This is a genomic window from Marinobacter pelagius (assembly GCF_900114925.1).
In the GTDB taxonomy this organism is placed as follows: domain Bacteria; phylum Pseudomonadota; class Gammaproteobacteria; order Pseudomonadales; family Oleiphilaceae; genus Marinobacter; species Marinobacter pelagius.
The window spans coordinates 115,343-230,685 of sequence record NZ_FOUR01000006.1 but is presented as its reverse complement, the minus strand read 5'-3'; the positions used below and the strand labels follow the sequence as shown (position 1 = coordinate 230,685).

Annotated in this window: 97 protein-coding genes and 3 tRNA genes (2 of these 100 running past the window's edge); 73 read left to right on the top strand and 27 right to left on the bottom strand. The window is 58.7% G+C overall.

The window, feature by feature from the left end; translation table 11 throughout:
- The 4 genes from BM254_RS13320 to BM254_RS13305 form a co-directional block, all read left to right on the top strand.
- Positions 1-251, top strand: partial view of a metal-dependent hydrolase gene (locus tag BM254_RS13320; RefSeq protein WP_092004526.1) — the 3' portion only. Its footprint begins 583 nt before the window's first position; only the last 251 of its 834 coding nucleotides appear in the window; the start codon falls outside the window, past its left edge; it ends in the stop codon at positions 249-251.
- 108 nt (positions 252-359) lie between these two features.
- Positions 360-1,310, top strand: a complete 951-nt coding sequence (locus BM254_RS13315) for a DegV family protein (RefSeq protein ID WP_092004523.1) — start codon at positions 360-362, stop codon at positions 1,308-1,310.
- Positions 1,311-1,455: 145 nt separating this feature from the next.
- Positions 1,456-2,490, top strand: a complete 1,035-nt coding sequence (locus tag BM254_RS13310; RefSeq protein WP_092004520.1) for a hypothetical protein — start codon at positions 1,456-1,458, stop codon at positions 2,488-2,490.
- Positions 2,491-2,518: 28 nt separating this feature from the next.
- A complete protein-coding gene (locus BM254_RS13305) occupies positions 2,519-3,148 on the top strand; it encodes a LysE family translocator (protein ID WP_092004517.1) in 630 nt (209 codons plus the stop codon).
- Between the two features lie 69 nt (positions 3,149-3,217).
- On the opposite strand, the gene fdxA is transcribed toward BM254_RS13305, so the two are convergent.
- On the bottom strand, positions 3,218-3,541 hold the full coding sequence (fdxA, locus tag BM254_RS13300) for a ferredoxin FdxA (protein ID WP_092004514.1): 324 nt from the start codon (positions 3,539-3,541) through the stop codon (positions 3,218-3,220).
- Between the two features lie 164 nt (positions 3,542-3,705).
- Positions 3,706-6,348 carry a DNA mismatch repair protein MutS gene (gene mutS / locus BM254_RS13295; protein ID WP_092004511.1) on the bottom strand — a complete coding sequence of 881 codons (2,643 nt, stop codon included), beginning with the start codon at positions 6,346-6,348 and terminating at the stop codon, positions 3,706-3,708.
- Between the two features lie 106 nt (positions 6,349-6,454).
- Here mutS and pncC point away from each other — a divergent pair, with 106 nt between their 5' ends.
- The 3 genes from pncC (at position 6,455) to BM254_RS13280 (ending at position 8,666) form a co-directional block, all read left to right on the top strand.
- Positions 6,455-6,955, top strand: a complete 501-nt coding sequence (gene pncC, locus BM254_RS13290) for a nicotinamide-nucleotide amidase (protein ID WP_092004507.1) — start codon at positions 6,455-6,457, stop codon at positions 6,953-6,955.
- Positions 6,956-7,131: 176 nt separating this feature from the next.
- Positions 7,132-8,178, top strand: a complete 1,047-nt coding sequence (gene recA / locus BM254_RS13285) for a recombinase RecA (RefSeq protein ID WP_092004504.1) — start codon at positions 7,132-7,134, stop codon at positions 8,176-8,178.
- 26 nt (positions 8,179-8,204) lie between these two features.
- Positions 8,205-8,666, top strand: coding sequence for a flavodoxin family protein (locus BM254_RS13280; RefSeq protein ID WP_092004702.1), 462 nt, complete (start codon positions 8,205-8,207; stop codon positions 8,664-8,666).
- Between the two features lie 13 nt (positions 8,667-8,679).
- On the opposite strand, the gene BM254_RS13275 is transcribed toward BM254_RS13280, so the two are convergent.
- A complete protein-coding gene (locus tag BM254_RS13275; protein WP_092004501.1) occupies positions 8,680-9,057 on the bottom strand; it encodes a PilZ domain-containing protein in 378 nt (125 codons plus the stop codon).
- Between the two features lie 251 nt (positions 9,058-9,308).
- Between BM254_RS13275 and BM254_RS13270 the strand changes: the two genes are divergently transcribed.
- From BM254_RS13270 to BM254_RS13260, 3 genes are read left to right on the top strand one after another with little or no spacing between them, the layout of a single operon-like run.
- Positions 9,309-11,717: a Lon protease family protein gene (locus BM254_RS13270; RefSeq protein ID WP_092004498.1), complete on the top strand. Its 2,409-nt coding sequence runs from the start codon at positions 9,309-9,311 to the stop codon at positions 11,715-11,717.
- A gap of 39 nt (positions 11,718-11,756) precedes the next feature.
- Positions 11,757-12,377, top strand: coding sequence for a response regulator FixJ (gene fixJ, locus BM254_RS13265; RefSeq protein WP_092004494.1), 621 nt, complete (start codon positions 11,757-11,759; stop codon positions 12,375-12,377).
- Positions 12,378-12,428: 51 nt separating this feature from the next.
- On the top strand, positions 12,429-14,024 hold the full coding sequence (locus tag BM254_RS13260; protein ID WP_092004492.1) for an ATP-binding response regulator: 1,596 nt from the start codon (positions 12,429-12,431) through the stop codon (positions 14,022-14,024).
- On the opposite strand, the gene BM254_RS13255 is transcribed toward BM254_RS13260, so the two are convergent.
- Positions 14,021-14,896, bottom strand: a complete 876-nt coding sequence (locus BM254_RS13255; RefSeq protein WP_092004489.1) for a MaoC/PaaZ C-terminal domain-containing protein — start codon at positions 14,894-14,896, stop codon at positions 14,021-14,023. The genes BM254_RS13260 and BM254_RS13255 overlap by 4 nt on opposite strands.
- 152 nt (positions 14,897-15,048) lie before the next feature.
- On the opposite strand from BM254_RS13255, the gene BM254_RS13250 reads away from it, so the two are divergent.
- Together BM254_RS13250 and BM254_RS13245 are read left to right on the top strand one after the other, a co-directional pair.
- Positions 15,049-16,080 carry an AraC family transcriptional regulator gene (locus tag BM254_RS13250; protein ID WP_092004486.1) on the top strand — a complete coding sequence of 344 codons (1,032 nt, stop codon included), beginning with the start codon at positions 15,049-15,051 and terminating at the stop codon, positions 16,078-16,080.
- A 133-nt stretch (positions 16,081-16,213) separates the two neighbouring features.
- Positions 16,214-16,290, top strand: a tRNA-Asp gene (locus BM254_RS13245).
- Positions 16,291-16,495: 205 nt separating this feature from the next.
- Here BM254_RS13245 and BM254_RS13240 read toward each other — a convergent pair.
- Positions 16,496-17,554 (bottom strand): AraC family transcriptional regulator, encoded by a 1,059-nt coding sequence (locus BM254_RS13240; protein WP_092004483.1) that lies wholly within the window; start codon positions 17,552-17,554, stop codon positions 16,496-16,498.
- Positions 17,555-17,692: 138 nt separating this feature from the next.
- On the opposite strand from BM254_RS13240, the gene BM254_RS13235 reads away from it, so the two are divergent.
- The 21 genes from BM254_RS13235 (at position 17,693) to BM254_RS13135 (ending at position 44,766) form a co-directional block, all read left to right on the top strand.
- The gene (locus BM254_RS13235; protein WP_092004480.1) at positions 17,693-19,756 is read left to right on the top strand and encodes an NADPH-dependent 2,4-dienoyl-CoA reductase; all 2,064 of its coding nucleotides are present in this window, start codon (positions 17,693-17,695) and stop codon (positions 19,754-19,756) included.
- A gap of 181 nt (positions 19,757-19,937) precedes the next feature.
- Positions 19,938-21,191 carry a DNA repair protein gene (locus BM254_RS13230; RefSeq protein ID WP_092004699.1) on the top strand — a complete coding sequence of 418 codons (1,254 nt, stop codon included), beginning with the start codon at positions 19,938-19,940 and terminating at the stop codon, positions 21,189-21,191.
- Positions 21,192-21,301: 110 nt separating this feature from the next.
- Positions 21,302-22,186, top strand: coding sequence for an NAD(+) kinase (locus BM254_RS13225; RefSeq protein WP_092004477.1), 885 nt, complete (start codon positions 21,302-21,304; stop codon positions 22,184-22,186).
- Between the two features lie 2 nt (positions 22,187-22,188).
- Positions 22,189-23,202, top strand: a complete 1,014-nt coding sequence (locus BM254_RS13220) for a metallophosphoesterase (RefSeq protein ID WP_092004474.1) — start codon at positions 22,189-22,191, stop codon at positions 23,200-23,202.
- A 46-nt stretch (positions 23,203-23,248) separates the two neighbouring features.
- Positions 23,249-24,103 (top strand): rhomboid family intramembrane serine protease, encoded by an 855-nt coding sequence (locus BM254_RS13215; protein ID WP_092004472.1) that lies wholly within the window; start codon positions 23,249-23,251, stop codon positions 24,101-24,103.
- Positions 24,104-24,278: 175 nt separating this feature from the next.
- Positions 24,279-24,572: a YeaC family protein gene (locus BM254_RS13210; RefSeq protein ID WP_092004467.1), complete on the top strand. Its 294-nt coding sequence runs from the start codon at positions 24,279-24,281 to the stop codon at positions 24,570-24,572.
- A complete protein-coding gene (locus BM254_RS13205) occupies positions 24,569-25,408 on the top strand; it encodes a DUF2797 domain-containing protein (RefSeq protein ID WP_092004464.1) in 840 nt (279 codons plus the stop codon). Before BM254_RS13210 ends, BM254_RS13205 begins: the two co-directional genes overlap by 4 nt.
- A 22-nt stretch (positions 25,409-25,430) precedes the next feature.
- Positions 25,431-28,073: an aminopeptidase N gene (gene pepN / locus BM254_RS13200; RefSeq protein WP_092004461.1), complete on the top strand. Its 2,643-nt coding sequence runs from the start codon at positions 25,431-25,433 to the stop codon at positions 28,071-28,073.
- 178 nt (positions 28,074-28,251) lie between these two features.
- Positions 28,252-29,637 carry a DUF1329 domain-containing protein gene (locus BM254_RS13195; protein ID WP_425434496.1) on the top strand — a complete coding sequence of 462 codons (1,386 nt, stop codon included), beginning with the start codon at positions 28,252-28,254 and terminating at the stop codon, positions 29,635-29,637.
- A 137-nt stretch (positions 29,638-29,774) separates the two neighbouring features.
- Positions 29,775-30,920, top strand: a complete 1,146-nt coding sequence (locus BM254_RS13190; RefSeq protein WP_245777442.1) for a WD40/YVTN/BNR-like repeat-containing protein — start codon at positions 29,775-29,777, stop codon at positions 30,918-30,920.
- A gap of 46 nt (positions 30,921-30,966) precedes the next feature.
- Complete coding sequence (locus BM254_RS13185) at positions 30,967-33,351, top strand: efflux RND transporter permease subunit (protein WP_092004452.1); 2,385 nt, start codon at positions 30,967-30,969, stop codon at positions 33,349-33,351.
- A 186-nt stretch (positions 33,352-33,537) separates the two neighbouring features.
- Complete coding sequence (locus tag BM254_RS13180) at positions 33,538-34,521, top strand: TAXI family TRAP transporter solute-binding subunit (protein WP_092004449.1); 984 nt, start codon at positions 33,538-33,540, stop codon at positions 34,519-34,521.
- Positions 34,522-34,607: 86 nt separating this feature from the next.
- Positions 34,608-37,208 (top strand): TRAP transporter permease, encoded by a 2,601-nt coding sequence (locus tag BM254_RS13175; RefSeq protein ID WP_092004447.1) that lies wholly within the window; start codon positions 34,608-34,610, stop codon positions 37,206-37,208.
- Between the two features lie 165 nt (positions 37,209-37,373).
- Complete coding sequence (gene thrS / locus BM254_RS13170) at positions 37,374-39,299, top strand: threonine--tRNA ligase (RefSeq protein ID WP_092004444.1); 1,926 nt, start codon at positions 37,374-37,376, stop codon at positions 39,297-39,299.
- On the top strand, positions 39,296-39,841 hold the full coding sequence (infC, locus tag BM254_RS13165; RefSeq protein WP_092004441.1) for a translation initiation factor IF-3: 546 nt from the start codon (positions 39,296-39,298) through the stop codon (positions 39,839-39,841). Before thrS ends, infC begins: the two co-directional genes overlap by 4 nt.
- A gap of 93 nt (positions 39,842-39,934) precedes the next feature.
- Positions 39,935-40,126, top strand: coding sequence for a 50S ribosomal protein L35 (gene rpmI / locus BM254_RS13160; RefSeq protein ID WP_092004438.1), 192 nt, complete (start codon positions 39,935-39,937; stop codon positions 40,124-40,126).
- 50 nt (positions 40,127-40,176) lie between these two features.
- Positions 40,177-40,530 carry a 50S ribosomal protein L20 gene (gene rplT, locus BM254_RS13155; RefSeq protein WP_092004435.1) on the top strand — a complete coding sequence of 118 codons (354 nt, stop codon included), beginning with the start codon at positions 40,177-40,179 and terminating at the stop codon, positions 40,528-40,530.
- A gap of 138 nt (positions 40,531-40,668) precedes the next feature.
- A complete protein-coding gene (pheS, locus tag BM254_RS13150) occupies positions 40,669-41,667 on the top strand; it encodes a phenylalanine--tRNA ligase subunit alpha (protein ID WP_092004433.1) in 999 nt (332 codons plus the stop codon).
- A 74-nt stretch (positions 41,668-41,741) separates the two neighbouring features.
- Positions 41,742-44,114, top strand: a complete 2,373-nt coding sequence (gene pheT / locus BM254_RS13145; RefSeq protein ID WP_092004431.1) for a phenylalanine--tRNA ligase subunit beta — start codon at positions 41,742-41,744, stop codon at positions 44,112-44,114.
- Between the two features lie 3 nt (positions 44,115-44,117).
- The gene (gene ihfA, locus BM254_RS13140; RefSeq protein WP_007151838.1) at positions 44,118-44,420 is read left to right on the top strand and encodes an integration host factor subunit alpha; all 303 of its coding nucleotides are present in this window, start codon (positions 44,118-44,120) and stop codon (positions 44,418-44,420) included.
- Positions 44,401-44,766, top strand: a complete 366-nt coding sequence (locus BM254_RS13135; RefSeq protein ID WP_092004428.1) for a MerR family transcriptional regulator — start codon at positions 44,401-44,403, stop codon at positions 44,764-44,766. The genes ihfA and BM254_RS13135 overlap by 20 nt, the downstream gene beginning before the upstream one ends.
- 62 nt (positions 44,767-44,828) lie before the next feature.
- On the opposite strand, the gene BM254_RS13130 is transcribed toward BM254_RS13135, so the two are convergent.
- The gene (locus BM254_RS13130; RefSeq protein ID WP_092004696.1) at positions 44,829-45,017 is read right to left on the bottom strand and encodes a YgaP family membrane protein; all 189 of its coding nucleotides are present in this window, start codon (positions 45,015-45,017) and stop codon (positions 44,829-44,831) included.
- A gap of 116 nt (positions 45,018-45,133) precedes the next feature.
- Here BM254_RS13130 and BM254_RS13125 point away from each other — a divergent pair, with 116 nt between their 5' ends.
- Entirely contained in the window at positions 45,134-45,775 is a 642-nt protein-coding gene (locus BM254_RS13125; protein WP_092004425.1) for a Crp/Fnr family transcriptional regulator, read from the top strand.
- Positions 45,776-45,827: 52 nt separating this feature from the next.
- Here the strand turns inward: BM254_RS13125 and BM254_RS13120 are convergent.
- Both BM254_RS13120 and BM254_RS13115 read right to left on the bottom strand, forming a co-directional pair.
- A tRNA-Pro gene (locus BM254_RS13120) sits at positions 45,828-45,904 on the bottom strand.
- A 111-nt stretch (positions 45,905-46,015) separates the two neighbouring features.
- Complete coding sequence (locus BM254_RS13115; protein WP_092004422.1) at positions 46,016-47,662, bottom strand: FMN-binding glutamate synthase family protein; 1,647 nt, start codon at positions 47,660-47,662, stop codon at positions 46,016-46,018.
- 248 nt (positions 47,663-47,910) lie between these two features.
- Between BM254_RS13115 and BM254_RS13110 the strand changes: the two genes are divergently transcribed.
- The gene (locus tag BM254_RS13110; RefSeq protein ID WP_092004419.1) at positions 47,911-49,500 is read left to right on the top strand and encodes a BCCT family transporter; all 1,590 of its coding nucleotides are present in this window, start codon (positions 47,911-47,913) and stop codon (positions 49,498-49,500) included.
- Between the two features lie 62 nt (positions 49,501-49,562).
- Here BM254_RS13110 and BM254_RS13105 read toward each other — a convergent pair whose 3' ends face one another.
- The 4 genes from BM254_RS13105 to BM254_RS13090 all read right to left on the bottom strand — a co-directional run bounded on the left by BM254_RS13105 (position 49,563) and on the right by BM254_RS13090 (position 53,356).
- Positions 49,563-50,510, bottom strand: a complete 948-nt coding sequence (locus tag BM254_RS13105; RefSeq protein WP_092004417.1) for an alpha-L-glutamate ligase-like protein — start codon at positions 50,508-50,510, stop codon at positions 49,563-49,565.
- Position 50,511: 1 nt separating this feature from the next.
- A complete protein-coding gene (locus BM254_RS13100) occupies positions 50,512-52,029 on the bottom strand; it encodes an inactive transglutaminase family protein (RefSeq protein ID WP_092004414.1) in 1,518 nt (505 codons plus the stop codon).
- Entirely contained in the window at positions 52,026-52,820 is a 795-nt protein-coding gene (locus BM254_RS13095) for an ATP-dependent zinc protease family protein (RefSeq protein ID WP_092004412.1), read from the bottom strand. The genes BM254_RS13100 and BM254_RS13095 overlap by 4 nt, the downstream gene beginning before the upstream one ends.
- Before the next feature lie 146 nt (positions 52,821-52,966).
- Entirely contained in the window at positions 52,967-53,356 is a 390-nt protein-coding gene (locus tag BM254_RS13090; RefSeq protein ID WP_092004410.1) for a hypothetical protein, read from the bottom strand.
- A 271-nt stretch (positions 53,357-53,627) separates the two neighbouring features.
- On the opposite strand from BM254_RS13090, the gene BM254_RS13085 reads away from it, so the two are divergent.
- Together BM254_RS13085 and BM254_RS13080 are read left to right on the top strand one after the other, a co-directional pair.
- Positions 53,628-55,061, top strand: coding sequence for a DNA recombination protein RmuC (locus BM254_RS13085; RefSeq protein WP_175497270.1), 1,434 nt, complete (start codon positions 53,628-53,630; stop codon positions 55,059-55,061).
- Between the two features lie 5 nt (positions 55,062-55,066).
- Positions 55,067-55,924, top strand: coding sequence for a hypothetical protein (locus tag BM254_RS13080; RefSeq protein ID WP_092004408.1), 858 nt, complete (start codon positions 55,067-55,069; stop codon positions 55,922-55,924).
- 5 nt (positions 55,925-55,929) lie between these two features.
- Here BM254_RS13080 and BM254_RS13075 read toward each other — a convergent pair whose 3' ends face one another.
- Positions 55,930-56,949: an AraC family transcriptional regulator gene (locus BM254_RS13075; protein WP_092004401.1), complete on the bottom strand. Its 1,020-nt coding sequence runs from the start codon at positions 56,947-56,949 to the stop codon at positions 55,930-55,932.
- Between the two features lie 179 nt (positions 56,950-57,128).
- Between BM254_RS13075 and BM254_RS13070 the strand changes: the two genes are divergently transcribed.
- Complete coding sequence (locus tag BM254_RS13070; RefSeq protein WP_092004690.1) at positions 57,129-58,187, top strand: CaiB/BaiF CoA transferase family protein; 1,059 nt, start codon at positions 57,129-57,131, stop codon at positions 58,185-58,187.
- 163 nt (positions 58,188-58,350) lie between these two features.
- Complete coding sequence (locus BM254_RS13065) at positions 58,351-60,966, top strand: penicillin acylase family protein (protein ID WP_092004398.1); 2,616 nt, start codon at positions 58,351-58,353, stop codon at positions 60,964-60,966.
- A gap of 160 nt (positions 60,967-61,126) precedes the next feature.
- Here the strand turns inward: BM254_RS13065 and BM254_RS13060 are convergent, their stop codons facing one another.
- Both BM254_RS13060 and BM254_RS13055 read right to left on the bottom strand, forming a co-directional pair.
- Positions 61,127-64,096 (bottom strand): hypothetical protein, encoded by a 2,970-nt coding sequence (locus tag BM254_RS13060; RefSeq protein WP_092004395.1) that lies wholly within the window; start codon positions 64,094-64,096, stop codon positions 61,127-61,129.
- Positions 64,097-64,322: 226 nt separating this feature from the next.
- A complete protein-coding gene (locus tag BM254_RS13055) occupies positions 64,323-65,096 on the bottom strand; it encodes an enoyl-CoA hydratase (protein ID WP_092004392.1) in 774 nt (257 codons plus the stop codon).
- A 181-nt stretch (positions 65,097-65,277) separates the two neighbouring features.
- Between BM254_RS13055 and BM254_RS13050 the strand changes: the two genes are divergently transcribed.
- Entirely contained in the window at positions 65,278-66,792 is a 1,515-nt protein-coding gene (locus tag BM254_RS13050; RefSeq protein WP_092004389.1) for a fumarate hydratase, read from the top strand.
- 223 nt (positions 66,793-67,015) lie between these two features.
- On the opposite strand, the gene BM254_RS13045 is transcribed toward BM254_RS13050, so the two are convergent.
- The gene (locus tag BM254_RS13045; protein ID WP_092004385.1) at positions 67,016-68,470 is read right to left on the bottom strand and encodes a protein adenylyltransferase SelO; all 1,455 of its coding nucleotides are present in this window, start codon (positions 68,468-68,470) and stop codon (positions 67,016-67,018) included.
- 68 nt (positions 68,471-68,538) lie between these two features.
- Between BM254_RS13045 and BM254_RS13040 the strand changes: the two genes are divergently transcribed.
- From BM254_RS13040 to BM254_RS13025, 4 genes are read left to right on the top strand one after another with little or no spacing between them, the layout of a single operon-like run.
- Positions 68,539-69,489 (top strand): hypothetical protein, encoded by a 951-nt coding sequence (locus BM254_RS13040; protein WP_092004382.1) that lies wholly within the window; start codon positions 68,539-68,541, stop codon positions 69,487-69,489.
- 22 nt (positions 69,490-69,511) lie between these two features.
- Positions 69,512-70,315, top strand: a complete 804-nt coding sequence (locus BM254_RS13035) for an HAD-IIB family hydrolase (RefSeq protein ID WP_092004379.1) — start codon at positions 69,512-69,514, stop codon at positions 70,313-70,315.
- A 14-nt stretch (positions 70,316-70,329) separates the two neighbouring features.
- On the top strand, positions 70,330-71,553 hold the full coding sequence (locus BM254_RS13030; protein ID WP_092004376.1) for a glycosyltransferase family protein: 1,224 nt from the start codon (positions 70,330-70,332) through the stop codon (positions 71,551-71,553).
- Complete coding sequence (locus BM254_RS13025) at positions 71,550-73,301, top strand: sugar phosphorylase (RefSeq protein WP_092004372.1); 1,752 nt, start codon at positions 71,550-71,552, stop codon at positions 73,299-73,301. Before BM254_RS13030 ends, BM254_RS13025 begins: the two co-directional genes overlap by 4 nt.
- 310 nt (positions 73,302-73,611) lie before the next feature.
- On the opposite strand, the gene BM254_RS13020 is transcribed toward BM254_RS13025, so the two are convergent.
- Positions 73,612-74,637 (bottom strand): NADP-dependent oxidoreductase, encoded by a 1,026-nt coding sequence (locus BM254_RS13020; protein WP_092004370.1) that lies wholly within the window; start codon positions 74,635-74,637, stop codon positions 73,612-73,614.
- 417 nt (positions 74,638-75,054) lie between these two features.
- Here BM254_RS13020 and BM254_RS13015 point away from each other — a divergent pair, with 417 nt between their 5' ends.
- The 5 genes from BM254_RS13015 to BM254_RS12995 all read left to right on the top strand — a co-directional run bounded on the left by BM254_RS13015 (position 75,055) and on the right by BM254_RS12995 (position 82,810).
- Positions 75,055-77,175, top strand: coding sequence for a type VI secretion system Vgr family protein (locus tag BM254_RS13015; protein ID WP_092004367.1), 2,121 nt, complete (start codon positions 75,055-75,057; stop codon positions 77,173-77,175).
- Positions 77,172-80,531 (top strand): toxin VasX, encoded by a 3,360-nt coding sequence (locus tag BM254_RS13010; protein ID WP_092004364.1) that lies wholly within the window; start codon positions 77,172-77,174, stop codon positions 80,529-80,531. The genes BM254_RS13015 and BM254_RS13010 overlap by 4 nt, the downstream gene beginning before the upstream one ends.
- Entirely contained in the window at positions 80,528-81,598 is a 1,071-nt protein-coding gene (locus BM254_RS13005) for a hypothetical protein (protein ID WP_092004361.1), read from the top strand. The genes BM254_RS13010 and BM254_RS13005 overlap by 4 nt, the downstream gene beginning before the upstream one ends.
- Positions 81,599-81,834: 236 nt before the next feature.
- Positions 81,835-82,248 carry a TA system antitoxin ParD family protein gene (locus BM254_RS13000; protein ID WP_092004358.1) on the top strand — a complete coding sequence of 138 codons (414 nt, stop codon included), beginning with the start codon at positions 81,835-81,837 and terminating at the stop codon, positions 82,246-82,248.
- Entirely contained in the window at positions 82,232-82,810 is a 579-nt protein-coding gene (locus BM254_RS12995; protein WP_092004687.1) for an ATPase, read from the top strand. Before BM254_RS13000 ends, BM254_RS12995 begins: the two co-directional genes overlap by 17 nt.
- 9 nt (positions 82,811-82,819) lie before the next feature.
- On the opposite strand, the gene BM254_RS12990 is transcribed toward BM254_RS12995, so the two are convergent.
- Positions 82,820-83,716 (bottom strand): DUF1853 family protein, encoded by an 897-nt coding sequence (locus BM254_RS12990; protein ID WP_092004355.1) that lies wholly within the window; start codon positions 83,714-83,716, stop codon positions 82,820-82,822.
- Between the two features lie 64 nt (positions 83,717-83,780).
- On the opposite strand from BM254_RS12990, the gene BM254_RS12985 reads away from it, so the two are divergent.
- The 3 genes from BM254_RS12985 (at position 83,781) to BM254_RS12975 (ending at position 86,056) form a co-directional block, all read left to right on the top strand.
- Positions 83,781-84,221 (top strand): VOC family protein, encoded by a 441-nt coding sequence (locus tag BM254_RS12985; RefSeq protein WP_092004352.1) that lies wholly within the window; start codon positions 83,781-83,783, stop codon positions 84,219-84,221.
- Between the two features lie 64 nt (positions 84,222-84,285).
- Entirely contained in the window at positions 84,286-85,710 is a 1,425-nt protein-coding gene (locus BM254_RS12980) for a Clp protease N-terminal domain-containing protein (protein WP_092004349.1), read from the top strand.
- The gene (locus BM254_RS12975; RefSeq protein ID WP_092004345.1) at positions 85,682-86,056 is read left to right on the top strand and encodes a hypothetical protein; all 375 of its coding nucleotides are present in this window, start codon (positions 85,682-85,684) and stop codon (positions 86,054-86,056) included. Before BM254_RS12980 ends, BM254_RS12975 begins: the two co-directional genes overlap by 29 nt.
- A 47-nt stretch (positions 86,057-86,103) precedes the next feature.
- On the opposite strand, the gene BM254_RS17965 is transcribed toward BM254_RS12975, so the two are convergent.
- The gene (locus BM254_RS17965) at positions 86,104-86,631 is read right to left on the bottom strand and encodes a cold-shock protein (protein WP_092004340.1); all 528 of its coding nucleotides are present in this window, start codon (positions 86,629-86,631) and stop codon (positions 86,104-86,106) included.
- Between the two features lie 161 nt (positions 86,632-86,792).
- Between BM254_RS17965 and BM254_RS12965 the strand changes: the two genes are divergently transcribed.
- Entirely contained in the window at positions 86,793-87,011 is a 219-nt protein-coding gene (locus tag BM254_RS12965; RefSeq protein WP_092004337.1) for a SlyX family protein, read from the top strand.
- A 196-nt stretch (positions 87,012-87,207) separates the two neighbouring features.
- Here BM254_RS12965 and dapE read toward each other — a convergent pair whose 3' ends face one another.
- The 6 genes from dapE to map all read right to left on the bottom strand — a co-directional run bounded on the left by dapE (position 87,208) and on the right by map (position 95,187).
- The gene (gene dapE / locus BM254_RS12960; RefSeq protein WP_092004334.1) at positions 87,208-88,338 is read right to left on the bottom strand and encodes a succinyl-diaminopimelate desuccinylase; all 1,131 of its coding nucleotides are present in this window, start codon (positions 88,336-88,338) and stop codon (positions 87,208-87,210) included.
- Between the two features lie 405 nt (positions 88,339-88,743).
- On the bottom strand, positions 88,744-89,772 hold the full coding sequence (gene dapD, locus BM254_RS12955; RefSeq protein ID WP_092004331.1) for a 2,3,4,5-tetrahydropyridine-2,6-dicarboxylate N-succinyltransferase: 1,029 nt from the start codon (positions 89,770-89,772) through the stop codon (positions 88,744-88,746).
- Between the two features lie 222 nt (positions 89,773-89,994).
- On the bottom strand, positions 89,995-90,339 hold the full coding sequence (locus BM254_RS12950; protein WP_092004328.1) for an ArsC family reductase: 345 nt from the start codon (positions 90,337-90,339) through the stop codon (positions 89,995-89,997).
- A 235-nt stretch (positions 90,340-90,574) separates the two neighbouring features.
- Positions 90,575-91,774, bottom strand: a complete 1,200-nt coding sequence (gene dapC / locus BM254_RS12945) for a succinyldiaminopimelate transaminase (protein WP_092004323.1) — start codon at positions 91,772-91,774, stop codon at positions 90,575-90,577.
- Positions 91,771-94,416 carry a [protein-PII] uridylyltransferase gene (locus tag BM254_RS12940; protein ID WP_092004319.1) on the bottom strand — a complete coding sequence of 882 codons (2,646 nt, stop codon included), beginning with the start codon at positions 94,414-94,416 and terminating at the stop codon, positions 91,771-91,773. Before BM254_RS12940 ends, dapC begins: the two co-directional genes overlap by 4 nt.
- The gene (gene map / locus BM254_RS12935) at positions 94,417-95,187 is read right to left on the bottom strand and encodes a type I methionyl aminopeptidase (protein ID WP_092004316.1); all 771 of its coding nucleotides are present in this window, start codon (positions 95,185-95,187) and stop codon (positions 94,417-94,419) included.
- A gap of 251 nt (positions 95,188-95,438) precedes the next feature.
- Between map and rpsB the strand changes: the two genes are divergently transcribed.
- From rpsB to BM254_RS12855, 16 genes are all read left to right on the top strand, one after another.
- Entirely contained in the window at positions 95,439-96,191 is a 753-nt protein-coding gene (rpsB, locus tag BM254_RS12930) for a 30S ribosomal protein S2 (protein ID WP_092004312.1), read from the top strand.
- A 93-nt stretch (positions 96,192-96,284) separates the two neighbouring features.
- Positions 96,285-97,154, top strand: coding sequence for a translation elongation factor Ts (gene tsf, locus BM254_RS12925; protein WP_092004309.1), 870 nt, complete (start codon positions 96,285-96,287; stop codon positions 97,152-97,154).
- Between the two features lie 180 nt (positions 97,155-97,334).
- Positions 97,335-98,063, top strand: coding sequence for a UMP kinase (gene pyrH, locus BM254_RS12920; protein WP_092004306.1), 729 nt, complete (start codon positions 97,335-97,337; stop codon positions 98,061-98,063).
- Positions 98,064-98,129: 66 nt separating this feature from the next.
- Entirely contained in the window at positions 98,130-98,687 is a 558-nt protein-coding gene (gene frr, locus BM254_RS12915; protein WP_092004303.1) for a ribosome recycling factor, read from the top strand.
- A 67-nt stretch (positions 98,688-98,754) separates the two neighbouring features.
- A complete protein-coding gene (gene uppS, locus BM254_RS12910; RefSeq protein ID WP_092004298.1) occupies positions 98,755-99,525 on the top strand; it encodes a polyprenyl diphosphate synthase in 771 nt (256 codons plus the stop codon).
- Positions 99,526-99,547: 22 nt separating this feature from the next.
- Positions 99,548-100,387: a phosphatidate cytidylyltransferase gene (locus BM254_RS12905; protein WP_092004295.1), complete on the top strand. Its 840-nt coding sequence runs from the start codon at positions 99,548-99,550 to the stop codon at positions 100,385-100,387.
- Between the two features lie 2 nt (positions 100,388-100,389).
- A complete protein-coding gene (gene ispC, locus BM254_RS12900) occupies positions 100,390-101,574 on the top strand; it encodes a 1-deoxy-D-xylulose-5-phosphate reductoisomerase (protein ID WP_092004291.1) in 1,185 nt (394 codons plus the stop codon).
- Between the two features lie 49 nt (positions 101,575-101,623).
- Positions 101,624-102,973 (top strand): RIP metalloprotease RseP, encoded by a 1,350-nt coding sequence (gene rseP, locus BM254_RS12895; RefSeq protein ID WP_092004288.1) that lies wholly within the window; start codon positions 101,624-101,626, stop codon positions 102,971-102,973.
- A 44-nt stretch (positions 102,974-103,017) separates the two neighbouring features.
- A complete protein-coding gene (gene bamA / locus BM254_RS12890; RefSeq protein ID WP_092004286.1) occupies positions 103,018-105,336 on the top strand; it encodes an outer membrane protein assembly factor BamA in 2,319 nt (772 codons plus the stop codon).
- 46 nt (positions 105,337-105,382) lie between these two features.
- The gene (locus BM254_RS12885; RefSeq protein WP_092004284.1) at positions 105,383-105,880 is read left to right on the top strand and encodes an OmpH/Skp family outer membrane protein; all 498 of its coding nucleotides are present in this window, start codon (positions 105,383-105,385) and stop codon (positions 105,878-105,880) included.
- A 44-nt stretch (positions 105,881-105,924) separates the two neighbouring features.
- Positions 105,925-106,950: a UDP-3-O-(3-hydroxymyristoyl)glucosamine N-acyltransferase gene (lpxD, locus tag BM254_RS12880; RefSeq protein ID WP_092004280.1), complete on the top strand. Its 1,026-nt coding sequence runs from the start codon at positions 105,925-105,927 to the stop codon at positions 106,948-106,950.
- Positions 106,951-106,961: 11 nt separating this feature from the next.
- Positions 106,962-107,399, top strand: coding sequence for a 3-hydroxyacyl-ACP dehydratase FabZ (gene fabZ / locus BM254_RS12875; RefSeq protein WP_092004277.1), 438 nt, complete (start codon positions 106,962-106,964; stop codon positions 107,397-107,399).
- On the top strand, positions 107,399-108,190 hold the full coding sequence (gene lpxA / locus BM254_RS12870) for an acyl-ACP--UDP-N-acetylglucosamine O-acyltransferase (RefSeq protein ID WP_092004274.1): 792 nt from the start codon (positions 107,399-107,401) through the stop codon (positions 108,188-108,190). The genes fabZ and lpxA overlap by 1 nt, the downstream gene beginning before the upstream one ends.
- A gap of 17 nt (positions 108,191-108,207) precedes the next feature.
- Positions 108,208-109,389 carry a lipid-A-disaccharide synthase gene (lpxB, locus tag BM254_RS12865; protein ID WP_092004270.1) on the top strand — a complete coding sequence of 394 codons (1,182 nt, stop codon included), beginning with the start codon at positions 108,208-108,210 and terminating at the stop codon, positions 109,387-109,389.
- Positions 109,389-110,069, top strand: a complete 681-nt coding sequence (rnhB, locus tag BM254_RS12860; protein ID WP_092004267.1) for a ribonuclease HII — start codon at positions 109,389-109,391, stop codon at positions 110,067-110,069. Before lpxB ends, rnhB begins: the two co-directional genes overlap by 1 nt.
- Positions 110,070-110,148: 79 nt before the next feature.
- A tRNA-Met gene (locus BM254_RS12855) sits at positions 110,149-110,225 on the top strand.
- 302 nt (positions 110,226-110,527) lie between these two features.
- On the opposite strand, the gene BM254_RS12850 is transcribed toward BM254_RS12855, so the two are convergent.
- A complete protein-coding gene (locus BM254_RS12850) occupies positions 110,528-111,526 on the bottom strand; it encodes a virulence RhuM family protein/type II toxin-antitoxin system death-on-curing family toxin (RefSeq protein WP_092004264.1) in 999 nt (332 codons plus the stop codon).
- 436 nt (positions 111,527-111,962) lie between these two features.
- On the opposite strand from BM254_RS12850, the gene BM254_RS12845 reads away from it, so the two are divergent.
- Entirely contained in the window at positions 111,963-112,970 is a 1,008-nt protein-coding gene (locus BM254_RS12845; RefSeq protein ID WP_092004262.1) for a helix-turn-helix transcriptional regulator, read from the top strand.
- 86 nt (positions 112,971-113,056) lie between these two features.
- Here BM254_RS12845 and BM254_RS12840 read toward each other — a convergent pair whose 3' ends face one another.
- Positions 113,057-113,419 (bottom strand): hypothetical protein, encoded by a 363-nt coding sequence (locus tag BM254_RS12840; protein WP_092004259.1) that lies wholly within the window; start codon positions 113,417-113,419, stop codon positions 113,057-113,059.
- Positions 113,420-113,527: 108 nt separating this feature from the next.
- On the opposite strand from BM254_RS12840, the gene BM254_RS12835 reads away from it, so the two are divergent.
- The 3 genes from BM254_RS12835 to BM254_RS12825 all read left to right on the top strand — a co-directional run.
- Positions 113,528-114,175 (top strand): hypothetical protein, encoded by a 648-nt coding sequence (locus BM254_RS12835; RefSeq protein WP_092004256.1) that lies wholly within the window; start codon positions 113,528-113,530, stop codon positions 114,173-114,175.
- Positions 114,176-114,194: 19 nt separating this feature from the next.
- The gene (locus tag BM254_RS12830) at positions 114,195-115,130 is read left to right on the top strand and encodes a metallophosphoesterase (protein ID WP_092004253.1); all 936 of its coding nucleotides are present in this window, start codon (positions 114,195-114,197) and stop codon (positions 115,128-115,130) included.
- 209 nt (positions 115,131-115,339) lie between these two features.
- On the top strand, positions 115,340-115,343 hold the beginning of the coding sequence (locus tag BM254_RS12825; protein WP_092004250.1) for an STY4851/ECs_5259 family protein. Its footprint extends 3,314 nt past the window's final position; 4 of the gene's 3,318 nt are visible here — the first part of the coding sequence; its start codon is at positions 115,340-115,342; the stop codon falls past the right edge of the window.

Sequence of the window (115,343 nt, the reverse complement as noted above, 5' to 3'; positions counted from 1 at the left end):
TGACATGGAATTTCTGCAAGTACACTTTCCTGAATACCTGCAGCCTGCTGCGCACCGATGGCAAGCTCTGGAATGTCCGGACCTGGCTGGGCGGGCTCAACTTCCTGTGGGGTAAGCCCGGGGTCATCCGCCAGTGCCTGCCTGAGTTCCTGGCCTACCTGCGCAAGGACTTTCACCCCTGGCAACAGGACAACCGGCGGCTGCTGGCCGAAAACCTGCGGGAGCTGGAAGGCGTGGGTGCAGCGAACTGAGCGGGTGCTGAAATTCCGCCCCGCTTATGTAAAACTTGGCGACTCAAAATAACGATAAAATAAAGGGCGTCCCCGTCGAGGAATCGTCCGCAGCTGGAGAGTCTCACCATGCGAGTAGGTTTGATCGTCGATTCCGCGTGTGATCTGCCCTATGAGTTCAGTCGCAAGCACGACCTCTTTATCCTCCCCGTGACCGCTGTCATCGACGGCCAGACCTACATCGACGAACACGACCCGGTACGCACCCAGGAGTTCTACCAGAGCGGGCTGCTGCAGAAAGGCCATCATGCCGAGACCCAGGCCTTTACCGAAGAACAGATCCATGACCTGTTCATGGAGAAAATCGTCACCCAATTCGACGTCGCCGTCTGTGAAACGGTCACCCGCAGCCGCAGCCTGATTTTCGAGAACGCCACCAAGGCGATGAACAGTGTGCTGGCCAGCTACGAGAAGGCCCGGGCAGCCGCCGGCCGGGAGGGCAAGTTCTCCATGCGGGTGATCGACAGCAAGCAGATTTTTGCCGGCCAGGGGCTTCTTGCGGCCCATACCCTGAGATTGATCGGCCAGAAACTCTCCAAGAACGCCCTGCGCCATGAGGTGGAGTCTTTCACCGACAAGATCTACACCTGCGTCATCCCCAGGGATCTGCACTACATCCGCGAGCGTGCCCGTCGCCGCGGCGACAAGAGCATCTCGGCCCTGGTTGCTTTCCTGGGCAAGGCTCTCAACATCACGCCAGTGATTTTCGGGCAGGGCGCCGAGGGCCAACCGGTGGCGAAAACCCGGAACTTTGACGTGGCCGTGGAGAAGGTCATGAACTACGCGGCGGCGCGGGTCGATGCCGGCCTGCTGACGCCCTACGTCAGCCTCTCCTGCGGGCTGACCTGGACCGAAATCGAAGACCTGCCCGGCCTGAACCGGTTGCGGGATGCCTGTGAACGCAATGGCGTCGAGCTGCTGCTGTCCCAGATGGGGATTACCAGCAGCATCTATGTCGGTCCGGGCAGCCTGTGTCTCGCCCTGGCGGCAGATCCTCATACCTTCAACGATTTCCAGTGACTGCGGGCGCCGACCCGGTCGGCGCTCCCTGATCCGCTTGGCCTGTCTGCATCCGTGATTCCGTAGTTTGGGCAAACCCACGGAGGCTGGCTTCGTGTTAGCCTCGGGGTTGCTGTTTCCATCGCCCACAAGGATTGACCCTACCATGACCAAGTCCGCTGGCAGTCTGGCCGAAAGGCTGTTCGAAGAGCATGTCCGCCATGAGATGGCCGCCCTGAAGGGGGCGAAGCTGAAGAAATTCCTGGAACGGGAGCTGGACGAGCTGCTCGACCATGCCGGACGGATCACCCTGAACCGGGTAGCCGGTATCGATCAGGTAATGGGCGTGATCGAGCGTGTCGTCGTCGACATGGAACTGGATGCCGGCATCCCCGAGTTGGCGGCCGAGATGGCGACGGAGGTCATGAACTCGCCGGTCCAGGCCGAAACCACGCTGGGGGAAATCATCTCCCGGGAGCAGGCCACCGGATTCCTGGAGGAGGCTCTTGAGCTGCGCCAGCAGCGGGAACGGGTCATCAGTGAGATCATGGCCCATCCGGTCTACCAGGAGCTGGTGTCCAATGTGGTCTACCACGGGCTGGTCAACTATCTATACGAAGACAACCTGATTGCCCGCTCCGTGCCCGGGGTGGGCTCCATGATGAAGTTTGGCAAGAAGGTCGCCAACCGGGCGGTGCCGGGCCTGGACGAGACCTTTGAACGGCGCATCAAGGCCTGGCTCGCGGATAGCCTGCCCGGCCTGATCGCCCGCAGCGAGGCGTTCCTGCATCGGGCGCTCAGCGATGACGAACTGCGGGATAGCGTGATGGCCGCCTGGGTGGCGGTGGAAGACAAGACCATTGCCGAGCTCCGAGAAGGGCTGGGGGATGTCGAGTTGCAGGAGTTTGTGGTCCTTGGCTATGAATTCTGGTTACAGTTCCGCAAGACTGGGTACTTCGAGGGCTGTGCCCGGGCCGTGGTGGAGCATCTGTTCGCCAAGTACGGCGACCGGCCGGTGACGGACCTGCTGAATGATGTGGGAGTGACCCGCGAGGTGATTCGCACCGAAATCGAGGCCTACGGGATTCCGGTTATGGACGTCCTGCGGGAAGAGGGCTATCTTGAGGCCCTTGTACGGCGCAGGCTTTCCTCGTTCTATCGTTCTGCGGCGGCGAAGAAACTGCTGGCCGGGGAGGAGTAGCGACAAGCCCCGGTAAATTGGGGGTAGCGTGTTTCCTGACCTTATCTGGACCTATCTGATTGCCATAACCTTGCTGACCATCACGCCGGGCGTGGACACCTTGCTGGTGCTGCGCAATACCGGTCGGGGTGGTCTGAAAGACGGTTGTGTTACCAGCGTGGGTATTTGTAGCGGGCTGTTCATCCACGCCACACTCTCCGCGCTGGGTATCTCCATACTGTTGGTGGAGACGGCGTGGGCCTTCAACGCCCTGAAGTGGCTGGGCGCCCTGTACCTGGTGTGGCTTGGCATCGGTTCGCTACGCCAGGCCTTCCGGGGCAGGGTGGAAACCGCTCCGGTCCAGGTCCGGGAAGCGCGAAGTGCCAGTATGGCCGTCTCGTTGCGGGAAGGGTTGCTGTCGAACGTCCTGAATCCCAAGACCGCGCTGTTCTATATGGCGTTGCTTCCCCAGTTCGTGGATCCGGCGGGTAACGCCTTCCAGCAATCGCTGGTCTCGGCTGCCCTGCATTTCGTCCTGGCCATGGTGTGGCAATGCGGGCTGGCCTGGATTGTGGCCACCTTTCGCCATCTGCGTGCCAGTGCGCGGCTGAGCCGGGCACTCAATACTCTCACCGGCGGGTTCTTCGTGGCCATGGGCGCAAAGCTCGCAACCACCTGAACAGAGCGATAGCGACCGACCAATAAAAAAGGGAAGCCTCGGCTTCCCTTTTCGATCCGTAACCGGAACTCAGCGCTCCAGATACTGCAGTTTGTCGGGCTTGCCGTCCCATTCCTCGGCGTCCGGCAGAGGATCTTTCTTCTCGGTGATGTTCGGCCACTTGGCGGCCAGATCGGCGTTGATTTCCACGAACTGGACCTGATCCGCCGGCAGCTCGTCCTCGGAGAAGATCGCTTCGGCCGGGCACTCGGGCTCACACAGCGCGCAGTCGATGCACTCGTCCGGGTCGATTACCAGAAAGTTCGGGCCTTCATAGAAGCAGTCCACGGGGCAGACTTCCACGCAGTCCGTGTATTTGCACTTGATGCAGTTATCAGTAACGATAAAAGCCATAGTCAGATCCCTGGTCGTAGAGTGTTCAGTCTCATCAGGAGCCGGATAGTGCGAGCCCCTACCTTATAATTTAGTGCGCGATATTGTAGGGAGCGGTCCCTGAAGGGGCAAGCCTTCGCCTGCTATATCCTTATTACATAGGTCATTTCCGCGCAATTTTCCTGTTATTTATTCATTAAATCCCGCAGCTCGTAAAGTCGGTTCAGTGCCTCTCGCGGCGTCAGGTCATCGAGGTCCAGTTTCTTGAGCGCTTCTTCCACGGCGCTGGGCTCGAGGCTGGCAAACATATCCCCTTGGAGAACCGGTTCGCTCACCGTCTGCCTGGCGCCGGCCTGGCTCCCGGAATGGCCGGGCTCGGGCTGCTCCGGTACCCGGTCAGTCACCGGGGCACTGGGTGTGGCACTGCCCTCGAGATGGGTCAGCTGCGCCTTGGCATTGCGGATGACATCCTGGGGCACACCCGCCAGTTGGGCGACCTGCAGGCCGTAGCTCTGGCTGGCGGGGCCATCATGAACATTGTGAAGGAACACGATGCTGTCGTCGTGTTCGGTCGCGGTCAGGTGCACGTTGACAGCATGCTCCAGATCATCAGCCAGCTGGGTCAGTTCGAAGTAGTGGGTTGCGAACAGGGTATAGCAGCGGATGTTCTTGGCCAGGTGTTCGGCAGTGGCCCAGGCCAGGGACAGGCCGTCAAAGGTGCTGGTGCCCCGGCCCACTTCGTCCATCAGCACCAGGCTGTGCTCGGTGGCGTTGTGCAGGATGTTGGCGGTTTCGGTCATTTCCACCATGAAGGTGGAGCGGCCGCCGGCGATGTCATCGGAGGAGCCCATGCGTGTGAAGATGCGATCCACCGGTCCGAGCACCGCTCTGTTGGCGGGCACAAAGCTGCCGGTGTAGGCCAGCAGGGCAATCAGGGCCGCCTGGCGCATGTAGGTGGACTTACCGCCCATGTTCGGACCGGTAATGACCAGCATGCGGCGCCTGGTGTCCATCAGCAGGTCGTTGGGCACAAACGGCTCGTCCAGCAGTTGTTCGACCACCGGGTGCCGGCCTTCCTCGATGTCGAAGCCCGGCTGGTCGGTGAATTCCGGCGCGGCAAAACGCAGGGAGGTGGCCCGTTCGGCGAAGTTGCTCAGCACATCCAGCTCAGAAAGGGCCTGGGCGGCATCCTGCAGCGGCGCCAGCTGCTCGGCGACGCTTTCGAGCACCTCGTCGTACAGGGCCTTTTCCCGCGCCAGTGCCCGGCTCTTGGCACTCAGGGCCTTGTCCTCGAATTCCTTCAGTTCCGGGGTGATGAAACGCTCGGCATTTTTCAGGGTCTGCCGGCGGATGTAGTCTGCCGGGGCCTGGTCCGATTGCGCCCGACTGATTTCGATGTAGTAACCATGCACCCGGTTGTAACCCACCTTCAGGGTGCTGATACCGGTGCGTTCCTTCTCCCGGGTCTCCACATCCAGCAGGTACTGGCCGGCGTTCTCGCTGATGTTGCGCAGCTCATCCAGCTCCTCGTCGAAGCCCTCCCGGATGACGCCGCCGTCGCGGATCACCACCGGTGGGTTGTCGATGACGGCCCGCTCCAGCAGGTCGGCCAGCTCCGGGTACTCGCCGATGGTGGTGGCGAGCCTGACCACGTGATGGGAATTCACCGGTTTCAGGGCTTCCTGGAGGTCCGGCAGGGTCTGGAAAGCATCCCGGAGCCGGGACAGGTCCCTGGGGCGTGCCGATCGCAGGGCCACCCGGGCCAGAACCCGTTCAATGTCGCCCACCTGTTTGAGCAGGTCGTGCACCGGTTCGTAATGGAAGCCGTCGAGCAGTGCGGAAACCGCCTGTTGGCGCTGGCGGACCACGTACACGTCCCGGAGCGGGCGGTTCAGCCAGCGGCGCAGCTCGCGGCCGCCCATGGCGGTGGCGGTTCGGTCCATCACCCAGGCCAGGGTATGCTGGTGGCCGCCCATGAGGTTGGTGTCGATTTCCAGGTTGCGGCGGCTGGTGGCATCGAGGATCACCGCCTCTTCCCGGCGTTCCCGGGTCAGTTTGCGGATATGGGGCAGGGCGGTGCGCTGGGTTTCCTTCGCGTACTGCAACAGGCAGCCGGCGGCGCAGATGGCCAGGTGCAGGTCTTCGCAGCCGAAACCGGTGAGGTCACGTACCTGCAGCTGCTGGGTAATCACCCGGTGAGCCGTGTCGCCTTCGAACAGCCAGGGGCCCTGGCGACGGATGCCGGTGAAGCCTTCGAGGATCTCGCCGTAGGGAAAGTCCTCGCTGATCAGGATTTCCGCCGGGCGAAGGCGTTGCAGTTCGCCCTGGAGTGCCTCCAGCCCGTCCAGTTCCGAGACCGCAAAACGCCCGCTGGAAATGTCCAGGGAAGCAAACCCGAACTGTTCCCGGTGGCTGTAGATGGCCGCCAACAGGTTGTCGCGCCGGTCCTCGAGAAAGGCATCGTCACTCAGGGTGCCGGGCGTGACGATCCGGACCACCTGCCGCTCCACCGGCCCCTTGCTGGTCGCCGGATCCCCAATCTGTTCGCAGATGGCAATGGATTGACCCGCCCGGACCAGACGGGCAATGTAACTCTCGGCAGAATGATACGGCACACCGGCCATGGGAATCGGGTTGCCACCGGATTGGCCGCGGGCGGTCAGGGTGATGTCCAGGAATTCTGCGGCCTTTCGGGCGTCTTCGTAGAACAGCTCGTAGAAATCCCCCATGCGGTAGAACACCAGCTCATTGGGATGCTCGCCCTTGATTTTCAGGTACTGCTGCATCATCGGGGTGTGCTTGGAGAGATCGGTCTGGGCTACTGACATGGATGGGTCCGGTTGCCTTGCTTTTGGATGAAGCCGTGAATTGTAAGAAAATAACGGCGGCGATGAAATGAAGGGTTTGTATCCCCATTACAGGAAGGAGCGGATCATGGCGACGACTGATCAGGAGCTGGAGCAGGCCGGGGTTCGCCTGGGTAAACTGCTGCAGGAGCAGGGGCGTACCATTGCCACGGCAGAGAGCTGTACCGGCGGCTGGGTGGCCAAGGTGCTCACCGATCGCGCAGGTTCCTCCGCCTATGTGATGGCCGGCCTGGTGACCTACAGCAACAGTGCCAAACAGGCCCTGCTCGGAGTGTCGGCGGATTCCCTGGAGCAGCATGGCGCCGTCAGTGAGCCGGTTGTCCGCCAGATGGTGGCCGGCGCGGTTCAGGCTGCCGGGGTGGATGTGGCCGTGGCGATCAGCGGCGTGGCAGGCCCCGGTGGCGGCAGTCCCGACAAGCCGGTGGGAACGGTCTGGTTTGCCTGGGGCAGCGGTCTGGACCAGACCGAGGCCGTGGTCAAACACTTCGACGGTGACCGGGATGAGGTGCGCCGACAGTCGGTTTTGTTTGCATTGCAGGTAGTTACCGGCTTCCTTGAGGGCGCGTGACAATTTTCTTGATCAGGTTCACGGGATGAGGGGTTGGTCTCCCCGTTCGCTTGTGTTTTAATACTGTTCAAATATACAGGGAATCTGCTGGATGAGCACAGTGGTTTCCCTTCCGGATTCCGCTGCCAATACCTTGGAAAGACCTGGCAGCCCAGTCGACAAGGGGTTTTGTACCGATGGAAGACAACCGCAAGAAAGCACTTAGCGCAGCACTGAGCCAGATTGAACGCCAGTTCGGCAAGGGCGCCGTCATGAAGATGGGGGATCAGCCCCGCGAAGCCATTCCTGCGGTGTCCACCGGCTCCCTGGGGCTGGACGTGGCTCTGGGTATTGGTGGTCTTCCTTATGGTCGAATCTGCGAGATCTACGGCCCGGAGAGTTCCGGTAAAACCACGCTCACCCTGCAGGTGATTGCTGAAGCCCAGAAGGCCGGCAAAACCTGTGCGTTTGTGGATGCCGAGCATGCCCTGGACCCGGTCTATGCCGAAAAGCTGGGTGTCAACGTCGACGACCTGCTGGTGTCCCAGCCGGACACCGGGGAACAGGCCCTGGAAATCGCGGACATGCTGGTTCGCTCCAACGCCGTTGACGTCATCATTGTTGACTCCGTAGCCGCCCTGACGCCGAAAGCGGAAATCGAAGGTGAGATGGGTGACAGTCATGTTGGCCTGCAGGCGCGACTGATGTCCCAGGCACTGCGCAAGCTGACCGGTAACGTCAAGCACGCCAACTGCCTGATGATCTTCATCAACCAGATCCGTATGAAGATCGGCGTCATGTTCGGTTCCCCGGAAACCACCACCGGTGGTAACGCCCTGAAATTCTATTCCTCGGTGCGTCTGGACATCCGCCGCATCGGTTCCGTGAAAGAGGGCGACGAGGTGGTCGGTAACGAGACCCGCGTCAAGGTCGTGAAGAACAAGGTATCGCCGCCGTTCAAGCAGGCGGAGTTCCAGATCATGTACGGCAAGGGTATCTACCACATGGCCGAAGTGCTGGATATGGGCGTCAAGGAAGGCTTCGTGGACAAGTCCGGTGCCTGGTACTCCTACAACGGCGACAAGATTGGCCAGGGCAAGGCGAATGCCTGCAAGTTCCTGGAAGAGAACATGGATATCGCCAACGAGATCGAGGCCAAGGTCCGGGACAAGCTGATGCCCAAGCCGGAAAAGAAAGAAGCGGCCGCTGAAGCGCCGGCGGAAGCCAACGGAGAATTGCTCTAAGGTTCCGTTTGTCGGGGGAGGATGCCATGAAGCGACTGCTCATTGTTGCCCACGCGCCTTCCCCGAATACCCTCCGTCTGCGGGACGCTGTCGAGAACGGCGCCCGCCACGAAGACATCGAGGCCGTCGAGGTGGTGGTCAAACCACCGCTGGAGGCCGGTCCCGATGACATCCTTGCCTGTGACGCCATCATCCTGGGTACCACCGAAAACCTGGGCTACATGAGTGGTGCGCTGAAAGACTTTTTTGACCGCAGTTACTATCCCTGTCTCGAGAAAACCCAGGGCTTGCCTTTTGCCTATTACATCCGCGCCGGTCACGATGGTACCGGTACCAATCGCGCCATCGAGAGCATCACTACCGGCCTTCGCTGGAAACTGGTGCAGGATCCGCTGATCTGTCGCGGGGAATACCGGGATGAATTCGAGGAGCAGTGCCGGGAGCTGGGCATGTATGTGGCTGCCAGTCTGGATGCGGGGCTGATCTAGGGCGCTTGTCTGGCTAGCCGGCGAGACTGTTGTAGAAGCCCTCGATGCGGGACAGGGCGTTGTCCATGGCCCGGGAGTAGCCTTTCTTGTTGAGGCAATAACTGAACTGCACGCTGACCCGGTAACCGGTCTGGAACGGCTGGCAATCCACCACCCGCGCGCCGACCCGTGACTCGCTGATGTATTTGCCCTGCAGGTCGAGAAACAGTCGGGCCCCGGGAGCCATCGGGCGAGGGCAAAGCACCGCCATGCCGTAGCGGTTGAGATCAAGACAGCTGACGGTGATGACATTCCTGCTTCGGCCAAAGAAGCCCCGCTCCTGCATACGCACCTTCAGGCACGAAGCCGGATAGCGGTCCTTGATTCTGCGATCGGCGGAATCATTCGTCATAACTGGGCATCCATTGCGATTCTTGTCCTGTGTCGGCCTGAACCATGGCCGGGTGAAGAAGTTTAGTGCCGGGATCGGCGGCTGAAAAATGACCAGATGTGGTTTTGTGCGCTGGTTAACAAAAGCCGTCGGAGCCGTGGCCGCTAAAACTTTGGCCGAAACGCGACATGGCGGCCTGCAGAATCTACAATGGGCGGCCAAAGACCAGATGATAAATCATCAACGCATTCTGACTGTTACAGGAACACACATTGAAGTCATTGCCTCTGCATCAGCTGTACAAGTCCTGCGTACTGAAAGACCTGCCATTCAAAACCACCCGGCAGCTGGAGCCCCTGGCGGAGATTGTCGGCCAGAACCGGGCCCAGGAAGCCGTCCGGTTCGCGCTGGCAATGCCCCATGGCGGCTACAACGTCTATGCGGTCGGGCGTAATGGTCTGGGTAAGCGCACCATGATGCTCCGCTACTTGGAGCATCATGTGGATACCGAGCAGCAGAGCCATGACTGGTGCTATGTCGCCAATTTCGAAGAGCCGCGGGTGCCAAAACTGTTGCAGTTGCCAGGTGGCAAGGGTACCCAGCTCAAGCAGGACATGGAAAAACTGATGTCCCGTCTGGTCAAGGTCATTCCCCAGACCTTTGACAGTGACAGCTTCCTGGAACGCTCCGAACAGCTCAAGAATGAGTACGCGCAAAAGCAGGAAGAAGAACTCGAGAAAGTGGCCACCCAGGCCAAGCGCAAGAAGGTACGCCTGACGGTCTCGACACCCGGGGGCTATCGTCTGGTGGCGATGAACGGTGAGGAGCCCCACACCGCCGAGACCTTCCAGGCGCTGACCCAGGAGCAACGGGACAAGTTCGAGGATTCGATCAACAAGCTCGAGAAGAGACTGCGCCAGGCCCTGCGCAAGATTGCCGACTGGGAGCAGGAGTACGCCGAGAAGCAGCAGGCGCTGAACCAGGAGACCCTGGAGGGTATTTCCGGCCACCAGATTGATGAGCTGATCGAGAAGTACAAGGATCTGTCCGATGTGGTCGGGTACCTGGAAGCGGTGCGTGCCGATCTGGTGGAAAATCTGGACATCTTCCTTGAGGACAACGACGAGCAGGCGGCCATTGCCTATGCCTCCCTGGACAAGAAGATGCCCCGCCGTTACCTGGTCAACCTGCTGGTGCACCAGAAAACCAACGAGGTACCGGTGGTGGTCGAGGACAACCCGACCTATCACAACCTGTTCGGCTACGTGGAGAATGTCACCTACAAGGGCACCGTGTTTACCGACTTCTCCCTGATCCGGCCGGGTAGCCTGCACCGGGCCAACGGGGGCTACCTGCTGATGGACGCCATCAAGGTCCTCGAGCAGCCCTTTGTCTGGGACGGTCTGAAGCGGGCACTGCGTTCACGTTCCCTGCAGATCAACTCCCTCGAGCGCGAAATGACACTGTCCGGGACCATTTCCATCGAGCCCGAGGCCGTGCCGCTGGACGTGAAGATTGTGCTGTTCGGCGATCGGGAAACCTGGTTGCTGTTGCAGGAATACGATTCCGAGTTCGCCGAACTGTTCCGGGTGACGGCGGACTTCGAGAACGAGATGTACCGCACCGACGACAGCCAGTTGCTATACGCCAAGTTCATTGCCAGCCTGGTGGTGGAGAAAAAGCTGCTGCACTGCTCCAACAAGGCGGTGGCCCGGATCATCGAGCACAGCGCCCGTATGGCAGAGCACCAGAACCGCCTGTCCCTGCACGCAGCCGACATCGCCAACCTCCTGCGCGAGTCGGATTTCTGGGCGCGCCAGGCCAAGGCACGGCTGATCACCGAGGTTCACGTGGAGCGGGCCCTGGAAAGTGCCCGGTACCGCAGCAGCCGTATCCGGGACCAGTTCTACGATTCGATCCGCGATGGCTCCACCCTGGTCACCACCACGGGCACCTGCGTGGGCCAGGTCAACGCGTTGTCCGTACTGTCTACCGGTGGCTTCGAGTTTGGCCTTTCCAACAGGGTGACAGCGACCTGCTACTATGGAGATGGCGGGGTCATGGATATCGAGCGTGACGTAAAGCTCGGTGGCAACCTCCATTCCAAGGGTGTGATGATTCTCACCTCCTGGCTGTCCTCCCTGTTTGCCGTGGAGGATCCGATGCACCTTTCGGCCAGTCTCACCTTTGAACAGAACTATGGTGAGGTGGAGGGTGACAGCGCGTCCCTGGCGGAACTGTGCGCGCTGGTATCATCGCTTTCCGGAGTGCCCGTGCGCCAGGACCTGGCTATTACCGGCTCGGTCAACCAGTTCGGTGAGGTGCAGCCTATCGGTGGCGTGAACGAGAAGGTCGAAGGTTTCTTTGCCACCTGCCAGCTCAAAGGCGGGCTCACGGGGACCCAGGGCGTGGTCGTGCCTACCACCAACGTCCAGAACCTGATGCTCGACAGCGAAGTGGTCCAGGCCGTCCGGGAAGACAAATTTGCGGTCTACGCCGTATCCCACGTGGAGGAGGCCATCGCGTTGCTGCTGGGCCGCCCGGCGGGCAAGGCCGACAAGAAGGGCCGGTACCCGAAGCAGAGTGTTTTTGGCATTATCCAGCAACGGCTTGAGAAAATGCGTGAACACGAGCGCCAGGAACACGCCAAAGAAGAACATAAGGATCCGTCAATTCACTGACCGGAAACGACAAGAAAACGGACAGGAGAGAATACACCCATGACTGATATCCAGCAGACGGTATACGTAGTAGAGGATGACGAGGCGGTGCGGGATTCGCTCGAGCTACTGTTGAAATCCGACGGCAAGCCGGTGAAAACCTATGAAAGCGCCAATGCCTTTCTCAAGGATTATTCCGACAAGATGGCAGGCTGTATTGTGCTGGATATCCGGATGCCCGGAATGGATGGCATGGAGCTGCAGAAGAAGCTCAACGAGAAACACTCGATCCTGCCGATCATTTTTGTCACCGGTCACGGGGATGTTCCCATGGCGGTGGACGCCATGAAAGAGGGGGCTGTGGACTTCATCCAGAAGCCCTACCGCGAGGAAGCCCTGCTGGAGAAGATCGAGGCCGCCCTGGAGCAGGATCTCGAGCAGCGCAAGACCCTGGACGAAAAGCAGGAGATCATCCGCCGTATCAAGAGCCTGACGCCCCGGGAGCACGAGATCATGGACCGGATGATTGCCGGTCAGGCGAACAAGGTGATCGCCATCGAGCTGGAGATCAGTCAGCGCACTGTGGAGATTCACCGTTCCCGGGTCATGCACAAAATGGGCACCCACTCCCTGGCCCATCTGGTTCGTATGGTCTTGTCCGTAAAGGACCTTATCGACTAACCAGGGTGGCACCGGCATCATAGCCGGACGTTTCTAACCGGCCACGTTTGTATGACTGAAGCTGTCTGCGAGAACTCCGAGGTGACGGTTCTGCTGGTTGATGACAACCCGCAGAACCTGAAAGTCCTCTACGAAACCCTGAAAGACAAAGGCTACCGGCTGCTCATTGCCAACGAAGGCGAAAAAGCGCTGGACCTTGCCCACCGGCATCAGCCGGAAGTGATTCTGCTGGACATCATGATGCCCGAAATGGACGGTTACGAGGTGTGCCAGCGCCTCAAGGCCGATCCCCAGACGGCTGATTGTGCCGTGGTTTTCCTGTCCGCACTCGATGACTTGCAGGCCAAGGTCAAGGGTTTCAATCTCGGCGGGGCCGATTACATCTCCAAACCTTTCCAGTCCCAGGAAGTCATTGCCCGGGTCAAGACCCATGCCCGCGTCATCCGGCTCGAGCGGGAATTGCAGGCCCGAAACCGGGAGCTGCAGGGTGACCAGGCCCGCATCCTCAATTCCATCAGCGAGGGTATCTACGGGCTCGACGAGAACGGCATCATCGAGTTCGCGAACCCTGCTGCGGGCGAGATCGCCGGCGTTCCGGTTGACGAGCTGATCGGCCGCAACTTTTTTGACACCCATTTTGCCACTGCTTCGGACAACCCGGACGGGCTGCCGGTTCAGATGACCTGCCGCCAGGGCCAGGCCGAGGGCCAGCGGGATATTCGCATGTTGCGCATGGACGGTTCCGGCTTTCCGGCCGAGTACCGCGCCACGCCCAAGCTGGATAACGACGAGCTTCACGGGGCTGTGGTGGTTTTCCGGGATATCACTGCGGAACTGGAGAGCGAGCGGGAGCTGCAGGAGGCCCGGGAACTGGTCCAGGAACAGCGTGATCAGCTGGCCCATACCTCGCGCCTGACCACCATGGGTGAGATGGCCGCCGGTTTTGCCCACGAGGTGAATCAGCCGCTGACCGCGATCACCAATTATGCCCGGGTCGCCAAACGCATGATGGGCAAGGAATCCCCGGATCTGTCCCTGCTGCAGGAGACCCTCGACAAGATCGAGGCCCAGTCCCACCGGGCCAGCGAGATCATTCGCCGGATCCGTCGTTTCATGAAGAAGCCGGCGACCGGCAAGGAAGTGCTTTCGGTGCCTGCCTTGCTGGAAGATACTCGTCAGTTTGCGGAAGTGGACATGCGCAACAATGAAGGCGGTATCGAAGTCACCTTTGATGAGGACCTGCCTGAGGTTGTGGCTGACCCGATCCAGGTTCAGCAGGTAGCTCTCAACCTGATCCGCAACGCCCTTGAAGCGACGCGATCGGCTGATTCATCGGTACCGGTGGAAGTCAGTGCGCGCCTGGCCGGAAACAGTTGCGTGCGGGTCGAGGTTCGGGACCATGGTGTCGGCCTGCCGGAAGAGGCCGAAGAGAAGCTGTTCCATCCGTTCTACACCACCAAGGATGAGGGTATGGGAATCGGGCTGGCGACCTGTCGCTCGCTGATCCAGGCCCAGGGTGGCGAAATCGGCTTCGAGCGCCCCGAGGACGGCGGCGCCCGGTTCTTCTTCACTTTGCCGGTTGCCGGTGCCGAGGGCGAGCCCTGCAAGGCGTCCGATAGCGCCGCCGAAAGCAAAAGCGAAAGCTAGAGCCAGTCAATGCGCCCGCTCAGGTGGGGCGCATCGCCCTTGCTGTTCAGTAGCTGGTAATCCCAGCCCTTGTCTCCCGTTTGCCAGTTCAGTTGCGCCGTCCCCGGCAGGAACAGGGGCTTCTTGAACTGGCAGCTGATCCTCAGTGCGCCGCTCTTCCAACCTTCCTGCTGCTCCAGCAATGCCAATGCCCGGGCTTTGCTCCACATGCCATGGGCGATGGCCCTGGGAAAGCCGAATGCCTTTGCGCTCAGGGCGTGCATGTGGATCGGGTTACGGTCCCCGGAAACCGAGCCATATTGCCGGCCAATGGACTCCGGCGCCTGGATGCTCAGGGTGTTCGGATAGCGCTCCAGTTCCGGGCGCTCGGTTTTGCCCGCCGGCTTGTCGTTCGACCGGGCCTGACGGAACAGGTTGGTGCTGGTCTCTTCCCAGGCCAGGGCGCCGGCAGAGCGGGCCTCGGTGATCAGGTCGAATTCGATGCCGCGATCCGTGCGTTGCTGGTTTCCCAGGCGTACGGTGAGGTCCAGTGATTCCCCCTCGCCAATGGGGCGGTGTTGTGTAATGGTATTGCGCAGATGCACCAGGCCGAGCAGGGGCAGGGGAAAGTCCGGCTCGGTGAGCAGCTTGAGGTGCAGCGGAAATGCCAGGATGTGCGGCCAGGTGATCGGGGCGTGGGTGTGCTGACCAAACCCGCAGATTTTCTTGTAGTCCCGCAGTTGGCGAGTCACTGTGGAGGCACCCAGAAGATGTGCCTCAAGTGCCGGAATTTCAGGAGCATCCCCGGCGCCGGTCTTTTTCGGAAGCAGCGCTTTTGCAAACATTGGCACCAGTGGTGGCGGTGTGTGGTGGTAAATCAATGGGTTTGGCATGGTGCAGGTCTCCTTGCGGCCTGATATGCTCTAATATAAGACGATGGTCTTAGAGTCTGGCAAACCCGGCCAGAACAGGCATTGACTTGGCGAGCCCGGCCGGTTGTCCAGCCGGTCAAGGTAGTACCCATAAAGAATAAAAGCGGGATCATATGCAGGAACTTCGTGACGCGGGAGTGATGTTACGCCTGATTTACGAGGCAATGAAGAAAAAGGGTATCGATACCGATGCCATCTTCAGTCGCCTGGGCGTGGATGAAAGTTACGTTTACACAGACCAGTTGCGCACGCCCCACAGTGCCCAGCTGTACTTCTGGCAGGCCGTGGAAGACGTGTCCGGTGACCCGGATATCGGGTTGCATCTCGGGCCGCTGCTGCCAGCCTACAAGGGCCAGGTGCTCGAGTACCTGTTCCTCAGCAGTCCGACCTTCGGTGAGGGCCTGCGCCGGGCCCAGAACTACCAGCGCCTGCTGAGCGATGCGGCCAATACCGATTTCTTTATCGAGGGCGATGACGCCTGCATGGTGCTCGACGCCGCATCCGACGCCGTTCGCCGTCTGAAGCACTTCAACGAGTGCTTTGTTCAGGGTCTGATTACTTTCTTCCGTTCTGTCACCGATGACAATTTCTACCCCTCGCGCATCGAGTTCGAGCATGAGCGGGAAGAAGGCCAGGAGCACGCCGGGGAAGTTCTGGGCTGTGATGTGGTCTTCGGGGCCTCAGAGAACCGGCTGTACTTTCCGGCCAAGCTGCTGGCCCACGCCTCCCCCCATGCCGAGCCGGAATTGCTGGACCTCCATGAGCGGTTCGCCAGCGAGCAGGTTGCACGTCTGGAGAAGAAGGACATCGTGGGGCAGGTTGAACGGATCATTGCCGAGCTGCTGGACAGTGGCGAGGTGACCCTCGATGCGGTCGCCGAGCGCCTCGGTATCAAACCCCGGACCCTTCGGACCCGGCTGACCGAAGCCGAAACCAGTTTCAACCAGGTGTTGGCGGATTTCCGTTATCGACTTGCCCGGCAGTTGCTGGCCACCACGGACGAATCCATCGACGAGATCGTGTACCTGACCGGCTTCTCCGAACCCAGTACTTTCTATCGGGCGTTCAAACGCTGGTCCGGCATGACCCCGATCGAATACCGGAAGACCTCCCAGGGTAAGGATGCCCTGGTGGATGCCATGTAAGAAAACTTTTTCGGACTTTTTTCAGGAAAAACGTTGACATGGTCGGGGGCGTCTTTATAATGCGCCCTCGTTGTCACCGAGCAGTCACAGACAAGGCTGCACACCTTACGAGGTATCTGGTGATAGCCCACGCGGAGCGGTAGTTCAGTTGGTTAGAATACCGGCCTGTCACGCCGGGGGTCGCGGGTTCGAGTCCCGTCCGCTCCGCCATTTTTCCTCCCCCTGTTTTTTCTTGATCCATTCCGGATTTTGAAACATTCCCGTCACACGAAGCGTTTACCTTGGCGATTAAAGTTCGCACGAGGGTAAAGTCATGTCTGACTACGAAGAAGAATTGCTGGAAACCCGGCTGGATGAATTCGAGGACGATGGCGAGTTCATCGACGACGCCACGGAACTCTGATCCCGTTTCCGGTTAATCCGCGTTATTTGTGTTTATCCGCATTTGCCGGCGATGCTCGCCGGGGCTCATCCCGAACCAGCGTTGGTAGGCTTTGTGAAAGGCCGGCGGGTTGGCAAACCCCAGCAACCAGGCAATTTCCGACAGGGAGCTGTTGGTTTCCTTCAGATAATCCAGTGCCAGCTGTTGTCGGGTCTCATCCAGTAACAGCCGGAAGTTGGTACCCTCGGCCGCCAGTTGCCGCTGCAATGTCCAGGGCGAGGTGCCGAGTCGCGCCGCAACCGTTTCCAGCCCCGGCGTCTCTCCGCGGAACAGGGGCGTCATCAAGTGCCGCACCCGGTCCGAGGTGCTCCAGCCCCGTTTGATCCTTTCCAGTTCGCGCTCACACATCATGCAGAGCTGCTCGTGCATGGCCGGGTGCGCCTGGTTGCTCGGTTGGTGCCAGGCACTTTTCTTGAGAATCAGGCTGTTCTCTGTGGCGCTGAATTCCACCGGGCAACGGAACCAGCTTTCAAACAGGTCGTCCAGGCCGATCGACGGGTATTCGATGCGGACCTTCTCAAGCACGTCGTAACGGCCGGTGAGGGTGCGTGCCAGCTGAGTCCAGGCTGCCAGCACCGAGTCCACGACGAAGTAATTGAACCGGTTGTAGGGACGGATCGAGTAGAAGCTGACTAGCCGCTTGTCGGGATCGGTTCCGGGATGACCGCGACTGTTCTGGCTGGTGAGCCTCGAATAACGTACCAGCTTCATCAGGGCCTGCCCGATGGTCGGCGCGGTCTCCGCCGCCAGTCCGGCCAGGCCTGCGTCGATCGGCCGGGATAGAGCCCCCATCCGCAGTCCCAGTGCGGGGTTGCCGGTCAGCCTGATGGCGGCCTCTCCCATCCGCATGAAACGGGGGATGCTGATCCGCGCTTCCGGGGAGGTCAGGGCGGTTTCGTCCAGATTGAATTGCCTGGCCAGCACCTCGTGGTCTGCTCCTTCCTCCCCGGCAGCACGCAGCAGTACCGAAACATACAGGAGGCTGATGTCGCCGAGCGCGTTGCGGTTTCCGGGCTTTGAGGGTGTTCTCACGGGGTATTCCTGATCGGGTGTGGTTTGAGGATAACATAAAGTTGTTTGGGGATATTGAGAGCGGTCAGCCGGACCGCTACTTTGTGGCGTATAACGAAAGACGGCCGCAACGCCGGCTGCCAATACGAGGAGATCAATATGACCGCAACACCGGGCACGCAGAAATACCCGAACCTTCTGGAACCGCTGGATCTGGGCTTTACCCGTCTCCGGAACCGTACCCTGATGGGCTCCATGCACACTGGTCTGGAGGAAGCCAGGAACGGTTTTGATCGTCTGGCAGCATTCTATGCCGATCGCGCCCGGGGCGGTGTTGGTCTAATTGTCACCGGTGGTATCGGTCCCAACGAAGAGGGCGCGGTGTTCCAGCACGCGGCCAAGATGAGTACCGAGGAAGAGTCCGATCGCCACAAGGTGATTACCGAGGCGGTGCACGAGGCCGATGGCAAGATCTGCATGCAGATTCTCCATGCGGGCCGCTATGCCTATTCGCCGGCACTGGTGGCGCCGTCGCCGATCCAGGCACCGATCAACCCGTTCAAGCCCAAGGAGTTGGACGAAGACGGCATCGAGAAGCAGATCAATGACTATGTAAACTGCGCGGCACTGGCCCAGCGGGCCGGGTACGACGGCGTCGAGATCATGGGCTCCGAGGGCTACTTCATCAACCAGTTCATCGTTACCCACACCAACCAGCGCACGGATCGCTGGGGTGGCAGCTACGAGAACCGGATTCGCCTGCCCGTCGAGATCGTGCGCCGGGTCCGGGAGCGGGTCGGCGAGAACTTCATCATCATCTACCGCCTGTCCATGCTGGATCTGATCGAGGATGGCAGCACCTGGGAAGAGGTGGTCCACCTGGCCAAAGAGATCGAGAAGGCGGGTGCCACCATCATCAACACCGGCATCGGCTGGCACGAGGCACGGGTGCCCACGATTGCCACCTCGGTTCCCCGTGGCGCCTTCACCAAGGTGACGGCCCGTCTGAAGGGTGAAGTGAGCATTCCGCTGGTGACCACTAACCGGATCAACATGCCGGATGTGGCCGAGAAGGTCCTGGCCGAAGGGGATGCCGATATGGTCTCCATGGCCCGGCCGTTCCTGGCGGACGCGGACCTGGTGCTGAAGGCGGCGGAAGACCGTGCCGACGAGATCAACACCTGTATCGGCTGCAACCAGGCGTGCCTGGACCATACCTTCAGCGGCAAACTGACCTCCTGCCTGGTCAACCCCCGCGCCTGCCACGAAACCGAGCTGACCTGGGTGAAGACGGCCAATCCGAAGTCCATCGCCGTGGTTGGCGCCGGCCCTGCCGGTCTGGCCTTTGCGACCGTGGCCGCCGAGCGTGGTCACAAGGTCACGCTGTTTGACGCCGGCAGCGAAGTCGGTGGCCAGTTCAATGTTGCCAAGAAAATCCCGGGCAAGGAGGAGTTCCACGAGACTCTCCGTTACTTCCGGGTGATGCTGGACAAACACGGGGTGGATGTCCGTCTGAACACTCGTGTCAGCGCCGATGAACTGAAAGCCGGAGGCTTCGATGAGGTGGTCCTGGCTACCGGTGTCGAGCCGCGGACTCCGGATATCGAGGGTATCGACCATCCGAAGGTGATCGGTTACCTGGATGCCCTGCTGGAACGCAAGCCGGTTGGCCGGAAGGTGGCGGTCATCGGTGCCGGCGGCATCGGTTTCGACGTCTCCGAGTTCATCGTGCACCAGGGGGCTTCTGCGTCCCTGGACACCGGCGAGTTCATGAAGGAATGGGGCGTTGATCTGAGTGTCGAGCACCGTGGCGGTATCCAGGGTGTGACGCCGGAAGTACCGGAGCCTGCCCGCGAGGTTTACCTGCTTCAGCGCAAGGCGTCCAAGGTCGGCAAGAACCTGGGCAAGACCACGGGCTGGATTCACCGGACGTCCCTGAAGAACCGCCATGTGCAGATGGTTCCGGGGGTTTCCTACCGCAAGATTGATGACGAGGGTCTGCACATCACCGTGACACCGAAAGGTGCCGAGAAAGGTGAGGACAAGGTGCTGCCGGTGGATACGATCATCATCTGTGCCGGGCAGGAGCCGCTGCGGGAACTTCAGGCTGGTGTCGAAGCCGCCGGGCTCCCGGTTCATCTGATTGGCGGCGCCGATGTGGCGGCCGAGCTTGATGCCAAGCGGGCCATCGATCAGGGCAGCCGGCTGGCCGCGGAAATCTGATCACAAAACGTTGCAGTTTTTATCTGTCCATCGACATTTGTCTGGCTAGACTATTGGAAAGCCTACGGTTATCCGTAGGCTTTCTGGTATTGGTGCATGCCGCTGGACGAATTTTCCGATGGAACGCTCCGGGGAAGCGAAGCGTGTAAGTGTCCAATTTCTGAATCCTGGAGATGGAATGATGGTTTCTGCCGATCAGGCAACCGATGGCTACTCAGCCGTATTTTTTATGGAGGAGGGGCGTATTGCCCGTCAGATGCGCGCTTCCGAGTTCGGCGCTTTCCTCGACGGTTATGTCGGTTTATCTGACCTGGCGGAAACGGACGTCAAGGCCGTCCTGATCGAGCTGGGGGGCGACCTTCTGGTGCGCTCGCTGGTGTTCTTCCGGATCTGGTTTGATGACGAGGGTCGCGCCGACACCAGCTGGAACGTGCCCATCGAGGCGTTGGCCAGAGACGGCGCCAAGGGGCCGGATATGGGGGCGGGTCCGATCCGTCTGGTGTGTCGCAGCCAATGTCCGGATCCGAAGTTTGCCAAGGAACTCTGGGACCCGGATATGACGCCGGGCAACAACCACTTCCAGGCTATCCGCAAGGCGGTGGAAAGCAATACCCTGAGATTCCAGAAGATCGAGCCCGTCGAGGAGGATATTCCCGTCCTCAACGCCAAGGAGGAGCCGGCGAAGGCAAAGGAGCCGGAGGATGATGGCGCGGGGGCAGCAGACCGTGCCCGCCTGGCGCAGCTGATCCGTGAACAGCGTTTACGCATCAAGACCCTGCAGAGTGTGCATCGGGATTCTCTGGCGGACCTCCAGCGGGAGCACCGCAACGAAATGCAGTCCCTGCGCAGCGAAATGGCCGATCTGGAGCAGAAATACGAGCGCCAGCGGCTGACCAGCGAGCAGCTCAAGCAGCGCCTGTCCGAGCGTAACGAACAATACCTCTCCATGCAGGAGCAGATCGGGAGCGCCGACGAGGATAAAAAGCGGGACGACGCCAACGTCGGTGCCGAACTGGTTCTGCTCCGGGAGCAGCTTGAGCGCAAGCAGCGCGAGCTGGAAATGCGTGACGAGAAAATAGTCTCCCTGGAAGAAGAGAACCACGAGTTGCGGCACCGGGAGCCGCCAGAGAACTCCATTCTTGACCATCTGCGCAAGCAGTCGGTCTTTCTCGTGGCCTACCATGCCGGCGTGGGCCACGTGACCCTGCCGTTCGAAGACATCGAGACCTACTTCACCAACCCCGTGGCCTATGCCGCTGAACGTTGTGGCATGAACGAGCCGGCTTACCGGGAGTGGCTGGAGCACTACGAGAACCCGGTGTGCTGCCACCAGGACGGGGATGGTAACGAGTGTGCCGAACCCATCATGCGGGTCAGCCAGCCGGCGGACTTCCGTCCGGGTGTGGATGACCGCTGCGAGCAGCACCAGGCCTGATCCACGCATCTTTTTTCAGAATCCAGCCGACTTTCGTTACACTGTACGCCATCGTTGCAGGGTAGCGGAGGTGCTGTTCCCTGCTGCATCCCGGGATCACAGGAATTTTCATGGATCAGTTCAGGAATATCGGCGTAATCGGACGGATGGGCAGCGTCAAGGTGGTGGAGACGCTGAGGCAGCTCAAGCAGTACCTGCTTGCCCAGAACTACCAGGTCATTCTGGAAGAAGACACCGCGGGAATGATTCCCGGCCATGGCCTGCAGGTGGCCAGCAAGAAACTGCTGGGCGAAATCTGCGACCTGGTAATCGTCGTCGGCGGTGACGGCAGTCTGCTGGGCGCCGCCCGGGAGCTGGCGAAGTCGAAGATTCCTTTGCTCGGTGTGAACCGGGGGCGCCTCGGCTTCCTCACCGACATTTCTCCTTCGGATCTTGAAGAGCGCCTGGGCAAGGTGCTGGAAGGGGAGTACATCGAGGAAACCCGCTTCCTGCTCGATGGCAATGTCGAGCGTAACGGCCAGCCGCTCGGTTTCGGCAGTGCCCTGAACGACGTGGTGCTGCATCCGGGCAAATCCACCCGGATGATCGGCTTTGACCTGTTTATCGACGGTCACTTCGTCTACAGCCAGCGCTCTGACGGCCTGATTGTCTCCACCCCCACCGGCTCCACCGCTTACTCCCTGTCTGCCGGCGGCCCGATCATGCACCCCAAGCTTGACGCCATCGTGCTGGTGCCGATGTTCCCCCACACCCTGAGCAGCCGCCCGATCGTGGTGGACGGCAAGAGCGAGATCAAACTGGTGATCGGGGATACCAACGAGACCTACCCGCAGGTGAGCTTTGATGGCCAGATGAACATCTCCTGTGCGCCCGGGGACATCATCCGTATCACCAAGAAGCCGTTCAAGATCCGTCTGATCCATCCGACGGACCATAACTTCTATGCCACCTGCCGTGACAAGCTTGGCTGGGCAAGTGAAATCGCAGCGAGTTGATCATGGCTGGTAAGAATCCCTCCGCAAATCGCGGTTTCGATATCATCGGCGACATCCACGGTTGCGCCCACACCCTGGAAAAGCTCCTGGACCGGATGGGGTACCGCAAGGTCAACGGTGTTTACGAGCATCCCCGGCGCCAGGCCGTTTTCATAGGTGATATCATCGACCGGGGCCCACGTATCCGGGAAGCACTGCACCTGGTGCGGGACATGGTGGAGCATGGCTCGGCGCGGATTGTCATGGGCAACCACGAGTACAATGCACTGGGTTACTGCACCCGTGCCCGCCCGGGCAGCGGCAAGACCTGGTTGCGGGAGCACAATCCGCGCCACGATCGGCTGATCAAGGAAACCCTTGAGCAGTTCGATGCCCATCCCCACGAATGGAACGAGTTTCTGGAATGGTTCTACACCATCCCCCTGTTCATCGAGGAAGAGGACTTCCGGGTGGTGCACGCGTGCTGGGATGGTGACCTGATCAAGAAGTTCAAACGGGTGCAGGGTGGCGCCTGCATTGACGAGGATTTCCTCCACGCCTCGGCGGCCATCGAGTCCTTCGCGGGACAGGTCATGGATACGCTCCTGCGGGGTACGGACCTGCGCCTGCCGGAGGGTATGTCCATAACCGGCAAGGACGGCTATGTCCGCGAATTTTTCCGGACCAAGTTCTGGGCCGACCAGCCCCATACCTATGCCGATGTGGTGTTCCAGCCCGATCCCTTGCCGCCGGAAGTGGCGAAGCACGTGCTGACCGAAGACGAGCGCAAGCAGCTCATCAGTTACCCCCTGGATGCGCCGCCGGTCTTTGTCGGCCATTACTGGATGGAGGGCCGGCCTGCGCCGCTGAAGCCCAATGTGGCCTGCATCGATTTCAGTGCGGTGAAGTACGGCAAGCTGGTGGCCTACCGGTTTGACGGCGAGCGGGCACTTTCCCGGGACAAGTTTGTCTGGGTAGATGTGGAGCGGCCAGAGGCTCCGGAGTACCCCACCAGCGAAGACAGCGTTGCGCGCTAGCGGTTTGTCTTGTGGTGAGCCCATACCCCTGATCATGAGGTGAGAATTGTATCGGGTAAAGCAGTTGGATTCCTCGGTGAACCTTGCCGACTTCAGCCAGTGGCTGAGGGATCAGGGCGTGGGGCATCGTATAACGGAAGAAGGCGGTCAGCAGGTGCTCTGGCTGGAACATGAAGAGCACGCGGAACCTGTGCTGGCGGCCCTTGAGCGCTTCCTGGCCGAGCCCGATCTGAGGGAGGCAGTGGCCAGCCAGAACCGCTCGCCGGCCTTTGTCGGCGGGCGCTGGCAACCGGCGCCTCGCCACGCCCCCATGGTTCTGGGGCTGATCGTGTTTGCCGTGGTGATGGTCTGGCTCACGGGGATGGGCTCCAATGAGCTCTCCGCCGCCCTGATGGTGGTGGACCCGCGGAATTTTGACTGGACCACTTTCAGTGGTCGCATCGATGCGCTGTCGGCCACCCTGGCCAGTGGCCAGGTCTGGCGTCTGATCACGCCGGATTTCCTGCATTTCAGCTGGACCCACATCATTTTCAACTCAGTGATGCTCTGGTTCCTTGGCAGCCAGGTCGAGTGGTTTGACGGCAAGGGCCGGCTGATCACCCTGTTCCTGGTGACCAGCTTGCTATCCAATGGCTTGCAGTACCTGGTTTCCGGGCCTCTGTTTGGTGGCCTGTCCGGCGTGGTGTACGGGATTCTCGGTTATTGCTGGCTGAGCCAGCAGCGGGCACCCAGGTTCCAGTTCCCGCCGGCGCTGGTGACCTTTGCGGTGATCTGGATGGTTCTCGGTTTTACCCCATTGCCGGAAATGCTGGGTCTGGGCAGGATGGCCAATGGAGCACACCTGGGTGGTTTTGTCGCCGGGTTGCTCTGTGCGCTGGTTTTGCCCGTAAGGAAAGGGTGAGCGGATAAAAAAAGCCCCGCCGAAGGGCGGGGCGTAAAGAGAGCTTTTAGCTCCTGATGAGAGAGACCAAATGATACGACCGTCGTCATTTGGTGAGGTAATGATAATTATTATCGTTTGCATCTGTCAAACGATTGCGCCGATTTTTTTGTGAAGGTTTTTTCAGGAGAGCGGAATGACATACGAAGAGCTGATCGAACGTCTGGATCCGGCGGTATACCGGAACCTTCGCCAGTCCATTGAACTGGGCAAGTGGCCGGATGGTCGCAAGATGACAGCCGAACAGCGCGCTATCAGCCTGGAAGCGGTGATTTACTACGAGAACAAGCACAACGTGCCTGAAGACGAGCGGGTGGGTTACCTGGACCGTGGCAGCAAGGCGGGAACGGCCTGTGATCCTTCCGTCCAGCACACCAACAGCCAGAACCGGGATGTCGATCCGGACCAGTTCGTAGAGGTCAAGTCTTGAGCGAAGCCATCGATGTAACCGGCCGGTTGCGCAAGATGCCGGTGGAGGCCGGGCAGCCGGTTTCCTACATCATTGCCGTGGGTGACGCCCGGGTGCCGTTGAACCACCTGATTGGTCACTCCATCCGCATCGATTTTGACGGGGTTATTCGCTGCATCCATTGCGACCGTAAGACCAAGAAGAGTTTCAACCAGGGCTACTGCTATCCGTGTTTCCGCAAGCTGGCGGCCTGCGACAGTTGCATCATGAGCCCGGAAAAGTGCCACTACCACCTCGGTACCTGCCGCGAGCCGGAGTGGGGGGAGACCCACTGCATGGTCGAGCACGTGGTGTACCTGGCCAATTCTTCCGGACTCAAGGTCGGCATCACCCGCGCTTCCCAGGTACCGACCCGATGGATTGACCAGGGGGCAGTCGAGGCCATTCCCATGGTCCGGGTCAGAACCCGTTATATTGCCGGTCTGGTGGAAGTGGCGTGCAAGAGCCATGTCACCGACCGCACCAACTGGCGTGCCATGCTCAAGGGCGATGTGCCGGAGCTGGATCTGGTGGCGGAACGCCAGAAAATGCTGGCGGCCATCGCCACCGATATCGCGGAACTGCGAGAGGTGCATGGCGACGACGCCATCCGGGAGGTGGATGAGTCCGGGCTTGGCCTCAGCTATCCGGTCGAAGTCTGGCCGTCAAAGATCAAAACCCATAATCTGGACAAAACGCCGGAAGTGGAAGGAGTACTGGAAGGCATCAAGGGCCAGTATCTTATTCTCGACACCGGTGTGATCAATATCCGCAAGTTTACCGGGTATGAGGTCCGCTTCCGGGCGGACGCCAGCTGAATAGAACTCCGTGGAGAATGTAATGCGTAGCAACCAGCCACAAACCATTTACCTGAGCGAATACCAAGTACCGGCGTATCTGGTTGACCATGTGGATCTGAGGTTTGAGCTTTTCGAGGAAGGCGCCCGTGTCCACAGCACGCTGTCGGTGCGCCGGAATCCCGATTCCAGGGCAGCCAGCGCACCGCTGGAGCTGGATGGTGACAGCCTCAGGCTGGAATCCGTCGCCCTCGATGGCGCCGAGTTGTCGGCGGCTGATTACGAGGACCGGGGTGATCAGCTGGTCATTGCCTCGGTGCCCGAGCAGTTCGAGCTCTCGGTGGTAACCTGGATCGAGCCCCAGAACAACACCCGCCTCGAAGGTCTGTACAAATCCTCCGGTATGTTCTGTACCCAGTGTGAGGCTGAGGGCTTCCGCTGCATTACCTTCTTCCCGGACCGCCCGGATGTCATGGCCCGTTTCCGCACCCGTATCGAGGCGGACAAAGCTTCCTATCCGGTGCTGCTGTCCAACGGCAACGACGTTGACCGGGGCGAGCTCGAGGGCGGCCGTCATTTTGTCACCTGGGAAGACCCGTTCCCGAAACCCTGTTACCTGTTTGCCCTGGTGGCCGGCGATCTGGTGGAAAAACGGGACACCTTCCGGACCTGTTCCGGTCGCGACATCGACCTGCGCATGTACGTGGAGCCGCGGAATGCGGAGAAATGCGACCACGCCATGGACTCCCTGAAACGGTCCATGAGCTGGGATGAGGAAGTCTATGGTCGGGAATACGACCTGGATATCTTCATGATCGTGGCCGTCGACGATTTCAACATGGGGGCCATGGAGAACAAGGGCCTGAATATCTTCAACTCGTCCTGTGTCCTGGCCAGTCAGGATACCGCCACGGACGCCGCGTTCCAGCGTATCGAGGCGATCGTCGCCCACGAGTACTTCCACAACTGGTCCGGCAACCGGGTCACCTGTCGTGACTGGTTCCAGCTGAGCCTGAAGGAAGGCTTCACCGTGTTCCGGGATTCCCAGTTCTCCGCCGACATGGGATCGCCAACGGTCAAGCGCATCGAGGACGTGACCCTGCTGCGCACGGCGCAGTTTGCCGAAGATGCCGGCCCCATGGCCCACCCGGTGCGGCCGGCTTCGTACATGGAAATCTCCAACTTCTACACCCTGACCATCTACGAAAAGGGTGCCGAAGTGGTGCGCATGATTCATAACCTGCTGGGGCCGGAGATGTTCCGTAAGGGCTCCGACCTTTACTTCGAGCGTCACGACGGTCAGGCGGTGACCACCGATGATTTTGTCCGTGCCATGGAAGATGCCTCAGGGCGTGACCTGACCCAGTTCCGTCTCTGGTATGAGCAGGCGGGCACGCCGGTGCTCAATGTCTCCGATGAGTTTGATGCAGAGCAGGGCGTATATCGCCTGAACATTGCGCAGCACATCCCGGATACCCCGGGCCAGAGCAACAAGAAACCGCAACACATTCCGTTTGCCCTGGGTCTGCTGGGCAGTCGGGGTGAGCCCCTGCCGCTCAAGCTAGAGGCGGGCGAGGAAAACGCACCGGCTGAACGGGTTCTGGAGCTGACTGAAGCGAGTCATACCTTTGAGTTTCACGGCATCGGTGAGCGCCCTGTGCCCTCACTCCTGCGTCATTTCTCCGCGCCGGTGCGGGTGAATTACCCGTGGTCCCGTGAGCAGTTGCTGTTTTTGATGAGCCACGACCCGGACGGTTTCAACCGTTGGGATGCCGGCCAGAGACTGGCGGTGGATGTGATCCAGTCCCTGGTGGGTGCGCCCAAAGATGCTGCCGTCGAGCCGCGACTGGTCACTTCCTATCGCCACCTGATCTGCGACTCCTCCCTGGACCAGGCGCTGGTGGCCAAGATGCTGCAGCTGCCCTCCGAGGCCTACCTGATCGAGCTGGCGGACAATGCCGATGCTCCTGCCATCCACCGTGCCCGGGAACGGGTGCTCAAGCACCTGGCCATCTCCCTGCGGGATGAGCTGGTTGCCTGTTACCGGCGCAACCTCGAGTCCGGTGACTACGAGATTACCCCCGAGGCGATTGCCCGTCGCAGCCTGCGCAATACCGCCCTGGCATGGCTCCTGGTGATCAATGACGAGGAAGGGCGTGAGCTGGCCGTTCGCCAGTTCCGTTCTGCCGATAACATGACGGACCGGATGGGCGCACTTCGGGCCCTGGTGAACTCCGACTACGAGGAAGACCGCAACCTGGCGCTGGAAGAGTTCTACCAGCAATTCCGGGAGGACCCGCAGGTAATAGAACAGTGGTTCTCGGTCCAGGCTGCCAGCGATCGTGCCGGCCAGTTGCCCCAGATTCATGCCCTGCTGGAGCACCCGGCGTTCGATTGGAAGAACCCCAACAAGGTGCGTTCCGTGGTGGGTGCCTTTGCCGGGCAGAACCTGTCGGCCTTCCACAACCCGGATGGCTCGGGCTATGACTTCCTGGCCGAGCAGGTGTGCCGCCTGGATGACAGCAACCCGCAGATTGCCGCCCGTCTGGTCACGCCCCTGACCCGTTGGCGGAAGTTTGCCCCGGAGTACAGTGAGCAGATGAAGGCAGCGCTGGAGCGGATCCGTGACAAGGACGGTTTGTCCCGGGATGTCTACGAGGTGGTTCACAAGAGCCTGGCTGGCTGAGCCGCCGGTGTCCGGCTGTGGCAACAGAGCCGCTGCCACAGCCGGATACAAAATCGCACTTTCGGTCGATAGACAATGTTGCCCGATCCGTTAGTCTAATTGAAAGTCTCAAGCTCCATGGGACCACAACAAAAAAGCCCCTCAAGAGGCTTCCAGACGGATTTAAGGTTAGACCATGATGTATAACAAAAACACGCTGTTGAGCGGCCTGTTGGCCCTGTCTGTCTCGGCTGTACCTGCCTACGCTGCTGTCTCCCAGAGTGAGGCCGCCCGTCTTGGCACCGAACTGACTCCATTTGGCTCTCCGAAAGCCGGCAACGCTGCCGGAACCATCCCCGCGTGGGACGGTGGGCTGACCGAACCCCCGGCCGGTTACCGGGAGAGTGGTCAGCACCATATCAACCCGTTCCCGGATGACGAGGTGCTGTTTACGATCACGGCCCAGAACATGGATCAGTACAACGAATACCTGACCGACGGCGTCAGGGCCATGTTCGATACCTATCCCACGACCTTCCAGATTCCCGTGTACCAGAGCCGACGCACCCATGCCGTGCCGGACTGGGTTGCCGAGAACACCCGGGATAACGCCACAAGTGCCGACATCGTGGGCGAGGGCGCCGGTATCGAGGGTGCCTACGGTGGTTACCCCTTCCCGATTCTGCACGGCAATGATGAAGAGAAGGCCTGGCAGGTCATCTGGAACCATCTGACCCGCTGGCGTGGCATTTATGTAACCCGCCGCTCCAGTGAGGTGGCAGTCCAGCAGGATGGCGACTACTCGCTGGTGACATCCCAGCAGGAAGCCTTTTTCAACTATTACAACCCGGAAGGTGACGAGAGTACCCTCGACAACGTCATCTTCTACTATCTGTCATTTACCCAGTCTCCGCCCCGTCTGGCCGGTGGTGCGATCCTGATTCATGAAACCATGAACCAGATCATCAACCCCCGTAATGGTTGGGGTTATAACGCGGGCCAGCGCCGGGTCCGTCGTGCTCCGAACCTGGGTTACGATTCCCCGATCGCGGCTTCCGATAACCTCCGTACCGCGGACGACACCGACATCTTCAACGGTGCCCTGGACCGCTATAACTGGACTTACCTGGGCAAGCGGGAGATCTACATTCCCTACAACAACTACCTTATCGGGGAGAAAGGCCTGTCCTATGACGACATCCTCGGTATCTCCCACATCAATCCCGATCTGACCCGCTGGGAGCTGCATCGGGTGCACGTGGTCGAGGCGACCCTGAAGCAGGGTGAGCGCCATATCTATGGCAAGCGCCGTTTCTATGTCGATGAGGACAGCTGGAACACTGTGCTGCTTGACCAGTACGACGGTCGCGGCGAGTTGTGGCGCGTCACCATGGGCCTGCCGAAGAATTATTATGAATTACCCGGTGTGTGGACGGTGCTGGACGTCTATCATGATCTTCAGGCCCGCCGTTATCACGTTCTCGGACTCGATACCGAAGAGCCCAATACCCGGGTGTTCACTGACAAGATTCCCAACAGGCGCTACTTCTCACCGGCCTCGCTGCGCCGCAGGAGTGTTCGCTGAGGCGCGAGGATCGCAACCCCGCCCAAAGGGATTGGCATTCAACATACCGGCAGTCGAGAGGCTGCCGGTATGTTTACAGTTAGAACCGGCTTTACCGGACAGAGACACACAGTAAAAACAACCGATAGGCAAACCGAATGGCTACAAGCTTGATGCGTAAAACCCTGGGTGCAACCTGCCTTGGGCTTTCCATGGCCTGTGCATCTCCGGCTGTATTGGCAGTGGGGGATTTGCTTGAAACACCGGCCCGTCCCACGGAACTCGCTCCACAAAGCCTGCTGAACGACGTTGCCGTTGCCGGCGACCGAATTGTCACGGCGGGCGAGCGCGGGCACATCATCTACTCCGATGACGAAGGGCAAAGCTGGACCCAGGCCGAGGTGCCGGTGTCCGTAACCCTCACTGGCGTGGATTTTGGTACTGAAAGCCACGGCTGGGCCGTGGGCCACAGTGGCGCGGTGTTGCATTCGAGTGATTCCGGCGCGAACTGGGAGCTCCAGTTGGACGGCATCCGGGCAGCAGAGCTGGCTATCGCCAGCCAGGAAGATGCCATCGCCAAAATGGAAGAGCGCGTCGAGCAGGCACCTGAAGAAGAGAAAGAAGACCTCGAGTGGGCGCTGGATGATCTGTTCTTCCGCCTGGAAAACATGCAGGCGGACCTGGATATCGGTCCGGTAAACCCGTTCCTGGATGTCTGGTTCGAGAATGACAGTCACGGCTTTGTAGTCGGTGCCTACGGTATGATCTACCGCACCACTGACGGTGGGGAAAGCTGGCAGGACTGGTCACCGAAGCTGGACAACCCCCAGGGTTTTCACCTGAATGCCATCTCCAGCATCGCCGGCGGAGCCCTGTTTATTGTCGGTGAAGCGGGCCAGATCCACGTTTCCATCGATGGCGGCGAAACCTGGGAGCGCCGAGAGAGCCCTTACCCGGGCTCATTGTTCGGCGTGATCGGCACGGGCCGCGTCAACGAAGCCCTGGCTTTCGGCCTTCGTGGCACCCTGATGTATTCCGCGGATCTCGGCAAGTCCTGGTCAGTGGTCAATACCGGTTCCACGGCAACCCTCAATGACGGCGCCGCCGAGGGTGACCGGATCATCCTGGTTGGTAATGGTGGGGCTGTGCTCACCAGTGGTAACGGAGGGGATACCTTCCGCGAATACCTGCGTGATGACCGTCAAGGGGTAATGGGTGTGGTGCCGGTTTCGGACACCAATCTGCTCCTGGTAGGCGAGGGTGGCGTCAAGCACGCCGATCCCCAAGGCAAGAACCTTCAATAACGCCCTGATGTGGCAACAACAGAACCGATAATAGAGGGGCTTTTGAATGTCCAACCCGAAGCATGACAAGGGCGAACATTACCTGACCACGCCAAAGGCGGAACCGTTCCTGGAGCGTCTGATTTTCAACAATCGGGCGATCATCCTGGTTCTGCTGACCATCCTGACCCTGTTCCTCGGCTACAACGCGGCCAAGATCCAGCCGGATGCCAGTTTCGAGCGGATGATTCCGCTGGAGCATCCGTACATCGTCAACATGCTCGAGCACAGGGACGACCTGGAAAACCTGGGTAACTTTGTGCGGATCGCCGTGGAATCCAAGGACGGCGATATCTTCTCTCCAGAGTACATGGAGACTCTGAAGCAGATTACCGATGAGGTGTTCTATCTCAACGGTGTTGACCGCTCAGGCCTGAAGTCCCTGTGGACCTCCAACGTGCGCTGGGTGGAAGTAACCGAGCAGGGCTTCCAGGGCGGTACGGTTATTCCGGATGACTATGATGGTTCCCGGGAAAGTCTGGAACAGTTGCGTCAGAACGTGCTTCGTTCCAACGAAGTCGGCCGGCTGATCTCCGATAACTTCAAATCGACCATTGTCTACGCACCGCTGTACGAGACCGATCCGGAGACCGGTGAGCCGCTGGATTACGGCACCTTTTCCCGTCAGTTGGAAGAAAAGATCCGGGAGAAATACGAAGCCCAGAACCCCAATATCGACATTCACATTGTCGGCTTTGCCAAGAAGGTGGGGGACCTGATCGAGGGTATCGGCTCCATCGCCTGGTTTGCGGGTATCACCATTGTCCTGACCACGCTGCTGCTGTTCTGGTATTCCCGCAGTGTTTCCGGAACCCTGGTACCGGTGTTCACCTCTATTATCGCCGTGTTCTGGCAGCTGGGTACCCTGCGTCTGCTGGGCTATGGCCTGGACCCGTACTCGGTTCTGGTGCCTTTCCTGGTGTTTGCCATCGGTATCAGTCATGGCGTGCAGATCGTCAACGCCATGGCGGTGGAAGCGGCCAAGGGCTTCGATGCCATCACCGCCGCCCGTCTTGCATTCCGGGCCCTCTATATTCCGGGCATGCTGGCGTTGATCTCCGATGCCTTCGGCTTCCTGACCCTGTTCTTCATCGAGATCGATGTCATCCGTGATCTGGCGGTTGCCGCCGGTATCGGTGTCGCTTTCGTGATCATCACCAACCTGGTGCTGCATGTACTGATCATGTCCTACATCGGCATCTCCAAGGGTGGTGTGCGTCATGTGCAGAACCACGGTGAGAAGCAGGATCGCAAATGGCGACTCCTGTCCAACTTCTCCCATCCGAGTGTCGCGCCCATCTCCTTGCTGATTGCGGTGATCGGCCTCGGTCTTGGCCTCTACTACAAGCAGGACCTGAAGGTAGGTGACCTGGATCAGGGTGCACCGGAGCTGCGCAAGGACTCCCGCTACAACCAGGATAACGCCTACATTATCGACAACTACTCCACCAGTGCCGATGTCATGGTGGTGATGGTGAAGACGCCGGTGGAGCAGTGCACCCAGTACAGCGTACTGCGGGCCATGGACTCGCTGCAGTGGGAATTGGCGAACACGCCGGGCGTGCAGTCCACGGCATCGCTGGCGGATGTCTCCAAAATCGTCACCAAGGCGCTGAACGAAGGTAACTGGAACTGGTATGCCATTTCCCGCAACCAGACGATCATAAATGCCTCTATCCGCAATGCGCCTTCCGGGCTGATCAACACCGATTGCAGCCTGACACCGCTGCTGGTGTTCCTGGAAGATCACAAGGCTGAAACCCTGCAAACTGCAGTCGAGGTAGTTGAAGAGTTCGCCCGGGAAAACAGCAACGAGGAGCATACGTTCCTGCTGGCTGCTGGTAACGCTGGTGTTGAAGCGGCCACCAACGAGGTTATTTCCAAAGCCAAGGACATGATGCTGATCTTCGTCTACGGCGTGGTGAGTCTGCTGTGCTTCCTCACATTCCGCTCCATCCGCGCGGTACTGTGTATCGTGATTCCGCTGGGCCTGACCTCGATTCTGTGTGAGGCGATCATGGCGGTCTCGGGTATCGGTATCAAGGTGGCGACCCTGCCGGTCATCGCGCTTGGTGTGGGTATCGGTGTGGACTATGGCATCTACATCTACAGCAAGCTTGAAAAGTACCTGCTTGAAGGTAAGACCCTGCAGGACGCGTATTTCGAAACCCTGCGCTCCACCGGCAAGGCTGTTGTCTTTACCGGCGTGACCCTGGGTATCGGCGTGGTGACCTGGATCTTCTCGCCTATCAAGTTCCAGGCCGATATGGGCTTCCTGCTGTTCTTCATGTTCCTCTGGAACATGATCGGCGCCATCTGGCTGCTGCCGGCACTGGCCCGCTTCCTGCTTCGCCCGGAGCGCATGCTTGAAAAGGCGAGGACAGCGAAATAAGCTTGCCACCCACGATCAAAAAAGCCCGCACTGCGGGCTTTTTTGTTGTTGGGTCAACTGTTTAGAGAGCTAACTCTGACTTTATTTATGCCATAAAGTGGTCTATGTTCTAAGGCGGACGCGAAATATGTCCGTATGAGAGACGGGCATTCTTTAATTACAACGAGCAGAAAAGGAACGATTCACATGACACTGAAACTCAAAGCTTCCGCTCTTGCTGTAGCCGCTGCGGTCAGCCTTGGTGCTGCATCCACTTCGGTATCTGCGCAGGAGCAGCGTTTCGTGACCATCGGTACCGGCGGTGTGACTGGTGTTTATTATCCCGCCGGTGGCGCAATCTGCCGTCTGGTCAACATGGACCGGAAAGAGCACGGTATTCGTTGCTCCGTTGAGAGTACCGGCGGTTCTGTCTACAACCTGAACGCCATCCGTCAGGGTGAGCTGGATCTTGCTGTGGCCCAGTCCGACTGGCAGTACCATGCCTACAATGGCACCAGCCAGTTTGAAGACGATGGTGCCAACGAGAAGCTGCGCGCGGTTTTCTCCCTGCACCCTGAGCCGTTCACTGTAGTTGCCAGCAAGGCCTCCGGCATCAAGAACTTCGAAGATCTCGAAGGCAAGCGGGTTTCCGTGGGTAACCCGGGTTCCGGTCAGCGTGCCACCGCTGAAGTGCTGATGGAAGAAATGGGTTGGACCATGGACAAGTTCTCCCTGGCCGCCGAGCTGAAGGCTGCCGAGCAGTCCCAGGCCCTGTGTGACGGCAACATTGATGCCTTCTTCTACACCGTTGGTCACCCGTCCGGTTCCATCAAGGAAGCGACCACTTCCTGCGACAGCGTACTGGTCAACGTCGACAATGCCTCAACCGAGAAGCTGATTGCCGATCATCCGTACTATCGTAAGGCGACCATTCCGGGTGGCATGTATCGGGGTAGCGACGAGGATGTGACCACCTTCGGTGTTGCGGCGACCTTCGTTTCCTCCACCGATGTACCCGAGGACGTGGTGTACGAAGTTGTGAAGGCTGTGTTCGAGAACTTCGACAGCTTCAAGCGTCTGCACCCGGCCTTCGCCAACCTGCAGAAGGAAGAAATGGTACAAGATGCCCTGAGTGCGCCGCTGCACCCGGGTGCTGCCAAGTACTACAAGGAAGCCGGCCTGATCGACTGATCCGGCGTTTCCTGAAAACCGGCCGCGGGCAGCCCCGCCCGCGGCCTTTACTGATCTTCCCGATTTCCCTCTGACAGGATCCGGCTATGACAAATAGCGACCCGAGAGCCGGGGATGCCATCGATAAGCAGAAAGTTGAGGAATTCCTCCAGACCGAATCGGGCGGAAGGGCTGCGACCGGTCCTGCCGCTGTCATTCTCTTTATCGTTCCTCTGCTCTGGTCTCTTTTCCAGCTTTGGATAGCGTCACCGCTTCCCTATATTTTCGAGATCGGCGTGTTCAATTCCACGGAAGCACGCTCGATTCATCTGGCGTTTGCCTCGTTCCTGGCATTTGCTGCTTTCCCGATGATGCGGGGCAAGCACCAGAACCATGTGCCGGTTTATGACTGGATACTGGCGCTGGCGGCGGCATTTGCGGCCTCGTACCTTTACGTTTTCTATGACCAGCTGGCCACCCGGCCGGGCGCCCCCAATACCCAGGACATGATTGTCGCCCTTGGCGGCCTTGTGCTGCTGCTGGAAGCCACCCGCCGCGCACTGGGTCTTCCGCTGACCATTGTGGCTGGCGTGTTCATCATCTACTCCCTGGCCGGCCCGTACATGCCGGATGTGATCTCCCACAAGGGCGCCAGCCTGAGCAAGCTGGCTTCGCACCAGTGGCTTGGTACCGAGGGTGTGTTCGGTGTGGCCCTCGGGGTTTCAACCAGCTTCGTGTTCCTGTTTGTCCTGTTCGGAGCCTTGCTTGAGCGGGCCGGTGCCGGTAACTACTTCATCAAGGTCGCCTATGCGCTGCTGGGTCATATGCGTGGAGGTCCGGCGAAGGCAGCCGTGGTCTCCAGTGGCCTGAGCGGTGTGATTTCCGGCTCCTCCATTGCCAACGTGGTAACCACCGGTACTTTCACCATTCCGCTGATGAAGCGGGTGGGCTTTCCTGCCACCAAGGCGGGTGCGGTTGAGGTGGCAGCCTCCACCAACGGCCAGCTGACGCCTCCGATCATGGGTGCCGCAGCCTTCCTGATGGTGGAGTATGTGGGCATTTCCTACCTGGAAGTCATCAAGCACGCGATCCTGCCGGCGATGATTTCCTATGTGGCACTGATCTACATCGTGCACCTCGAGGCCTGCAAGCTGAACATGAAAGGCATTGAGCGGCTGGACCGTCCGACCCTGGCCCAGCGCATGCTGAACTGGGTTGTGATTCTGCTGGGCCTCTGCGTGCTGACCCTGGTGGTCTATTACGGCATCGGCTGGATGAAGACCGTCCTGGGCGAAGCCGCCATGTGGGTGCTGACACCTCTGCTGTTGCTTGCCTACATAGGGCTGGTCGGCTATGCGAGCAAGTTTCCGGATCTTGAGGAAGACGACCCGGAGAAATCCCTGGACGAACTGCCTCCGGTCGGCCCGACGGTCAAGACCGGTCTGTACTTCCTGCTGCCCGTGGTAGTGCTGGTCTGGTGCCTGACGGTAGAACGCTTTTCTCCGCAGCTGTCCGCTTTCTGGGCGACCGTGTTCATGATCTTCATCGTGATCACCCAGCGGCCGCTGAAAGCCTTCTTCCACAAGCGTGGAGACTACATTGCGGGATTGAAGCAGGGCAGTGTTGATCTGGCCCATTCGCTCGTCACGGGTGCCCGGAACATGGTGGGCATCGGTGTGGCAACGGCGACCGCCGGCATTGTGGTCGGGACCGTAACGCTGACCGGCATCGGGCTGGTAATGACCGAGTTCGTGGAGTTCATCTCGGGCGGCAACCTGTTGTTGATGCTGATCTTTACGGCCATCATCAGCCTCATTCTCGGTATGGGCCTGCCGACCACCGCCAACTACATCGTGGTCTCAACCCTGATGGCGCCGGTTATCGTGACCCTTGGCGCCGAGAATGGCCTGCTGGTACCGCTGATTGCGGTGCACCTGTTCGTGTTCTACTTTGGCATCCTGGCGGATGATACGCCGCCGGTAGGCCTCGCCGCCTACGCGGCCGCAGCCATCTCCGGTGCCGATCCGATACGAACCGGTGTTCAGGGCTTCACCTATGACATCCGCACCGCGATCCTGCCGTTCATGTTCATTTTCAACACGCAGCTGTTGTTGATCGGACTGACCGGCTGGGTGGATCTGCTCATCACCATCTTCAGTGCGGTGACCGCCATGCTGGTGTTCTCCGCGGCGACCCAGGGTTACTGGTTCACCAAAACACGGTGGTGGGAGACGGTCTGCCTGCTGTTGATCACCTTCACGCTGTTCCGGCCGGGATTCTGGTGGGATATGGTCTATCCGCCCACGGAAGACCGGCCCGGATCGGAGATCTTCCAATATGTTGAGGATGTTCCGGCTGACAAGCCCATTGTGATTCAGGCTACCGGTATGTCCATTGATGGCGACGAGGTGTCGAAATACCTGCGGCTGCCGCTGCCCGAGGCAGAGACGCCACAGCAGAGACTGGCCCAGGCCGGGCTCGAGGTCTCTCCTCAGGGCGAGCAGATGGTCGTGGACTTCGTGAACTTCGGCAGTATCGCGGAGCAGGCAGGGATCAGTTTCGGCTGGACCATCGACAAGGTTCAGGTCGAGAAGGAGCGGCCTCCCAAGGAGCTGATGTTTATTCCGGCACTGCTTCTTCTGGCTGTTCTGGCCTTTGGCCAGCTCCGAAGAAAAGCCAGGGAGGAGGCGGCAGGCCAGCCGGCCTGACAGTTCGACCGGAATTTTATTAGGTCCGTAGAAACCCGGCGTTAACCCGCCGGGTTTTTTTCTGGTAGACTCGCCTCAGATCCGGGCCGCGGTTTGTGTCGCGGTGTCCCGGCACCATGTGATCTTTGGTATAGATCACCGCTGAGTAAACAACAGGAGTATTCCATGCCCGTCATTACCCTGCCGGATGGCAGCCATCGTAGTTTTGCTGAACCCGTAACCGTACACGACGTCGCCGCCGACATTGGCGCCGGCCTGGCCAAGGCCGCCCTGGCCGGAAAAGTCGATGGCAAGCTGGTGGATACCAGCCACGTGATTGACCGTGATGCCGAACTGGCCATCGTCACCGATCGTGACGAGGACGGTGTCGATGTCATTCGTCATTCCACAGCCCACCTCATGGCGATGGCTGTCCAGGAGCTGTTCCCCGGCGCCCAGGTAACCATTGGCCCGGTGATCGACAACGGCTTTTATTACGACTTCAAATACGACCGCCCGTTCACCAACGAGGACCTGGCGCGGATCGAGAAGCGGATGGAAGAGCTGGCCAAGCAGGATATCCCTGTTTCCCGGTCTGTTATGTCCCGGGAAGACGCCATCAAGCTGTTCGAGGACATGGGCGAGGAATACAAGGTTCGTATCATCCAGGACATTCCTGGCGATGAGGATCTGTCGTTCTATCGTCAGGGCGATTTTATCGACCTGTGCCGTGGTCCCCACGTACCCAGCACCGGCAAGCTCAAGGCCTTCAAGCTTACCAAGGTGGCCGGCGCCTACTGGCGTGGCGACACCAGCAACGAGCAGCTGCAGCGGGTCTACGGTACTGCCTGGGGCAACAAGAAAGACCTCAAGGCCTACCTGAACCGCCTGGAGGAGGCCGAGAAGCGGGATCACCGCAAGATTGGCAAGAAGCTGAACCTGTTCCACATGCAGGAAGAAGCTCCGGGCATGGTGTTCTGGCACCCGGATGGCTGGTCCCTGTACCAGGAAATCGAGCAGTACATGCGGGCCAAGCTGCACAGGCATGGCTACCAGGAGATCAAGACACCCCAGGTGGTGTCCCGTACCCTGTGGGAGAAATCCGGGCACTGGGACAAATTCAAGGACGACATGTTTACCACCGAGTCCGAGAAGCATGACTACGCCATCAAGCCCATGAACTGTCCCTGCCACGTGCAGGTATTCAACCAGGGCCTGAAGAGCTACAAGGACCTGCCGCTGCGCCTGGCGGAGTTCGGCTCCTGCCACCGCAACGAAGCCTCTGGCGCGCTGCACGGCCTGATGCGGGTGCGTGGCTTTACCCAGGATGACGCTCACATCTTCTGCGAAGAGGACGCGATCCAGGAAGAAGTGTCGGCATTTATCAAGTTGCTGCACGAAGTCTACGAGGACTTCGGGTTCACCGAGATCCTGTACAAGCTCTCAACCCGTCCGGAAAAACGGGTTGGTTCCGACGAAGTCTGGGACAAGTCCGAAGCGGCACTGGAAGAAGCCCTGAACCGCGAGGGCGTGGATTGGGAATTGCTGCCGGGTGAGGGCGCCTTCTACGGACCGAAGATCGAATTCTCCCTGAAGGACTGTATCGGCCGGGTCTGGCAGTGCGGTACCATCCAGGTGGATTTCTCCATGCCGGGTCGTCTTGGTGCCCAATATGTGGCCGACAACTCCGAGCGCCGGACTCCGGTCATGCTGCACCGTGCGGTGCTCGGTTCCTTCGAGCGCTTCATCGGTATCCTGATCGAGGAATACGAAGGTGCGTTCCCGGTCTGGCTGGCACCGACCCAGGTGGCGGTGCTGAATATTACCGATAATCAGCGTGATTATTGTCAGAATCTGGCCAAAAAGTGGGATTCTTTGGGCTTTAGGGTTAATGCTGACTTGAGAAACGAGAAGATCGGCTTTAAAATCCGCGAGCATACTCTTAACAAGGTTCCCTATCTCGTTGTTGTCGGCGATAAAGAAATCGAGAACAACGCGGTTGCGGTGAGAACCCGCAAGGGCGAAGATCTGGGGACCATGTCGGTCGACGAATTCGAAGCGCTACTGGCCAAAGACGTCGAACGCAAAGGTAGAACCAAAACGGAGATCTGATTATTAAACAGCGAGCGAATCGGGGTGGGCGTACTCCAAAAGCGCCTATCAATGAAAATATTGACGCAACTGAAGTCCGCCTGATTGATGCCGAAGGCAATCAGGTTGGTATTGTTCCCATTGAGGATGCACTCAAGCAGGCAGAAGAAGCGTCTCTTGACCTGGTTCAGGTTACGGATTCCGATCCGATCGTCTGTAAGATAATGGACTACGGCAAGAAGATCTTCGAAGAGAAGAAGGCCAAGGCGGCTGCCAAGAAAAAGCAGAAGCAGACGCAGGTCAAGGAAGTCAAGTTCCGTCCAGGAACTGAAGAAGGGGATTATCAGGTCAAACTACGCAACCTGGTACGTTTCCTTGAAAACGGGGACCGCGGCAAAATCACTATCCGCTTCCGTGGCCGTGAGATGGCACACCAGGAAATTGGTATGAAGCTCATGAACCGCATCGAAGCAGATATTGAGGAGCTGGCCCAGGTAGAACAGCGGCCGAAAATGGAAGGCCGCCAGATGACCATGGTCGTGGCACCCCGCAAGAAGAAGTGAACCTGATCCAATGACGGGTCCCCCGCATCGGCGGGGGATTTGTCGTTCAGGGACACATTTGTTTATCCAAAATAGAATGCGGAGTTTTAAAAAATGCCTAAGATGAAAACCAAAAGCGGAGCTACCAAGCGGTTCAAGAAAACCGCGACCGGCTTCAAGCACAAGCAGTCCTTCACCAGCCACATCCTGACCAAGAAGAGCCCGAAGCGTAAGCGTCAGCTGCGCGGTACCAAGCTCATCGCCAAGTCAGATGTTGCAGCTATCAAGCGCATGACCGCGTGCTGATCCAGCCGCGCGCATCATTCCTGAGAAAGTAAAGGTAGAAGGATTAAAGTATGGCTCGTGTAAAGCGTGGCGTGGTAGCACGTCGTCGTCACAAGAAGATCATGAAGCAGGCCAAGGGTTACTACGGTGCCCGTAGCCGTGTTTTCCGGGTTGCCAAGCAGGCGGTTATCAAGGCCCAGCAGTATGCCTACCGTGACCGTCGCAACCGCAAGCGTGCATTCCGCGCTCTGTGGATCTCCCGTATCAACGCCGGTGCCCGCGCAAACGGTCTGTCCTACAGCCGTCTGATCGCTGGCCTGAAAAAGGCGAATGTTGAAATCGATCGTAAGGTTCTGGCCGACCTGGCCATGAACGAGCAGCAGGCGTTTGCCGCTGTTGTTGAGAAAGCCAAAGCGTCCCTGTGATCGCTTAAGATCTCTCATCGATTGCTGATCGATCCGGCGTCTCATGGCATCATGAAGGCGCCTTCTGAATAGGGGAAGGGCACGCTCTTCCCCTATTTTTGTTTTAACCTACCCCATTTCTGGTTTGGAGCAGGGTCAATGGAAAACCTGGAGCAACTGGTTCAGGACGGGCTGAGCGCCGTTGAGAGTGCGGACAGCCTGCAGGCACTTGATCAAATTCGTGTGGAATACCTCGGCAAGAAGGGTGTGATTACCCAGCAAGCCAAGACGCTGGGCAAGCTGTCTCCCGAGGAGCGCCCTGCCGCCGGCCAGAAGATCAACGAAGCCAAGGGGCAGGTAGAGCAGGCGATCAATGCCCGCCGCACCGATCTCGAGAAGGCCGCCATTGAAGCGAAGCTCGCCAGTGAATCCATTGACGTTACCCTGCCGGGCCGCGGCCAGGATCTCGGTGGCCTGCATCCGGTGACCCGCACCCTGCAGCGTATCGAAGAGATTTTCTCCCGCGCCGGCTACAGCGTGGAGCAGGGCCCGGAAATCGAAGACGACTATCACAACTTCGAAGCCCTCAACATTCCCGGCCACCACCCGGCCCGTGCCATGCACGACACTTTCTATTTCAATCCCGGCACGCTGCTGCGCACTCACACCTCTCCGGTCCAGATCCGCACCATGGAAGCCGGCAAGCCGCCGTTCCGCATGATCTGCCCGGGCCGTGTATACCGCTGCGATTCCGACATGACCCATACCCCGATGTTCCATCAGGTGGAAGGTCTGCTGGTCGAGAAGAATGTCAGCTTTGCCGACCTCAAGAGCACCGTCGAGGAGTTCCTGCGAGTGTTCTTCGAGCGCGATCTGGAAGTTCGCTTCCGGCCATCCTACTTCCCGTTCACCGAACCCTCCGCGGAAGTGGACATCGAGTGGGGCCGCGAGGCCGATGGCAGCATCAAGTGGCTGGAAGTAATGGGCTGCGGCATGGTGCATCCGAAAGTATTCGAATATTGCGGTATTGATGCCGAAGAGTACCGTGGCTTTGCCTTTGGCCTGGGCGTTGAACGCCTGGCCATGCTGCGCTACGGCGTGAATGACCTGCGCATGTTCTTCGAGAACGATCTGCGCTTCCTGCGCCAGTTCCGGTAATCCTCGGGCTGGTCTGCAGGCATTAACGGCAATCAAACCAACAGGCAAAACCGCATCAGGACAAGGCAAGAACCATGAAATTCAGTGAACAGTGGCTGCGCGAGTGGGTTAATCCAAACATTGGCTCCCAGGAATTGATGGACCAGATCACCATGGCCGGGCTGGAAGTGGACGGCTTTGAGCCGGTCGCCGGTGAATTCAGCGGTGTGGTGGTTGGCGAAGTCCAATCCGTCGAACCGCACCCGGACGCGGACAAGCTCCGGGTCTGCCAGGTGAGCGATGGTGAGCAGACCGTCCAGGTGGTCTGTGGTGCGCCCAATGTACGCCCCGGCCTGAAGGTGCCCTTTGCCGTGGTTGGCGCGGTGCTGCCCGGCAACTTCAAGATCAAGAAGGCCAAGCTGCGTGGCCAGCCCTCCGAGGGGATGCTGTGTTCCGAGTCCGAGCTGGCCCTGTCTGAAAATCACGACGGCCTGATGGAATTGCCGGAGGATGCGCCGGTTGGTCAGGAGATGGCCGATTACCTCAAGCTCAATGACATCACCATCGACGTGGACCTGACGCCAAACCGCAGCGATTGCCTCTCCATCAAGGGCATCGCCCGGGAAGTGGGTGTGCTCAACAGCCTGGTGGTCACCGAGCCTGTCATCGAGCCGGTGGAGGCAGTGCACTCTGAGGTGCCTGATATCCGTGTCGAGGCACCGGCAGGTTGTCCCCGTTACCTCGGTCGTGTTCTGCGCAACGTCAATCTTAAAGCGGAAACGCCGCTGTGGATGCAGGAAAAGCTGCGTCGCTCCGGTATCCGTTCCATCGATGCGGCGGTGGATGTCACCAATTACGTGATGCTGGAACTTGGCCAGCCCATGCACGCATTCGACCGTGACGAGATCAGCGGTGGCATTATCGTGCGTATGGCCAAACCGGCCGAGAAACTGGTTCTGCTCGACGGCCAGGAAGTGGAGCTCACCGAAGACACCCTGGTAATTGCCGACCACGAAAAGCCCATCGCCATCGCGGGTGTGATGGGTGGTGAGCATTCCGGTGTCAGCGAAAAGACCCGGGATCTGGTGCTGGAGTCCGCCTATTTTGAGCCCATCACCCTGGCAGGCAAGGCTCGCCATTACGGCCTGCATACCGATGCCTCCCACCGTTTCGAGCGCGGAGTCGACTACAAGCTGGCCCGTGATGCCATGGAACGTGCCACCGAGCTGCTTATGAATATCGTTGGCGGCGAGCCCGGTGAAATCGTGGAAGTAGCCAGCGACGAGCATCTGCCGGCTGACCGCACCATTGACCTTCGGGAGCAACGGCTGGCCGATGTTCTCGGCATGGCGATCGACCGCACCACCGTCGAGGAGATCCTCACCCGGCTCGGGCTCCATATCGACAAGCTGCTCAAGGATGGCTGGCGCGTCAGTGTGCCCAGCTTCCGTCCGGACATCACCATCGAGGAAGACCTGATCGAGGAAGTCGGCAGGATCTTTGGCTATAACAACCTGCCGGTGACTGAACCCACCGGCTCCCTCGGCCTGGTTGCCCGGGAAGAGGCAAAGCGCCCGGTGTCCGCCATCCGCAATTATTTCGTTGCCGAGGGCTACCAGGAAGCCGTGACCTACAGCTTCGTGGATCCCAAGGTTCAGAAGCTGGTTGATCCGGAGCGCGACGGTATTGCCCTGGCGAACCCGATCTCGGCCGACCTGTCGGTCATGCGTACAACGCTCTGGAGTGGTCTGCTCAAGACCGTTGCCTATAACCAGAACCGTCAGCAGCCGCGTATCCGGCTGTTCGAGACCGGCCTGCGCTTCGAGCAGGACGGCGAGCGCATCGATCAGCAGCCCATGCTGGCCGGTGTGGTTGTCGGTGGTCAGTATCCGGAAAACTGGGCAAACGGTCGCAGAACCGCCGATTTCTTTGATGTAAAAGGGGAATTGGAAGGTCTGTTCCGGCTGCTGGGGATCGAGGTCCAGTTCGTGGCCAGCCAGCACCCGGCGCTGCATCCGGGCCAGACTGCCGAATTGATGCGCGATGGTGAACATGTAGGCTGGTTGGGCACGTTGCATCCACAAGTTCAGAAAAATCTGGAACTTAATGGCACGATCCTGATGTTTGAGCTATTCTTGAATTCGATCGTCACCGGATATGTGCCTAATTTCAAAGAAATTTCAAAATTCCCGGAAGTTCGCAGGGATTTGGCTATCATTATCGGGAGCGATGTAGCGTTCGCCGATGTGGAGCGTGTAGCCAGGAAGCATGCCGGTGAGCGTCTGACAGCGCTGCGTGCGTTCGATGTCTATGAAGGCGAGAGCCTGGGTGAGGGGAACCGGAGCCTGGCACTGAGTCTGTTCTGGCAGCATCCCGAACGCACCTTGAATGAGGACGAAGTGCATTCGCTCTTCAATGGTGTCATTGATGCCTTGAAAGAAGAGTTGGGGGCAACACTGAGGAGTTAAGAGATGGCGGCTTTGACGAAAGCGGAAATGGCGGAACGCTTGTACGAGGAATTGGGCCTGAACAAGCGGGAAGCCAAGGAAATGGTGGAAGCTTTCTTCGATGAAATCAGAGGCGCACTCAGCCATAACGAACAGGTGAAGTTGTCCGGTTTCGGCAACTTCGACCTTCGGGACAAAAAACAGCGGCCGGGACGGAATCCGAAAACTGGTGAAGAGATCCCGATCAGTGCACGGCGTGTTGTTACGTTTCGACCCGGACAAAAACTAAAACAGAAAGTGGAAGCGTATGCTGGAACCCAGTCATAACAACGAACTCCCGGCAATCCCCGGGAAGCGTTACTTCACCATTGGTGAGGTAGCCGATCTTTGTGACGTCAAAGCCCATGTGTTGCGGTACTGGGAACAGGAGTTTCCACAGCTGTCGCCGGTCAAGCGCAGGGGCAATCGTCGTTACTACCAGCGGGCGGATGTCATTACCATCCGCCAGATTCGCAGCCTGCTCTATGATCAGGGCTACACCATCGGTGGCGCCAAGCAGAAGCTGAGCAGTCACGAGATAAAAGAAGACACCTCCCAGTACAAGCAACTCATCCGTCAGATGATTGTTGAGCTCGAAGAAGTTCTTGAGGTGCTCAACACGCCGGTCAAATAAACCGGGTGTAAAAACAGAAAGCCGGGGCGGCCCTGAGGACCGCCCCGGCTTTTTTGTGGCTGTTATTTCTTCTTGCAGGTCTTGATGCCCAGGATGCTGTAGGCGGGGCAATTACCCATCAGCGCAGTCGCCAGCGGAATAATGCCAATCCATCCCCACGCGGTCTGGGGGCCAACAAACACCAGGGCAAGCAAAACTACGCCAACGATGGCGCGGATGATGCGGTCAGCAGAACCCATGTTTACAGTCATCATTCAGTCTCCTTTGCTGATATGAGCTTATGGCTTAACTTTAGGTCATACTTCCCGATAGTTCAGTGATAAAGTCACACACGATCAGCCAACGTAACGGATAAGGACGTTATTCCATGCCCCACCACAGCATCCTCGACATTCTGCCGGAGCAGCTTCGCAAAGAGGCGATGGAGAAGATCCAGGTCATGCGTTTTCCGTCGGGCCAGGTACTGTTCAGTGCCGGGGAGCACTGCCAGGGCCTGCCGCTGGTGCTTAAGGGCAGCGTAAAGGTGCAGATGACCGGTGTTTCCGGCCACAGCATCGTGCTGTACCGCATGGGTAAGGACGACGTCTGCACGCTCTCTATTGGCTGCCTGATGACCGGGCGCGGTTACCGTGCGGAGGCCGTCGTCGAGGAAGAAGGGGAGGCGGCCATGATTCCGCGGGGCGTCTTTGACCGGCTGATGGACCAGTCACCGGAGTTCCGTCTCGGGATCATGGAATCCTACGGGCGTCGTCTGGATGATCTCATGCTGCTGGTCGAGGAGGTTGCCTTCCATCGCATGGATGAACGTCTCGAAGAGTGGCTCCAGGCCCGGGCCAGTCGCGGCGTGATTACCATCACCCACCAGGAACTGGCGGTTGAACTTGGAACTGCGCGGGAAGTAGTGAGCCGACTGCTCAAGGAATTGGAGCGACAGAAGATGGTCAGGCTGTCACGCGGGAAGATCGAGCTGACTGGATTGCTGGACTCTTCGGTACTGGTCGGGGCCTGATCCAAAAAGCACAAAGCCCGGACCTTTCGGCCCAGGCTTTGTCAGGGAATTCTGGTCGGGACGGCAGGATTTGAACCTGCGACCCTCTGCACCCCATGCAGATGCGCTACCAAGCTGCGCTACGCCCCGTTAACTGCCAGCCATGAGAAAAGAGGTTTATCTCAGTGGCTTAGCGGGAGCGAAGTCTACACCAGCCCATCAGAAAAATAAACAGGCTTTCGGCAAATTGCCCCCGAAAATTTACCTCAGCTTGGTCTCCCGCAGTTTCATGATGAAGTGGGGCGGCTCAAAGCTGTCTGCCCGGGCCTCCGGCCAGTATTTGTCGAAGACCGTCAGGCCGGTTTTCTCGCCGGTCAGCAGGGCGCCAGGTTCCAGGAAACGGTAGAGGTCCAGGTAGGAGTGCACTTCGGTTCTGGAGGTCCGGCGAATTACATGCTCAGGACCCAGCTCGGACGGATGACGCAGGCCGGCGGCTTCCAGCAGGTTCTGGAGGGCGTCCAGGGTGTTCTTGTGGAAGTTGTACACCCGCTGGCTCTTGTGACGAACGTCCAGCTTGTTGCTCCTTCGTGGGTCCTGGGTGGCGATGCCGCTTGGGCAGCGGCCGGTGTGGCAATTGAGCGCCTGAATACAGCCGAGGGCAAACATATAGCCCCGGGCGGCATTGCACCAGTCCGCCCCCAGGGCGAGCGTGCGGGCAATGTTGAAGGCGGAGGTGATCTTGCCGGCGGCGCCGATGGCGATGTCTTCCCGGAGATTGGTGGCCACCAGGGTGTTATGGACGATCAGCAGGGCTTCGGTCATAGGCATGCCGAGCCGATTGATGAATTCCAGTGGTGCCGCCCCGGTGCCGCCTTCGCCGCCATCAACGACGATAAAATCCGGTTTGATCCCGGTTTCCAGGATGGCCTTGACGATGCCGAACCACTCCCAGGGATGGCCGATGGCCAGCTTGAAGCCCACCGGCTTACCCCCCGAGAGCTCACGCAGGCGGTCAATGAAATGAAGCATTTCGATGGGGTTGGAGAACTCCGAATGGCTGGCAGGGGAGACGCAGTCTTCACCCAGGGACACACCCCTGGCTTCGGCAATTTCCGGTGTGACCTTGGCGCCGGGCAGAATGCCGCCGTGGCCGGGTTTTGCGCCCTGAGATAGTTTGAGCTCTATCATTTTTACCTGATCGAGGGCGGCATTCTGCTTGAACATGTCGGCGTTGAAGCTGCCGTCCTTGTTACGGCAGCCGAAATAGCCTGATCCGATCTCCCAGACCAGGTCACCGCCGGGTTGGAGATGGTATCTGGAAATCGACCCTTCGCCGGTGTCGTGATAAAAGCTGCCCATTTTCGCGCCGGTGTTCAGGCTCAGGATCGCGTTCGCTGAAAGTGAGCCGAAACTCATGGCCGAAATGTTGAAAACACTGGCGCTGTAGGGCTTGGAGCGATTCTTTCCGATCACGATGCGGAAGTCGGAATCGGCGATGCGCGTCGGGGTCAGCGAGTGGTTCATCCATTCGAACCCTTCCTCGTACATGCGCAGCTGGGAGCCGAAGGGGCGCTTGTCGAGCACATTTTTGGCTCGCTGGTAGACGATCGTGCGCTGCTCCCGGGAAAACGGGCGCTCTTCCGTGTCCGACTGGATGAAGTATTGCCGGATCTCCGGGCCTATGGATTCAAAGAGATATCTGAAGTTGGCCATGATCGGATAGTTCCGGCTGACCGTATGCCTGGTCTGGATCAGGTCGTAGGTTCCCACCCCGGTCAGCACGGCAAAGATGGCGGGGACAATGTAGCCGTACCCCAGCCACAGTGTCACCGGCAGTGAGATAACAAATCCTGCAATGCTCAGGGCATAGGCACTGTAGCGCAGTGGAAAGGTCGTGGTTTTCTCCATGAATACCTCGGATCGGTTCTCGGGAAGTGCCTGATGCACTGATTATATAGATACCCGGGGTCCGAGACAGTGGATTGCCTCTTCAGACACTTGAAAATTCGGGAAATGAACTATTCTGATAAGGGTAAGTACGAAAAAACCACAATAAGCGGGCTTTGATGTTTTGACCTCAAAACATTAGACTTGCGCGCTTGTAATAATTGAACTCCGATTCTGACATTGAATTTCTGACCCAGGAGGCGCCAAACGTGGGCGAGGTAGTGAAAGACGAATATCAGACGGATTACGTCGCGGGCCAGGACAATATTAACGTCCTTGGTCTCGATCTCCATAACTGGGTGTTCCCGGTTTCCGCTCTTATCGTTGTGGCTTTCGTCATCGGAACCTTGATGTTTCCGACGCCGGCGAAAGAGCTGCTCGATGGAGCAAAGTGGGACATCATTGCCAGTTTTGACTGGTTTTTCCTGATCAGTGCCAACATCTTTGTGGTGGTTTGTATTGCACTGATCTTCATGCCGGTGGGTAAAATCCGGATCGGTGGCCAGGACGCCAAGCCCGAGTTTTCCAGGCCGTCATGGTTTGCCATGCTGTTCGCTGCCGGTATGGGTATCGGCCTGATGTTCTGGGCTGTTGCGGAACCGACCGCTTATTACACCGGCTGGTACGAGACGCCATTCAATGTAGAAGCGAACTCGCCGGAGGCCGCGAACCTTGCCATGGGTGCGACCATGTACCACTGGGGTCTGCATCCCTGGGCGATCTATGCCGTGGTGGCGCTGTCACTGGCGTTCTTCGCATTCAACAAGAACATGCCGCTGACCATTCGTTCTGCGTTCTTCCCGCTGCTCAAGGACAAGGTCTGGGGCTGGCCTGGCCACATCATTGACGTACTGGCCGTGGTTGCGACCATCTTTGGCCTCGCAACATCTCTTGGTTTTGGCGCGCAGCAGGCAGCGTCGGGTCTCGATTACCTGTTTGATACTGGCAATGGAATCAACGTTCAGATGGCCATTATCGTGGGGGTCACCGCCGTTGCGCTGATTTCCGTTGTCCGCGGCCTGGAAGGTGGTGTGAAGGTTCTCAGTAACATCAACATGAGCCTGGCGGCACTCCTGCTGTTCTTTGTCATTTTCGCTGGCCCGACCATGACCATCCTGGAGACCATGTGGGTCACATCCTCCAGCTATGTTGTCAACATGGTGCCGCTCAGTAACCCGTTCGGGCGTGAAGATGAGGCCTGGTTCCAGGGCTGGACTGTCTTCTATTGGGCCTGGTGGATTTCCTGGTCACCGTTCGTAGGCATGTTTATCGCCCGGGTGTCCAAGGGCCGCACGGTTCGTGAATTTATCACTGCGGTTCTCCTGATTCCGACTGTCATCACCGTTGTGTGGATGAGCAGTTTCGGTGGCGCCGCACTCGAGCAGATCCAGAATGGTGTTGGTACCCTCGCCGAGGAAGGTCTGACCGACGTCTCCCTGGCTCTGTTCCAGATGTTTGCCAACCTGCCGCTGACCGGAATCATTTCCTTCGTGGCAATCATCCTCGTGCTGGTCTTCTTCGTGACTTCCTCGGACTCCGGCTCGCTGGTGATTGACAGCATTACCGCCGGTGGCAAGACCGACGCTCCTACTGCTCAGCGTGTATTCTGGGCCGTTATGGAGGGGGCAATTGCAGCAGCGCTGATTTTCGGCGGCGGTGCCGATGCCCTGGGCGCGATCCAGGCAACAGCCATCAGTGCCGGCCTGCCGTTCACGGCCATTCTGTTGGTCATGACCTGGGGGCTGCTCAAGGGCCTCAGTCATGAGCGCAAACTGCTGATAGCAAGGGGCGAACTCTGATCATCAGCGGATAGTAAAAACCGGGGTCGAGGCCCCGGTTTTTTTGTGTCTGTTTTTTGAGTTCAGCGACTGGCGAAGGTTTCCATGGCGAACTGTGCCCGTTCGCCAGGCGAGAAATGAGGGCGCTTGAGGTTCTCGATAGCGCGGAGTCTTGGCAGGAGGCCACAACCGTTGGCCATCTGAATCGCCAGGCCCGGTCGTGCGTTGAGTTCAAGCAGCAGGGGGCCTTCGTTGGCATCGACCACCAGATCCACCCCCATGTAGCCCAGCCCTGTGGCTTCATAACAGCGGGATGCCATCTCCAGCATCTCATCCCAGGCAGCGATCTCGATGTTCTCCAGAGCCAGTCCCGTATCCGGGTGCAGGGTGATCGGTCGGTTGAACTGAACCGCATTGAGGCTGCGCCCGGTTCCGATATCAAGACCCACACCTACGGCACCCTGATGCAGGTTCGCCTTGCCGTCCGAGGCGGTTGTGGCGAGCCGTAACATTGCCATGACCGGATAGCCCTGGAACACAACGATTCGGATATCGGGGACGCCCTGGTGGGAGTAACGGGCCAGGTCCGGGTCGGACTGGACCAGGTTCTCCACAATGGCGACGTCTGGCGTGCCTGCCAATGAGTACAGGCCCGCCAGGATGTTGGTCAGATGGCGCTCCAGGTAGGGGGCATCCACCCGCGCTCCGGAGGCCTTGATGTACTCATCGCCGTCCCGGCCGGTTATCACGGTAATACCCTTGCCGCCCGAGCCCTTCGCCGGCTTGATCGCGAAACCTTTCAGGTCCTCGGCCATTTCCCGGAAGTGGGAGATCTCATGCTGCTCACGGACGATCTGCAACAGCCGGGGCGTCTTTACGCCGTATTCGGCGACCACCAGCTTGGTCTTCAGCTTGTTGTCCACCAGCGGATAGGACGAGCGCTCGTTGTACCGGGCAATGTAATCCACATTGCGCCGGTTCATGTTGAGCATGCCCAGCCGTTTCAGTCTCCGGGGAGAAATCCACTCCATGTCAGTCGTACACCTTCATGGGTGAAAATCGACGAAGTTCGCTGAGCTTGTAGCCGGTGTACTGACCCATCAGCAGGATGAACCCGAGAATCACCAGGTGAAGTTCCGGGAAGTTGAAGGTCAGATGGCCGGCGAGCGGGGCGCTCATGACCAGGTAGGCGCAGATGGCCACGAACAGGCTGCCTGAGCCCTGGATCATGACCTCGCGGACGCCTTCTTCCTCCCAGAGGATGGACATCCGCTCGATGGTCCAGGCGATGATAACCATGGGGAAGAAGGTCACCGTCATGCCGGTGTTGAAGCCCATCTGGTAACCAATAATGGACAGCCCCGCAGTGATGAAGATGACCAGGATGATCAGGGCGGAGATCCGGGATACCAGCAACAGGTTGAGGCTGGAGAGATAGCCCCGCATCAGAAGACCGATGGCGACCACGGACAGGAAGGCTATGAGCCCGGGAAGCAGGGTGGTCTGCACGAAGGCTACGGCGATCAGCACGGGCATGAAGGTGCCCGAAGTCCGAATGCCGATCACCATCCGCATGAAAGCCACGATCAACGCGCCCAGAGGCAGGAGCAACAGCATCCGGAACATACTCTGTTCCTCGATGGGCAGCTCATAGAAGCTCAGGAAACCCAGCCCGTTGGATTCGGCCTGCATCGTGGCCAGCTGCAGGGCAGGGACTGTCTGCCGGAGCATCGAAAAGCTCACTTCGGAATTGTCACCGCCGACCACATCCAGCAGGGATTCGGAGCCCTGGCGCCATAGCAGCAGGTTCTCGGGGACTCCCTGTTCCGCTGTCTGGGGATCGAAGGTCAGCCAGTCCTCACCGTTGTATATTTGCAGGAAGGGCATCAACTGCTGGCGGCGGCGGGCATCCTCGAGCCGCAGGCCGTCGGCGGTGCGGGCGGGTATGCCGGCGTGATTGAGCATATCCACCACCAGCTGGAGGTAATTCTCCTCGGCCACCAGCAGTGTGGTGTTCTGGGTCCGGGTGTCCGGCTGCATCAGCCGGATCAGCTCACGGGTCATGCTTTCGGGGGTGCTGGAACGCTCGCGGGCCTGGGTCAGCACTTCCCGTACGGCGGTCGCCTGGGGTTCTTCCCAGAACATTTCACGGGGCTGCGGCTCCCGTGCCAGCCGCCTGGGCCGGGAATCATCCGTGGGAATGAACTGGGCCTTGAAATACAGGGTTTGCGGCCCGGAGACGTCCCGCTTGCTCCATTCCGCCCTGCGGCCACCGGAGTTTTCCACGATGGAGAACCCATAACCCGGAGAGGCGGCCTGTTCGGAAATGATACTGAAGCCCGGCGGTTGTTCCGGGATGTTGAGGCTGGCCAGCACTGGCTCCTCGGTTCCCTCAAAATCCACCCGGGCCTCGACCATCCAGACCGGGCGTTGTTCGCCGGTTAACCAGGGAATGCCCAGCTCGACATGGCGCCAGATGGCCAAGGCGATGCCAGCCCCGATCAGCAGCAGGACGGCGACGTAAAACGGTATGCGTGAACGGGTGGTCAAGCGTCGTCTCCGTTCCGTTTCAGGCTCTTGGGCAGTTCCGTGGCAAACTCCTTGCCGACATCAATCAGCATGACATCCCGGAGCACGTTGCGGCCGATAAGTACTTCGTAGGTGAGATTGCTGCGATCGGCAAGGGTGAACTCGGCAACCTGCTTGTGGTCACCGATGGCAAACTGGAGTTCCACCACCACACGGCGTTCCGAATCCTCGGCACTGGCCTGGATGATGCGAACGCGGCGGGAAATCTCCTTCTCCATAGTCACCAGCTCGTCCGTGCCCGGGACCGGGACATCAAATCGCACCCAGTTGCTGCCATCCCGTTCGAAACGGGTGATATTGCGGGCATCCAGGGAAGAGGTTTCGGCGCCGCTGTCGATTCGCGCGGTATAAACCAGACCGGGTCCGGCCAGGTAGAATTTCTCCACCTCACCCACGATAACCTTGCCTTTCAGGCGGTCGGCACGGCCGGTGTCCTCGAGTGTCGGGCAGACTGGCTGCGCTGGGGTCGGAGGACAGACCGGTTTTTCGACCCTGGTTTCAATAGCTTCCAGAATGGTCTGGGTAGACAGCTTTTCCCGTTGCAGAAGCTGCTCGTGACGAACCGAAGCATTGCCTTCCATGGTGACAAGCGTTGCCCGCTGGGACTGTACCGAAGAGTTCAGCTCTGTCAGGTCCTCTTTCGGGACCATGAAATAGCGATCCGACGAGCACCCGGCCAATACCACGCTCAGCCCTGCGGCTGCGATGACAGAAAGGAACGGAAAACCAGCCCGCGAACGTTTGTAACCCATGAAGTACCCCTGAGCCGGCAGACAAGAACGCCCGGACAATAGGGCGTGCTGATGGTCTGTGCCTTGAATGTGTTCAATTAAGGCCGGGGAGTATACCGCAACCAACGTGTGTAGTGACTTTACAGTTGGTTAACGGGCAGTACGGATTATCCGGACAGGAAGGGGCCTTCGCCAAGATCGGTCTGGGAACGCAGATACTCCTGAATCACCGGGGAGCAATTCAGGTAAAACAGCAACAACTCGCGCTGGATATCCTGATCCTGGATACGGGAAGCAAAGCTGATCATTTCCCTGATGGCGCCGTCATTCTCGCTTCGGCTATCCGGGATCGAGAAACTCTGGCCATAGCGTTCTTTCAGGATTTTCGTCAGGCGCTCGAGATGGAATTCACCCGTGTGGGTAATGTGGGGCAGGATCCGGAAACCTTTCGGATAGGTTTTCTTTCTTCCTGCCAGAACACACGACTGCATGTCATCCCCGGCCCGGTTTTCCTGCCAGAGTTCTGATCCCAGTTTTCGCCACAGTTCTTTCAGCATAACTTGCCTGTCCATCCTCTGACTGCGGATTCGTCCCGGCCGTGAAAAAAATGTAATCAAAATAAACAGGACGAACACTTTATTCTTTTAGTGGATATTACGGGGCACGTCCAGAGCCAGATGCACGCCGGTAATAAATTTGCCAATCAGTCGAGGTGCCGGCCCCCCATTAATGCCTATGAACGGGAGGCAACGCAAAAGGTTCCATTGTTACGTTAAACTGTTCGTCATGATGTGATCATCCGGGCAAACCAACCAGGAGCGTCTTGCAGTGCCGGAAGCGATAACCCGATGGATAGTGGCCTCGCCGGAATTGATGGCTGGATTAATGGGAGTGCTGGCACTTTTGATAGTGCTTCTTGCCGCTTTCCTGATGCGCTCCGCCCGCAAGGCCGATGCCTGGCAGAACCGGGCCTTTGACGCCGAGACCAGGGTCGCCGGGCTGGAGTCGGACGTTGGCGGCAAGCGGCAGTGGATCGAGCAGCTCGAAGGCGAACGCAAAAGCCTCCAGACCCGGATCGAGGATCTTTCCGGCGAGTTGCACCGTGTGAGGGTGAGGCTCCGGGAACAGGAGGTGGCCCTGGACCGGGAGCGCCGCTCGGCTGCGGAGAAGCTGGAACTGCTGGAACGTAACCGGGACGCGCTGAAGCAGGAGTTCGAGAATCTCGCCAACCGGATTTTCGATCAGAAGAACGAACGCTTCACCCAGCAGACCCGAACCAGTTTGGACAGCCTGCTCAATCCCTTCCGGGACCAGTTGCAGGATTTCCGCAAGCGGGTGGAAGACGTGTACACCACCGAGACCCGGGACCGCCAGGCACTACGCAGCGAGATCAAATCACTGCAAGAGCTGAACCGGCAGATTACCGAGGAAGCGGCCAACCTGACCAAGGCCCTGAAGGGTGACAAAAAGATCCAGGGTAACTGGGGCGAGCTGATCCTGGAGCGGGTGCTGGAGAAGTCCGGGCTGCGCAAGGGCGTGGAGTATGAAACCCAGGGTAGTTACCGGGATGGTGACCACCAGCTGTTGCGCCCGGATGTGGTGGTGCACCTGCCGGATAACCGGAACCTGATCGTGGATTCCAAGGTATCCCTGCTGGCCTACCAGCAGTGGGTCAACGAGGAAGACGAGAATGCGCGGGCGGATGCCCTGAAACAGCACGTGGAGGCGGTGCGGAACCATATTCGCACCCTGAGCGAGAAAGACTATAGTCAGCTCCATGGCCTGCATTCGCCGGATTTCGTGTTGTTGTTCATGCCCATCGAGCCGGCGTTCGTGGCAGCTTTTCAGCAGGACGAGAACCTCTTCGCAGAAGCCTTCGAGCGAAAGATTATTGTGGTGACTCCGACCACGCTCCTGGCCACACTGCGGACCATCGAGAACATCTGGCGCTATGAACGCCAGAGCCAGAATGCCCGGCGGATTGCAGACCGGGCCAGTGCGGTCTACGACAAGCTGAGGGTCTTTGTCGAAGCCATGGAGCGTCTGGGCAGCCAGTTGCAAACAGCCCAGGGCAGCTATGATTCGGCCATGAGCACCCTGACCCGGGGCCGTGGTAACCTGATTTCACAGGCGAACCGGTTCGTGGAGTTGGGCGTGAGGGTCAAGAAAGAACTTCCCCGGGGCATCCTGGAGCAGGCCGAGGTGGATGCCGAAGATACCGAGATGGAAGCGGCAATGAACGCCGATAACCAGCAGGAGTAAGAGCGATGGCAGTAGCATCAGGAACGTTTCAACGACTGGCCCGGTCCGTGGCACTGGTCGCCGCCCTTTCTGCCGCCGGGCAGGTGCAGGCACTGGCTCCGGAGCACGAGATGCGCCGCTTGATGCTGGCCACCGAGGAGGCTGTCAACGCCGGTAGCTGGGGCGAAGCCGGGGAGTACCTGAATCGCCTCCAGCAGCTGGAAGCGGAGAAGCCGGCCGAATACTTCTATTACCGCGGCCGGGTGATGCTGCAGGCCGGCCATCTGAATGAGGCCCAGGCGGCCCTGGAAGCCTATGTCACCCAGGCCGGAACCGAGGGCAGCCAGTATCAGCAGGCCCTGAAACTGATTACTGATGTGGAACGCACCCGCAAGTCCGGCTCGGCCGATCAGGCCAACGGCAAGCAGGCGCCCAAAGTGGCTGTGATTGAACCTGCGGGTGACCAGCGCATATCGTCACTCAAGAAGCTCTACCTCACTAACAATGACCGTGACGCCCTGCTGATGCACCTCAACAGCCTGCTGGATATGGCTGGCTGGCGCGAGGATCAGACGGTCGTGAGGCTGGACAAGCCTGCGGATGTTGCCTACGAGTTGAGTGCCACTGAAAGCGTTATCAGCTTCCAGGAGATTCGCCGCGAAGAGGGTAGCCGACTTGTGCGCAAAACCCAGACCATGGAAGTCTATGGCGTGAACCCCATGATCGAGTGGGGCTGCGAGGCGGCGGTAGCCAGCTGCTGGATCTACGATCCCCGCGACGGCTCACGCTTGATGCAGCTTGCCTACAATCGGGAGCGAGCTGGTGAAATCGCCCAGACACTGGGGCAGCTGGTCCGTCATCTGCAGGCGCCTGCAGGCTCCTGACCGCTTCAGGACTCGAGGTTGCCCCGTTCACCCTCGCGATAGGCGCCGGGGGTGACGCCCGTCCATTTCTTGAAGGCGCGGTGGAACGTGGAGGGTTCGGTAAAGCCCACCTTCTCCGCGATGTCATTGATTGGCAATTCCTGCCGGCCCAGGTAGTAAATGGCCATGTCCCGCCGCAGCAGATCCTTGATCTCCTGAAAAGACGTGTTTTCCTGTTTCAGCCGGCGCCGCAGGGTTTGCGGGCTGGTATGCAGCTCCGAAGCAATCCACTCGAAATCCGGCAGGGGTTTGGAGAAATCCCTGCCAATCAGCGCCCGGATCCTGCCTGTCCAGGTATTGCTCTCATCGGGCCGTGAAAGCAGATCCGCCGGCGAGGTCTTGAGGAACTGGCGCATTTCCGGCTTGTCCCGGATAACCGGCGCCGAGAGAAAGCGCTTGTCGAAGGTGAGGGCTGTCTGACCCGACTCGAATTCCAGCGGGCAGTGGAAGATATGCCGGTACTCATCACCGTGGGACGGGCGAGGGTAGTCGAACTCGGCCTTGTCCAGCTCCACCGGCTGGCCGATCAGCCAGCTTCCCAGGCGATGCCAGATCACCAGAATGCTCTCGCGCAGGAAGTAACTGGGGTCGTAGATTTCGCCCTCGATCCGCAAGACCAGCCGGGCCTGTTCTTCGCCGACTTCGAGCTCCATGGCTACCATGGGCTCGAACAGGCGTGAGAACTGGAATGCCTGGCGGTAAACGGCCTCAAGATTGGGGCAGTCGATCACCAGCGCGCACATGGTCGCAAAGGTGCCGGTGCGGGCCCGTCGTGGCCCCAACCCCATGAACTCATCCCCGGTGCGGTTCCAGAGCACCTGCATCAGCCGGCTGAACTGGTCACTGCTGACCCGTGCCATCTCTATGCGTAGCAGATCCGGAGAAATCCCGGCTTCCTTCAGCATCTCCCGGGTGTCCAGCCCCTGCGCCTCGGCACCGACCAAAGCTGCCTGTACAAAATGTCTTGAAACCGTGAGGTTGGGCATCGCGTTCGCCATTCCATGAAAACGAAACCCATCATAAAACCCCGGGGGAACATTGCAACCGGCCTAACTGCCTGACGTGTGGAAGAATTGGTCAACGGGAATGGGGGAACCGGCAGTTGGCCCCGGGAGCAAAACACGGCAGCATGGGAAAAAACAAACGTCACAACAAGGAGAAAACCATGGCAGGTCCTTTGAAGTCACTGAAGGTTCTGGATTTCAGCACCTTGCTGCCCGGTCCCTACGCCACCATGCTACTGGCTGATATGGGGGCAGAAGTACTACGAATCGAGGCACCGGACCGGGTGGACCTCACCAAGGTGATGCCCCCCTTCGACGGCAAATTCAGTACCGCGTTTTCCTATCTCACGCGAGGCAAGGATACCCTCCAGCTCAACCTGAAGAAGGAGGGGGCTGCCGACAAGGTCAAGGAGCTGGTCAAGGACTACGACATCGTGGTCGAGCAGTTCCGCCCCGGTGTGATGGGCCGCCTGGGCATCGGTTACGAGACCCTGCGTGAAATCAACCCCGGGCTGATCTACTGCGCCATCACCGGCTACGGCCAGACCGGCCCCTACAAAGACCGCGCCGGCCACGACATCAACTACCTCTCCATCGCCGGCGTCTCCAGCCACTGTGGCCGCGCAGACAGCGGCCCGCCCCCCATGGGCATCCAGATCGCCGACGTGGCCGGTGGCTCCCACCACGCCGTCATGGGCATCCTCGCGGCCGTCATCGAACGCCAGCAAACCGGCAAAGGCCAGTTCGTGGACATCAGCATGACCGACGCTGCCTTCGCCCTGAACGCCATGTCCGGTGCTGCCTGTCTGGCCGGTGGCGTGGAGCAGAAGCCCGAGGGCGGCATGCTCAACGGTGGGTCTTTCTATGATTATTACCAGACCAGTGATGGCCGCTGGCTCTCTGTGGGCAGCCTGGAGCCGCAGTTCTCGGCCCGGCTGTGTGACGCGCTGGGGCTACCCGAGATGAAAAGCCAGGCCTTGAGTCAGAAGCCGGATGATCAGAAGCAGCTCAAGACAGCCATCCAGGAGAGGGTGAGAGAGAAAACGCTGGTGGAGTGGCAGGAAATCTTTGCCGGGCAGGATGCCTGTGTGGAGCCGGTGCTGACGATTTCAGAGGCGGCGGAGCATCCGCAGTTGAAGGCGAGGGGGATGGTGATCGAGGTTGATCGTGGGGATGGGGAGATGCAGAGGCAATCAGGCAACCCCATCAAGTTCGTCTGATGTAACCCGGTTTATTAAAACAGTACTAAGGAGTCGCTCACTTAGAAGAATTTATTCCTGAACAGGGCTTCAGGCTTTCCGATGGAAAACCTGACACTCTGCTAGGTTTTATAGTGTCGCCTTTGGCGATAACACCGTAGTGAACAACTATAAGGACGACACTATGAAAATCAGGAAATTCCAGACAACCGGGCGAAGGCTTGGGTTGGGTTTGGTTATAGTTAGCAGTGCTTTTCTGGGGGGCTGTTTTGACGGAGACAGTTCTTCCAGCTCCTCTGGGGTGAACGAGCAGCTGTTTCCGGCAGATGGCACGTTTGAAGCAACGATCAAGCGAACAACCGACGGCGTTCCTCACATTACGGCTGATAATTTGGCATCGGCCGCTTTCGGTCATGGCTATGCCCAAGCCCAGGATAATGTTTGCTTGCTAGCAGAGGCGATTGTCAAGGCGAGAAGTGAAAGGGCTAAATATTTTGGTCCCGGTGACGGCGATATCAATATCATTAATGACTTTAGTTTCAAAGCACAGGGTATTCTTAGCGGAGCAGAAGAGGAATATTCAAACCTGAGTGATGAGACACGTGCCCTTATTGAAGGGTTTACAGCTGGGTATAACAAGTTTGTAAGCGAGACTCCCAGCTCTGATTTTCCCCCGGAGTGCAGAGATCAACCTTGGGTTAAAGAAATCCGGCCAGTTGATCTGTTTGCCCATTATCGAATCGTTGGCCAATACGCAAGCGGTGCATTGTTCGCCACTGGTGCAGTGTTTGTTGCGGTTCCCGAGGGCGAATCACCACTACCAACTCCGGTTCTGGAGATGTCATCCAAACTTGATGTTCATAACCTGGTCGCGGCAAATGCAAGAACTAACGCAGCCAAGCAAGTGGACTTCCAGGACTTCGGGCTTGGTAGTAATGCATGGGGTATCGGCAAGGAGTTGACTGAACACGGTAAGGGTGCACTGTTGGCCAATCCGCACTTCCCCTACACCGGCCACCGCAGGCTTTATCAGGTTCACTTGACCGTGCCTGGTTACATGAATGTGAACGGTGCAGGACTTCTGGGAACGGCCATTCCGTTGATTAATTTCAACGAGAACCTGGCCTGGTCACATACAGTCACAACCAGTCGGCGATTTACCCTGTATGAGCTGACACTCAAAGATGGTGACAACTTCACCTACCTCAAAGATGGTGTTGAGAAGCCTATCACCGAAAAAACGTTTCGTATTGAAGTGAATAATGGATCCCCAACACCAACCATACTCGAAAAAACCTTCTACTTTTCTGAGTATGGGCCAATGCTGGCTGCAGATGCTGTCACAGGCGGAGGACTTCCCGCTTGGGGGGCTTCGGGAACTGCATACACATATCGCGATGCCAATGCCTCCACCGAAAGGCTGTTGGATACATGGTTGCAGATGAGCCGTGCATCCAACCTTGAGGAGTTTCAGGCTGTTTTCCAGAATTGCGGAACGACCTTCTGGACAAACTCAACCTATGCCGATGCGGAAGGAAATGCCTACTACATTGACAGCAGCTCCGTGCCCCATCTGTCTGATGCTTCTCTCGCCGTTATTGATTTCAAAAGGAGTGTCAGTCCTGAATACAATCAATTGTTTGAAGCAGGCTTGACGTTGCTCGATGGCAGCAAGTCTCGCGATGACTGGATTGAGGGCGATTGTAACGGACTGGTGCCATTCGAGAAGAAACCGCAGCTACTGAGGCAGGATTGGGTTCAAAACTCCAACGACAGTTACTGGTCAACAAACCCCGACGCCTTCCTTACAGGCTATTCTCCGCTGTTTGGACCTGAGCAAACTCAATTGAACCCGCGTACCCGGATAGGGATTACTATGCTCCAGAACCCATTGGATCCTGGATATGCGGCTAATCCTCCAGCTGGACAGGATGGAAAATTTGGGGCTCAGGATCTTATTAATGTCATCTACAACAACCGGACCTGGTATTCCGAACAGTTCCTTACTGAGCTCCGAGAGCGTTGTGATCTTATTGGCGCAGGTGCAGTTAATCTGAGTGCCGGAGGAAGTCGCGCGGTTGACGAGGCTTGCGGTGTATTGCAGAACTGGGATGGCGTGTACGACGTGGATAGTGTGGGCGCACACGTATTTCGCGTTTTCATCGCCAATTACCGCAACAAGTTTTCAGCCGATTTGACGGTACCCTTTGATCCCAACGATCCAGTTAGCACCCCTTCTACGCCGTCTGACACCAATCGGGGCTCACCCGATGACGTGATGCTGGTGGCATTGGCCGATGGCCTCGAATCACTCGATGCTGCCTCAATTGCCTATGATGCTCGTCTTGGCGATGTTCAATATCACCAACCTACCGGTGGTGTCCCGCCAGGTGGTACCCCCGTTGAGTTGCTGCAGTCGTTCCCTTGGCATGGCGGTGATGGTTCAGTGGATGGAGCATTTAATGCTATTGGCGTAGTCACAAGCGCTACGGCAGAAGACACGGTCTTTCCCAGGATTGCACCTACCGTGATTCCGAATACCGCTGGATTGTCTCAAGCGCCTGGGGAGGGCTGGCATATGGCCCGTGGTACAAGCTGGCACTTTGGTCTTGAGTTCACTGAATCGGGGCCTGAGGCTTATGGGCTTGTAAGCTACTCCCAATCTACCGATCCTGATTCGCCTTATTTCAATGATCAGAGTTTGCGGTATTCAGAGAAGGATTATCGGAAGTTGTTGTTCACTGAGGAGGAGGTTGAAGCGAACCTGTTGGCGAATGGAGTAACGACGCTTTCCCAGTAGTTGTCTTGAGGCATTAAGCCCGACAGATCATGAACATTTGTCGGGCTTAATTGATTAGGAATAGTAGAAGCCCGAAACAGAAAACCCCGCCGAAGTGGCGGGGTTTTCTGTTCATCTATAGATGGTTCTTCAACCATCCAACGGCTTTTGAGCTTTTAATTCACTCTTGCTGGACAATTTCCGTGATGTCCGGATCCTGGTCCTCGGCATTGAGGATTACAGCCCCGCCTGCTGTAGCCACCACAGAGGCTGTCTGGCGGACCATCTCTGCAAATACGCGCTCATCCAGCGGACCATCCTGAGGCAATACGGGAGTGCCATGTGTGCCTTCAGTATAACGCGTGATTGCCGCGTTAAGCAGAGGAACGCCCAGTGTCCCGTCCCCAAGGCCCAGGTCTACCTCATTTGCGTTCGTCACAGCGGTGGCGTTCAGGAGATTTGCAAAGGGCTCAGTTCCGGATAGGTACGCATCAAATGCTGCACCCAGCGGGTTTGCCAGCGGATCGTTAGGAATAACCTGATCGCCATTCACCTGAGACAGAAGCACCGGAGTACCTGATTCGTTCAGACTTCCTGCGAAGTTAATCGGGTCAGTCGAGTCGATCGCAGCCTGGAAAACATTCAGGAACGTTTCGAGATCAGCGTCGCCTTGCTCAAGACCGGCAGCTGCTTGAAGGCCACCGAGGATCCTGGGTGCAAAGGTCGGAGAGTTCTCAAGCATTCTTACGATACCTGCTCCCGGCGTAAGCAACTGGGCTGCGATAATGTCGTCACGAGCGGGAGCGCTCGCGTTGGCGACAGCAACGAATGGAGCCCCAACAATGGTCCCCAAAGAGTGGCCGGTGAAATACACGCTGTTTTGGTTAAGATCTGCGCCTTCTGTGCCATCGAAGTCGAGACCGCCCAGAGAAACCCTCACATTCAACAGATCAACAACTGCTTGACGGTTCTTGTCTCGGGTGTTTGTGAAGTTGGTAAGGTTGATGAAGAGGCTACCAGAGTCGCCCTCGGTTTCAGTCATTGCTGTCGGCATGCTTGACGCATTTGCCGTGAAATCGAAGTGACGCTCGACTTCTGTTTTGGCAATGCCCGGAACCGTTGAGCCGGCATTAGCGACTGTATTCTCGAATGAGCGCAGAGATCGAATGGCAGTGTCCAGGCCGGCGTTGCCGGTTCCTGTGTCCGTCAATGCCGCGGCAATCGTGCCTTCAATGATTGCGCGTTCTGTCTCATCGATTCCGTCGTCGATGGATACTCCGCTCTCTGGATTGCTATCAAGCGTTACGGCAGTGAAGGCGAAAGCTATCTCGCCGTTCAGGGTTAGGGCGATATTATCGCCGGTCGGCCAGAAGCTCTGATCTGGAGCCAGGAACGGGGGAAGTCCGGCATCTTGACCAGCGGCCAACAGCCTGGTGGCCAGGTCAATTTGATCCTGCTCGCTAAATGGCGTAACACCATGCAGTGGCTGATCGATAACCACAACAGCCACTTGCGAGTTATGTGCCAAAGCACTGCCGAAGGTCAGTGCGGTGCTTCGATCGGTAGTGATACCGTGCATATACATCACGGTTTCGAGGGGCGTGCTCCCGTCATAGGTAGCCGGATAAAGAACCATTACTGGGACGGTTACATCGGTTGTTTTTGCTGGGAAGGGGAAACGATAGTTAACCACAGTGCTTACGTTGGTATCCGACTGTGCAAACTCTACGCCGAGTTGATCACCCGCTGCTGCAGCGAGCGCGGAATTTGCTTCCCAGCTCTCTGTATTGATGACAGAACCCTCCGCGTCTGATGTGCCTGTGGGGGCTGTCAGATAGTAGGGAAGATCGATCGTACCCTGGACCAGATTTACCTGGCCAAATTCCACAAATTGGCTAGCAATGGCCGATACCTGGGTAACATCCTGAGGCTCTCCAAAGGTTGCAGTCCCGCTGCGATCCTGCGGAGTGGGCAGCAGGTCTGCCTGTGTGAACGCCTGAACTAGCTGTGTTGCTTGTGCATCAACAGTGGCTGCTGCGGCATCTACCGCATCTTGGCCAATCTGCAAGAGCGTAAAGAAATCAGTCTCACCAGCTTCTCTAGCCTCTGTTACCGCATTGAAACGGATCGAGCCAAGAATTGTTTCCTCGAAGTACGCTTTAGGCTCAGCAATGTACTGGAGCACATCCTGGTCGTTTGATGTCGTAAAGCTGTATGTCAGCGCGATGTCTTCTTCGGTTAGTGCTGCAGCCTCTGGTCGAACCTGGTTTGGAAGCGCGAAGAAGCTCGATGCAACTTTTTCCCAGAAACCATCCACAATGCGGCGCACTGGTGCCAGTGCAGTTGGGTTGCCCAGAACTCGATCCGGATCGGCAACATCACGATAGAGAGGATCCTGAACGATCGGATCGCCATAGATGTCAAGAACCTCGTCGGTAACGATCACGAGGTAGCGTTTGAACGGATTCAGCGGCTTGGTGGGATTGATTCGAATAGCAGAATTACCGTCCAGGGTTACTACTTCTGCTACATATTCGGGATCGGAAACGAGGCTTGCAAGGTACTGTCCTGCTGCAGCTGCGTCTCTGCCACTCAAATCCTGGGGAGCTGCGCCTGCTGCAACCTGCGCAGTAATTGCCAATGGAATGGTCGGAGATTCCCCCGCACCCAGGCCACGTACCGGGTCACCACCGGCATATTCAAGCTGAACGAGGAAAACGTTTTGATTCGGGTTGGGGATGATCGGGGGCTGACCCTCTTCACCCGCAAGCGGGTTCTGAATGAATGCGCGTGAATCAACAGTTTCTGGGTCGATCTGCCCGTTAAACTCAACAACGGCGGGTGCAACAGTAGAGGCACCGCTTAGGTCATTCAAAGCTGAGGTTACAGGCGGCGCAGTGTCCGCAACATTAAAGGATCCATCCGCTTCATTAATTGTCGTCTCAGGATCATCTGACTGGAAAATCAGATCATTCGGGAGAGGGAGGTCGCCCGTCACAGGGTTGAAATAGGGCCATGTTTTCCCGTCAAGTTCCGGGTTACTGATCTGATAATCCGGATTAGCATTCGCCCCCTCGTCACCGCTGCTCCAGCAGCCTGTAAGTCCAACGGAAGACGCCACGGCAAGACTTATTAGTGTTTTCTTGAACATGGGTGGAACCTTTTCCTGTTGTTGTGTCGTTATGTTCTTCTGAAATTTTGGTCAGCGCTTTGAGCCAATTTCGTAACTCTGACTATAGCGACAGTCTGGCAAGTGTTGATCAGCCAAAAGTGTGATTCTGGCCTTTCGGGTCATCCTCGCACGGATGGAGTTCGGCCTTTCTGAAAAATAGTTGGCAATGAACGCTTTGTCGAGCCTCCTTAATGGCTTTTGCGAGTCAGTCGAAGGAGGAAAAATCGGGCTGGCGTTTTTCCATGAACGCACGGAATGCCTCGGCAGCTTCGGGCGATTTCAGGCGTTCGCTGAACAGCTGTCCTTCGGTCAGCATGGTGTCTGTCAGATCTTCCATTACCGGCCGGTTGAGCAACTGTTTGGTGGCGCGGAGGGCGGCGGGCGCCTGGGCGGCCAGCTGGCGGCATAGTTCCCGCGCGTTGTCTTCGGTTTCTATGGGATCACAAACGCGGTTGATGATGCCCATCTGCAGGGCGTCGTCCGCGGTAAAGGCATTGCCGAGCATCAGCAATTCGGCGGCGCGTACCCGGCCGAGCCAGGCGGGTAGCAGCAGACTGGAGCCGCCTTCCGGGCACAGGCCCAGGTTGGCGAAGGGCATCTGGAAGCGGGTGTTGGTGCCGGCGACCACCAGGTCACAGTGTAAGAGCATGGTGGTGCCGATGCCCACGGCCGGGCCATTGACCGCGGCCACCACCGGTTTGGTGGCGGTTGCCAGTAATAAAAGGAAGCGACCCACCGGGGTTTCCCGGAATTCACCGGGTAGGCCTTGGGCGAATTCGCTCAGGTCGTTGCCGGCGGTGAAGCACTCCTCGGTGCCCGTGAACAGTGTGCAGCGGATGTCGCGGTCGGATTCTGCCTGTTCCAGGGCGTCACCCATGGCGGTGTACATATCATGGGTGAGGGCGTTCTTGCGGTTCGGACGGTTGAGGCGAACGGTCAGGATTCGGTCTGATTTCTCGGTGAGGATGAGGTCGGTCACGGTATCTCCTGCGAACGTGTTGTTATTTTTCGGGGATGGCGCCCCTGATGATGGTTTTGTTACTTCCTTTTATAGCGCCTTCGCCTTCCGTCGCATCACTCGTTCGAACGATTTTCTGGTAAACTCTCGCCTCCCGATTTTTCGATGACACGAAATAACGAAACAAGCTGATGAGGCGCCTATGACCACCGTAATCCGCCAGGACGACCTGATTGAGAGTGTAGCGGACGCGCTGCAATTCATTTCCTACTACCATCCCAAGGACTTCATCCAGGGCGTGTATGAGGCCTACCAGAAGGAAGAGTCCCAGGCGGCGAAGGATGCCATGGCCCAGATCCTGATCAACTCCCGGATGTGCGCCCAGGGCCACCGTCCGATCTGTCAGGATACCGGTATCGTTACGGTTTTCGTGAACGTCGGCATGAATGTCCAGTGGGACTGCGATATGCCCCTGGATGATGTGATCAACGAAGGCGTTCGTCGCGCCTACACCCATCCGGACAACGTGCTGCGGGCTTCCGTGCTGGCCGATCCGGATGGCAAGCGTGCGAACACCAAGGACAATACCCCGGCCATCATCCACTACAAAATAGTCCCGGGTGACACCGTTGAGGTCCACGTGGCTGCCAAGGGCGGCGGTTCCGAAGCCAAGTCCAAGTTCGCCATGCTGAACCCGTCCGATTCCGTGGTGGACTGGGTGCTGAAGATGGTGCCGCAAATGGGTGCCGGCTGGTGTCCGCCGGGCATGCTGGGTATTGGTATCGGTGGTACCGCCGAGAAGGCGATGGAACTGGCCAAGGAAGCCCTGCTGGATCCGATCGATATTCATGACCTGCAGGCCCGTGGTGCTTCCAACCGTTCGGAAGAGCTGCGCCTGGAGCTGTTCGAGAAGGTGAACGAGCTGGGCATCGGTGCCCAGGGCCTTGGCGGCCTGACCACCGTTCTGGATGTGAAGGTCAAGGATTACCCGACCCACGCTGCCAACAAGCCGGTGGCGATCATCCCGAACTGTGCGGCCACCCGCCACGCGCACTTTACCCTCGACGGCACTGGTCCGTCCCTGCAGACCCCGCCGAGCCTGGACGACTGGCCGGAGATCACCTGGGAAGTGGGTGAGAACGTGCGCCGCGTGAACCTGGATACCGTGACACCGGAAGACGTCAAAGAGTGGCAGCCGGGTGAGACCGTGCTGCTGTCCGGCAAGATGCTGACCGGCCGTGATGCCGCCCACAAGAAGATGGTGGACATGATCGAAGCCGGTGAAGAGCTGCCGGTGGATCTGAAGGGCCGCTTCATCTATTACGTGGGCCCGGTGGATCCGGTACGCGAAGAAGTGGTTGGTCCTGCCGGCCCGACTACCGCCACCCGCATGGACAAGTTTACCGACACCATGCTGGAGAAAACCGGCCTGACCGGCATGATCGGTAAAGCCGAGCGTGGCCAGGTCGCGATTGACGCGATCAAGAAGCACGGCGCGGTGTATCTGATGGCGGTGGGCGGTGCGGCTTACCTGGTGTCCAAGGCTATCAAAGGCGCCAAGGTTGTGGCCTTTGAAGAGCTGGGTATGGAAGCCATCTATGAATTCGAGGTGGAAGACATGCCGGTGACCGTGGCGGTGGATTCACGGGGCAGCTCCGTGCACCAGACCGGGCCGGTGGAGTGGCATGACAAGATTATTGCTGCCAAGGCGGTTTAAAGGCTGAAATTGGGGTCTGCCGGGGTCTGATGAAAGCCTTCATCTGACCCCTTTTTTAGCTTTGGGGTGTGGCTTAAGTTGGGGTCAGAAGAACGAGTTCTTCAGACCCCTGTGCTCCGGGGTCTGATGAAAGCCTTCATCTGACCCCTTTTTTAGCTTTGGGGTGTGGTTTAAGGTGGGGTCAGAAGAACGGAGTTCTTCAGACCCCTGTGCGCACCACCCCTCAACTGGAACAGCTGATATTCAAATGCTTCCCCCAATCCGGCGGTAGCGCGGCATACTTCTCAAACTCCGGCTGCTCATCAAACGGCTTCCGCAGCACCTCCAATAACTCCTCCATCGGCTGATAATCCCCGTTCTGCGCCTCCTGGATCACCTGCTGGGCCAGGTAGTTTCTCAGGATGTATTTCGGGTTCACCTTGCGCATGGCGTATTCCCGCTCGTCGTGGGCGCGGGTTTCTTTTTGCAGGCGTTGTTCGTAGCGTTCGAGCCATTCGTCCGCGACGCTGCGATCCACTAACAGGTCGCGCACCGGGTCATGGCCCTTGTCGTAGAGGTTGGAGAGGCCCCGGAAGAAGCGGGTGTAGTCCACGTGGTGTTCGTGGAGCATGCTGAAGGTGTCCATGATCAGGCTGAGATCGGAATCATCCGGTTCGGCGAGACCAAGCTTGTCGCGCATGTTCTGCAGGAAGCGTTCGTTGTAGATCACCTCGTAGCGTCTTAACCCCCGGCGCACACTGTCTTCGTTCATCACCGGCAACAACGCATTGGCCAGGTACTGGCAGTTCACAAAGCCGACCTGGGGCTGGCGGTTGTAGGCGTAGCGGCCTTCCTGGTCTGTGTGGTTGCAGATGTAGCCGGCGTCGAAGTCGTCGAGGAAGGCGTAGGGGCCATAGTCGAAGGTATCGCCGATGATGGACATGTTGTCGCTGTTCATCACGCCATGGCAGAAGCCCACGGCCTGCCAGTCGGCGATCAGGCGGGCGGTTCTCTCAACCACTTCCTCGAACCAGCGGGTGTGGCGCTCATCCTCCGGCAGATCGATCAGGTGCGGGAAGTGCAGGGCGATCACGTGTTCGATCAGGGTCTTCACCGCTTCCGGCCCCTCGTGATGGGCGGCGAATTCGAAGTGGCCGAAGCGGATATGGCTCTCGGCCACCCGCATCAGCGCGGCGGCGGTTTCGATGGTTTCCCGGCGGATCGGATCCCTGGCACTGACCATGAACAGGGCACGGGTAGTGGGGATGCCCAGGAAATGCATGGCCTCACTGCACAGGTATTCCCGGATGGTGGAGCGCAACACCGCACGGCCATCGCCAAAGCGGGAGTAGGGCGTGGTGCCGGCGCCCTTGAGGTGCCAGTCCCAGCGCCGGCCATCGGGGCCGACAGTTTCCCACAGCAGCAGACCGCGGCCGTCCCCCAGTTCCGGGTTGTACATGCCGAACTGGTGGCCGGTGTATTTCATGGCCACCGGGTCCATGCCTTCCAGTAGCTCCGTGCCGGCTCCGACGCCGGTCCATTCTTCTTCCGAGCTCACATGAAAGCCCATCTGGCGCGCCAGTTCATGGTTAAAGGTGACCATTCTGGCGTTGGTCAGTGGCTTTGGCTGTACCCGGGTGTAAAAACTGTCCGGAAGCTCCAGGTAGCGATGCTCGATCCGGAAACCTGTGTCATTCATACAATGCGTATACTCTCAGTTGGTACAGATTCTGCTGCTTTTCATTCAAACCGATTCAGGAAACCACCGTGTCTGAAAACGAACTCAACCCGACCATTGAGACCCTGATCAGCCAGGAAGGTTTACCTTCCTCATACGGACACACCGTCGAACATACCATTCTGCCCCTGGCGCACCGGATTCTCGAACTCCGGCAACGGCTCGGGCGGCCGGTGCTTATTGGTATCCATGGGGCCCAGGGTACCGGGAAATCAACCCTGACCCTGTTCCTCAAGGAAATCCTGAGCCGCCACCATGGCACGGCCACAGCCAGCTTCTCCGTTGATGATATCTACCTTACCAGAGCAGAGCGGCAGAGACTTGCCGGACTCGTGCACCCGTTGTTCATCACCCGCGGTGTGCCGGGCACCCACGATGTGTCCCTGGGCCAGAAAGTGATCGACCAGCTCCTGGCTGCAAAACCCGGGGACAAGACCCCGATTCCCGCTTTCGAAAAGGCCAGGGATGACCGTGCGCCCCGGGACCGCTGGCCGGTGTTTGAAGGCCCGGCAGAGGTCATCCTCATAGAGGGCTGGTGTCTGGGAGCCGCGCCGGAACCTGAAGAAGCGCTGGCCCGGCCGGTCAACACGCTGGAAGCCGAGGAGGACGCCCATGCCACCTGGCGCAGCTATGTGAACGAGTGCCTGAAAGACAGCTACCGGGCGTTCTTCGACCGGCTCGATTACCTGGTGATGCTCAAGGCGCCGTCCATGGAGTGCGTGCTGGAGTGGCGCACCTTGCAGGAACACAAGCTGGCGGCACGCCATGCCAATGCACCAGAAGAGGGCGCCAGCGATGAGGGTGCCCCCTCGTTGCGCATCATGTCTGACGACGAGGTAGCCCGATTCATCATGCACTACCAGCGCGTGACCGAGCATTGCCTCCGGGAAATGCCGGGCCGGGCCGATGTCCTGATCCCGGTCGGTGCGGACCATTCGCTGGCGGCTCCGCAATTCAGGGAGCCTCCGGGCTCCAGTTAGCAAACCCAAGCGAGGGAAAACCATGCCCAGGCCCCACCTGATTCTGTTCACCGATCTTGATGGCACATTGCTGGACCACGAGGATTATTCCTGGGAGGCGGCCAGGCCCGCTCTGGCCAGGGTAAAAGCAGCCGAAATCCCCCTGATCCTCAACTCCAGCAAGACCGCGGCGGAGATCGCCGTACTCCGGAACGAGCTGGCCAATGGCGATCCCTACATTGTCGAAAATGGTGCAGCGGTCGTCATTCCGGCCGGCATTTTCGGCAATTCCTCGGAGCAGGTGGTGAATTTTGGCGCATCCCGGGCGGTGGTGTTGTCCGCCTTGGGCCGGTTGCGGGCCGCCGGTGCCCGCTTTCGGGGCTTCGAGGACATGTCGGCAGAGGAGCTGGCGGATGTCACGGGCCTGGACGTCACCGCAGCATCCAGGGCAATGCAACGCCATGGTACCGAGCCGCTGATCTGGGAAGGAAGCGAGGATGAGCTGCGCCAATTCGAGGCCTCGCTGGCCTCTGACAACCTGCGTCTGGTGCAGGGTGGCCGCTTCTGGCACGCCATGGGGATCTTCGACAAGGCTGATGGGGCCCGTTTCTTGCTGGGTAAATACCAGGAGCGTTATGGCCGCGAACCGGTACTGGCCATCGCATTGGGTGACAGCCCGAACGATCAGGGCATGCTGGAAGCGTCCGATGTCCCGGTGGTAATCCGGGGCGTCAACAGCGAGAGTGTCCAGCTGCCGTCAGACCGCCGGCCCATACGCTCCCTCAGATCCGGCCCCGAGGGCTGGAATGACTGTGTACTCAATCTGCTGCTTGAGTACGGGTATTAAAGAGGAGAGCCGCCATGGGCGACTTTTACCAGAACGGCATAGTCACCACGTTGCATAACCTTGTCCGCCGGCCCGTTGAGGAGATGGAGGCGGAGCTGATGAGTTTCCGGAAGGCCCGGCCCATGTCCCTGGTGCTGCCTTCGCTGTATTCCGAACTTGAGGGGCCGGCGCTGAAAAACATCGTCAGCGAGTTGGCAAAGGTGCCTTACCTGGACCAGATCGTGATCGGGCTGGACCGCGCCGATGAAGCACAATACCGGCATGCCCTTGAGTATTTCTCCGAGCTGCCCCAGGAGTTCAAGGTGCTCTGGAACGACGGCCCGCGCCTGCGCGCCCTCGACCTCAAACTGCGGGAGCAGAATCTGGCGCCGACCGAGATGGGCAAGGGCCGGAACGTCTGGTACTGCTTTGGTTATGTGCTGGCCTCCGGCGTCAGCAAATCCGTGGCCCTGCACGATTGTGACATCCTGACCTATTCCCGGGACCTGGTGGCCCGCCTGATCTATCCGGTGGCTAATCCCGCGTTCAACTACATGTTCTGCAAGGGCTACTACGCACGGGTGGCGGATTCGAAAATGAATGGCCGGGTCAGCCGCCTACTGGTAACCCCGTTGATCCGCGCCCTGAAAAAAGTCTGTGGCCCCAGCGATTTCCTCGACTACCTGGACAGCTACCGCTACCCGCTGGCCGGCGAGTTCTCGTTCCGTACCGACGTCATCAATGACTTGCGTATCCCCAGTGATTGGGGCCTGGAGATTGGCGTGCTGTCCGAGATGAAGCGCAACTACGCCACCAACCGGCTATGCCAGGTGGACATCGCTGACACCTACGATCACAAGCATCAGGAACTGTCCCCGGAAGATGCCAGTCGGGGTCTGTCCAAGATGAGTGTGGACATTGCCAAGGCCCTGTTCCGGAAACTGGCGACCAACGGCGAAATCTTCTCTAACGAGAAATTCCGAACCATCAAGGCCACTTACTTCCGGATAGCCCTGGATTTCGTAGAGACCTACCAGAACGACGCCGTCATGAACGGCCTGACGTTGGACCGTCACAAGGAAGAGAAGGCGGTGGAGCTGTTCGCCCAAAACGTGATGCGGGCCGGGTCGTACTTCCTGGATAACCCTATGGACACCCCGTTCATCCCGAGCTGGAACCGCGTCACCAGTGCCATTCCGGACATCAAGGAGCAACTGCTGGAGGCCGTGGAGCTGGACAACCAGGAGTACCGGCCATGAGCCAGCCTCTCAAGGCCAAGCTGGTCGGCATGCTGGAGGTGGTATACCCGGAACTGGACTGCGATTTCCTGGCGGAACAGCTGCTGGGCACCATGGAGCTGGCCCCGAACCGGGAGCCGCCACCGGCACATCAGAACAACTGGGACGAGTCGGATATTATCCTGATCACCTATGCCGATACCGTCCAGCGTGAGGGTGAGAAGCCGCTGCAGACCCTGCACCGGTTCCTGACGGATTGTCTGGCCGAGACCGTTTCGGCGGTCCACATCCTGCCGTTCTTCCCGTACAGCTCCGACGATGGCTTTTCAGTGATGGACTACCTGGCGGTGAATGAGTCCCACGGCTCCTGGAGTGATGTCGAGAAGATTGCCGGCGACTTCAAACTGATGGCGGACCTGGTGATCAACCACATGTCCGCGCGCAGCCGCTGGTTCGAGAACTTCCGCAAGCGGGTTGATCCGGGCAAGGATTATTTCTTTGAGGGAAATCCGAAGGACGATTTGAGTGCGGTGGTCCGGCCCAGAACCTCGCCATTGCTGACCCCGGTGCAGACCGAGGATGGCGAGCGGTACGTCTGGTGTACCTTCAGTGAGGATCAGGTCGACCTGAATTTCGCCAACCCCCGGGTGCTGATCGAGTTTGCCGGCATCATTAAACAATACCTCGACCATGGCGTGGTGATGTTCCGGCTCGATGCCGTGGCGTTTCTCTGGAAGGAACCCGGTACGCCCTGCATTCACCTGCAGCAGACCCACGAGCTGATCAAGATCCTGCGCCTGCTGATCGAGCACCATACGCCCGAGGCGGTGGTGATCACGGAAACCAACGTGCCCAACCGGGAGAACCTGACCTATTTCGGGAACGCCAACGAAGCGCACCTAATCTACAACTTCTCCCTGCCGCCTCTACTCATCAATACCTTGGTGACAGGGAATTGCCGCCATCTCAAGACCTGGCTCATGAGTATGCCCCCGGCGCAGATGGGAACCACCTACCTGAACTTCATCGCCTCCCACGACGGCATCGGCATGCGACCGACGGACGGGCTGCTGGAGGAAGACGAGAAACAGCGGCTGATCAACACCATGGAGTCATTCGGCGGCAAGGTCTCCTACCGACGCACCGCCGACGGTCGCGATCAGCCGTATGAGATCAACATTGCCCTGTGGGATGCCCTGAAAGGCACGGCGGAGGGCGGAGCGGACCACTGCCAGCTGCAGCGATTCCTGTGTGCGCACACCATCATGCTGGCACTGGAGGGAATTCCGGCCTTCTACATTCACAGCCTACTGGGCACGGAAAACGATTACGCCAGAGTGGAGAACACCGGCCGGCTCAGATCCATCAACCGCGGGCAGTGGCAGCTGGATAAACTGGAGGAAGAACTGGAGAACCCGCTGTGCCACCACAGCAAGGTCTACCACGAACTCAAGCGCCTGATCGCCATCCGTCGCGGCCAGCCGGCCTTTCACCCCAACGCCACCCAGTTCACCCTCCACCTGGGCCTGCAACTCTTCGGCTTCTGGCGCCAAAGCATGCGCCGCGACCAGTCCGTATTCTGCATCCACAACATCAGCAACGAAGTGCAGCAGGTGGCGCTAAGCGACATCAACCTCATCGGCACCGACCACTGGGTTGACCTGATCTCCGGCATGGCAATCGACGACCTCGCCGGCAGCATCACCCTGAAGCCCTACCAAAGCGTCTGGCTCTCCAACCAAACAGGGGGCAGAGGCTCAGGGGTCTGATGAACTTGTTCATCTGACCCCAAGTTGGATCCACCCCCAGGCTCGCAGTTAAAACCGGGGCCAAGCTCAGGGGTCTGATGAAAACTTTCATCTGACCCCAAGTTGGGCCCACCACCAAACTCGCGGTTAAAAACGGGGTCAGAAGAAAGCTTTCTTCAGACCCCATGTTCCGGTCTAATTCCGGAGCTCGCGCCCTAATCCGGGGTCAGATGAAAGCCTTCATCTGACCCCATTTTCACCTCCACTCTCACTCAATATCCGGGGTCTGATGAAAGCCTTCATCTGACCCCCTCTTCACCTTACCCCAAGCTCACTCCGAAACCCGAACCAACTGCTTCCCGAAATTCTTCCCCTTCAACATCCCCTTGAACGCCTCCACCGCATTCTCCAGCCCTTCGGCCACCGTCTCCCGATACTTCAATTCCCCACCGGCAACCCGGGACGCCAGAATATCGGTAATCTCCTGATGCCGGTCCTGCCACTCAGTCACCAGGAAAAACCGATGCTCCGGCACCGGATCCAGCGCCTTGAGTACGTGGAACGGCGTCTCCACTTCGGTCATGTCTTTCGCATTGTAAGCAGACACATACCCACAGATCGGCACCCGTGCTCCAGGGTTGAGCAACGGCGCCACCGCGCGGGTCACCGCACCACCCACATTCTCGAAATAGATATCGATCCCGTCCGGGCAAGCGGCCTTCAGATCCGCCTTAAGGTTGCCGGCCTTGTAATCGACACAGGCATCAAACCCCAGCTCCTCGACCACAAACCGGCATTTCTCGGGACCACCGGCCACACCAACCACGCGACAACCCTCGATCTTGGCCGTCTGGCCAACCACGGTTCCAACCGGCCCGGAAGCCGCAGACACCACCACGGTCTCGCCCGGTTGCGGTTTACCGACATACATCAGGCCACAATAACCGGTGCGCCCCGGCATACCGGCAACACCCAGGTAAGCCTGAAGCGGAACCCCTTCCTTCGGCCGAACCCGGTAAACCATCGGCGCATCAGCTGGGAAAGTCACATACTCCTGCCAACCGGAATAGCAGGTGACCAGATCACCTACTTTCAGCTTGTCTGAGCGGGATTCAACGATCTGCGCGACACTCTCGCCAACAATCACCTCATCAATCCCGATCGGATCCATGTACCCCTTGGCATCATTCATCCGGGGGCGCATATAGGGATCCAGCGACAGCCAAAGCACCTTGGCAACCACCTCACCATCCCCCGGTGCCCGAACCAGCCGCTCCTCCATGACCAGATCACCTTCCTGAATTTCCCCCTCGGGCCGGTTCTTCAACACGACTGCTCGATTCTTGTATTCGCTCACTTGGGACACCTGCCTATTTGGGTTGCATTACGAAACCAGATTAGAGTGCCGGAGAATAAGCGGTGGGTCAATGATCCAAAGGGGTCTTAGCTCAGGGGACAGTTCTGCCCCAGGGGTCTGATGAAAACCTTCATCTGACCCCAAGTTCATCTGACCCCAAGTTCAGCTCACCCTCAATCGCGCGGTCAAAGTCGGGGTCAGAAGAAGGCTTTCTTCAGACCCCAAGGTCATGCTCATACTCAGGGGTCTGATGAACTCGTTCATCTGACCCCATCCTCAAGTCCACCCCCAAACTCTGGATTTTCTCCAAACACGCTGGTACCTTTCCCAACTTCGCGGGCGCCCCATCAAGGATCCGATGGCCAAAATACCCGCACCGATTCAACGGACCGAATCAACCCTTCAAGGACTGAAGACATGCCCCAGGCAAGTGGATTGCAGTTCACCGCCCGTGTCGGTGACTTCCCCTCTGATCATTTCGCCGTGGTCGCGTTCGCGCTGACCGAGAGCCTTTCCGAGCTGTTCCAGGGCCGACTGGAACTGGCCAGTACCGACCCTTACGTCCCTGCCGAAGCCATGCTGGAACAACCCGTCGACCTTGTGGTCTGGCAGGACGGCCAACCCCTGCGACGCTTCACCGGCGTGGTCAATGAATTCGCCCGGGGCGACACCGGCCATCGCCGCACCCGTTATGAGGTGCTATTCCAGCCCCCGCTTTGGCGTCTGGGCCTGATGCACAACAGCCGCATCTTCCAGGGCCAGAGCCCCGAGGCCATCATCCGTACCCTGCTGGAAGAGCGGGGTATCGTGGATACGATCTTCGATCTGAAACGTGCTCCGGAAGAACGGGAATACTGCGTCCAGCACCGGGAAAGCGACCTGGCCTTTATCGAGAGGCTGGCCGCCGAGGAAGGCTGGCATTACCGCTACCACCACGGCAGCGTGGATGGGGAAGAGCAACCGGCGTTGGTCTTTGCCGACCACCATGGCGATGCGCCCAAGCTGGAATCAGCCCCCTACAACGGGCGGGCCGGGGGCAGTACTCGGCAACCTTGTATTTTCCGCTTCAAATACCAGGAACGGGTCCGGGCCGCCTCCGTCGCCCTCAAGGACTACACCTTCAAAAATCCCGCCTACGCCCTGATGCACGAGCAGGGCGCGGCCGACCTGAATCACCGGGAAGACTACCAGCACTACGACTACCCGGGTCGCTACAAGGCCGACGCCAGCGGCCAGCCCTTCACCCGGGCCCGCCTGGACGCCCTGAGAAACGATGCTTCCACCGGCCACGGCGAGAGCAATCGGCCGGACTTCACCCCCGGCGCCAAACTCCCACTCACCGACCACGACAACGAGGCCTTGAACCAGGAGTGGTTACTCACTGCCGTCACCCACACCGGCAAACAGCCCCAGGCGCTGGAAGAGGAAGCTGGTCAGGAGCCGACCACCTACCACAACTTCTTCAACGTGGTGCCCGCGGACAGAACCTGGCGACCGAGAACAGACCACAAGCCAATCATGGATGGCCCCCAGATCGCCATTGTCACCGGTCCGGAAGGCGAGGAAATCCACTGCGACGAACACGGCCGGGTGAAGGTGCGGTTTCCGTGGGATCGCTACTCGCACAATGATCAACACAGCAGCGCCTGGCTCCGCGTCAGCCAGGGCTGGGCTGGCGGCCAATACGGCTTCATGGCGCTACCCCGCATCGGCCACGAAGTGATCGTCAGCTTCCTGGACGGTGATCCGGACCAACCCATCATCACAGGCCGAACCTACCACGCCACCAATCAGCCACCGTACGAACTACCGGCGCACAAAACCCGCACCACCCTGAAAACCAAGACCCACAAGGGCGAGGGCAGCAACGAACTGCGCTTCGAAGATGAAGCTGGGGAAGAACAGATCTACCTCCACGCCCAGAAAGACCTGGACCTGCTCACCGAACACAACCGCACCGAGGTCATCAAAAACGACAGTCACCGAACCTTGGAGGGGCAGTACTACAGCCATGTGAAAGGCAAAGAACACTGCACGACCAATGGGGAGAAACGGGTGTCCGTAGAGGCCGACTGCAGCCAGACCATAACCGGCACTTTCCACCAGAAAGCCGGCCAGACCATGGCCTCCGAAGCCGGTACCGAGGTTCACCACAAGGCTGGCGCCAAGGTCGTCCTGGATGCAGGAACGGAACTCACCATCGCCGGTGGCGGCAGCTTCATCAAGCTGGATGCCAGTGGCGTGACTCTCAGTGGGCCGGGAATAAAGATCAATTCCGGCGGCGCTCCAGGGAAGGGTTCCGGCCAGTCCGCGAGCCTCCCGGAGCTGCCCCGGCTGCTTGAGGGTGTTGCACCGGAATCGGTAAGTCCCGCAGCACTGGCGACCGTGGATCAGCGCCAGACGGCCGCCCCGGATAACGTCGTCCACGATGGATATAAAACACCGGAAAGGATGTTGATCGTGGACATTATCGGTGGCCAATCGACACCGGAAGAAGTAACCGTTGAAACCATCTCGGATAAGGGGTCAAAGGAATGACCGATCTTGCGAATTTCACCGATGAGAGCCTGGACCAATCCCTGCGTCGGCGAGCTGAGTATGATGACAACGAGCCAGGCAATCTGGTTCTGAAGGTCCCCACTCAGGCCGGTGGCCATCTGACCCTTCCTCTGGTGGAGCGTGCCCGTTCCAACATCGAGCAGGAGGAGTATCAGGAAAACACCCTCCTTAGAATCAAACCCCTGGCCGAAATCCAGAGCAACCTGCCTGTGAAATCCGGCGGCCTGACCTTCCACACCGGACGAAGCGTGGCACTGCTCAGGCCCGGCTACCTCTATGTTTTTCGTGATGACACCCTGTGGCGGGAACTCGAGATCAACACCGAAGGCATGATGAGTGACGTTGATGTGCAATCGGCGCGCTCTGAATGGGAGGCAGAGCCCTCCGAGAGCTTCCGCGCCCGGCCTTCAGTGGGTGAATGGCAGCACGACATCCTGGTCCCGGCCATGTTGCAGGGGCAGACCGTTATCCAGGACATTCGTGTCGCCTACAGCGAAGTGCAGTGGGATTGGCACTACGTTCGTCGGCTGGAGCAGGACACGAAAGCGCTGAGGATCAGGACAACCAGAATCGATCATGCCTGGCCTGCGGCCCTTGTTGATGACATCAACTTTGCAAGCGGCTACCCCGCGTCGCCGATTCAGCAGGTGGATGGCCTTCGGGCACGGGACCTTGGCATTGAGTTGATGTTGGAGAATCCCAGTGATTTTAGGGAGGGGTTTGAGGGGCCTGGTGAGGGTGAGCTGTGCGTGAAACTCGCGGATCGGATAAAGCAAGGCGAGGAGGGACCCAGCGCCGCGATTGCTCTCGAATTGAAGTGTGACCCCGGAGAGGATGTGATTGCTGAACTTCGCGAACAAAAAGGCCTCGTCGGCATAGCTATTCCAGACCCCATTTTCCGACTCCGCCATTCTCTTGCGCAGCTACACCTAGCCCTGCATTACCTGGATGCCGTGGATATTTCGATCCGGAGCAATCCGATCGTTCATTCTGCGATGCTGATTCGCCAGGCCATTTTTGATCCTCAGCCGGATGGTAGTCCTTCCAATTTGTCCCGTTATGCAAGTGCCATCGACCGACAAAAACTGGATGAGGTGCTGGATACCGAGGAGAAAGAACATGCCATTCGCGTGATAGATGAGCATGTCGCACGGGCCCGCAATTTGCTGACCGAGCCATCGTTAGCTGCCGCCCTGGATGACTACCGGCAATGCCGTGACCACGCCATCTGCGAAGCTTATCTGCTTGCGACCGACCTCATGAATGTACTTCAACAGGTCCCAGGGGTTGTAAAAGCCCAAGGAAAGTCCTGTGACGAGGGCATATACGCCACCCTGCAAGAGTGGATAACTGATGAACAATTCCTGGAGGCTTGGGCGCCTCAAGAGAGAGCTAGTGCGGGGGATGAGTCCGAGCCCGGAAAAATGTCGCCGTACCAGACGCTTGCAGAATTAGCGCAGAGTCAGACCGAAATTGATGAGGCTTTGCTGGATCGGCTTAATCTGCAATCCCTTGTGTACCTCGAAAAACAGATTAGCGAGAGGGATTCAGGCGATAGCACACTGAAAGATTTTTCCAATGCCGGCAAAGTCGGTGGGCTTATTTCTGGCTCATTAAGCGAATGGAGTGCCGCTGTTCTGACGGTGTCCAGGCGCCTGATTGAACAGGGTGCCGTTGAGCAGATTGAACTACAGCGCGTAATGCAGGCGGCTGCATCCAATATGGTGCTCGCGGACCCGGATCTTGCCGGTATCCGGGTTATGGACAGGGCCCGAGCTGTCAGCGAGGGCACAATCCTCGGAGTGCAGGGTAACGGGCTGAATCGCGGGCTGACGGAGTTTGATCGGACCGAGGGGGTGCTGACTCGGAAGAACGATTATCTATACGCAGACCTGTTTGATGAGTCCGGGCAGATGATGGCTTCCACCAGCCCCGCACGTGCAGCGGGTGAATTTGAGGACACGATCAACAAAGTGGCTGCTGGAACTATGGTTTTCTACGTTGCCGAGGGCCATGAAGAAGCGAAAAAGCTGAGTTTGGTGAAAGTGGATTTTGCGAAGCGAGTGGGGCGGGTGGTCGATGGTCCAGTCGTTTCTCGTGGGTTGGTGGCTTTGGCGGCGTTTAATTTGTTTATCGAATTTCGTTCGTTCTTGAAAGCATATGATTCTGAACAAGGGAACTCCACATTGGCGTTCGCCAAGACATTTGGTGGCGCAACGGCTGATCTGATTGCAGCTCAGCTGAAACTCAATGTTGTATTGGGAGACCTCAGTTCCAGACAGACAAGTGCTTACCGATTCGCTTCACGTCCTCTTTTTGATTTGAAGAATTGGTGGTTTGTGGGCAAGCGGCTCGAAAAAATAAAGGCCTCCACATTGGTTAGAACAACGGGGCTGGCAAGTTTTATTGCTGGTGGTGTCGGCGTTGGCCTGAGTTTTTGGGAAATGAGGATCAGCATTTCCAATAACGATTTTGACGCAGCCGCCGGGCATGCGATAGCGATGAGTGGTGGTGTTATTTTCTTGGCCTCCCCTATGATGGCAAATCTACTTGCCGTGCCTGGTTGGGGGTGGGCTTTATTCGGTATGGCAATGGTCGTTGGTGGGGGGATATATGCAGGTTTGGTAACTGACGACCCCTTTGAAAAGCTTCTCAAACACGGGCCCCTGGGCTCTTTTCCGAATCACCAGCAAAGTTGGAATGGCGATAAGGCCTATTATGGTCAGCTAATAACCCTCCTTTCGCCCATTCATGTGAGTGGAGAGCGGTATGGGTATATTGAGCCTGATCCAGGACTCATTAACCCGGATTATCCACCGGAACCTGATGATTACGTCGTAACCATCAGATTCCCCCTTGTCAGCCGGATCAAGCTGTTCGGCGAACGCCGGGCAGAACTGCCCGACAAACCCTTCAAGCTGGTTGTTCAGGAAATTGCCTACCAGACATCGACGACGAACATACCTTCTTCGGGGGCGGTCATGCCTGTTTCAGACACCTATATGCTCAAAGCGACACCACTGACGAAGATTGTTGCTCGGCAGTCATTGCCTCGGGAATCGGCTGTTCGCTTTCTCGTCAGGCGGGAGCTTCAGGAGAGTGAATACCAAAGTACTTTCTATCGGGAATCTGTAACCACTCAATTGAGGGTTGGTTTGCAGGCGACGCTGGAGACCGAGTTGGGGCCCTTAATATTCCCGACGCCTACCTATCCGGACTACGAACCTTTCGATGTCACCCAACACGTGTACCCACCATCGAAGAGGCGAACGGTATTGGATCCGTTTGCCCAGCCAAAGTCCCCATACTGGTACTTCGCCGAGGTAAGTGTATGACGAAACTGGACCGCCCAATATTTGCGCCTACTGCCTTCAATTCGAATTTTATTGGCTCACTTCCGGAGAGTCCGAGGAAGCGTGAACGGGTGGGCGATGAGTTACAACCTGTGGGAGCTTACGCTGGAGCGAATCCCTACAACGGTGTGGTCGAGGACGTCAAAACGCTTCAGGACCATGAAGCCCAAGATCCTGAATTTACCGACAAAGATTGGTGGTGGGATCATCACCGGATCCGGTTCTTGAATGGAAAGGTAGGGCTCAAATTCCTGATTCTGTTAATTCCCTTTACGTGGGTTCTGTTGCTGGTTGTCGGCGGCATGTCTTTAATCGGATGGGGGGTGCTAGAGCTCGCTGAACAGTACGAATGGTCGGGACTTCTGGTCGGCCTTGTTGCATTGGTTCTGTTGCCCGGGTGGATGTTTCTCTCTTTTTGGATGATTCGCCCAACCACCAATTGGATTATGAGCACTGGCATAGAGTTTCTCCTGAAGCCCTTTGAGAAATCACTTTCGGAGAAGTTCGACGAATCGCTCGAAGACGGTTGCAGTGAGTTCAACCGAGTTACCGGGCAGGTCCGGTTCTCGCTGGGACGTAATCGTTTCTTTGAAGCGCCATTCGTTGAATTTGATGCCTACGTTGAGCGGGTCGTCCAGCAGGGTGGTATTTTTTACAGACTGATGTTTGTTCACCGCTACACCCAGAAAACCTTCAATCAGACCTGGCTGAGTGGAGTGGAAGCGTCCAAAAGTGAAGTTTTAGCGTTTTGGGACATGCTCCAACGCTACATGGACGTAACCCAACCCCTGCCGGATGTGCCTCGTCTGGAACCATTCCGACATTTGGATCCAGTGACGCGCGAGCACGATGAAAAGACCGGGCGCGATCCGCGCTATTGGCGCGATCTGGATATTGAGGCCTGGAAGCACGGGAGAGGGGTGGAGCTGTTGAATCGGTTGCGTAGCTATCCCTGGGGAAGCCGGGTTTGCAAGTTGACGCCGCAGCTGGGGAAGGTTTCGTTGGGGGAGTATCGGGGGATGCGGCCTGAGGGGGCTTGGCCGATTTGATACGTGTGGGGAGTGTTTGAAAAAGGGGTCAGAAGAAAGCTTTCTTCTGACCCCGGAGGTCGGGGGATTTGATTTGGGTTTGGGTGGCTGGTCTGAAAATGGGGTCAGAAGAAGGTTTTCTTCAGACCCCGCGGAAGGCGTCTGAACCCGTGATTTGGTCTCAAAATGCAACGGGTGTTGCAAAACGCAACGTGTGTGGTAGTCTGGTCAATATATGCACAGCACGGGAGTCCACCATGACCACCGCCGTTCGTCTTGATGACAACCTGGTTCGCCATGCCGCTGCCGAGGGGCAGGTTCATCGGCGCTCCACGCCGAAGCAGATCGAGTACTGGGCCGAGATTGGTCGCGCAGTTGCCGGGGAGGTGAGTGCGGAGGATCTGATTGCCATTTTGCAGGGTATCCGGAAGGTGTCGGTTGAGCCTGTGACGGCAGAACCGGTGAGCAGTGATGAGCTTTGGGCCGAGGTGGATCAGGCTCGTGAGAGCGGCGAGCTAGGCAGGTCTATTGCCCGTGGGCTAACGGTCTACCAGTCTTCTCCGGAAAAGCCAGGTTACCTGGAAGCCATCCATCCGGACGGGACCCGGGAAGTTGGCCAGTTCCGCAATGGACGTTTTGAAGCGCTGAGTGACCGTGACGACGCAGCCTGAGCTATGGTTGCTGGTGGGTGGCAACGGTGCCGGCAAATCGACTTTCTATGAGCGGTTTCTGGCCCGTCGCAACATACCGTTCGTCAACGCTGACAAGATCGCCCGCACCCTGTGGCCGGACTACCCCGAAAAGCACAGTTACGAAGCCGCGCTGATTGCCGAAAAGGAGCGGCTCCGGTTGCTGGAGGAGCGCCAGAGCTTCTGTTTTGAAACGGTGTTTTCCCACCCCTCCAAAGTGGATTTCGTCGGAGCTGCCAAGGCTGCGGGCTTCCGCATCCGTCTGTTTTATTTCCATCTGGACCAGGTCAACCTCAACAAGGCGCGTGTTGCCTCCCGGGTACAAACGGGCGGCCATAATGTACCCGAGACCAAGATAGAGCGTCGGATCCCCCGAACCCTGGCCAACCTTCGCGAGTGCATCGGGCTGGCGGATGAGCTGCACCTGGTGGACAACTCCAGCCTGGATCAACCGTTTGTGCGTGTCGCGGCCTGGGAGAACGGGGCATGGCAGGTCTATAAAGACGAGCTGCCAACGTGGGCCAGGAGCCTGATCGATGCCTGAGAGCGAAGACTAGGGCCAGTTTTCAGGCACCACGAAGATTCGGTCTGTTTCCCGCCAGAACCCGGTGTCAGCGTCGTTCTCGAGCACGGCAAAGAGTGCCGGGACGGCGTGACGTTCAATGCGTTCGAGCGCTTCCAGGGTGGTCTCGGGAGCGGGCGGCTCATCCTGGAGCCAGGGGCCTATCCAGTGGGGCTTGTGAAGCGGGACCCATTGGGACGTGTCTCTTGCTCGGGCCGCCGAGAGGTAAAGCCAGCTTCCTCGAAGGTGATTGTCCGGCACATAGTCGGGGGCCGAGATTGAGTTGCCATCGGGATAGAACAGATAGCCCGGCATGAAAATCCGTGCGGTGAGGGGGCCGCTGATGTCGAGTTGTTCCAGCAGGGCCCGGGTTTCCGGCTGGTGGGTCCGTCGGCTCTGGTGATGGATCAGGTTATCGGTTTTGAGGTCCAGCCGGTCGCGGGCATTGGGGCCGTACCAGAGCGTTGGATGCTCGGTCCCTGGCACGCCGAGGTAGTATTTCACTGCGATTTCGTGATGCTCGATCCGGTCATCGATTTGGTTATGCACCACAAAGTCCAGCTCGCCAATGGTGCGGCCGTTGGACTGGATCTGCTGGTTTTTCAGGAGGATTTCCCAGCCAAGCAGCTCCTCCAGCAGCACCTGGTACAGGCGCTCGAAATAGAAGCCCAGCCTGCGTTGGGGCGGTTCCCGAAGCAAGGCCGGCGCAACCTGCAGATCATGATCCCATGCCCGGAGCTTTTCCAGATGATTGGGTGGCAGGTAGCGGGCGGGCTCAAATGAGAGTGGTGAGCTCAGCAGTTGGGGCGTATGGCAAAGCCACGCCAGATGCCTGACGGCGGGGCTACGGAGGGCGTAGGGAATATCGCCGATGCTGATGTCGTCCATTGGCCAAGGATACCGTAAACTGTGTTCAAGCGGTAAGACGACCATTCTTCGAGAAGGAGCGCGTATGCAATACCTCCACACCATGATCCGGGTGAGTGACCTGGACGAGACTCTGCATTTCTTCTGCGACCTGCTGGGCATGGTCGAGATCAACCGGAAGAGCAGCGAGAAGGGCCGGTTCACCCTGGTGTTTCTGGCGGCACCGGAAGACGAGGCGCGGGCCCGGGAAGACCGTGCGCCAATGATCGAGCTGACCTACAACTGGGATCCGGAAGAGTACACCGGCGGCCGCAATTTCGGTCACCTGGCCTATCGGGTGGATGACATCTACGCCCTGTGCGAGAAGCTGCAGGCCAACGGTGTGACCATAAACCGTCCGCCCCGGGATGGCTACATGGCGTTTATCCGGACCCCCGACAACATCTCCATCGAGCTGCTCCAGAAAGGCGAGGCGCTGCCTCCGAAAGAGCCCTGGGCCAGCATGGAAAACACCGGTACCTGGTAAAACTGCCCTCGAACAGACTACGGAAGAGCATCAGGATGATGCCAACACAACAGGGAGAAGTTGAATGGAAGACTGGCAAGGATGCCTTGATCCCCAATGTCAGACCGCGTTGCTGCGGGCCCGAGACAATGTTAGCGGGCGAGGCGGCGCGGCCATCACTGTCGAAGATTTCCTGCTCGCGCTGCTGGACACCGATCCGTCGATCGCACGGTATCTGCGTGGCTGCGGCGTCGATCTGGACGAATTGATCCGCACCATCCAGTGCGAACAGCCGATCGTCACCGAAGTGGGCGGGGAGGGACTGTTGTCCTCGCAGCTGATCTACTGGCTGGCAAGCGCCCGGGAGGCCTTCACGGTGCCCTGGCTCGATTGGCCCCACCTTCTGGATACCCTGGCAAGACGCGCAGAGCGGCTGGAGGGCAAAGCCTACGTGGCCCTTCTGGAACAGGTCCCGAGATGGCCCGAGTTGGCGGAGCCGACGCCCCCGGAGAATTTTGCCACCGATACCCGTTCACCGATTGCCATCACCGATCCACAGTGGATTGAGTTAGCCGACGATGTCGCGGTGACTGTGGCGGCCTGTTGCCGGGCTCTCGTCTGGGTTCGTGGGTCCCGGGGGGCGGGTAAGTCGAGCTGGTTGCAGTACCTGCTGCCGGTGCTCGAGCGGGACTATGTCGAGATCGACCTGCGCCGGGAAGCCGAACTGATGGCCAGTGATCTTCCCGTCATACCGGTGAGCGAAGCAGATGACGATGAGACGGGCTGTTCCCGAGGCTGGCCATTGCTGGTGCTCGACAATGTGTCGCCGTCTGATCTTCTGGCGTTGATGAATGCGCCGGGAGCGGTGGCGTCGGAACTGCTTGCCAGCTGGTCCGGCCCGGTGTTGCTGCTGGGCCCCGAAGGCCCGGATGACGCGTCTGCGGTTCAGAGCCTGCAACATCGGTTGGGACGTCGCCTCGATGCCTTCGATATGCCCTCAGCCAGCCAGGCTCAGCGGAAAGCCATCCTGACTGCCCACCAGTCCGCTATCGAAAAGCAATGGAATACTCAGTTACCGCTTTCGGTGATTCAGTACGTCGCGTCCAGCCGAAGCCGCTGTGTGAGCACGCCCGGGGGCATGCTCGAGTGGGTCGGGCGCGCGGCGGCAAGGCTGAGCCTGTTTGCGAGAAGAGGGCCGGTGGAAGCAGCCGCGCTGGCCGGGCAGGCCGATACCCTGAGGCGGCAGGGGCTGGTTGCCATGGCGCGGCAGGAGCCGGTTGAGGAGTTTGAGCAGTCGCTCCAAGATATTGAGCTTCAGCAGGCCGCCGCAGAAGTTGCCTGGCGGGAACGAAAGGCCGCCGGCACGCTGCGCCGACTTTCTGTCGAGGATTTGCGACGTGAGCTGGAACAGTGGGTTGCAGCGGGCCCCGGCCCGGTTCACTATGTGCTGCATTGTGATCAACAGCATGGAGATTCCGCGAGTGCAGGATCTGGAAATCTACATTCGTGACCTGGCACCGAAACAGGTGTCACAGTGGCTTGAGGCCAACGTAGACAACCTCGCCCTGGACGACACCGATGTGTCCTCGGTTATCAAAGGCACCGCGTCCTACGAGGGCGCATCAGTGCGCATTACGCTGTACCCGGGAGCCTTTGGCAAGCGCTTCACATCGCTGGTGCTCGAAGGGGAAGAGTTGCCCTGGGGTACTGACCTGGATTGTGCACGAAGTGCCTGGCGGGCAATGGACACCGAGATCCGCTGCAGCCCGGGTGACTGGCAGGAAGGCCAGCCGGTCGAGGATGAGAAGTGGTGGCGCCTGGACAGCCGCGGTGAACAGAAGGTGGTCTGGAATTAAAAAAGGCAGCCGCGAAGGCTGCCTTTTTCGTTGGCTTCAGGGGCGGATCAGTCGCTCAGGATTGAGACGTTGTCTGCCTGAAGACCCTTGTCAGCTTCAACCACGTTGAAACGAACCAGCTGGCCCTGACGCAGGACCCGGCGGCCGCGGCCACGGATGGCGCGGAAGTGCACGAACACTTCGTCACCGCTGTCACGGACGATAAAGCCGAACCCTTTCTTGACGTTGAACCACTTCACGGTGCCTTCTTCATCGCCTTCGGGGGTGGTGTCATCGAAATCGCCTTCGTCCTCGTCATCATTGCGCTGGGGACGGGAAGGGGCGCGGCGGGCATTGCTCTGTGCGGTCTGTTGCTTGGCAGAGAGTGCCACGGCCAGGAAGCCGGCGATGCCAAACAGGACCAGGGTAATGATGTAGGCAGCAATGCCCCGGTTGCTTCCGAGAGCCTCAATCACTTCGCCGGCAGCAATCAGGCGCAGCGGCTCGGGGGTGGCAGTCAGAATAAAAGCCAGGATCAATGGTGCGGGAATCGCGATCAGAACAGCGACAAGGATCGCTTTGGCTGGATTACGCATTGAAGGTAACTTCTCCATTTTTGTAACGCTAACGATAAAAAACCGGATATCAGGTAAACTCACGCATCCGGCCGGTGAAAACCGCCATATCCCGGAAATAAGGGGAGGCTGGCGGAGAAAAGCGGCATATTACCAGATAATCCCGAGCGCTGACCAAACCGATGACACAGAAAGACCTCGAAGCCCGACTCGACGAACTCGAAATGCGGATCGCCTTTCAGGATGAAGTGATCAACACCCTGAGTGAGCAGGTGGCCAAGCAGGAAATGGATATCCGGGAACTGTGGGAGGCAAAACGGTTGCTGCACAAGCAGCTGAAGGATGTGTCGCCTTCGAATATCAAGCCGGAAGATGAGGAGACGCCGCCTCCGCATTATTGAATGACGGGGTGGGGGCAGGCCGGGAAATGGGATCTAACTCGGGGGTCTGATGAAAAGCCTCCGGCTTTCCATCTGACCCCATTTTCAGATCAACCTCGGAGTTTGACGCTAACTTGGGGTCAGATGAACGAGTTCATCAGACCCCTGGGGTGCGGTCTAACTCCGGGGTCAGAAGAAAGCTTTCTTCTGACCTCTTTCACGCCAGCAACTCCACCAAAATCTGCTCATAAATCTCCGACAACGTATCCAGATCCTCCGCCTTCACACACTCATCCACCTTGTGAATGGTCGCGTTGATAGGGCCGAGTTCCACCACCTGGGCACCCGTGGGGGCGATGAAGCGACCGTCGGAGGTGCCACCTGAGGTGGAAAGTTCGGTCTCGCGGCCGGTGACGGTGCGAATCGCATCCTGGCTGGCGGATACCAGTGCGCCTTTATCGGTCAGGAAGGGGCGGCCGCTGAGGTGCCATTGCAGGTCGTACTTCAGCTTGTGGCGGTCCAGGATTGCAACTACGCGCTCTTCCAGGCTCTCTGCGGTGTTTTCGGTGCAGTAGCGGAAATTGAAGTGCACCAGGCATTCGCCGGGGATGATGTTGCTGCCGGTTCCCGCTTCGATCTTGGTGATCTGGAAGGTGGTGGGCGGGAAGAAGTCGTTGCCGTTGTCCCAGAACTCGTTGGCCAGGGCGTCCAGCGCCGGGGCAACTGTATGCACCGGGTTCTCCGCCAGGTGCGGATAGGCGACATGGCCCTGGATACCGTGCACGGTCAGGTAGCCATGCAGTGAGCCACGGCGGCCGTTCTTGATCACATCACCAACCTCATGGGTGCTGGACGGTTCGCCGATCAGACACCAGTCGATCTTCTCGTTGCGGGCTTCCAGGGTTTCGACCACCTTGACGGTGCCGTGCTGAGCTGGGCCTTCCTCATCGCTGGTGATCAGCAGGGCGATGGAACCGCGATGGTCCGGATGGGCCTTCACGAACCGCTCGCAGGCAGTGATGAACGCCGCCAGGCTGCCTTTCATGTCCGCCGCGCCGCGGCCATAGAGGTAGCCTTCCTTGATCACCGGATCGAACGGCGGATGCGCCCAGTTCTTCTCGGGGCCGGTCGGGACCACATCAGTGTGACCTGCGAAGGCCAGTACCGGGCCGTCGGAGCCCTTGCGAGCCCAGAGATTGTCGGTATCGCCGAAACGCAGGTTCTCGCCATCGAATCCCAGCGGCGTCAGCCGGGACATCATCAGCTCCTGGCAGCCGGCATCATCTGGAGTGACCGATTGCCGGCGAATCAGGTCCATGGCGAGTTCCAGGGTGGGCGATGTGCTCATTGCTTGACCTTGTCTGGTGTGGGTGGGGCAGGTTCAAAGTCGGGGTCAGATGAAAGCTTTCATCTGACCCCAATTTCAAATTCTAGCTCTAACTCCAGGGGTCTGAAGAACTCGTTCTTCTGACCCCGTCTTCAAAATCAACTTGGGGTCAGATGAACGAAGTTCATCAGACCCCTGTGCAGGGTCTGACCCCTGGGGTGAGTGCTGACTCCGGGGTCTGAAGAAGGCCTTCTTCTGACCCCATTTTCAACTTAACTTGGGGTCAGATGAACGAGTTCATCAGACCCCTGTGCAAGAAAGCCTTCTTCTGACCCCATTTTCAGCTTTAACTCGGGGTCAGATGAACAAAGTTCATCAGACCCCTGGGGTGGATCAGCCCCTTGCCTGGCGGCGATCTGCGCCGACTCAGTTATTCGCGTGCAGCTCTTCGTTCAGCTCGATCGCGGTCTTGTTGGTCTTGCACTCAACGGCGCCGGTCTGGCTGTTGCGGCGGAACAGTAGGTCCGGTTTGCCGGCGAGGTCGCGGGCTTTGACCACTTCCACCAGTTCGTTGTTGTCGTCCAGCAGGGCGACTTTGGTGCCGGAGGTGATGTACAGGCCGGCTTCCACGGTGCAGCGGTCGCCCAGGGGGATGCCAATGCCGGCGTTGGCGCCGAGCAGGCAGTTCTCGCCCACGGAGATGATGATGTTACCGCCGCCGGAGAGGGTGCCCATGGTGGAGCAGCCGCCGCCGAGGTCGGAGCCCTTGCCGATCATTACGCCTGCGGAGATCCGGCCCTCGATCATGGAGGTGCCTTCGGTGCCGGCATTGAAGTTGATGAAGCCTTCGTGCATCACGGTGGTGCCTTCGCCTACGTAGGCGCCGAGACGTACGCGGGCGGTGTCAGCGATACGGACGCCCTTGGGTACCACGTAGTCGGTCATCTGCGGGAACTTGTCCACGGACTTCACTTCCAGGGTGCGACCTTCAATGCGGGCCTGCAGCTGGCGGTCGGCCAGTTCGTTCAGGTCGATGGCGCCTTCGTTGGTCCACGCCAGGTTCGGCAGCAGGCCGAAGATGCCATCCAGCTTCACACCGTGGGGCTTGACCAGCCGGTGGGAGATCAGGTGCAACTTGAGGTACACCTCGGGGGTGCTGGAGGCGGTGTCGTCGCTAGCCAGGACGGTCACTACCACCGGGCGCTTGCTCTGGGCCGCTTTCTCGGCCAGGGATGCCTGGTCGGTCTGGCCCAGCTGGCGCAGGGCGTTGGCGAACTGGTGCAGCTGTTCAGCGGTGGCCGCGATGGCCTGGTTGCCGCCCTGGTAATCGAGCGCGCTTTCAACCACGTCGATCAGCGCCTTGTCGGGGGTCATGATCGGCTGCTGGTAGTAAACCTCCAGCCATTCGCCCTGGTTGTTCTGGGTGCCGATGCCGATACCGAATGCAAAACTCATCTGGTGGTTGCTCCTGTTTTTGAACTTTGAAAACTGAACATGGGGTCAGATGAAAGCGTTCATCAGACCCCTCTCTTTAAATCTCAACTCGGGGCGGACCTGAAAACGGGGTCAGAAGAAAGCTTTCTTCTGACCCCAACTTCGCGAAAGCTCCCAGGTTCGGTCCGAAGACGGGGTCAGATGAAGGCTTTCATCTGACCCCAACTTTACCTTCACCAAAAATTAGCCAATCCCTTTTTCAGCCCACTCGTCAGCCTTGAAGCCGACAAAAACCTCGCTGCCACGCTCCACCACCGGTCGCTTAATAATGGACGGGTTTTCGAGCATGATGTCGTGGGCGGATTGGGCGTTAATGTTATCACGAACCTCGTCCGGAAGTTTGCGCCAGGTGGTGCCGCGGCGGTTGAGCAGGGTTTCCCATCCGATGGCCTGTTCCCATTCGCTGAGTTTCTCGCTGCTCAGGCCTTCCTTTTTGAAGTCGTGGAACTCGTAGGAGATGCCCTGGTCGTCGAGCCATTTTCGGGCTTTTTTGACGGTGTCGCAGTTTTTGATGCCGTAGAGTTTCATGGTTTATCCGAAATTTTTTGAAAATGGGGGTCTGATGAACTTTGTTCATCTGACCCCAACTTAATGCTGAAAAAGGGGGCAGAAGAAAGCGTTCTTCAGACCCCGGGGGTATGTCTTAAAAAGGGGTCAGAAGAAGGCTTTCTTCAGACCCCAGGTTTGCCTCTGACCCCGGGTTCAGCCCCAGGGGTCTGATGAAGGCTTTCATCTGACCCCATCTTCACCTTGCCCCCAAGCTTCAATTGTTCGCCTTCACAAACTCCACAATCCGCCTCGCCGCCTCCACACACTCCTCCAGCGGCGCCACCAGCGCCATACGCACCCGATTCTCGCCGGGGTTGTGGCCATCGACGGTGCGGGAGAGGTAGCGGCCGGGCAGTACGTGGACGTTCTGCTGGGCGGACAGCTCCCGGGCGAAGGTTTCGTCGTCCATCGGGGTTTCCGGCCAGAGGTAGAAGCCGGCGTCGGGGAAGTCGACGTTCATCACTTCCCGCAGGATGGGCACGACGGCCTCGAACTTGGCCCGGTAAGCCGCGCGGTTTTCGCGCACGTGGTCTTCGTCGTTCCAGGCGGCGATGCTGGCCAGCTGGTTGTGGATGGGCATGGCGCAGCCGTGGTAGGTGCGGTATTTCAGGTAGCCCTTGAGCACGTCCGCATCACCGGCCACGAAGCCGGAGCGCAGGCCCGGCAGGTTGCTGCGCTTGGACAGGCTGTGGAACACGATGCAGCGTTTGAAATCATCCCGGCCCAGTGCCGCGCAGGTCTGCAGCAGGCCTTCGGGCGGGTTGCCCTCGTCCGGGTAGAGTTCCGAATAACATTCGTCGGAAGCGATCAGGAAATCGTGCCGGTCGGCCAGCTCGATCACCTTGGCCAGGGTCTGCCGTGGAATCACAGCGCCGCTGGGGTTGCCGGGGGAGCACAGGAACAGCAGCTGGCAGTCTTCCCAGACGCTTTCCGGCACCGCATCAAAATCCGGGATGAAGCCATTGCTGGCATCACAGGCCAGGTACACCGGATCCGCGCCGGCGAGGAAGGCCGCGCCTTCATAGATCTGGTAGAACGGGTTCGGGCTCACCACTTTGGCCGGCTTGCGGGTATCGATCACCGCCTGTACCAGCGCAAAGATCGCCTCACGGGTGCCGTTCACCGGCACTACGTTGGCCGCCGGGTCCAGCGAGCCTGCAGAAAGCTTGAAGCGCCGGGTGGCCCAGTCGGCGATGGCCTGTCTCAGTTCATCGGTGCCCTTGGTGGTGGGGTAGTTCGCCAGCTTGTCCAGGTTGTCGGCGATCACCTGCTTCACGAATTCCGGCGAAGGGTGCTTGGGCTCACCAATCCCCAGGGAAATCGGCGCCAGGTGCTCGGGCACGCTGATGCCGGCCTTCAGCTTGGCCAGTTTTTCAAAGGGGTAGGGGTGTAATCGGTCAAGATTCTGGTTCATTGAATATCGTCCAGCATTTTACAGAGGGCGTCCTGAAGGGCCTGGCATTTCGTGGGATCGCTCAGCGGGCCGCCGTGCTCGTCGGTAACAAAGAACACGTCCTCAACCCGCTCGCCCAGAGTGGCGATCTTGGCGTTGGTGAGGCGAACCCGGTGCTCCAGCAGCACCTGACCAATGCGGGCCAGCAGGCCCGGGCGGTCCGGGGTGATCACTTCCATTACCGTGCGCTGGTTGACCGTGTCATTGGAGAAAGTCACCTCGGTGGGGAAGGCGAAGTGCTTGAGCTGGCGCGGCGTGCGCCGATGGATGATGTCCGGATAGTCCTCTGGATCGTCCAGTTCCTCGATCAGGCGCTTGCGTACCCGCTCCTTGCGGGCTGGGTCCACGCCCAGGGGCTGGCCCTGTTCGTCCAGCACCACGTAGGAGCTGATCGAGAACGGCCCCTCACCGGAACTGATGCGGGCGTCCACGATGTTGAGGTTCAGTTGCTCCAGCACCGCCGTTGTGGCGGCGAACAGCGCGACCCGGTCTTTCATATAGATGATGATCTGGGAGTAGCCCTCGGAGGGCCCGCCCCGGGTGTCGCGGATCAGGATCAGCGGGCCCGGGTTATCGCCGTGGCGGATGATGGCCGCAGTCTGCCAGGCAATATCCACCGTGGAATCCTGGAGGAAATAATCTTCGTCCACCGTGTCCCAGACCCGGTCGATCTGCTCGTCTGACATGTTCTGGGCGTGCAGGATTTCCCGGGCTTCGGACTGGGTGGCCCGCACCCATTCCTGCCGGTCTACCGGGGTTTCGGTACCCCGGCGCAGGGCCCGTTTGGCCTCGATGTACAGCTGCCTCAGCAGGGAAGCCCGCCAGGTGTTCCACAGTTTCGGGTTGGTGGCGCTGATGTCGCACACCGTCATGATGTACAGGTAGTCCAGGTGTGCCTGGCTGGGCACGGCCTTGGCGAAGGCATGGATGATCTGCGGGTCGGAGATGTCCTTGCGCTGGGCCGTCATGGACATCAACAGGTGGTTCTCCACCAGCCAGGACACCAGCTGGGTGTCCCGCTCGCTCAGGTGATGCCGCTCGCAAAACGCCGCCGCATCCACCGCACCCAGTTCGGAATGGTCACCACCGCGGCCCTTGGCGATGTCATGGTAGAGGCCGGCGATATAGAGCGTCTCGAGCTTCGGCAGATGATGAATCAGGCGAGACGCCAGGGGGTATTCCGACTGGGTCTCGGCCCGGTTCAGGCGCACCATGTTGCGGATGACCCGCATGGTGTGGGCATCCACCGTGTAAATGTGGAACAGGTCGTGCTGCATCTGGCCGATGATCTGACCGAATTCCGGGAGATAGCGCCCCAGCACGTTGTACTTCTTCATGGCACCCAGGGTCTGGTCCAGATCATGGGGGGTGCGCAGCAGTTCCATGAACAGGGTGGTCACCGCCAGATCCGTGCGGAAGGCGTCGTCGATCAGGTGCCGGTGTGCCCGCAGGGAGCGGATGGTGGTCGCCCGGATGCCCTTGATCTCCGGGTGCTGGGCCATCAGCAGGAAAATTTCCATGATGGCGTAGGGCGCGTAGGCGAACACCTGGTTGTTCACCGCTTCTATATAGCGATTTCGGATCTGGAAGCGCTTGTTCAGGGGCTGGATGTCGTCCTCGTCACCGGCGCCGAGGATGGCCTCGTCATAGTACTGGAGGATCACGTCGGTGAGCTCGGCCAGGGCCAGCACAGTGCGGTAGTAGGACTGCATCATCAGCTCGACGCCCAGACGCTTCCCCTCGTCCCGGTAACCGAGCATCTCGGCCAGGGCGCGCTGGTGATCGAACAACAGGCGGTTCTCGTTCCGGTCCGCCAGTAGCTGCAGGCCATAGCGAAGCTGCCAGAGCAGAGTCTCGCCCTGGTACAGGATCTGATGCTCCTCTTCGGTCAGGATACTGAAGCGGGTCAGGTCGGCAATGTTCTGCAGGCCGAAATGGCGCTTCGTGATCCAGCCGATGGTCTGGATGTCCCGCAGGGCGCCGGGTGAGCCCTTGAGGTTGGGCTCCAGGTTGTACTCGGTATCGCCGTACTTCTTGTGGCGTTCCTGCTGCTCCGCGCGCTTGGCAATGAAATAGTCGCGATCGGTGCTGACATCATCCGAGTAGACCTGTTCACTCAGATACTGCCTAAGGCTGTCCGGGCCGGCGATGGTCCGGGTTTCCAGCAGGTTGGTGAGGATGGTGACATCCTCCCGGGCGGCGGCCATGCTCTCTTCAATGCTGCGGACGCTGTGGCCAATATCCAGCTTCAGGTCCCAGAGCAGGGTCACGAAGGCGCCGAGGTCGTCCTGCCATTCTTCCCGGATACCGTCGCGAGTCAGGATCAGCAGGTCGATGTCGGAATGGGGGTGCAGCTCGCCGCGCCCATAGCCGCCAACGGCAATGAGCGCGATATCCTCGGAGCTGGCAAAGGGGTAACGGTTCCAGATCAGTCTGAGAACCGTGTCGATCGTATCCGCCCTGGAATGGACGAGGGCCCGGACATCCGCGCCCTGGCGAAACGCCTTGGCATCAGCGGTATACCTTTCCTTTAACAGTTCCCTTGCCGCGGAAACTGGGGAGGGGTCATTGCTGATGCGGTGTTCCAGGTCGTTTCGGTCCACTTAGAAGGACTCTTCCGATCGTTTGGTCAGAATCTCGTGGCCATCGGCGGTCACAAGAATGGTGTGTTCCCACTGGGCGGACAGCTTGTGGTCCTTGGTGACCACGGTCCAGCCATCCGGCAGCAGCTTGGTCTGGTACTTGCCCTGGTTGATCATTGGCTCGATGGTGAACGTCATGCCTTCCTGCAGCTCCAGGCCGGTGCCCGGCTTGCCGTAATGCATCACCTGGGGCTCTTCGTGGAACACCTTGCCGATACCATGGCCGCAGTAATCCCGGACCACCGAATAGTGATGCTTTTCGGCGTGCTTCTGGATCACGTTGCCGATATCGCCGAGTCGGGTTCCGGGCTTCACCAGCTCAATGCCTTTATATAGGCACTCCTGGGTGATCCGGATCAGACGCTCGGTGCCGGGCTTGGGCTTGCCCACGATCCACATCTTGCTGGTGTCGCCATGGTATTCGTCCTTGATCACGGTGACATCGATGTTGAGGATGTCGCCGTCCTTCAGAATTTTCTTTTCGGACGGGATGCCGTGACAGATCACATGGTTGACCGACGTGCAGATGGACTTCGGAAACCCCTTATAATTGAGAGGTGCGGGAATGGCCTTCTGAACGTTCACGATATAGTCGTGGCAAATGCGATCGAGTTCTTCGGTGGAAACGCCGGGCTTGATATGCTCGTCGATCATTTCCAGAACTTCGGCCGCCAAGCGGCCGGCTACGCGCATTTTCTCGATTTCTTCCGGGGTCTTTATCGATACCTGCATCGGGCTTCCTGTTGATTTGAACCAAACCAGCATTTTAAGGGCGCGGGAAGCTGCGTACAAGGAAGCTTCTTGCCAAAATTAATGGCGTTGTCAGGCCGATTTATGGTATAAACGCGCCCGCCGGAAACGAATCCGGCAAATTCACACACGTGTCGGCACGTTGTCCCAGGGTGCCTTCTTCTGTTTATACAGGAGCTGGTTGGGTCAATCGGACGCGTGGAGGCCTAACCCGAAGCTAAAAGGTAAATATCATGGCTCAGGTAAATATGCGTGACCTGCTCAAGGCAGGTGCTCACTTCGGTCACCAGACCCGTTACTGGAACCCGAAAATGTCCAAGTACATCTTCGGTGCCCGCAACAAGATTCATATCATCAACCTCGAGCAGACTGTTCCTGCCATGGAAGAAGCGCTGAAGGTTGTTCAGCAGCTGGCAGAGAACAAGAACAAGATCCTGTTCGTCGGTACCAAGCGTTCCGCCGCCAAGATCATCAAGGAAGAAGCTCAGCGTGCCGGTCAGCCGTACGTAAACCACCGCTGGTTGGGTGGTATGCTGACCAACTACAAGACCATCCGTCAGTCCATCCGTCGCTACCGTGACCTGGAAACCCAGAGTCAGGACGGTACTTTCGACAAGCTGACCAAGAAAGAAGCCCTGGACCGCACCCGTGAAATGGACCGCCTGGAGCGTTCTATCGGTGGTATCAAGGACATGGGCGGCCTGCCGGACGCCATGTTCGTGATCGACGTGGACCACGAGCGTATCGCCATCAAGGAAGCCAACAAGCTGGGCATCCCCGTTATCGGTGTGGTTGATACCAACAGTGATCCGGACGGCGTTGATTACGTGATCCCGGGTAACGATGACGCCATCCGCGCCATCCAGATCTACGTGCAAGCTGTTGCTGACACCTGCCTCGAAGCAGCCCAGTCTGCCGGCGCAGGCGCTGACGAGTTCGTAGAAGTCAGCGAAGACGCGGAAGGCGCCGCTCCGGCCGCCGAGTGACGCGTAAGTTTCACGTTTGAGATGTAAGGTATGCCCGCCTGTTTATCCGGGCATACCTCCCCACCGAATTCGGACTATTTAAGAGGATTGAACATGGCTGCAATTACCGCTGCAATGGTCAAAGAGCTGCGCGAGCGCACCGGTCTTGGCATGATGGAGTGCAAAAAGGCACTGGTTGAGGCTGATGGCAGTGTTGAAGCTGCGATCGAAGAGCTGCGCAAGTCTTCCGGTTTGAAGGCCGCCAAGAAAGCCGGCCGTACCGCCGCCGAAGGCGTTTCCCTGATCAAGATCTCCGACGACAACACCGTTGCCTTCATCCTGGAAGTGAACTCCGAGACCGACTTCGTTGCTCGTGATGACAACTTCATGGCGTTTGCCAACGACGTTCTGGACGTTGCCTTCGAAAAAGGCGAGACCGACGTTGCCAAGCTGATGGAAGGCGATCTGGAAGCCAAGCGTGAGGCGCTGGTTCAGAAGATCGGCGAGAACATCACTGTTCGTCGCATCGTGAAGGTAGAAGGCCCGGTTGTTGGTGGCTACGTTCACAGCAACAACAAGATCGCTTCCGTTGTCGCTCTGACTGCCGGTGATCCGGAAGTTGCCCGTGACATCGCCATGCACGCTGCCGCTGTTAACCCGCGTGTAGGCAAGCCGGAAGACATGCCGGAAGAAGAGCTGGAAAAAGAGAAGGAAATCATCAAGGCCCAGCCGGATATGGAAGGCAAGCCTGCTGAAATCGTCGAGAAGATGATGGGCGGCCGAATCAAGAAGTTCCTCAAGGAAAACAGCCTGGTTGAGCAGCCGTTCGTCAAGAACCCGGACCAGACTGTTGGCGAGCTGATCAAGTCTGCCGGCGGCGAGCTGGTTGGCTTTGTTCGCCTGGAAGTAGGTGAGGGCATTGAGAAGGAAGAAGTCGACTTTGCTGCCGAGGTTGCTGCTGCAGCCGGTACTGGCAAGGCCTGATCCTTCCTGACGGTGCCGGGGCTGGTCTCCGGCACCAACCTGAGTCTGCCACGTTAGCTGGGGAAACCCGGCTCTCGTGGCGGGCTTGTATCTGAGATACCCCTTTTTTGTGAGGAGTATGTCAGATACAAGCCTGAAAACCGTTTATGCGGATAGCCATCAGACGAAAAGGGGATCACCATGCCGACATCTTCGAAAAACCAGCCCAGATACAAGCGTGTTCTGCTCAAGCTCAGTGGCGAAGCCCTGATGGGCGACCACGATTTCGGTATTGATCCCAAAGTTCTTGATCGCATGGCCCTGGAAATCGGCGCCCTCATCGGCATCGGTGTCCAGGTTGGCCTGGTGATCGGCGGTGGTAACCTGTTCCGTGGCGCAGCCCTGAACGCGGCCGGCCTGGACCGGGTCACCGGTGACCACATGGGCATGCTGGCCACCGTGATGAACGGCCTGGCCATGCGGGACGCCCTGGAGCGTTCCAATATCCGCACCCGCGTCATGTCGGCCATCCCCATGAGTGGTATCGTGGAGCATTATGATCGCCGCCGTGCGGTGCGTGATCTGAAAGAAGGCGACGTGGTGATCTTCAGCGCCGGTACCGGCAACCCGTTCTTCACCACCGATTCGGCCGCCTGCCTGCGCGGGATCGAGATTGAGGCGGATGCGGTCCTGAAGGCAACCAAGGTAGACGGTGTTTACTCGGCGGACCCCAACCTGGATCCGACCGCCGTTAAATACGACCACCTCACCTATGATGAGGTGTTGGACAAGAAGCTGGGCGTGATGGACCTGACGGCTATCGTCCTGGCGCGGGATCACGGTATCCCGCTGCGGGTGTTCAACATGAACCGCCCGGGTGTGCTGACACGCATCGTGACCGGCGAAAAAGAAGGTACACTGATCGAATAACACGGTAAGCCGGCCCGCCAGAAAGGGTCGGCTCACGGAATGACCTGACGAATTGAGGATGCTTAAGTGATTAACGACATCAAAGCAGAAGCCGAGAAGAAAATGAACAAGAGCCTCGAGGCTCTGCACTCGGCGTTCAACAAGATCCGGACTGGCCGCGCCCACCCGGCAATCCTGGACAGCGTGATGGTTAACTACTATGGCCAGGAAACGCCGCTCAAGCAGGTGGCCAGCGTCAATGTGGAAGACAACCGCACCCTGACGGTCTCTCCCTGGGAGAAGAACCTGGTGCCGACCATCGAGAAGGCCATCATGACTTCCGATCTGGGCCTGAACCCGGCCACCAGCGGTGACGTGATCCGCGTGCCCATGCCGATGCTCACCGAGGAAACCCGTCGGGAGATGGTCAAGCAGGCCAAGGCTGATGCCGAGCACGGGCGGGTCTCCATCCGTAATGCCCGTCGCGACGCCAACAGCATGATCAAGGAACTGCTGAAGGAAAAGGAAATCACCGAGGACGATGAGCGCCGTGCCGAGGACGAGATCCAGAAGCTGACGGACAAGTACATCGCCGAAATCGAGAAGATGCTCAAGAGCAAAGAAGAGGACCTGATGGCGGTCTGATCCGTCGCGGTTCTCAAAAGTAGCACAGACGGTCCGGAGAGGTGTTCCGGGCCGCGCAGGGGATTTCATGACGGGAAATGTAACCGCGGAAATTCCGGTGTCGGCGGACAGCCGGCCCCGGCATGTGGCCATTATCATGGACGGTAACAACCGGTGGGCGAAAGCCCATCGGCTGACGGGAGTGGCGGGCCACAAGGCCGGCGTGAATGCAGTCAAGGCCGTGGTTGAGACCTGTGCCCGCGAGGGCGTTGAGGTACTCACGCTGTTCGCGTTCTCCAGCGAGAACTGGCGCCGGCCAAAAGACGAGGTCTCCGCCCTGATGCGGTTGTTCCTGATCGCCCTGGAGCGGGAGGTCCGGAAGCTGCACCGGAACAATATCCGGCTGCGCATCATCGGCGATCGCTCTGCCTTCAGCCCGGTGCTCCGGGAGCACATGGACAAGGCCGAGGAGCTGACCCGCAACAACACGCAGATGACCCTGGTCATTGCTGCCAACTACGGCGGGCACTGGGACATCACCCAGGCGACCCGGAAGGTGGCCGAGAAGGTTCGTGCCGGTGAACTGGCGCCGTCAGACATCACCGATGACATGATCCAGCAGCATCTGAGCATCGGTGACCTGCCGATGCCTGACCTGATGATCCGCACGGCCGGCGAGCAGCGGATCAGCAATTTCCTGCTCTGGCACCTTGCCTACACCGAATTCTATTTCTCCCCGGTATTCTGGCCCGACTTCAAACACGAAGAGATGGGTAAGGCACTCGAGGCCTATGCCGGACGGCAGCGCCGATTTGGTCAGACCGACGACCAGATCGCGGCCAAGGCCGCACAACAATAATGATGCATAAGCGATTCCGACCGTGCTCAAGACCCGAATTATTACAGCCCTGATCCTGGCTCCCATCGCCATTGGCGGTATCTTCTTTCTTCCTCCCCTGGGATTTGCACTCTTCACCGGCGCCGTGATTACCATTGGCGCCTGGGAATGGGCCAATATGTCCGGCATTGAAGGGCAGGGCGGCCGCGTGGCCTACGCCGCGGTAACAGCGGCTATTCTCTACGGCCTGCTGAACGTACCAGCTGTACTGGTGCTGTGGCTGGCCCTTGCCTGGTGGGTCATCTGTTTCCTGCTGGTTCGCAGCTACCCACAGGGCTCCGACCGCTGGGGCAGTCTCCCCATGCGTGCGCTGATGGGGCTGTTTGTTCTGGTACCGGCCTGGGTGGGCCTGAATCACCTGCGCACCGGCAGTTTCCAGTTCGGGGACGTGGCCAATAATCTCTGGGTTATCCTGTACGTGTTCTGTGTGGTCTGGGTGGCGGATATCGGTGCCTACTTTGCCGGCCGAGCATTCGGCAAGGCCAAGCTGGCACCCCGCGTCAGTCCGGGTAAGTCCTGGGCGGGTGTCTGGGGTGGTTTGACTGCGGTCGGTGTCTTCGCCGTGATTGTCAGTAGCCTGGCCTCAGCCAGCCTTACGGAAACCCTGTTACTGGTCGCGGCCAGCCTGTTCACCGGCCTGGTGTCCGTGCTTGGCGACCTGCTCGAAAGCATGCTCAAGCGCTTCCGTGGCATCAAGGACAGCAGCCAGCTGCTGCCTGGTCACGGAGGTATCATGGACCGGATCGATAGTCTGACCGCCGCCATTCCCGTCTTCGCACTGATCATCACCCAGCTTGGCTGGCTGACTACCGGGCACTGGTAACCATGTCACAGCGTACCGTCACCCTTCTCGGAGCCACCGGTTCCATCGGACTGAGCACCCTGGATGTCATCCGGCGCCACCCGGAGCGATTTTCCGTGTATGCGCTGACAGCCAGCACCCGGGCCGAGGAGCTGGCGGTTCTGTGCCGGGAGTTCCGACCGGCGGTGGCGGTCATGGCCAGCACCGAGGCGGCGGAAACGCTGAACGAATTGCTTGCCGATCTGCCGGATATCCGTGTCCTGGCGGGCGAAGAGGGTCTGTGTGAAGTAGCCGCCGCACCCGAAGCGGACACCGTGATGGCAGCCATTGTTGGCGCTGCCGGCCTTCCGCCGACACTTGCGGCAGTCCGTGCCGGCAAGCGTGTGCTGCTGGCCAACAAGGAAGCCCTGGTGATGTCCGGCAAGCTGTTTATGGACGCCGTGGCCGAATCCGGCGCGGAACTGTTGCCCATCGATTCCGAACACAATGCGATTTTCCAGTGCATGCCGGCGGACAAGGTCCGTGACCCCCGCGGCGCCGGTATCACACGGATCCTGCTGACCGCATCCGGTGGCCCGTTCCGCACCCATACCGTCGAGCAGCTGCGCTGTGTCTCCCCGGAGGAGGCCTGTGCCCACCCCAATTGGTCCATGGGCCAGAAGATCTCGGTGGATTCGGCCACCCTGATGAACAAGGGCCTGGAGTTGATCGAGGCCTGCTGGCTGTTCAACACCACGCCGGCAAACATCGAGGTGCATGTGCATCCGGAGAGCATCATCCATTCCATGGTGGAGTACGCAGACGGCTCGGTGCTGGCCCAGCTTGGCAGCCCGGACATGCGCACCCCCATCGCCAACGGTCTGGCCTGGCCCGAGCGGATCGACGCCGGTGTCGCGCCTCTGGATCTGTTCGCCATTGGCCGCTTTCACTTCGAACGGCCGGATCTGGTGCGCTTCCCCTGCCTGCGGCTGGCCGCGGAAGCCTTCGTGGCTGGTGGAACGGCTCCGGCCGCGCTGAATGCCGCCAACGAGATCGCCGTGGCGGCATTTCTGGAAGGAACACTGTGTTTTGCCGATATCCCCGTTATTATAGAGCGGACACTGGCGGCCACCGAAGTGGTGCCGGCAGACAGCTTTGAGACCATCTTCGCCAAGGACGCCGAAGCCCGTCGGCACGCCAGGGAACAGATCGGCCTGCTGACTGTCTGAAATCGTCGGCGGTTTTGCTGCCTGGCTTGAGTCACTAACCGGGAATGCTATGCAGATCATTGAGACCATTCTGGCCCTGGCACTGACCCTGGGCATCCTTGTCACCCTGCATGAATACGGCCACTTCTGGGTTGCCAGGCGCTGTGGGGTGAAGGTTCTGCGCTTCTCCGTGGGCTTCGGCAAGCCCATGTTTTCCTGGTATGACCGCCACGGCACCGAGTTTGCCGTCGCCGCCATTCCCTTGGGCGGTTACGTCAAGATGCTCGATCAGCGCGAGGGCCCGGTTCCCGAGGAGCTGAAGGACCAGGAGTTCATGGCCAAGTCCCCGGCGAAGCGGATCGCCATTGCCTCCGCCGGCCCCATTGCCAACTTCCTCTTTGCGGTTTTTGCCTACTGGGTGATCAGTGTAATGGGTGTGACCGCCGTTGCGCCCATTGTCGGAGACGTGGCCCAGGGTAGCATCGCCGAACGGGCGGGTCTGCAGGAAGGTATGGAAATCCACGCGGTGGACGGCCACCGGGTAACGTCCTGGCGCGATATCAATATGCGCCTGCTTGAACGGACCGGTGAGCAGGGTACCGTAAGCCTTGAGGTTTCAGAGGACGGTGCCCGGGGTACCGTGAGCGGCGAGCTGGGCGGCTGGAAACTCAGCGACGACGCCCCGGACCCCCTGGGTGAATTCGGTATAACGCCCTGGCGACCGGAGATTCCCGCGGTGCTGGGCGAGATTGCCGAGGGTGGCCGGGGAGACCTTGCGGGTCTTCAGGCCGGAGATAAGGTCCTGAGCGTCAATGGTGAGCCGGTATCCGACTGGCAGACGCTCGTGGAGCGCATACGAAACGCACCCGAGCAAACCCTGGACATTACTGTGCTGCGTGATGGTGCCGAGAGGACCTTCGAGGTCACACCGGGCGAGCGCACGCTGGAGACCGGGGAAGTGATCGGTTTTGTCGGCGTGGGGGTGCAGCAAGTATCCTGGCCCGACGAAGTGCTCCGGGATATCAGCTATGGTCCCCTGGCGGCGATTCCCCAGGCCATTGGCGAAACCTGGGCCGATACCCGGCTGACCCTGGTCGCCATCAAGAAGATGGTGACCGGACTGCTGTCGCCCACCAATCTCAGTGGCCCTATCACAATTGCCCGGGTGGCCGAGGCGAGTGTGAGCTCCGGTTTCGAGGATTTTGTCCGGTTCCTGGCCTATCTGAGCGTCAGTCTCGGCGTACTGAATCTCTTGCCGATTCCGGTTCTGGACGGTGGCCATATCGTGTATTACACCATCGAGGCAATCCGTCGGAAGCCCGTGTCGGAGCATGCCCAGGCCATCGGATTACGGATTGGTATGGCATTGATCCTCACTTTAATGGTGTTTGCTCTTTACAACGACCTGATGCGGTTGTGAGAATTGCGGGCTCCTTACGCGCATTAACCAGGCGAAATATTTGAATGAGACGTTCTCTTCTAGGTGTAGCCGTTGGCCTCGCTGTGGCCTCTATGGGCATGAAGCCAGCGCTGGCGGATGAATTTACGGTAGCGGATATCGAAGTCGAAGGCCTCCAGCGGGTCTCCGCGGGTACCGTTTTTGCCGCCTTTCCGGTGAATATTGGCGAGCAGGTGGATGAGGCGGAACTCGCCAGTGCCATCAAGTCCCTGTTCGGTACCGGACTGTTCACCGACATCGAGGCCAGCCGTGATGCCGGAGTCCTGATTATCACCGTGCGTGAGCGCCCGTCCATCAGCTCCATCGAGATCGAGGGCAACAAGAACATCGAAACCGACATGCTGATGGACGCCCTGGCCGGTGCCGGCCTGCAGGAAGGTCAGGTATTCCGCCGCGCCACCCTCGAACGCCTGGAACTCGAGATTCTGCGCTCCTACATTGCCCAGGGCCGCTACAACGCCCGGGTGAAAGCGACCGCCGAAGAACTTCCCCGGAACCGGGTCGCCATCAGCCTCGACATCAATGAAGGCACCGTCGCAGCCATCCACCACATCAACATTGTGGGCAACAACGATTTCAGCGAAGAAGAGCTGCTGGGCCTGTTTGAGCTGGAAACCACCAGCTGGTGGAACTCCATCACCAACTCGGACAAGTACGCCCGTGAACGCCTCAGTGGCGATCTGGAAAGCCTGCGCTCCTTCTATCTGGACCGTGGCTACCTCGACTTCACCGTCGAATCCAGCCAGGTGTCCATCTCCCCGGACAAGCAGAAAGTCTTTATCGCCATCGCCATCAATGAAGGCCCCCAGTACACCATCTCCGAGATCAACCTGAGGGGCGATCTGATCGTCGGCGAAGAAGAGCTACGCAAACTGATCCCGGTAAAAGAGGGCGATGTATTCTCCCGGGCCCGCATGACGGCCATTTCCGAGGCGCTGTCCTTCCGGCTGGGCCGGGAGGGCTACGCCTTCGCCAATGTGAATGCCGTGCCTGAACCGGCCGAGAACAATACCGCCTCTGTGACTTTCTATGTGGAGCCCGGCAAGCGCGCCTACGTACGCCGCATCAACTTTGACGGCAACGTCTCCACCCGGGACGACGTGCTGCGCCAGGAAATGACCCAGATGGAAGGGGGCGTTGCCTCCTCCGACCGGATCGAGTTCTCCAAGACCAAACTCGAGCGCCTTGGCTTCTTCAGCACGGTGAACGTCGAGACGGTTCCGGTACCGGGTACCGATGACCTGGTGGACGTGAACTACTCCGTGGAAGAGCAGCCCACCGGTAGCCTGTCCGCGTCCATCGGTTTCTCCCAGGATTCCGGTGTCATCCTCGGCGCCAACGTGTCCGAGAACAACTTCTTCGGTTCGGGCAAGCGGGTCTCCTTCGGTGTCAACGTCAGTGATTCGGTCAAGAGTGCCAATATCTCCTACCTGGACCCGTATTACACCGTGGATGGTGTGAGCCGTGGCTTCAGCGTGTTTGCCCGGGAGACCGACTATGAGGAAGAGGACATCTCCTCCTACCTGCTGGACGAGTACGGCGGCCGGGTCACCTTCGGCTATCCCACCGACCAGATTACCCGCCTGAACTTCGGCCTGGGCTACACCCGTTCCAACATCAAGGAAGGGCTGTTCACCTCCCAGGAAGTCCGGGACTTCATCATCGAGGAAGGGGATTCCTTCGATAACTTCTTCCTGTTCGGCAGCTGGCGCCGGAGCACGCTGAACCGGGGTGTACTGCCCACCGATGGTTACAGCCACTCGCTCTCCATCGATGTGGCGGTACCGGGCAGTGACCTGACCTTCTACAAGGCCACCCACAAGACCGACTTCTACTTCCCGATCGACGACGACAACCGCTGGGTATTCCGCGCCCGTTCCGAGATCGGGTATGGTGACGGGTACGGCGATCGCACCCAGATGCCGTTCTACGAGCATTTCTACTCCGGCGGCTACGGCTCGGTCCGGGGTTACGAGGCCAACTCCCTCGGCCTGCGGGCAACCAACAGCGAGTTCGACCTGTCCGAGCCGGATCCGTTTGGCGGCAACCTGCTTACCGAGGGTGGGCTGGAGCTGATCACGCCGACCCCGTTCGCGGGCGACAGCCGTTCCATGCGCACCTCGGTGTTCCTGGATGCCGGCCAGGTCTTTGATACCGAACGTGGCTTTGATCCGGAACTGAGCGAAGTGCGCCTGGCAGCCGGTGTCGGTTTCCAGTGGATCACGGCGGTCGGCCCGCTGGCCTTCAGTCTTGCCCAGCCGCTGAATGACAAGGAGGGGGACGACACCCAGGTGTTCCAGTTCTCCCTCGGCCAGACCTTCTGATGGCCACGTATAACAACAGTAAAGGATGAAACACAGGAGAAATACCATGTCCCGTATGATTACCCTGCTTGCAGCAGCCCTGATGGCCGTCAGCCTGCCGGCATTTGCCGAGACCCGCATTGGCGTGGTCGACCTTCGCCAGGCGCTGTTTTCCTCTGACGAAGCCAAGGCCTTCAGCGAAACCCTGCAGAAGGACTTCGCCGGTGAGGAAGCCCGTGTCAGGGAAGCCCAGGAAGCTGCTCGCAAGCTTCAGGAGCGCCTGCAAAAAGACGGCGCCATGATGAATGAGACCGAGCGCAACGAGCTCTCCGGCCAGTTCCAGCAGAAGGTGCAGGAATTCAACATGCTCAAGCAGCGCCTGGATAACACCGTGGCCCAGCGCAAACAGCAGTTTCTCGAGAGCGCCCGTCCGGAAGTAGACGCAGCGGTCAAGGAACTGCTGGAAGAGAACGATCTGGACCTGATCCTGCCGAGCGAAGCGGTGGTCTACGTGAAGCCGGAAATGAACCTCACGTCCCAGCTGCTGGAAAAGCTGAACCGTTAACCGATTGGGGCACCTCGGCCCCGGATGATGCTCTGGAGTATGTCATGACAGAAAAGTCCTACCGGCTTGGTGATATCGCCAAGGCATTGGGGGCAGAGCTGAAGGGAGACCCCGAGGTGCAGATCACCGGGCTGGCGACCCTCTCGGCCGCGGGCCCCGGCCAGATCAGTTTTCTCGCCAACCCGGCCTATGGCAAATACCTGGCGGACACCCGAGCCTCCGCGGTGATCCTCTCACCGGCGGCCGCCCAGGATTCTCCCACCAATGTCCTGCTACTGGACAACCCCTATCTGGGCTATGCTCGCCTCAGTCACTGGTTTGATCCCGCGCCGGTACCGGCACCCGGGGTGCATGCCAGCGCCGTTGTGGATGCTTCTGCCCGGATTGCCGAAAGCGCCAGCATTGGCCCCAACGCTGTCATCTCGGCGGACGCCGAGATTGCCGAGAACGTGGTGATTGGTGCCGGCAGTGTTATCGGTGCCCGCTGCCGGATCGGACGTGACACCGTGATCCGACCCCGGGCAACCCTGGCCCACGACGTGGTGGTCGGGCAGCGTTGCCATATCCTCAGTGGTGCCGTGATCGGCTCTGATGGCTTCGGTTTTGCCAATGAAAAAGGCGTCTGGCACCGCATTGCCCAGCTTGGTCGTGTCGTACTCGGAGACGACGTGGAAGTGGGCGCCAACACCACCATCGACCGCGGTGCCCTGGATGACACCGTCATCGGCGATGGCGTGAAACTCGATAACCTCATTCAGATCGCCCATAACGTCCATATAGGTGAGCACAGTGCCATGGCGGCCATGGTTGGTATTGCCGGCAGCACCCGGATCGGCCGTCATTGTGTTTTCGGTGGTGCCTCCGGCGTGGCGGGCCATCTCGAAATCGCCGACCAGGTGCACCTCACCGGTATGACACTGGTCACCGGCGACATCCGCGAACCGGGGGTCTATTCCTCGGGCACCAGCGCGGATACCAACCGGCAATGGCGTAAGAACGCCGTGCGCTTCCGCCAGCTCGATGTGCTTGCACGGCGGGTCAAAGAACTGGAAAAGAAATTAGAGGGCTGAGGCCGACCAACATGATGCAAATCAACGAAATTCTTGAATACCTGCCACATCGGTACCCGTTCTTGCTGGTGGACCGGGTGACCGAGATTGAGAAGGGAACATCAATCAAGGGGTACAAGAACATTTCCTTCAATGAGCCTTTCTTTCAGGGCCATTTCCCCGACAACCCGATCATGCCCGGCGTGCTCATCATCGAAGCTATGGCACAATTGGCAGGCATTCTCGGTTTTGTGACCGTGGGCCGGAAACCCGCTGACGGCGTGGTACAATATCTCGCCGGGTCCAGCAAGGCCCGGTTCAAGCGCCCTGTGCTGCCGGGAGACCGCCTCGATATGGAAGCGGAATTTCTCTCCGGGAAGCGCGGCATCTACAAATTCGAATGCCGAGCGCTGGTCGACGGGGAAGTCGTCTGCACGGCAGAAATCTTGACCGCTGAGAGAGAAGTTTGATGGCGACAAATGACTGGTCGGGTGTCCATCCTCAAGCGATTGTAGACCCATCAGCCAAGCTGGCGGACAACGTGACCGTTGGCCCGTGGAGTTACATCGGCCCTGGCGTGGAAATCGGTGAAGGCACCGAAATCCTTTCCCACGTGGTGATCAAGGGGCCGACCATAATCGGCCGCAATAACCGGATTTTCCAGTTCTCCAGTGTTGGTGAAGAGTGCCAGGACAAGAAATACGCCGGCGAGCCCACCACCCTGGTGATCGGGGATAACAACGTCATCCGCGAGAACTGTACCATCCACCGGGGCACCGTTCAGGACCGCGGCGAGACCCGCATCGGCAACGGCAACCTGTTGATGGCTTACGTGCATGTGGCTCACGACTGCATCGTGGGGGACAACACCATCCTGGCCAACTGCGCGACCCTGGCCGGCCACGTGTCGGTGGGTGATTTCGCCATTCTGGGCGGCGGCACCATGGTGCACCAGTTCTGCAACATCGGCCCCCACAGCATGGCCGCCGGTGGCAGCATCGTGCTCAAGGATATTCCCGCTTACGTGATGGCCAGTGGCCAGTCTGCCGAGCCCCACGGCCTGAACGTGGAAGGCCTCAAGCGTCGTGGCTTCAGCAAAGACGCGTTGCTGGCACTCCGCCGTGCCTACAAGACGATCTACCGCCAGGGCCTGACCACCGAGCAGGCACTTGAGGAGCTGGAGAAGAACTACAGCGACGTGCCGGAAGCTCGCCCGCTCATTGAATCCCTGCGCGGAGCACACCGCGGCATCATTCGCTGACCAGCCGGAGCCTTCCGGTGACGGAATCCACCACACCTTCCATCGTTAGCGAGCGCAAGCTCACCATCGCCATGATCGCTGGCGAGGCATCGGGGGACATCCTCGGTGCCGGCCTGATCCGTTCCCTGAAGCGCCGCTATCCGAAAGCCCGGTTTGTGGGCATCGGCGGGGAAGAGATGATTGCCGAGGGCTTTCATTCCCTGGTGCCCATGGAACGGCTCTCGGTCATGGGCCTGGTGGAAGTGCTGGGCCGGATCCGGGAGCTGTTCAGCATCCGCGCCCGCCTGATGGACTACTTCTTCACCAACCGCCCGGATGTGGTCATCGGCATCGATTCCCCGGACTTTACCCTGGCCATCGAACGGCGCTGCCGCGAGGCGGGCATTCCGTCGGTGCATTACGTCAGCCCCTCGGTCTGGGCCTGGCGCCAGAAACGCATCTTCAAGATCGCCAAATCCGTCGATCTCATGCTCACCCTGTTCCCGTTCGAGGCCCGCTTCTACGAAGAACACAACGTGCCCGTGGCCTTTGTGGGTCATCCACTGGCCGACAGGATTCCCCTGGAGCCGAATACCGGCAAAGCCCGCGAACAGCTCGGGCTGGACCAGAACGCCCCGTTACTGGCGGTACTGCCGGGCAGCCGGGCAGGGGAGGTCGAACGCCTGGGCAACCTGTTCCTGGAGGCCGCCCGCTGGCTGCAGGAGCGCCGCCCGGATATCCAGCTGGTGATTCCCTGCGTGAATCGGGATCGTGAGAAACAGGTTCAGGCGCTGGTGGAATCCCTTGAGGTGAAACTGCCGGTTACCATCGTACGTGGCCAATCCCGGGAAGTGATGGCGGCTTCCGATGTGGTCCTGCTGGCCTCCGGCACCGCCACCCTCGAAGCCATGTTGCTCAAGAAACCCATGGTGGTCGGTTACCGCCTGAGCAACATGAGCTACGCGCTTCTCTCCCGCTTGGTAAAGGTGCCCCATGTGGCCCTGCCCAATCTCCTGGCAAAGGAGGCGCTGGTGCCCGAGCTGCTCCAGGACGACGCCACCGCCGAATCCCTGGGCGCGGCGGTACTTGAGCGCATGGAGAACCTGGAAGAGCGGCAGCGACTGCAGAAGGCATTCACCGAGCTACACCTGACCCTGCGCCAGAACGCCGACGAAAAGGCCGCTGAGGCCGTCTCCGGGCTGCTGGAGGAGAGAGCCTGATGGCAAAGGTAGAGTTACCTCCATTCGAATGTCGTTACCAGGGTAGGTTGCTGGCCGGTGTCGATGAAGTCGGCCGCGGCCCCCTGATCGGTGCGGTCGTCACAGCCGCCGTCATCCTCGATCCGGACAAACCCATCGCCGGCCTGGCGGATTCGAAAAAACTCACCGAAAAAAAACGCCTCGCCCTTTACGACGAAATCATCGATAAAGCCGCCGCCTGGAGCCTCGGCCGCTGCGAGGCAACCGAGATCGACCGGCTCAACATCTACCAGGCCACCATGCTCGCCATGGAACGCGCCGTCGCCGGTCTCGCAATCCCGCCGGAATACGTGCTGGTGGACGGCAACCGCTGCCCCAAATGGCACTGGCCGTCAGAGCCCGTCATCAAGGGCGACAGCCGAGTCGCCGAAATCAGCGCCGCCTCCATCCTCGCTAAAGTCACCCGTGACCGGGAGATGGAAGCGTTCGAAGAGCGTTACCCGGGTTACGAACTGGCCAAACACAAGGGCTATCCGACGCCTGTTCATCTCGAGGCTCTGAGGTGTTTGGGCGCAACTCCCGAACACCGTCGTTCCTTCCGCCCGGTACAGGAAGTGATCGATACGGTGGGCTTCTACAAAACCCCAAGCGAAGCGCCCGCCGAGGAACTTATCTTTCCCACGGATTTGTTCGAAAATTAACAATTGACAGGCTGGCTCCCGGTCCTTAATATACGCGCCACGTTGATCGGGGCCAGCCCCGAAAGACCACCAGTTTTGATGCGGGGTGGAGCAGTCTGGTAGCTCGTCGGGCTCATAACCCGAAGGTCGTTGGTTCGAATCCAGCCCCCGCTACCACTATTGAAACAAAGCCCGCAAATGCGGGCTTTGTTGCTTTTAAGCGGGGGCTTTTGAGTCAGCGTTCTTTTATTGGCGCTACGCGCAGAATGGCCGCTGCCGCAGGCGCTCAATCGCGCCTGCTCCCCGCTACCATATAGGAGAAAGGCAGATCAGTAAGTTGCTGGTCTGCCTTTTTTCGTTTCTACATCTCAATTTTGACGTCCAAGCTGTGCGGCAAGGGCCCTCATGCACTCTGAGTATTGGGCAAGCCTCTAACAATATGAGTCAGAAGTCTTTCGTTGAACGTCAGCCCCATCAGTTTATTTAGCCTCGGTTTCCTTCAATAGGATGAAATGCTCAATCAGCCGGATCATCAGGGTCTTTTGCCCCGGCAGGCTTTCAGCCACCAGAAGGGCCAAGGCCACCAAGGTGTTGTCGTTGATGAGTTGTTCTACTGGTCGTGCCAACAATGCTCGGTTACGGCGCAGGTACCACAAGAACAGAAACGAGCCACAGCGCTTATTGCCGTCGGCCAGTGGGTGATTTTTGATGACGAAGTAAAGCAGATGGGCGGCTCGGGCAGCGATATTGGGATAGAAAAGCTCATCTCCGAAACCCTGCTCGATGGTAGCCAGTGCAGAGGCGAGGCCATCCCCACGTATCTGCCCGAACAATTCCGTTGCCTCGCCCTTAGTGATTAAGGTTTGTTTCAGCTCGCCAATGGCCTCAAGTGCTTCATTCAGCATCAGCGGCTGCATGTCTGGCTGCTTTATGCCGACTTCCGCCAACTGCTGTTCATCATAGCCCTGCAGGAGGCTCCAAGAGCGGGCATAGTCGCTGATCACTCGCGCAACGGCTGCACCTTCGTTGGAAACAAGGCCTTGATTGGTGAGTGTGCGGCTTAATAGGTTTACCGCTTGTTCAAACTCAATGCCACGCTCAGTCAACCGGCGCCGATTGAGTGTATATCCCCGGACCAAGTGATCCTTGAGAACTTTGGTAGCCCATTGACGGAACTGCACGCCGCGTTGGGACTTCACTCGGTAGCCAACAGATATGATGACATCCAGATTATAGTAATCGACTTGGTAGGTTTTCCCGTCGGCGGCAGTTGTTGCATTTTTTGCAACAACTGAAATTCGATCGAGCTCGCCTTCCTTGAACACATTGCGGATATGGCGAGAAATTACTGACTTGTCACGATCGAACAGATTAGCCATTTGGTCCAAGTTGAGCCAGGCAGTTTCCTGATACAGCGCCACTTCCAGCCGCGCTTCGCCATCGCTTGAGGTGAAAATCCGTACTTGCTGTTCATTCATGACTTCTCCTTGTCTTTTCGTCCAAGCGAAACAGTATAGCGGGTGCCCTTTTGGACACCAGACGGACGAATGCTATTCACTTGCCTTCTAGTCCTTTCTATAGCTTCCACACCACAAATTGCATCACCGCTCCAACACCGGTGTCGCGGCCGATCTGATCCTCGGTGTAACCTTCCAGAATCAGATAGCCCCCGGGCTTTAGCGCCTGCCTTGCCATTGTTAAAGAATGCTGCCAGACGTGGGGCGGTGTATGGGCAAAGATCATCACCACCGCCGAGAAAGCATCGGACTCCGGGGTATAAGCCGCCAGATCCGCATGGACTGTTTGAATGCTTACACCGCGCCGCCAAGCACAAGGCTTTTCCTGCCGTATTTGATTTCGCCAAGCGTCTGAATAAGTATGTAACCTACCAAACGTAAGGGTTATTTGCTTATTATGTCCAACACCGCCATCCGCTACCTCACCATGCTCCGAATGGTGCCCCGTTATCCGAGGACCATCACTACCACGGAACTGGCCCAACGGCTGGAGGAATACGGATACCCGGTAACCATGCGCTCCATCCAGCGGGACCTGGAGAAACTCAGTGTCGATTTTCCCCTGATGGTGGATGAGTCCGCCCGGCCATTCAGGTGGTCCTTTGAGCGGGATGCCACCATCGACATCATCCCGGCACTGGACCTGCCGGCGGCACTCACCTTTGAACTGGCTCAGGCCTATTTGAAGCCGATGTTGCCACCCAGAGCACTGGCCCACCTAAAGCCCCATTTTGACGAAGCCCACCGAACCCTGCTGCGTGAACGTAATCCATTGGGCAAATGGCCGGATCGCATTCGAGTCATCAACCGCGGCCTCGGTGGCAAACGTCCGGCAATCGACGCCGACGTCCTCGAAACCGTCACGGAAGCCCTCCTGCGGGAATACCAGTGCACTCTCACCTACCAGGCCCGTAACTGGCCAGCGCCAGAGGACATCCGCGTACACCCCTTCGGCCTGATCTTCCGAGACCCGAATGTGTACCTCATCGGTACCATCGATGGCCGGGAAGGTATCCGCCAACTGGTGCTTCACCGGGCAACGGCCGGTGAACTGGTGGATGAGCCGCTTGAGCGACCCGAAGATTTCGATTTGGACCTGTACATCTCCTCCGGTGCCATGGGCATCCTGCACTCCCGCAAACCGGTATTCCTGCGCCTGCGCTGCGACAAGCCGGTACTCAATCACCTCATTGAATCGCCACTGGGTTTTGACCAGGTGACGACAGACATTGATGAGAACACCTTCGAAATCACTGTGACCGTCGGCGATACGCAGGACTTACGCTGGTGGCTGACGGCACAAGCGGTGCATTGCGATATTCTGGAGCCGGAGTGGTTGAGGGAGGAGATTGAGGGCACGCTCAGGAGTGGGTTGGAGCGTGCGCGCAGGGCGACTGAAAAATAAACCAAGGGTTCAGTTGTTCACCCATGCACTGTGTTCGCCAGGCTGGTTCGGATAGCGATGGGGGCCATGTCGAGGCGGCACGGTCCTCAACTGTTATTGAGGATCCGTTTTTTCGCTTCGGCATAAGCAATATCCCAACTCTCATTCGAAGTAGGCATACCATTAGCTCCAAGCGGTGAAACACCCCGTTCCTGGCGGCGAGCATTGACCCGGTGGGTGTACTCCTCACTCATCGGATTGATCCCCCGGCGCCGGTCATTGGCATCGGAACTCGAGTCCATCATGAAATCATACTCCTCCGGAAACCACTCGTAGTGAATCTCCCGGGCAAGGGCCCGGACCTGGTTCTCCAGGAATTCTTTTCGATCCAGTTCCCGAATTTCCTCTTCGGACAAACCCTCCCGCGCTTCCCGATGTTTGCGGGCTTCTTCTTTCTTGGCTCGGTTCATGTGGTGCTTCCTCCTTTTTCTCGGACACCACAAGCATAAAAGAGCTACGCGACAGGTTTTGTCGCGTCGTGCTTGCACAATACCCATCATCGAATGGGAGGGAATTGAATGGTAAACAACTTCAAAACGGACCTTATCCTCCATGTGGCCCAATACCCAAGAGAAGAAATCCTGAACAGAATGGGCTATACCCGGACCACCTCCGCCAACCTGGAGCGCCTGGACAACGTACTCGAAAGCTCCAGTTTCGGCATGGAGGATGGCGGCTTTGATTTCAAATACAGCAGCGAGGGATTTCTGCGGGCTCTGTGCGTGGTGGTCGGCATGGATATGGCGGAGACCGACCAGCGCATCAGTCGGGTGAAGAAATACCTGGACGAAGAAAAACAGGCATTCAAGCCTTACCTGTGGGTAGACACAGGCTTTCAGCGCAAAAGCCAGCCTCTGTTCGCGCTGGCCTCGTGTGAACACCAGCGGTATCTGCATTTCCCTAAAGGGTTCTGGCGCTTGCCAATCGACAGGCAGCTCGGTCGGGCTCAGAGTCTTGTTCGAGAGCATGTCTACGAAACCGGCGGAGATCTTGGAATCTGGGGACAGATCAAGCAGTATTGGTTTTACTACAAAAAGAACGCAGCCTACCTTTTGGCCTTGAACGGCGAAGTGATTGGTAAGCAAGACGGGCCGGTACCGAACCAGGCCTCAGGCGGCAGGGAACTGGATCTCATCGCATCCACGACCCGTGAAGCCTGGCAGTAACGTCTCGGGAGGGGATGCGATGTACGATCTGATCGGTGATATCCACGGTTACGCGAGTGAATTGAAAGCTCTACTGGCAAAGATGGGCTATCAGGAAATTGATGGCACCTGGCAGCACCCGGAGCGCAAAGTCATTTTCCTGGGTGACTTTGTAGATCGCGGCCAGGAGCAGGTGGAGACCGTTCGCATTGCTCGAAACATGGTCGAGAGCGGTAATGCCCTGGCTGTCATGGGTAACCATGAATTCAATGCAGTGGCCTGGGCCACTGAAGACCCGGAGAATCCCGGCGAGTTTCTGCGTCCCCACACTGAAAAGAACCTGAATCAGCATAAAGATTTTCTGGAACAGATAGGTGAGGGCAGCGAGCTTCATCAGGAGATGATTAAGTGGTTCAAAACGTTACCTGTTTATCTGGACTTCCCTGAGTTCCGTGTGGTGCATGCCTGTTGGCACCCAGACCACATAGAGGACATTAACAAGTACACAGATTCGCATAACCGGCTTCTACCGGAGGCCTGGGATCAAGCTAGCCGTAAAGGCACGCAAGCGTATGAATCTATAGAAACACTGCTCAAAGGTTTGGAAATTAGGTTGCCTTGTGGGCATTTTTTCCATGATAAAGAGGGCAACCCGAGGTACGACATTCGTACTCGATGGTGGCAACAAAAGAGTTTGACCTACCGTGATCTGGCCATGGTTCCGGCCTCTGAGATAGCAAAGATTCCCCATACGCCGGTCGAGGCGGATGTCCTGCCCGGCTACGACGGCGAGAAACCGGTGTTTGTTGGGCACTACTGGATGTCCGGAACGCCTGCGCCTCTGAGTGAGCACATTGCATGTCTGGACTACAGCGTTGCTGGCGAAAAGGGTGGAAAGTTATGTGCTTACCGTTTTAACAATGAGAGTTCGCTAGTGGCTGATCGATTTGAGTGGGTTACGACCGGGGCGAGGTAGATCTGGCGGTTAAATTTATCTGCGACATTAACTGTCGCCTGAAGGCATAACAATGCGACAAACCAGTTCTGGAAATTACTTCACGTAACCCTCAGTAAATTTTGGAAAACTGATGTATTTCCTAATTTCCTTATGACTCCAAAGGGGTTAGATTTTCCAATAATAAAAATATAGCCATAAGAGCTAGGTAGACAAGAAGGACGCTTTGCATGG

Bases quoted from the DNA above. Each gene is read 5' to 3' on its own strand.
- BM254_RS13315 (WP_092004523.1), top strand. From the start codon at position 360: ATGCGAGTAGGTTTGATCGTCGATTCCGCGTGTGATCTGCCCTATGAG.
- BM254_RS13310 (WP_092004520.1), top strand. From the start codon at position 1,456: ATGACCAAGTCCGCTGGCAGTCTGGCCGAAAGGCTGTTCGAAGAGCAT.
- fdxA (WP_092004514.1), bottom strand. From the start codon at position 3,541: ATGGCTTTTATCGTTACTGATAACTGCATCAAGTGCAAATACACGGAC.
- mutS (WP_092004511.1), bottom strand. From the start codon at position 6,348: ATGTCAGTAGCCCAGACCGATCTCTCCAAGCACACCCCGATGATGCAG.
- pncC (WP_092004507.1), top strand. From the start codon at position 6,455: ATGGCGACGACTGATCAGGAGCTGGAGCAGGCCGGGGTTCGCCTGGGT.
- recA (WP_092004504.1), top strand. From the start codon at position 7,132: ATGGAAGACAACCGCAAGAAAGCACTTAGCGCAGCACTGAGCCAGATT.
- BM254_RS13280 (WP_092004702.1), top strand. From the start codon at position 8,205: ATGAAGCGACTGCTCATTGTTGCCCACGCGCCTTCCCCGAATACCCTC.
- BM254_RS13275 (WP_092004501.1), bottom strand. From the start codon at position 9,057: ATGACGAATGATTCCGCCGATCGCAGAATCAAGGACCGCTATCCGGCT.
- fixJ (WP_092004494.1), top strand. From the start codon at position 11,757: ATGACTGATATCCAGCAGACGGTATACGTAGTAGAGGATGACGAGGCG.
- BM254_RS13260 (WP_092004492.1), top strand. From the start codon at position 12,429: ATGACTGAAGCTGTCTGCGAGAACTCCGAGGTGACGGTTCTGCTGGTT.
- BM254_RS13255 (WP_092004489.1), bottom strand. From the start codon at position 14,896: ATGCCAAACCCATTGATTTACCACCACACACCGCCACCACTGGTGCCA.
- BM254_RS13250 (WP_092004486.1), top strand. From the start codon at position 15,049: ATGCAGGAACTTCGTGACGCGGGAGTGATGTTACGCCTGATTTACGAG.
- BM254_RS13235 (WP_092004480.1), top strand. From the start codon at position 17,693: ATGACCGCAACACCGGGCACGCAGAAATACCCGAACCTTCTGGAACCG.
- BM254_RS13230 (WP_092004699.1), top strand. From the start codon at position 19,938: ATGGTTTCTGCCGATCAGGCAACCGATGGCTACTCAGCCGTATTTTTT.
- BM254_RS13225 (WP_092004477.1), top strand. From the start codon at position 21,302: ATGGATCAGTTCAGGAATATCGGCGTAATCGGACGGATGGGCAGCGTC.
- BM254_RS13220 (WP_092004474.1), top strand. From the start codon at position 22,189: ATGGCTGGTAAGAATCCCTCCGCAAATCGCGGTTTCGATATCATCGGC.
- BM254_RS13210 (WP_092004467.1), top strand. From the start codon at position 24,279: ATGACATACGAAGAGCTGATCGAACGTCTGGATCCGGCGGTATACCGG.
- pepN (WP_092004461.1), top strand. From the start codon at position 25,431: ATGCGTAGCAACCAGCCACAAACCATTTACCTGAGCGAATACCAAGTA.
- BM254_RS13195 (WP_425434496.1), top strand. From the start codon at position 28,252: ATGTATAACAAAAACACGCTGTTGAGCGGCCTGTTGGCCCTGTCTGTC.
- BM254_RS13190 (WP_245777442.1), top strand. From the start codon at position 29,775: ATGGCTACAAGCTTGATGCGTAAAACCCTGGGTGCAACCTGCCTTGGG.
- BM254_RS13185 (WP_092004452.1), top strand. From the start codon at position 30,967: ATGTCCAACCCGAAGCATGACAAGGGCGAACATTACCTGACCACGCCA.
- BM254_RS13180 (WP_092004449.1), top strand. From the start codon at position 33,538: ATGACACTGAAACTCAAAGCTTCCGCTCTTGCTGTAGCCGCTGCGGTC.
- BM254_RS13175 (WP_092004447.1), top strand. From the start codon at position 34,608: ATGACAAATAGCGACCCGAGAGCCGGGGATGCCATCGATAAGCAGAAA.
- thrS (WP_092004444.1), top strand. From the start codon at position 37,374: ATGCCCGTCATTACCCTGCCGGATGGCAGCCATCGTAGTTTTGCTGAA.
- rpmI (WP_092004438.1), top strand. From the start codon at position 39,935: ATGCCTAAGATGAAAACCAAAAGCGGAGCTACCAAGCGGTTCAAGAAA.
- rplT (WP_092004435.1), top strand. From the start codon at position 40,177: ATGGCTCGTGTAAAGCGTGGCGTGGTAGCACGTCGTCGTCACAAGAAG.
- pheS (WP_092004433.1), top strand. From the start codon at position 40,669: ATGGAAAACCTGGAGCAACTGGTTCAGGACGGGCTGAGCGCCGTTGAG.
- pheT (WP_092004431.1), top strand. From the start codon at position 41,742: ATGAAATTCAGTGAACAGTGGCTGCGCGAGTGGGTTAATCCAAACATT.
- ihfA (WP_007151838.1), top strand. From the start codon at position 44,118: ATGGCGGCTTTGACGAAAGCGGAAATGGCGGAACGCTTGTACGAGGAA.
- BM254_RS13135 (WP_092004428.1), top strand. From the start codon at position 44,401: ATGCTGGAACCCAGTCATAACAACGAACTCCCGGCAATCCCCGGGAAG.
- BM254_RS13130 (WP_092004696.1), bottom strand. From the start codon at position 45,017: ATGACTGTAAACATGGGTTCTGCTGACCGCATCATCCGCGCCATCGTT.
- BM254_RS13125 (WP_092004425.1), top strand. From the start codon at position 45,134: ATGCCCCACCACAGCATCCTCGACATTCTGCCGGAGCAGCTTCGCAAA.
- BM254_RS13115 (WP_092004422.1), bottom strand. From the start codon at position 47,662: ATGGAGAAAACCACGACCTTTCCACTGCGCTACAGTGCCTATGCCCTG.
- BM254_RS13105 (WP_092004417.1), bottom strand. From the start codon at position 50,510: ATGGAGTGGATTTCTCCCCGGAGACTGAAACGGCTGGGCATGCTCAAC.
- BM254_RS13095 (WP_092004412.1), bottom strand. From the start codon at position 52,820: ATGGGTTACAAACGTTCGCGGGCTGGTTTTCCGTTCCTTTCTGTCATC.
- BM254_RS13090 (WP_092004410.1), bottom strand. From the start codon at position 53,356: ATGCTGAAAGAACTGTGGCGAAAACTGGGATCAGAACTCTGGCAGGAA.
- BM254_RS13080 (WP_092004408.1), top strand. From the start codon at position 55,067: ATGGCAGTAGCATCAGGAACGTTTCAACGACTGGCCCGGTCCGTGGCA.
- BM254_RS13075 (WP_092004401.1), bottom strand. From the start codon at position 56,949: ATGCCCAACCTCACGGTTTCAAGACATTTTGTACAGGCAGCTTTGGTC.
- BM254_RS13070 (WP_092004690.1), top strand. From the start codon at position 57,129: ATGGCAGGTCCTTTGAAGTCACTGAAGGTTCTGGATTTCAGCACCTTG.
- BM254_RS13065 (WP_092004398.1), top strand. From the start codon at position 58,351: ATGAAAATCAGGAAATTCCAGACAACCGGGCGAAGGCTTGGGTTGGGT.
- BM254_RS13060 (WP_092004395.1), bottom strand. From the start codon at position 64,096: ATGTTCAAGAAAACACTAATAAGTCTTGCCGTGGCGTCTTCCGTTGGA.
- BM254_RS13050 (WP_092004389.1), top strand. From the start codon at position 65,278: ATGACCACCGTAATCCGCCAGGACGACCTGATTGAGAGTGTAGCGGAC.
- BM254_RS13045 (WP_092004385.1), bottom strand. From the start codon at position 68,470: ATGAATGACACAGGTTTCCGGATCGAGCATCGCTACCTGGAGCTTCCG.
- BM254_RS13035 (WP_092004379.1), top strand. From the start codon at position 69,512: ATGCCCAGGCCCCACCTGATTCTGTTCACCGATCTTGATGGCACATTG.
- BM254_RS13030 (WP_092004376.1), top strand. From the start codon at position 70,330: ATGGGCGACTTTTACCAGAACGGCATAGTCACCACGTTGCATAACCTT.
- BM254_RS13025 (WP_092004372.1), top strand. From the start codon at position 71,550: ATGAGCCAGCCTCTCAAGGCCAAGCTGGTCGGCATGCTGGAGGTGGTA.
- BM254_RS13015 (WP_092004367.1), top strand. From the start codon at position 75,055: ATGCCCCAGGCAAGTGGATTGCAGTTCACCGCCCGTGTCGGTGACTTC.
- BM254_RS13010 (WP_092004364.1), top strand. From the start codon at position 77,172: ATGACCGATCTTGCGAATTTCACCGATGAGAGCCTGGACCAATCCCTG.
- BM254_RS13005 (WP_092004361.1), top strand. From the start codon at position 80,528: ATGACGAAACTGGACCGCCCAATATTTGCGCCTACTGCCTTCAATTCG.
- BM254_RS13000 (WP_092004358.1), top strand. From the start codon at position 81,835: ATGACCACCGCCGTTCGTCTTGATGACAACCTGGTTCGCCATGCCGCT.
- BM254_RS12990 (WP_092004355.1), bottom strand. From the start codon at position 83,716: ATGGACGACATCAGCATCGGCGATATTCCCTACGCCCTCCGTAGCCCC.
- BM254_RS12985 (WP_092004352.1), top strand. From the start codon at position 83,781: ATGCAATACCTCCACACCATGATCCGGGTGAGTGACCTGGACGAGACT.
- BM254_RS12980 (WP_092004349.1), top strand. From the start codon at position 84,286: ATGGAAGACTGGCAAGGATGCCTTGATCCCCAATGTCAGACCGCGTTG.
- BM254_RS17965 (WP_092004340.1), bottom strand. From the start codon at position 86,631: ATGCGTAATCCAGCCAAAGCGATCCTTGTCGCTGTTCTGATCGCGATT.
- BM254_RS12965 (WP_092004337.1), top strand. From the start codon at position 86,793: ATGACACAGAAAGACCTCGAAGCCCGACTCGACGAACTCGAAATGCGG.
- dapE (WP_092004334.1), bottom strand. From the start codon at position 88,338: ATGAGCACATCGCCCACCCTGGAACTCGCCATGGACCTGATTCGCCGG.
- dapD (WP_092004331.1), bottom strand. From the start codon at position 89,772: ATGAGTTTTGCATTCGGTATCGGCATCGGCACCCAGAACAACCAGGGC.
- BM254_RS12950 (WP_092004328.1), bottom strand. From the start codon at position 90,339: ATGAAACTCTACGGCATCAAAAACTGCGACACCGTCAAAAAAGCCCGA.
- dapC (WP_092004323.1), bottom strand. From the start codon at position 91,774: ATGAACCAGAATCTTGACCGATTACACCCCTACCCCTTTGAAAAACTG.
- map (WP_092004316.1), bottom strand. From the start codon at position 95,187: ATGCAGGTATCGATAAAGACCCCGGAAGAAATCGAGAAAATGCGCGTA.
- rpsB (WP_092004312.1), top strand. From the start codon at position 95,439: ATGGCTCAGGTAAATATGCGTGACCTGCTCAAGGCAGGTGCTCACTTC.
- tsf (WP_092004309.1), top strand. From the start codon at position 96,285: ATGGCTGCAATTACCGCTGCAATGGTCAAAGAGCTGCGCGAGCGCACC.
- pyrH (WP_092004306.1), top strand. From the start codon at position 97,335: ATGCCGACATCTTCGAAAAACCAGCCCAGATACAAGCGTGTTCTGCTC.
- uppS (WP_092004298.1), top strand. From the start codon at position 98,755: ATGACGGGAAATGTAACCGCGGAAATTCCGGTGTCGGCGGACAGCCGG.
- ispC (WP_092004291.1), top strand. From the start codon at position 100,390: ATGTCACAGCGTACCGTCACCCTTCTCGGAGCCACCGGTTCCATCGGA.
- rseP (WP_092004288.1), top strand. From the start codon at position 101,624: ATGCAGATCATTGAGACCATTCTGGCCCTGGCACTGACCCTGGGCATC.
- bamA (WP_092004286.1), top strand. From the start codon at position 103,018: ATGAGACGTTCTCTTCTAGGTGTAGCCGTTGGCCTCGCTGTGGCCTCT.
- BM254_RS12885 (WP_092004284.1), top strand. From the start codon at position 105,383: ATGTCCCGTATGATTACCCTGCTTGCAGCAGCCCTGATGGCCGTCAGC.
- lpxD (WP_092004280.1), top strand. From the start codon at position 105,925: ATGACAGAAAAGTCCTACCGGCTTGGTGATATCGCCAAGGCATTGGGG.
- fabZ (WP_092004277.1), top strand. From the start codon at position 106,962: ATGATGCAAATCAACGAAATTCTTGAATACCTGCCACATCGGTACCCG.
- lpxA (WP_092004274.1), top strand. From the start codon at position 107,399: ATGGCGACAAATGACTGGTCGGGTGTCCATCCTCAAGCGATTGTAGAC.
- rnhB (WP_092004267.1), top strand. From the start codon at position 109,389: ATGGCAAAGGTAGAGTTACCTCCATTCGAATGTCGTTACCAGGGTAGG.
- BM254_RS12850 (WP_092004264.1), bottom strand. From the start codon at position 111,526: ATGAATGAACAGCAAGTACGGATTTTCACCTCAAGCGATGGCGAAGCG.
- BM254_RS12845 (WP_092004262.1), top strand. From the start codon at position 111,963: ATGTCCAACACCGCCATCCGCTACCTCACCATGCTCCGAATGGTGCCC.
- BM254_RS12840 (WP_092004259.1), bottom strand. From the start codon at position 113,419: ATGAACCGAGCCAAGAAAGAAGAAGCCCGCAAACATCGGGAAGCGCGG.
- BM254_RS12835 (WP_092004256.1), top strand. From the start codon at position 113,528: ATGGTAAACAACTTCAAAACGGACCTTATCCTCCATGTGGCCCAATAC.
- BM254_RS12830 (WP_092004253.1), top strand. From the start codon at position 114,195: ATGTACGATCTGATCGGTGATATCCACGGTTACGCGAGTGAATTGAAA.